The sequence below is a fragment of the Streptomyces sp. NPDC102278 genome, assembly GCF_044766345.1.
Classification (GTDB): Bacteria; Actinomycetota; Actinomycetes; order Streptomycetales; family Streptomycetaceae; genus Streptomyces.
The window spans coordinates 92,215-202,907 of record NZ_JBIWLV010000004.1 but is presented as its reverse complement, the minus strand read 5'-3'; the positions used below and the strand labels follow the sequence as shown (position 1 = coordinate 202,907).

The following is a 110,693-nucleotide window of genomic DNA, read 5'->3' as shown; positions in this document are numbered from 1 at the left end:
GCCCCCGCGGCCCCCGGCCGGGGGGGGGGGGGTGGGGGGGGGGGGGGGGGGGGGGGGGGGGGGGCCCCGCCCCCCCCCCCGGGGGGGGGGGGGGGGGGGGGGGGGCGCCCCCCCCCCCCCCCCGGGCCCCCGTGGCGTGTGCGGGCCGCGGCCCGGCGGTCCCGCGCGGGACCGGCGGGCGGTCAGGCGGCGGTGGCGCGGTGCCTGCGGGCGGACATCACGGCGTAGACCACCACGCCCACGAAGAGGAACAGCACGCCCTGGTACACGGCCGCGTATCCGGAGCCGGCCACGAGCCACATCGAGAAGGCGAACGCCGCGCACGCCAGGACGGTGTCACGGACCAGCCGGCCCCGGTGGACGCGCGCGGACTGCCCGGAGACCAGGAAGTAGATCTGGGCGGCGCTGGAGAGCAGGTACGGGACGGTCGCCGTGAAGGTGGTGACCAGCACCAGGATCTCGAAGACGCCCTGGGTGCCGGCGGTGTAGTTGTAGACGGTCAGGGCCGAGGCCAGGACGACGGTGACGAGGACCCCGACGATCGGGACCCCGCGCCTCCTGGTCTCGAAGACCTTCGGGAAGAGTCCGTCCTTGGCGGCGGCGTACGGGGTCTGCGCGCTGAGCAGGGTCCAGCCGTTCAGGGCGCCGACCATCGAGATCACCGCGGCGCAGGCGACGAGGGTGCCGCCCCAGGTTCCGCCGAACATGGCGTCGACGGCGTCGCTGAAGGGGGCCTGGGAGGTGACGAGGGTGGCGTGCGCGACCAGGCCGAAGACGGACAGGGTGCCGAGGAGGTAGACGCCGGCGGCGCCGCTGGTGCCCAGGATGGTGGCGCGGCCGACGTTGCGCGCCGGGTCGCGGACCTCGCCCGCGCTGACGGCTGCCGACTCGACGCCGAGGTAGCTGAAGAGCAGGATCGCGGCGGCTGCGGAGATCGCGCCGACGGCGCTCTGGTCGGTGGCCCGGAAGGGGCCGAGGTTGGCCGGGTCGAAGAAGAACAGCCCGCCGACGGCCACCAGCAGCAGTGGGGCGAACTTCAGTACGGTGGAGACGAGTTGGACGGCGCCCACGTAGCGGGTGCCCGCGAGGTTGGCGAGCGCGGGCAGCCACTGGACGGCGAGTGCGGCCAGGCACATGGACCACTTGTGCTCGCCCACGGCGGGGAGGAGCACCGTGAGGTAGCCCACGGCGGCGACCGCGAGGGCCGCGTTGGAGACCCAGGTGGTGATCCAGTAGCTCCAGGCCGCGAGGAAGCCGGCGAAGTCCCCGAAGGCCGCGCGGGCGTAGACGTAGGGGCCGCCGGTCTGCGGGTTGCGTTCGGCGAGCCTGCCGAAGACGAGGGCGAGGGCGATCGCGCCGACGGTGAGCACGGCGAAGGCGACGAGGCTGATCGTGCCGAAGGGGGCCACCGCGGCGGGGAGGAGGAAGATCCCGCCGCCGATGATGTTGCCCATGACCAGGCAGGTCGCGATCGGCAGCCCGAAGCGGCGGGCGTGCGGGCTCGCCTGTTCCTCGGTGGGGGCGGGGGCGGGGAGGGAGGTGGTGCTCACGGGTGGTGCGCCTCTGGTGTTTCACATGCCGGACAGGTCGACACATCGTCGGTTACGGCAAAGTACGCACCAAATCAACGGGTTTCGTCCTGTACGGACACCTCCACGAAAGGAAGGGTTGCGCCCGCTGCGGGCTTCGGCCGGTGATCCTGCGGTGCGCCGGCCGTCGAGGCGGTGCTCAACGGGACCTGTGGACCGTCCGCCTCCCGGAGCCAGCGGCGCAGCACCTCGTGCACCGCTTCGGCGCCGACCAGGCCGGTCCCCGGGTCCGACAGTTCGGTGGGCCACATCAGGAACGGGTGCCCCTGCTCGCCGCCCAGGCCACCGTGCGAGCCGATCTGCTCCTCGAAGGCGTGCACCGTCCCGTCGGCCGGGTCGTACGCCGAGTTGACCATGATGTCCGCCACGTGCGGGAACGAGTCGGTCCGGCGGACGGCGTCGGCCGCGCCCGGTCCGAAGTCCGCCAGCAGCCGCTCCGCCGCATCCGGCTCGTCCAGCCGGGCCACCGCGCCGCCGGGGCCGAGCACCTCCCCGTCGACCAGCACGAACCCGACGCCCGGGTGGTTGGCCAGCGTGGCCAGCAGCGCCGGGTGGGTCCGCTCGATCCACGCCCGGTCGGCCCGCCCGGGCAGGTCCGGGAAGGAGACCAGCGCGAGGTTGCCCGACGCCAGCACCACCGGGTCGGAGCCGCCCGTCGGGTCGACCTCCTCGCCCTCCTCCACCGGCCGGTGCAGGGCCGCGCGGACCGCCGCGCGGGCCTCGGCGCCGCTGCGGGTGCCGCCGGCCCGCCGGGAGACCGGCAGCCCGCAGCCCGCCCGGACCAGGTCCTTCAGGGTGAGTCCGTACCGGCCCAGGAAGGTCTCCCCCGGGCTCTGTCCGTGGTCCGAGAGCAGCACGATCCGGTAGGCGCGGGGCGCGTGTTCGGCGACCCGGGCGATCAGCGCGAGGCTCCGGTCGAGACGGGCCAGGACCCGGTCGGTGTCCCGGCCGCGCGGGCCGGAGTGGTGCGCGACCTCGTCGTAGGCCACCAGGTCCGCGTAGACGCAGGCGCGGCCCGCGAGCATGTCCCCGATGACCGCGGCGACGACGACGTCCCGTTCGACGACGGTGGCGAAGGCCCGGATCATCGGGTAGAGACCGCCGCGGCCCACGCGCGGCACCTCGTGGCGGATCCGGGCCCGGATCGACTGGCCTATCTCCCGGCCCACCTCGGCGACGAAGGAGAGGGCGGTGCGGACGGCGTTGGCCGGGTCCGAGAAGTACGCGAAGTAGCCCGCCCGGGAGCGGTTGGCCGGGCCCCGCCGCGCGGACACCGACAGCACCAGGGCGAGCTGGTCGGCACCGCCGCTGAACAGGTTGCCGCGGCTGGCCCCGTCCAGGGAGAGCAGTCCCCCGTCGCCGGTCCGTTCGATGGCGCGGCGTTGGAGTTCGGCGGCGCTGGTGGGCCGATTGCACACCACGATCTCGCCGGTGTCCTTCTCGTACCAGCGGAAGGCGGGCACGTCGAAGTTCGAGCCGTGCAGGATGCCGAGCTGGCTGGCGCCCGTCTGGCTGGACCAGTCCGTGCGCCAGGGCGTGACGCGGTGGCCGCGCTCCAGCCAGTCGCCGACGGTGGGCATCGCCCCGGATCCCGCGGCCCGCCGCAACACCTCGTACCCGACCCCGTCGAGTTGGAGGAAGACCAGCCCCGGGGGGCTCTCGCCCGCGCCGGGGGCGCCCGACCTCAGCTGCCTGCGTCGGCGTCGGTCGGCGAGCCGGTAGAGCCGGCGGCGGTAGGCCTCGTCGTCGCGGACGGCCAGGGCCGTGGACGTCGCGGACGCCACGGCGGACATCACCGCGGCGACGACCACGGCGGTCTCCGGGGCCACCTCGCCGCGACCGTCGGGGATCAGGTTGAGCGCGATCAGCAGCAGCGAGCCGTTGAGGAAGAAGACGAGCAGCCCGAGCAGCAGGGCGGGCACCAGCAGCAGGGCCCGGACGAGCAGCGGCCACACCAGCGCGCTCAGCAGGCCGAAGGCGCCGGCGCCCCAGGCGGCGGTCAGCGCGATCCGGGTGACGCTGTCGGCGTCGTCGGACCGGAGCCGGAAGTCCGGCAGGATCCCGGCCAGGGCGAGCATGGTGAGCGTGGACACCGCCCACACGAGGATCACCCTCACCAGTGCGCCGCCCGCCGTGCGCCACCGTCCGCGCCACACTCCGTACCCCCGTTCGTGGTTCCCTGCCAGCGTCGCACAGCGCCGCGAACGCGGCCGGGCGACACGGATGGCGCACGAACGTACGGAAGCCGCCGGTCAGGTGGCGCTACGTGCCGTCGTAGCCCGCCGTCGGCATGGACAGGCGGCGGTGCACCTCGGCCTTCATCGCGGAGGTGTACGTCGGCTCCTCCAGCCCCGCGGTCTCCAGCCGGATCCCGCGCCGCTCGCACGCGGCGGCGAAGTCCTCGACGGAACGCAGCGCCCGGGCCAGCACCCGGTGGTTGGCGGCGACGAACAGGTCGACCCGTCCCGCGTCGACGTCGGACCAGAGCCCGCAGTGGTCGTGGCGCAGACCGTAGACCAGCAGGTGCCGGGTGACGACGTACCCGCGGTCCGCGGCCCAGCGGGCGCACATGGCGTGCTGGCTCCGGGTGTCCACGGCGAAGGGGTCGACGTCGAGTTCCTCGAGCGGGGCCAGGCTGGCGATCGCGGCCACGCGCAACTCATCCATGGCGCCCGACCCTACTCCGATCCGCGGCCGTCGAGGAGAGGGGCGCCGGGTTCCGATTGGGCGCGGTTCGACGGGACAGGATCTAAGGTCGACAGGACCGCGACGAGGGAGGGAGCACCGGTGCCGGTGGACATCACCTGGTGGGGGCATGCCACGTGCACGGTGGAGGACTCCGGACTCCGGTTCCTGACGGACCCGCTGTTCGCACGGCGGTTCGCACATCTGCGACGACGGCGCGGGGCGGTGCCGCCGCCGGACGCGGCCGAGGCGGACGTCGCGGTGGTCTCGCACCTGCACTCCGATCACCTGCACCTGCCCTCGCTGGCCCGGCTCGCGCCGGGGACCCGGCTGCTGGTGCCCCGGGGTGCCCGCCGGGCCGTGCCGGGGCTGGCGAGAGTGGCGGCGGCCCGGGGCCTGGCGGTCACGGAGGTGGCACCGGGCGACGTGGTTCCGGTACGGGACGGCGTACGGGTCCGGGCGGTCAGCGCGCGGCACGACGGACGGCGGCTGCCGTTCGGACCGGAGCTCGCGCCGGCGCTCGGGTACGTGATCGAGGGCGCGGGACGGACGTACTTCGCCGGGGACACCGGGCTGTTCGACACGATGGCCGACGAGGTCGGGCCGGTGGACGTGGCGCTGCTCCCGGTCGGCGGCTGGGGGCCGTACCTGGGGGCGGGGCACCTGGACGCGGGCCGGGCGGCGCGGGCGCTGGCGGACCTCGCGCCCGCGGCGGCGGTGCCGGTGCACTACGGAACGTACTGGCCGGTCGGCATGGACGCGGTGCGACCGCACGAGTTCCACGCGCCGGGCGGGGAGTTCGCCCGGTTCGCGGGACGGCTCGCGCCGAAGGTGACGGTGCGGGTGCCCGACCACGGGGAGCGGGTGCGGCTGCCGTGACCTGGCGCGACCTCCTCGCGGCGGCGGTCGGCCAGGTCCCGCCGGACAGCACCCGGCAGGCGGTCGGGTACCCGGCGCTGTTCCTGCTCGTGGCGCTCGGCGCGCTGGTTCCGGTGATCCCGACGGGCGCGCTGGTGAGTTCGGCCTCGGTGGTGGCCTACCACCAGGACTCCCTGTCGTTCGGACTGCTGTCGGTGTTCGGCGTCTCGGCGTTCGCGGCGTTCGTCGGGGACCTGGCGCTGTACTGGCTCGGGCGGCGCGGGGTGCACTCGCGGGGCGGTTCCCGATGGCTGGAGCGCCTGCGGGCACGGGCCACTCCGGAGCGGCTCGAACAGGCGCAGACGAAGCTCGACGAGCACGGCGTGCTGGTGCTGGTCGTCTCGCGGCTGGTGCCGGCGGGGCGCATCCCCGTGATGTTGGCGTGCCTGCTGGCCGAGATGCCCCTGCGCCGTTTCGCGCGCGGCGACGCCCCGGCGTGCCTGGCCTGGGCCGCGACCTACGGCCTGATCGGCATCCTGGGCGGTTCGCTGTTCTCGGAACCCTGGAAGGGCGTGGCCCTCGCGGTCGCCCTGACCCTGCTGATCAGCGCGGCTCCGGCGCTCTGGCGCCGCGTCCGACGCGGCTAGGGCCTGCCTTTCGGATCAGGCCGGGCGCGTCAGAACGTCCGGGAGGCGCCGATCGGCAGGTCCCACAGCCGCTCGCGGTCCAGCCCGGCCCGCTCCCAGGCCGCGCGCACCCGGTGCAGCGGCTCCATCACCGGCTCGGCGGACAGGACGAAGGTGGCCCAGTGCATCGGCGCCATCCGCCGGGCGCCCAGGTCGAGGCAGGCCCGCACCGCCTCCTCCGGGTCGGTGTGCACGTCGCGCAGCCACCACCGGGGGGCGTACGCGCCGATCGGCAACAGGGCCAGGTCCATCCCGGGGTGACGTCGGCCGATCTCCGCGAACCAGTGCCCGTAGCCGGTGTCCCCGGCGAAGTAGACCTTCTTGCCGTGCTCCGTGTCGGTGAGGATCCAGCCGCCCCACAGGGACCGGCAGCTGTCGAGCAGCGACCGTTTCGACCAGTGGTGCGCGGGGACGAACTCGAAGCGGACACCGCCCAGTTCGGCGCACTCCCACCAGTCGAGTTCCGTGACCCGCTCGAAGCCCCGGCGCCGGAACCAACGCCCGAGCCCGGCCGGCACGAAGCAGGCCGTGTGGCGGGGCAGCCTCCTGAGGGTGGGGGCGTCGAGGTGGTCGTAGTGGTTGTGGCTGATGACCACCGCGTCGACAGGCGGCAGGTCCTCCCAGCGCACGCCGACGGGCGTCAGCCGGGCGGGGGTGCCCAGGATGCGCCGGGACCAGACCGGATCGGTGAGCACGGTCAGGCCGCCGGTCCGCAGGATCCAGCCGGCGTGGCCGACCCAGGTGACGGACACCGTCCCGGGCCGGGCCTCGGGCAGCGGGGCGGGGGCGCAGGGCAGGTCGGGGATGCCGCGCAGCCCTTCCGGGCCGGGCCGGAAGGTGCCTTCGCGGGCCAGGCGGGCGAGTGCGCGCACGCCGGGCAGGGGGGTGGTCAGCCGGTGCGCGAACGAACGCGGCCACCGGCGCACCTCACCGAGCGGCCGGGGCACGGCCGCATCGGGCGGGGCGGCCGGGTCGCCGGGGACGGGCGGGTCACCGGTGACGGGCGGAGCGAATCGATCGGGTCGGTCGGGACGGTCGGGACGGTCGGGACGGTCGGGACGGTCGGGTCGCACCGGTGTACGCCGGGACGCGGCCGGCCGCGCGGCGGCTCCCCCGGCTCCCCCGGCCCCCTCGGCGGCGCCGGCGTCCGTCCGGTCCGTCATCGGGAAGTCTCCGTTCGCCGGCGGGAGTTCACTCGGCCGACCCGGCCAGCACGGACCGCAGCCGGTCCAGCGCGTCCCGCACGTGCGGCAACACCAGGGGATCGGGGGCCGCGAGCGCGGCCAGTCGTTCCCGCGCGGTGGCCCCGAGCAGCGGGCCCGTCGACAACCGGACGCGCAGTCCGACGGGTTCGTCCGCGAACCGCTGCCCACCGGGCGTCGGCGAGCCCAGCCGGCCGCCCAACCAGTCCTCCAGTTCCATCGCGTCGCCCACGCCCTGTCGGGCCAGCCCCGCCCGCAGCGGGGTCAGGTCGGCGTACAGGTGCCGGCCGGCCTGCGGGGGACGGGCGAGCGCACCGACGGCGAGGACCTCCCGGTGTGCGGCGGCGGCCACGGCGCCGTGCAGGGCGGCCGCGGCGTAGGCGCGGGCAGCGACCGCGTCGGGCTCGTCGAGGGCGTGCGCCGCGGCTCCGGCGACCGGACCCGCGACCAGGGCGCCGGTGGCGGTGAGCACGTCGAGGGTGCGGGCCCGCAGCCAGGTGCCGCGGGCGGTGGCGGGGAAGCGGATCACGGCGGCGGGCCAGCCGGCGGGCAACAGCGCCCCGGACAGGTCGACGAGGACGGCGGCCTGGTCGGGGAGCATCTCGGCGGGGCTGAGGACGAGCGTGTCGTGCGGCCGGTGGACGGTGTCGCGCCAGCTCTCGTCGCTGACGACGAACAGTCCCGCCTCCCCGGCGGCCTCGCATGCCTCGCGCAGCAGCTCGGGCGGCGGCACGGTGGCGGTCGGGTCGTCGGCGACGGAGAGCAGCAGGACGCGCGGGTCCCCGCCCTCGGCGCGGACCCGCCGTACCGTCTCCAGCAGGGCATAGGGATCCGGGACGCCACCGCACTCGGCGGGGGTCGGCACGTGGAACGCCCGCCGTCCCAGCAGGCGGACCTGCGGGGTCCACCAGGCGGGACAGGGTCGGGGCAGCATCACATCGCCGCCGTACGCGCCGAGGAGCGCGAGCAGCAGCGCCGCGGATCCGGGCCCGGCGGCCACGTTCTCCGGTTCGGTGGGCAGGCCGCGTCGGGCCCAGTACCGGCAGGCGGCCTCGCGTACGGTCGCGCCGCCGCCCGGCGGTTCGGGCGCGGAGCGGTCCGCGGCGGCGGCGAGCACGGCGGTCAGCTCGGGCAGGACGGGCAGACCGGCCGGGGGCGCGGGCGGCACGTACCGGACGGGGCCGCGCCCCTCGGCCGTCGTGCGCTGCCACCCCGCCGTCCCCGCCATCCCCGCAGTCCTTTCCCGTCCGCTTCGCAGACCGACCATGACCTTTATACGGTTATTCGACTGGTTTCGCCCGTCAACCCCACTCTCGAGCCGCCCCCGGTGGACAAGCCCCCGCCCGCACGGCGAGCGGCACGGCCGCGACGAGTGCCTTCACCACGGTTCCCCTCACCCGCAAGGGTTCTGTCCACCTACCGAAACGCACATCTCAGATCCCGGGCCGGCGCTTACGGTGATCACAGCGCTTCCAGGACACGAACTCCACGAGGAGGAGTCACCGCCATGAACGCCATGAAGGAGACCGCCGTCTACACGCACGGCCACCACGAGTCGGTGCTGCGCTCGCACCGCTGGCGCACCGCCGAGAACTCGGCGGCCTACCTGATCGGCGAGCTGCGAGCGGGCCTGTCGGTCCTGGACGTGGGGTGCGGTCCGGGCACCATCACGGCGGACCTGGCGGCCCTGGTGTCCCCCGGCGGGCGGGTGACGGCCGTCGACGCGGCGCCGGACGTGCTGGACCAGGCCCGGGCCCACGTCGCGGAGCGCGGACTGGCCGGATCGGTCGAGTTCGCCACGGCGGACGTCCACGCGCTGGACTTCCCCGACGACTCCTTCGACGTGGTCCACGCCCACCAGGTGCTCCAGCACGTGGGGGACCCCGTGCGGGCCCTGCGCGAGATGCGGCGGGTGTGCCGGCCGGGCGGGATCGTCGCGGCCAGGGACGCCGACTACGCGGCGATGACCTGGTTCCCCGGGACACCGGGCCTGGAGGAGTGGCTGAGCCTGTACCGCGGGGTCGCGAGGGCGAACGGCGGCGAGCCGGACGCCGGGCGGCGCCTGTTGTCGTGGGCGCGGGAGGCGGGCTTCACCGCGGTGGCCGCCTCGGCCACCGCGTGGTGTTACGCCACCCCGGAGGAGGTCGCGTGGTGGTCCTCCCTGTGGGCGGACCGTACGACGGCGTCGTCGTACGCGTCGATCGCCGCGGACGGCGGCCACGCGACACCGGCCGAACTGACCGCGATCGCGGAGGCCTGGCACGCGTGGGGCGCCGCACCCGACGCCTGGTTCTCCGTCCTGAACGGGGAGATCCTGGCCCGCGCCTGACCCGCCGGTCGGGCGCGACCCGTAGGGGAGCCGAGCGGCGACCTCCTCCCTGCTCACGAGGTCGACTCCCGCGCTCTCGGCCTAAGTTGAGGCGGTACCCCACCCGCCGTCGACGAAGGGCAGTCCCCGCTCATGCGCCGCCTCACCACCGCCGTCACCCTCCTCCTCGCCCTCGGCCTGGCCGGCTCCGCCACCGTGCCGGCCGTGGCCGCGTCCACCGACCCCGCCCGCGGTCCGGCCGCCGCCCGCCCCGACGACGCCGCCCTGCGGAGCGCCCTGGACGCGGTGATCGCCCAGGGCGTGCCCGGCGCGGTGGCCGAGGTGCGCGAGGACGGACGGGTGTGGCGCGGGGCGAGCGGAGTCGCCGACCTGTCGGGCCGGCCCGCGCGGGCGGGAGACCGGTTCCGGGCGGGCAGTGTCACCAAGACCTTCGTCGCCACGGTGGTCCTGCAACTGGTCGCGGAGGGCCGGATCGCGCTGGACGACCCCATCGGCCGCCACCTTCCCGGCCTGGTACCCGCCGGAGCCAACGGCGCCGAGGTCACGGTGCGCCAACTGCTGGGCCACACCAGTGGCATACCGAACTACACGGACGTGCTGCGCCGACTGCCCGACCCGATCAGAACCCTCCAGCACAGCGCGTACACGCCCCACGAGCTGGTCGCGATGGCCCTGCGGGAGCCGTGGGCGTTCAACCCGGGCGACCAGGGCCACTGGCAGTACTCCAACACCAACTACGTCGTACTGGGCCTGCTCGTCGAGCGCGTCGGCGGCCATCCGCTCGGCCGGGAGATCGAGCGGCGCATCGTGCGCCCGCTGCGCCTGACCGACACCCTGGTCCCCGCCACCCCGGACCTGCCCGGACGGCACCTGAACGGCTACGAGTGGCTCGACGGCCCCGGCGCCTCCCCCACGGACCTGACCGCGTTCAGCGCCGGCGCCTTCTGGGGACCGGGCAACATGATCTCCACCACCGCCGACCTCAACCGGTTCCAACGGGCCCTGGCGGAGGGCCGGTTGTTGCCACCATGGCTGCTGAGCGAGATGCGGGACACGAAGGACACCGACCGCCCGGGACGCTCGTACGGTCTCGGCATGGAGGCGAACACCACCGTCTGCGGCCCGGACCAGGGGCCGGTCCGAGGGCACAGCGGCAGCGTGCCCGGCTACAACACCTTCAGTTTCACCTCGGCCGACGGTCGGCGGCAGATCACCCTCGCGGTGAACGTCGACCTCACCAAGACCAAGGGCGCGGACGAGGCCATCGGCCGCGTCCTGGCCACCGCCCTCTGCCGACCGGCCCCCGCCCGCCCCGCGGCATAGCCCCGCGCCCCCGCGCCACACCGCCCGCACGCCACGCGGGGCACGGCCGCCGCCGCGCATGGCACGCCCGCCGCCTCACGGGGACGGCGTCGGCGGGCGCATGCGGAAGTCGTGGGCGGGGGGCAGCGGGCGGTCGGTGAGGGTGGCCCACACCTCGGCGAGGGTCTCCTCCCCTTCCCGGAGGTCGGCCAGTTCGAGGCCCTCCTCGAAGACCCGACGGGCCGCGGCCACATGACCCTCCGCCGCGAGGAGCCGCGCCGCGAGGAGCCGGAACCGCCCCTCCTCGCGCCGCGCCGGTCCCAACCGGTCCCACACCGCGCGGGCCCCGGACGGCCGCCCGGCCGCCAGCAGGGCGGTCATCGCCTCCCGCCCGAGCGCGGACTCGGCAGCCGGCCGGCCGCCGGCGCCCGCCCCGCTCCCGTCTCCCCCGCTCTCGTCGGCCAGGTTCGCGAAGGCCTCCGCGTAGCGGTCGGCCGCCCGGTCGTGGTCGCCGGCCAACGCGTCGGCCGCCGCCAGGCACCTCAGCAGCGGCCACCGCGACGGCGCCGGCGCCAGCCCGCGCTCCCAACTGCGCACGGCCTGGGCGATGTCGCCGGCATGCCACTGGGCCACGCCCAGGTGGTACTCGGTCAGCGGGTCGGCGGGCGCCGTCTCCAGCATGTCCCGCCAGTGCGGGGCGACCAGGCTCGGACCGGGCGGGGCCGCGCGCTTGGGCCGGGGAAAGACCCCGGACCGCCACAACTCCAGCCAGGGGCCCTGTTCCTCGCCCAGCGTCGCCTCCTCGAAGGGAGTGCCGGGCAGCTTGAGGCCGGCCCGCAGCACCTCCAGCGCGCCCCATCCGGAGCCCGTCGCGAGCCGCTCCCCCGGTTCGGTGTCGGCGCGTCCGCGCCAGGCCTCGTACGCCGCGTCCAGCCGCTCCCCGGGCAGCGCCGTCTCCAGGGCCGCCCCCGCCGCGGCGCGGGCGGCGCCCCAGTCGCTGCCGTGCACCGTCGGGGCGTCCGCCGACAGATACCCGTAGGCCTCCAGCCAGCTGAACTCCGCTCCGCCGTCGAGCCGTACGTGTTCGAGTTGGGTGCGGGCCAGGCCGGCCTGGATCTCGGCGTAGCCGCCCGTGCCCGGCTCCGTCAGCCACTCCTGCCAGCGTCGGCCGCCGTCGCCCGCGCCCCAGACGAAGAGCTTGCGCCCGCGCAGTCGTCCGGTCGAACTCTGGACGAGTCCCCGCCCGTCGGCGTCGAGCGAGGCGATCCAGGGCCGGTCCGTGTCCTGGACCTCGTAGAAGAAGTCGGCCGGGTAGGTGCCGCGCAGCGGGTACGTGCGGTCGACGCCCTCCCACTCCGGTACGGGGACCCGGCGCAGCGCGCGCTCGTACCCGAAGTGCCAGGCCTCGTCCGCCGGGGCCAGCACTCGGGTGCCGGCGTCCTCGGGGACGGCGATGTTGGACCACCAGTAGACGGGTACGGGCCGCTCGTGCGGGTTGCGCACGCGGACGCCGACGTACAGGAACTCCGAGTCCTCGGGCAGCCACAGGTCCACCTGGAAGGGGGTCTCGCGCAGCCGCTCCCACTCCCACAGCCGTACCATCGTGGCGCCGTCGGGACCGGGGACGAGGGCGGCGTGCAGCGGGGCGCAGGCGAGGGCGCCGTGCCCGGTGGCTCCGATGTTCCACTCCACGCCGCCGGAGAACCAGGCGCCGTTGAGGGCGAAGTGGGCGGGTTGGAACACCGGGTTGCGGTAGAGGAGTTCGCGGCCGGTCGGCAGGTGGACGAGGGAGTGGATCCGGCCGCCGAGCCCGGGCAGCACGGTCACGCGCAGGTGCGCGTTCTCGATGACGATCGCGTCGTGGTCGCGCTGCGCCCGCTCCCGCCCGTAGCCGTCGCGGATCCGGACGGGCAGCAGCGAGCGCAGCGGCTCGTAGCCGATCTGCCGCGCCATGTCACGGGGCAGGCCTTGGCGCGACCGCTCGTCCAGTACGTGCACCCCCTCGGGCGCGCGCAGGGCGGGCAGTGGGTTCTCGGGGCCCAACGGGGCTGTGGGGAGGGTCAGTACGGCGCGTCGGACGGTGGTGGCCATGAAGGAATGGAACACGCCGCGAGGTGCGGTGCACAGGGGTTCCGCGGATCACCACCGGTCAGGATTACGCAAAGCCCTGGCCTGCGGGTGACGCGATCGGTGTCAGGCGAACGCCCCCGCCACCAGGTCGGCGAGCAGGGTCCCGGCGCGCCCGTCGGGGTCCAGGTCCGGGTCGTAGATGGTGACGTTGAGGCCGACGCAGCGCGGCGATCGGGCCAACACGCCGAGCAGTTCGGCGAGTTCGTCGGGGATCAGACCGCCCGGGTCGGGGCTGTCGACGGCCGGCATCACGCTCGGGTCCAGGACGTCGGCGTCGAGGTGCACCCAGAATCCGGCCGTCTCCGGCGGGTGGAGGCCTTCCAGGGCGTCCCGGGCGACGGGGCCGGCGCCGCGTTCGCGGATCTCCCCGACGGTGGCTGCCCGGATCCCGGCGGCGCGCAGCTCGGGGAGGTCGCCGTCGCCGTCGCGGAGGCCGAAGAGGCGCACGTCCTCGTCCCGCAGGTACGGGCCGAGCCCTTCGAGGTCGCTGAGGTCGGCCTGGCCGCGGCCGGTGGACAGGGCCAGTTCCTCGCCGCCGGCGGCGCCGACGGGTCCGTTGAGCGCGGTGTTGCCGGGGTGGCGGAAGTCCGCCGAGCCGTCGATGGCGGCCAGTCCGTACCGGCCGAGGCGCCGCATGGCCAGTGCGGCGCCGAGCTGGATCGAGCAGTCCCCGCCGAGTACGACGGGGAACTCCCCGTCCCGCAGGTGCCCCTCGACGCGGTCGGCGAGGGTGACGGTGTAGCGGGCGAGGGCGGCGGCGTGGAAGACCCCGTCGCCCTCCTTCCAGTCGCCCCGGTCGTAGCGCGGCGGGACCACGACGCCGCCCTCGCGCGCGCCGAGTCGGGCCAGGAGCCCCTGCTCGCGCAGGGCTCCCGCCAGCTTGTAGACCCCGGGTACGGTGCCGGGCGCGGGCGGGCGCAGGCCCAGGTTGGAGGGGGCGTCGAGCAGCACGATGGTTCGCATGCCCTCATCCTGGGTGACGCGCACCCCCGGGACCAGACGTGTCGGCGGTCGGGGCCCGGAGCCCGTGGTCACAGCGGGCCCCGTCGATCACGTCACGGCTCCAGCGCCAGTCGCGGCACGTCCGTCCGCTCGATCCCGAACACCTGTGCGTAGAGGGAGAGTTCCGCTTCCAGGGCGCGGATCAGGGTGTCCGCGCGCCGGAAGCCGTGGCCCTCGCCCTCGAAAGTCACGTACGCGTGCGGCACCGCCCGCCCCCGCAGGGCGGCGAGCAGCCGTTCGGCCTGGGCCGACGGGCAGATCGGGTCGTCCAGGCCCTGGAGCAGGACGAAGGGCGCGGTGATCCGGTCGGCGCGGGCCACCGGGGAGCGTTCGCGGCTGAGCAGGTCGAGGGTCGCGGGCGGCCCGGCGAGGCCCTCGACGTAGCGGGATTCCAGGTCGTGGGTCTCGGCCGCGAAGCCGCGCAGGTCCAGGACGGGGTAGATGATCGCCGCGCAGGCGTACAGGTCGGTGGCGGCCAGGGAGGCCGCGGCGGTCCAGCCGCCGGCGCTGGCGCCGCGGATCGCGAGCCGGTCCGGGTCGGCGGTGCCCTCGGCGGCCAGGGCGCGGGCCACGGCCGCGCAGTCCTCCACGTCCACCACGCCCCACTGCTCGCGCAGCCGCTCCCGGTAGGCCCGGCCGTAGCCGGAGGAGCCGCCGTGGTTGACCTCGACGACACCGATGCCGCGCGAGGTGAAGTAGGCGATGTGCAGGTCCAGTACGGGTGGCACGTGGTCGGTGGGGCCGCCGTGCACCCACACCACGTACGGGGGGAGTTCGTCGGCGGGGGCCGGCCGGTCCGGGTGGTGCGGCGGGTAGACGTGGGCGTGGATCTCGCGGTCGTCCGGGCCGGTGAAGGTCCGGCTCTGCGGCTCGGGGTAGTAGGACGGATCGACGGGGTCGACCGCCCGGGCGCCGATCACCCGGGCGTGACCGGTCGCGGTGTCGAGTTCCACCACCTCGTAGCCGCTGCGCGGGCTGGCGGCGACCCCGAAGACCCGGGAGTCGCTGACGGCCAGCGTGGGCTGCCAGGCCGTCCAGGGACCGGCGGCGTCCACCAGGTCCCCGCTGTCGGGGTCGAGCACGCCGAGCACCGAGGAGCCCTGACCGTGCAGGACGGCGACGAGCCCGTCCGGCAGCGGGGCCAACCAGCTCAGCCCGGGCTTCCACAGCGGGCCGCCGAACTCCTCCTCGCGGGGGCACAGGTTGACGGCCCCGCCGCCGCGCGGGTCCACCCGGTACGGGTTCCACCAGCCGCCCCGGTCGCTCACCGCGAGGAGCGTCCCGTCGGGCGCCCACTCCACCTGGGCCACGGCCTCGTCCGGGCCGCCGAGCACGGTGCGGGAGGGGCCGAACGTACCGTCCCCGGTGACCTCGGCGAGCAGCAACTCGGTGCCGTCCCAGGGCATCCGGGGGTGGTCCCAGACCAGCCGGGCCACGGTGTGCCCGTCCGGGGACAGTCGGGGTCCGGTGGTGAACCGGTGCCGGTCGTCGGTCAACTCCCGCACAGAGGCGCGGCTTTCGGCGGCCGAGCCGTCCAGCGGCACGGCGGCCAGGACGCGCCGCACGTCGGTCGGCGCGGGTCCGGTGAACTCCTCCAGCACGCACCAGACCTCCTTGCCCCGCACCACCGGGTCGGCCCAGCGCAGTCCGCCGCCCACCGCGGCGACGGGGGTGAGCGGTCGGGGGGCCGGGGCGCCGGGCGCGTCCGGTTCGTACGCGTACATCCGCTGGTCGGTGAAGTGGACGAAGACCAACAGCGGTCCGCCGGAGTCCCGTTCGACGCCCACCCAGGGGCGTCCGCCGTACTCGGTGACCCTGCTGCGGACGTTCCAGGGCGCGGGCAGCACGGGCCGTTCGGGTCGGCCGTCGGCGGGTCGGCGCACGAGGGTCCGGCGGCCCTCCTCCTCCGGCCGGGGCTCGGTCCACCACACCTCGGGGCCGATCGTGCCCACGTACTCGGGCCGCCCGTCGAGTGCGGCGGCGAGCGCGGCGTCGATGGGCGAGGGCCAGCCGCCGTACGGCCGCGGCGGGGTGAGCGGCGCCATCACCGGGTCCCCGTCACAGCGCGCGCAGGGCGCGGTCGAGGACGCGGACGCCGAAGTGCAGGGCGTCGACCGGGACCCGCTCGTCCACGCCATGGAAGAGGGACCAGTAGTCGAAGCCGGGCGGCAGTTTGAGCGGGGAGTACCCGTAGCCGGTGATGCCGAGCCGGGAGAACTGCTTGGCGTCGGTGCCGCCCGCCATGCAGAACGGGATCACGTGCCCCTGCGGGTCGAAGTGCTCGACGGCCTCGCGCAGGATCCCGAACGTCCGTCCGTCCACGGGGGCTTCGAGCGCCACCTCGCGGTGGTGGAACTCCCAGTGCACGTCGGGACCGGTGAGCGCGTCGAGGGTGGTGATGAACTCCGCCTCCCCGCCGGTCAGCGTGCGGCCGTCCACGTAGGCGGTGGCCTGGCCCGGGATCACGTTCAGCTTGTAACCGGCGTGGAGCATCGTCGGGTTGGCGCTCTGGCGCACGGTGGCCTGCACGAGGGCGGCGGCGGGACCGAGCGTGGCGAGCAGCTCGGTCAGGTCGAGGTTCCCGCCGCGCGGATCGACCGACAGGCCCTCCAGCGCGGCGAGTTCGGTGATGCAGGCGGTCACCGTGTCGGTGAGTCGCACCGGCCACTCGTACTCGCCGATCCTGGCGACGGCTGCGGCGAGTCGGCTGACGGCGTTGGCCCGGTTGGGCTTGGAGCCGTGCCCGGCGGTGCCGTGCGCGGTCAGCTTCAGCCAGGCGGTGCCCCGCTCGCCGGCGGCGATCGGGTAGAGGGACCGGCCCGGGGCGGGGTGGACGGTGAAGGCGCCGGACTCGCTCAGCCCCTCCGTACAGCCCTCGAAGAGATCCGGGTGGTGGTCGGCGAGGAAACCCGACCCGTCGATCGCGCTGTCCTCCTCGTCGGCGGTGTACGCGATCACGATGTCGCGGCGCGGCTTCACACCGGCGCGCGCCCAGGCCCGTACGACGGCCAGCACCATCGCGTCCATGTTCTTCATGTCGACGGCGCCGCGGCCCCAGACGACGCCGTCGCGGATCTCCCCGGAGAAGGGATGCACGCTCCAGTCGGCGGCCTCGGCGGGCACCACGTCGAGGTGGCCGTGGACCAGCAGGGCGTCCGCGCGGGGGTCGCTGCCCTCGATCCGGGCCACCACGTTGGTGCGGCCCGGGGTGCGTTCCAGCAGGACCGGTTCCAGGCCGGCGCCGGCGAGTCGTTCCGCGACGTACTCGGCGGCCGGTCGTTCGCGGCAGTCGCCGCCGCCGCGGTTGGTGGTGTCGATGCGGATCAGGCCGGAGGTGAAATCGACCACCTCGTCGAACGCCGTCGGGTCCACGGCTTCGCGGGGGCGGGTCTCCGTTGCGTGCATGTCAGCCATACTGCTCCTCCACAGCCGCCGAGACGACCGTCGTGACCGCCTTGAAGGTCCGGATCCCCTCGTACATCGTCTCGTTGGTGTACGCGACCCTGCGCTCGCCCGAAGGTTCGACGCCGGGGACGAGGGTGGCGGCCAGGCCCAGGTGCTCGGCGTCGAACTCCAGTTCCACCGTGAACGGACCTCCCGCCACGGGCTCGTGACGGACCGCGAGGGCGACGGCCTCCGTCGCGGCGGCCCGGATGTCGGCGGCCGTGCGGGCGGGCGTGCGGCAGACGGCCGCGTACCGCGAGACGTGGTCCTTGACCGCGACGGTCACCGCGTCCGGGGCGTAGCCGGCGGCGTCGACGCAGGTCAGGTCGTCGCCGGTGACGAGGATGACCGGGACTCCGTACTCGGCGACGACGTGGGCGTTGAGCAGCCCCTCGCTGGCGCGCACCCCGTTGACCCAGACACCGGTGATCGAGTTCGCGAGGTAGGTGTGGGCGAGGACGCCTTCCGTGCCGGCCCCGGTGTGGTAGCCGACGAAGGCGATGCCGTCCACATCGCCGTACTGGACGCCCTCGACCATGGAGAGCGACTTGTGCCGGCCGGTGAGCATCTCGGCGCGGGCGTCGAGCTTCTCCAGGAGGAGGTTCCGCATGGTCCAGTGGGCCTCGTTGACGAGGACCCGGTCGGCGCCGCCGTCGTAGAAGCCGAGCACGGCGGCGTTCACGTCGGAGGTGAACATCGACCGGCAGCGCTCCCACTGGGGGGTGCCGGGCAGCACGTCGGCGGGCCAGGTGACGCCGGTGGCGCCCTCCATGTCCGCGGAGACGAGGATCTTCATCGGGTCCCCCGGTGGGTCGGGTCGCGTCCCCGGTGGGCCGGGCCGCGGACCCCTCACCCTAGGCCGTCTCTTGCGGATCCCGCCTGACCCACGCCGCCCGGCACCGCACCTCGCCACGTTGTCGAGGCATCCGGGGACGTCCGGTGCCACGCCCGGGTTCCGGCGGCCCGCCCCCGGGTGGAAGGCCACCCGAACCGGTGAGCCGTCCGGCGCCACGGGCGGCCAACGGCCTTGCTCAGCCCTCGACTTCGCCGGCCAGGTTGGCGAGCAGGGTGTCGTGGATGCGCGCGAGGCCCTTCGGGGCGAAGGTGCGCTCGAAGAAGCCGCCGATGCCGCCGGCGCCGTTCCAGACGGTGCTGACGACCACCTTCGACCTGCCCTCGCCGGCCGGGGTCACCGTCCAGGTGGTGACCATGGAGGAGTTGCGGTCCTTCTCCACGAGCTGACCGTCGGTGGGCTCGCTGACCTCCAGCAGGCAGTCGCGCACCCGCTTGCTGGTCGCCTGGAGCTTCCAGTGGACCAGGGTGCCCGCGCCGTCGCCGCCCTCGCGCACCTCGTACTCGCTGTAGTGCTCGGGGAGCAGCTTGCCCCGGGTCCCCGCGTAGTCCGCGAGCGCGTCGAACACGGTCTCCGCGTCGGCCGCGATGATCCGCTCCGTGGTGGCCTCGACCTGCGCCATGGCTGTTCCTCCAGCAGTTGTGTCCGCTCGTCGCGGGCTAGACAACCACCTCCGGGGCGGGGGCCCAAATCCGGGTCGGACGTCGCGCGGACCGGGCGGGCGGCGCGTTCCCGCCGCCGGGTCGGATTCCGACCCGCACGATCATGGGAACGTTTGTTCTATTCTCGGTGGGAGCTACCGAGGGAGGCGCACCATGCGCTGGAACCACCTGACCGAGGACACGGGGACCGAGGGCCGCCCGAACACCGGGCCCGCCGCGCTCTTCGGGGCGGACTCGGTCGTCACCCGCACCTTCGACACCCCCGAGTTCCGCGGGATCACCTTCCACGAGGTCCGCGCCCGCTCGATCGTCAACCGGGTGCCGGGGGCCTCGCGCATGCCGTTCGAATGGACGGTCAACCCCTACCGGGGTTGCAGTCACGCCTGCGTCTACTGTTTCGCGCGCAAGACCCACGGCTACCTCGACCTCGACACCGGCATCGGCTTCGACTCGCAGATCGTCGTCAAGACCAACGCCCCCGAACTGCTGCGCCGCGAGCTCGGCTCGCGCCGCTGGACCGGCGCGCACATCGCCATGGGCACCAACGTCGACTGCTACCAGCGGGCCGAGGGCCGCTACCGGCTGATGCCGGGCATCATCGAGGCCCTGCGGGAGCACGCCAACCCCTTCTCCATCCTCACCAAGGGGACGCTGATCCTGCGCGACCTGCCCCTGCTGCGCGCGGCCGCCGAGGTCACGGAGGTCGGGATCTCCGTCTCCGTCGGCTTCACCGACACCGCGCTGTGGCGCACCGTCGAACCCGGCACCCCCTCCCCCGCCGCCCGGCTGAACGTCGTACGGACCCTCACGGACGCCGGCATCGGGTGCGGGGTGCTGATGGCCCCGGTCATCCCCTTCCTCGGAGACTCCCCGGAGCAGTTGCGCGACACCGTCCGGGCCGTCGCCGAGGCGGGGGCGACCTCCGTGACACCCCTCGTGCTCCACCTGCGGCCGGGCGCCCGCGAGTGGTTCACGGCCTGGCTGGGGACGCACCACCCCCGGCTGGTCGCCCGGTACGAGCGGATGTACGCGGGCGGGTCGTACGCGCCCACCTGGTACCAGCGCCGGATCACCCGACAAGTCCACGAACTCGCGGCGGAGTACGGCATCGGCCCCTCCCGCGCGGGCGGCTCCCGCCGGATCCCGACGCCCGAACGGCCGGCCGGGCCCACGCACACCGGTCCGACCCAGCTCACCCTGCTGTGATCCCGGACGGCCCCTGAAGGCTCATCACATCGGACCAATCGGCAGCCCAATCCCGCATTCCGGCCCTGGTTTCCGGGACGATTCCGCCCAGAACCCTCGGCTGGGAGGCCCCATGCTGCACCCCGTGACCAAGCGCGGCCCGATGAAGAAGCGCGCCGCCGTCCTGCTGTCGATCTCCACCGTGGCCGCCGCCCTCGCGAGCCCGGTCACCGCCGCCCCGGCGGCCGCCACGGCCCCGACGGCGCCGGCCCTGCGCTGGACCGACTGCAAGACCCCCCGCTATCCGACGCTCCAATGCGCCTCCCTCAAGGTCCCGCTCGACCACGACCGGCCCGCCGGCCGGCAGATCGCCCTCGCGCTGACCCGGGTGCCGCACACCTCCGCCACGTCCCGGGGCCCACTGCTGGTCAACCCCGGCGGCCCCGGCGGCAGCGGGCGCACCCTCGCCGGGTACATCGCCTCCGCGCTGCCCAAGGACGTGGCCGGCTCGTACGACGTGATCGGCTTCGACCCGCGCGGCGTGGGCAGGAGCGAGCCCGCGCTGGACTGCGGCGCCGGACACTTCACCCCCGTGCGCCCCGACTCCGTGCCCCTGGACCGGGCGACCGAGCAGGCCAACCTGGAGCGGGTCAAGACCTTCGCCGAGTCCTGCCAGACCAAGCACGCGGACGTCCTCCCGTACATCGGCACCGTCTCGGCCGCCCGCGACCTGGAAGTGCTGCGCACGGCGCTCGGCGCGCCCAAGCTCAGCTACTTCGGGTACTCCTACGGGACCTACCTGGGCGCCGTGTACGCCCGGCTCCACCCGGAGCGGGTCGACCGGCTGGTGCTGGACTCCGTCGTGGACCCGGCCGGCGTCTGGTACGAGGACAACCTCTCCCAGGACCGGGCCTTCGACGCCCGCCACAAGGCCTTCCTGGCCTGGGTGGCCCGGTACGACGAGAAGTACCGGCTCGGCACGGACCCGGCCCGGATCGAGGCGCGCTGGTACGAGATGCGCGACGCGCTGCGCGCGGCGCCGGCGGGCGGCAAGGTGGGCCCCTCCGAACTGGAGGACACCTTCATGCCGGGCGGCTACTACAACGGCTACTGGCCCCACCTCGCCGAGGCGTTCTCCGCGTACGCGGTGGACAAGGACCCGAAGCCGCTGGTGTCGGCGTACGAGCGGTTCGGCGCGGTGGATCCGTCGGCCGGCAACAGCTACAGCGTGTACACGGCGGTGCAGTGTCGGGACTCGGCCTGGCCGAGGAACTGGAACCAGTGGCGCGCCGACATGTGGCGCACGCACTCCAAGGCGCCGTTCATGACCTGGAACAACGCCTGGTACAACGCCCCCTGCGCGTTCTGGCCGACGGAGCCCCTGCAGACCCCGGACGTGACCAACACCGAGCTCCCGCAGGCCCTGCTGTTCCAGGCGACGGAGGACGCGGCCACCCCGTACGAGGGCGCGGTCAGCATGAAGGGCAAGCTCAAGGGCGCGGCCCTGGTGGTCGAGCAGGGCGGCGGCAACCACGGGATCGCCCTGAGCGGCAACAAGTGCCTGGACGAGAAGCTGGCCGCGTACCTGCGCACCGGCAAGGCCGCCGACGCCAGTTGCCCCGCGCAGCCCGCCCCGACGCCGGCCGCGGCGACGCGCGCGGTCCCGCCCTCGGCGGGCGGAGCGGCCCTGCACGGCCTGCTGGGCTTCCGCGGCTGACCTAGTCCTGCCCCCGCGGGTCCCGCCCGGCGGGATCCAGCCGGCGCAGTGCCTGCGTCGCGGCGACCGCCAGGCGGGGGTGCGACTGGGCGCGGGTGAGGACCTCGCGGGCGCGGGGATCGGCGAGGGCGCCGAGGCCCTCCACGCAGGCCAGGGCGACCCGCCAGTACGGGTCGTGGGGCGAGAGGAGCCGGGACAGCGTGCGGATCAGCGCCGGAGCCGATTCGGGGGCCCGCAGCGCGGCCAGCAGCCGGACCGGGTGGAGGGCGTAGGCGGTGCGCAGTTCGTTCGTGGCGAGGGCGGCCGCCGCGCGGGCCGTGCGCGGGTCGCCGAGGACGGCCAGCGCACGGGCGGCGGCCTCGCAACGCGGCGGGTCCCGGTGGTTGAGGAGCAGCACCAGCGACTCGAAGGCCCGGCGGTCCCCGGCCAGCCCCAGTCGGTACGCGGCCAGTTCGCGGGCCCACAGCGGCAGACCGGCGAGGGTCAGGGAGGCGGCGAGCGCGTCGGGGTCCGCCGCGAGCAGTTCCTCGTAGTCCGCCGACTGCCCCGACTCGGTCCGCAGGCGCTCCAGCACGTCGTTCACGCCGCCACCCTAGGGGGACGGGGCCGCCGCCACGCCGGGATCCCCGAGATGCGTGGCCCGCCGATGATCGATGATCGATGATCGGTACATTTGGGCGTTACAGGTCACATCTCCGCGCTATGGCGCGCCAGTTACCGGCGAGTTACTCTCGCTTCAACACGTACGGGGCAGGCCTGGTGACGCAGCCGCTTCGTACCAGTCGGTTCAGTACCCAGGTACCCCAGGTACCGCATCTCAGGTACCGCATGTTCGTGATCGGCGTGATCCCCGGGACAGGGTCCGCCGCTCCACGCCCCCCTCTTCGGGCATCTCGTGCGGAAATTCAGGCCGCGCGCCGTGCAACCGCGCGCCTTCCCCCAGTCGTCACCCTCTTCCACTGGAGTCCCGCGATGGACCTTCCGTCCACGTCCAGTCAGTCGTCCGGTCAGTCCACTCTCCAGACCGTCGCCGTCGTCGGCCTCGGCACGATGGGCACCGGCATCGCCGAGATCCTCGCCCGGGCCGGCCGCGAGGTCATCGGCATCGACATCAGCGACGCCGCCACCCGTCGGGCCGGCGCCGCCCTCGCGGCCGCCACGGCCCGCTCCGTCGCCAGGGAGCGGCTGACCGAGGCGGAGCGCGACGGCGTGCTCGCCCGCTTCCGCACCTTCACCGAGTTGACGGCGGCCGCCGAGGCCGACCTGGTGATCGAGGTGGTCCCGGAGGACTACGCGCTCAAGCAGCGACTGTTCCGCGAGCTCGACGCGATCGTCCGCCCGGACACCATCCTGGCCACCGGTACCAACGCCCTGTCGGTGACCCGCATGGCGGCCGAGTCCCAGCGCCCCGAACGCGTCCTGGGCCTGCACTTCTTCAACCCGGCGCCCGCGATGAAGCTCGTCGAGGTCGTCTCGTGCGTGCTCACCTCCCCGAGCGCCGTCGAGGCCGTCACCGAGCTGGCCCGCGACCTCGGCAAGCAGCCCGTCGCGGTCGGCGACCGGCCCGGTTTCGTGGCCGACGGCCTGCTCTTCGGCTACCTCAACCAGGCCGCCGCGATGTACGAGTCGAAGTACGCCTCCCGCGAGGACATCGACGCGGCGATGCGGCTCGGCTGCGGCCTGCCCATGGGTCCGCTGGCCCTCCTCGACCTGATCGGCGTGGACACCGCCCGGACCGTCCTGGAGGCCATGTACGCCTCCTCCGGCGACCGGCTGCACGCCCCGGCCCCGATCCTCGGCCAGCTGGCCGAGGCCGGCCTGACCGGGCAGAAGTCCGGGCGCGGGTTCTACACCTACGAGGCCCCGGGCAGCCAGGTCGTCGTCCGTGACCTCCAGACCCCGCTGGACGGTTCCCTGCTCGGCTCGGGCCGTCCGGTCTCCTCGGTCGGCGTGGCCGGTTCGGGGACCATGGCGAGCGGTATCGCGCAGGTCTTCGCGCAGGCCGGCTACGCGGTCGTGCTGGCGGCCCGCAGCCAGGAGAAGGCGGTGGCCGCCAAGGCCGCGATCGGCAAGTCCCTGGGCCGTGCGGTGTCCAAGGGCAGGCTGACCGAGGCGGCGGCCGCCGAGACCATGGAGCGGATCACGCCGGCCGGTTCGCTGGACGCCTTCGCCGAGGTGGACCTGGCCGTGGAGGCCGTCGCGGAGGACCTGGCCGTCAAGCAGGAGCTGTTCGCCGGCCTGGACAAGGTCTGCAAGCCGGGCGCGGTCCTGGCGACCACCACCTCCTCGCTCCCGGTGATCGCGGTGGCGCGCGCGACCTCGCGTCCGCAGGACGTGATCGGCATGCACTTCTTCAACCCGGCTCCGGCGATGAAGCTGGTCGAGGTGGTCCGGACCGTCCTGACCGCCGACGACGTGCACGCCACGGTCCGCGAGATGTGCGCGAAGGTCCGCAAGCACCCGGTGGACTGCGGGGACCGGGCCGGGTTCATCGTGAACGCGCTGCTGTTCCCGTACCTGAACAACGCGATCAAGATGGTCGAGCAGCACTACGCGAGCCTGGACGACATCGACGCCGCGATGAAGCTGGGCGGCGGCTACCCGATGGGGCCCTTCGAACTCCTCGACGTGGTCGGCCTGGACGTGTCGCTGGCCATCGAGAAGGTGCTGCACAAGGAGTTCCGCGACCCGGGGCTGGCTCCGTCCCCGCTGCTGGAGCACCTGGTGGCCGCGGGCTGCCTGGGCCGGAAGACCGGCCGCGGTTTCCGTGAGTACGCCCGCCGGTAAGCCGAGCGCGGACCGGCGGACCCCCGAGCCGGATGCGTGGGGAGGGCTGCTCGGGCCTGCCGGACCCTCACGGCAGGCGAGCCCTCCCGACGAGCACTGTGTGCCCAGTGCCGGCCCTCCCCCGCATCCCTCCCCGTCCCACCCCCCTCAGGCGCGCTCTCCTGCGCGAATGAAGTACTTTCGCTCTATGTCCCAGCCCGCCAAGTCCTCGCCCCGCGCCGCCACGAGCTCCGACGCCCCGGAGAGCGCGGCCGGCACCAAGGCGGCCGCGCAGCGGCTCAAGATGCGCCGCGAGCTGGCCGCGGCCGCCATGGAGCTGTTCGCCACCAAGGGGTACGAGGCCACGACGGTCGACGAGATCGCCGCGACCGCCGGGGTGGCGCGCCGGACCTTCTTCCGGCACTTCCGCTCCAAAGAAGAGGCGATCTTCCCGGACCACGACGACACCCTGACGCGCGCCGAGGCCGTGCTGGACGTGGCCCCGGCGCACGAGCACCCGCTGGACACGGTGTGCCGCGGGATCAAGGAAGTCATGAAGATGTACGCCGCCTCGCCGGCGGTGTCGGTGGAGCGCTACCGCCTCACCCGCGAGGTGCCGGCGCTGCGGGAGCGGGAGATCGCCTCCGTGGCCCGGTACGAGCGGCTGTTCACGCGCTACCTGCTCGCCCACTTCGACGAGCAGGACCACCACGACGGCAATGACGACCCGCTGCTGGCGGAGGTGGCCGCCTCCGCGGTGGTCACGGCCCACAACCACGTGCTGCGGCGTTGGCTGCGGGCGGGCGGGCAGGGGGACGTGGAGGCGCAGCTCGACCACGCCTTCTCGATCGTGCGCAAGACCTTCGGGTCGGGGATCGGCGCCGGCCGTACCGCGGCGGGCCCGCCCGCCGCGCCGGCGGCGGCCGTCCGCGCGCGGGGCGAGGTGCTGGTGGCGGTGGCCCGCACGGACGCCCCGCTGGACGAGGTCATGCGGACCATCGAAGAGGCGCTCAGGAACAAGCAGGACAGCACTCAGCAGTAGGCGCACGACCTCCACGCGGGTTACCCGCGTCACAGTGGCCGCTCCCGTTCCGGGGGCGGCCATTTGCGTTTGTCCGGGTTGTCCCTACTCGCCGGTAACCCTGATCGATCATCGCTCATCTGCGCAGGTCAAATGGCAAATGAGAGAAAGTTTTGGCACGCGGTGCCTTGCTGAGTGACACGGGGTGCCATACGTTGAATCTCGTCCGGACGTCCCCGCGGTCCTCGCCCACTCGGCACGAACCGCGCCCCGGATGCCTGCGTCACCAGGCACCAGCACGCCTCACCACGGGCGTCGCAGCACCACCGCTTCGCCGAACCGACGGCACACACCACACCCGTTCCGCGCACCCGCGTACCCCTCAGCGCACCCTCATCAGCGCTCGCCGGAGGCAACACCGTGAAGGACATTCTGGAAGCGATCCAGTCGCAGGCCGCCACGCCCGCCGACTTCGCGGCCCTGCCGCTCCCCGACTCGTACCGCGCGATCACCGTGCACAAGGACGAGGCGGAGATGTTCCAGGGGCTCACGACCCGTGAGAAGGACCCCCGCAAGTCCCTGCACCTGGACAACGTCCCGGTGCCGGAGCTGGGCCCGGGCGAGGCCCTGGTCGCCGTCATGGCCTCCTCGGTCAACTACAACTCCGTGTGGACCTCGATCTTCGAGCCGGTGTCCACCTTCAGCTTCCTGGAGCGCTACGGGCGCCTGTCGGAGCTCAGCAAGCGCCACGACCTGCCGTACCACGTCATCGGCTCCGACCTCGCGGGCGTCGTCCTGCGCACCGGTCCCGGCGTGAACGCCTGGCAGCCGGGCGACGAGGTCGTCGCGCACTGCCTCTCGGTGGAGCTGGAGTCCTCCGACGGCCACAACGACACGATGCTCGACCCCGAGCAGCGCATCTGGGGCTTCGAGACGAACTTCGGCGGCCTGGCGGAGATCGCCCTGGTCAAGTCCAACCAGCTGATGCCCAAGCCCGACCACCTCAGCTGGGAGGAGGCCGCCTCCCCCGGCCTGGTCAACTCCACCGCCTACCGCCAGCTGGTCTCCCGCAACGGCGCCGGCATGAAGCAGGGCGACAACGTCCTGATCTGGGGCGCCAGCGGCGGCCTCGGCTCCTACGCCACCCAGTTCGCGCTGGCCGGCGGGGCCAACCCGATCTGTGTCGTCTCCAGCGACCAGAAGGCGGACATCTGCCGGTCGATGGGCGCGACCGCGATCATCGACCGCAACGCCGAGGGCTACAAGTTCTGGAAGGACGAGCACACCCAGGACCCCAAGGAGTGGAAGCGCTTCGGCAAGCGCATCCGTGAACTGACCGGCGGCGAGGACATCGACATCGTCTTCGAGCACCCCGGCCGCGAGACCTTCGGCGCGAGCGTCTACGTCACGCGCAAGGGCGGCACCATCACCACCTGCGCCTCCACCTCGGGCTACATGCACGAGTACGACAACCGCTACCTGTGGATGTCGCTCAAGCGGATCATCGGCTCGCACTTCGCGAACTACCGCGAGGCGTGGGAGGCCAACCGCCTGATCGCCAAGGGCAAGATCCACCCCACCCTCTCGAAGGTCTACTCCCTGGAGGAGACCGGCCAGGCCGCCTACGACGTCCACCGCAACCTCCACCAGGGCAAGGTCGGCGTCCTCGCGCTCGCCCCCGAGGAGGGCCTGGGCGTCCGCGACCACGAGATGCGCGCGACGCACCTCGAAGCCATCAACCGCTTCCGTAACGTCTGAGTCCGTTCAAGGGCCAAAGGGACAGCCTGAGATGACAGAGCGCCAGAAGGACCGTCCGTGGCTCATGCGGACGTACGCCGGCCACTCCACGGCCGAGGCGTCCAACGAGCTGTACCGCCGCAACCTCGCCAAGGGCCAGACCGGCCTGTCGGTCGCGTTCGACCTGCCGACGCAGACCGGCTACGACCCCGACCACGTCCTCGCCCGCGGCGAGGTGGGCCGGGTCGGGGTCCCGGTCTCCCACCTGGGCGACATGCGGAGGCTGTTCCAGGACATCCCCCTGGAACAGATGAACACCTCGATGACGATCAACGCCACCGCCATGTGGCTGCTGGCGCTCTACCAGGTGGCCGCCGAGGAGCAGGGCGCGGACATCGCCCTGCTCCAGGGCACCACCCAGAACGACATCGTCAAGGAGTACCTCTCGCGCGGGACGCACGTCTTCCCGCCCGGGCCGTCCCTCCGCCTGACGACGGACATGATCGCGTACACGGTCAACCACATCCCGAAGTGGAACCCGATCAACATCTGCTCGTACCACCTCCAGGAGGCCGGGGCCACCCCCGTCCAGGAGATCTCGTACGCGATGTCGACCGCGATCGCCGTGCTGGACTCGGTCCGCGACTCGGGCCAGGTGCCCGAGGAGCGCTTCGGCGAGGTGGTCGCCCGCATCTCCTTCTTCGTGAACGCGGGCGTCCGCTTCATCGAGGAGATGTGCAAGATGCGCGCCTTCGGCCGCATCTGGGACAAGGTCACCCTGGAGCGCTACGGCATCGACAACGCGAAGCAGCGCCGCTTCCGGTACGGCGTCCAGGTCAACTCCCTGGGGCTGACCGAGGCCCAGCCGGAGAACAACGTCCAGCGCATCGTGCTGGAGATGCTGGCGGTCACCCTCTCCAAGGACGCCCGCGCCCGCGCCGTGCAGTTGCCCGCCTGGAACGAGGCGCTGGGCCTGCCCCGGCCCTGGGACCAGCAGTGGTCGCTGCGCATCCAGCAGGTCCTCGCGCACGAGAGCGACCTGCTGGAGTACGAGGACATCTTCGCGGGCTCGACCGTCATCGAGGCGAAGGTGGACTCGCTGGTGACGGAGTGCCTGGCCGAGATCGACCGGATCGAGGAGATGGGCGGCGCCATGGCGGCCGTCGAGTCGGGCTACCTCAAGTCCCAGCTGGTCTCCTCGCACGCCGAGCGGCGGGCCCGGATCGAGGACGGCGAGGACAAGATCGTCGGTGTCAACTGCTTCCAGCAGACCGAGGAGAACCCGCTGACCGCCGACCTGGACGGCGCCATCATGACGGTGGACGGGGCGCTGGAGGCGCAGACCGTCGAGCGCATCGGCCGCTGGAAGGCCGAGCGGCAGGAGTCCTTCGACCGGCAGGGCGGGGGCGACCCGTTCGTCTTCCCGACGGTGCGCCAGTCCCTGGACCGGCTCAAGGACGCCGCGGCCGGGACCGAGAACCTGATGGAGGCCACGCTGGAGTGCGCCCGGGCGGGCGTCACCACCGGCGAGTGGGCCGGCGCGCTGCGCGAGGTGTTCGGCGAGTTCCGCGCCCCGACCGGGGTCTCCTCGGCCCCGGTGGCGGTCACCGCCGAGGCGGGCACCCCGATGGCGCTGGTCCGCGCGAAGGTCTCTCGTACGGCCGACGAGCTGGGCTCCGGCCGGCTGCGGCTGCTGGTCGGCAAGCCCGGTCTGGACGGTCACTCCAACGGCGCCGAGCAGATCGCCGTCCGGGCCCGCGACGCCGGCTTCGAGGTGGTCTACCAGGGCATCCGGCTGACACCCGAGGAGATCTCCTCGGCGGCGCTGGCCGAGGACGTGCACTGCGTGGGACTGTCCATCCTGTCCGGTTCGCACAGCGCGCTCGTCCCCGACGTGCTGGAACGCCTGCGTCTGGCGGGGGCGGGCGACATCCCCGTCATCGTGGGCGGCATCATTCCGAATGCCGACGCGGTGACGCTGAAGGCGGCCGGCGTGGCCGCCGTGTTCACCCCGAAGGACTTCGGCATCACGGAGATCATCGGCCGTATCGTCGACGAGATCCGCAAGGCCAACAAGCTCCACCCCCTCGACGACGCCGACATGGTCGACATCGCCGACACAGCTGACATCGCCGAAAGCACGGAGGTCCCCGCATGACCACGCCCACTTCCCCGGTCAACCGGCTCCGGCCGCGCCGCTCCTGCCTCGCGGTGCCGGGTTCGAACCCCCGGTTCCTGGAGAAGGCCCAGGGCCTCCCGGCCGACCAGGTCTTCCTCGACCTGGAGGACGCCTGCGCCCCCCTCGCCAAGGAAGGCGCCCGCCACACCATCGTGGACGCGCTGAACCAGGGCGACTGGACGGGCAAGACCCGAGTCGTGCGTGTCAACGACTGGACCACGCACTGGACGTACCGCGACGTCATCACGGTCGTGGAGGGCGCGGGCCAGAACCTCGACTGCATCATGCTCCCGAAGGTCCAGGACGCGCAGCAGGTCGTGGCGCTGGACCTGCTGCTGACCCAGATCGAGAAGACCATGGGCTTCGAGGTCGGCAAGATCGGCATCGAGGCGCAGATCGAGAACGCCAAGGGCCTGGTGAACGTCGACGAGATCGCCGGCGCCTCCCCCCGGCTGGAGACCATCATCTTCGGCCCCGCCGACTTCATGGCCTCGATCAACATGAAGTCCCTGGTCGTGGGCATGCAGCCGCCCGGGTACGGGGCGGACGCCTACCACTACATCCTGATGCGGATCCTGATGGCGGCCCGCACGCACGACCTCCAGGCGATCGACGGCCCCTTCCTCCAGATCAAGAACGTGGACGGCTACCGCGAGGTCGCCGGCCGCGCGGCGGCGCTGGGCTTCGACGGCAAGTGGGTGCTGCACCCCGGGCAGGTCGACGCCGCCAACGAGGTCTTCTCCCCCTCGCAGGAGGACTACGACCACGCCGAGCTCATCCTCGACGCGTACGACTGGTGCACCTCGGAGGCGGGCGGCAAGAAGGGTTCGGCGATGCTCGGCGACGAGATGATCGACGAGGCCAGCCGCAAGATGGCCCTCGTCATCTCGGGCAAGGGCCGCGCCGCCGGGATGCGGCGCACCACCAAGTTCGAGATCCCGGAGGCCTGACACCCATGCAGTTCGGACGCACGTACGAAGAGTTCGAGATCGGCGCGGTCTACAAGCACTGGCCCGGAAAAACGGTCACCGAGTACGACGACCACCTCTTCTGTCTGCTGACCATGAACCACCACCCGCTCCACATGGACAGCAACTACGCCGAGAACACGACCGACTTCGGCAAGAACGTCGTCGTGGGCAACTACATCTACTCCCTGCTGCTGGGCATGTCGGTCCCCGACGTCTCGGGCAAGGCGATCGCCAACCTGGAGATCGAGTCGCTGCGGCACGTGGCGCCGACCTTCCACGGCGACACCCTCTACGGCGAGACCACGGTCCTCGACAAGTCCCCGTCGAAGTCGAAGAACGACCGCGGGATCGTCTACGTGGAGACCAAGGGCTACAAGCAGGACGGCACCCTCGTCTGCGTCTTCCGGCGCAAGGTGATGGTTCCGACGGAGACCTACATCAAGGAGCGCGGCGGCGAGCAGCCCGGCCGCCCCACGCTGAAGGAACAGGGGAAGTAGAACCATGAGCCGACTTGCCCAGACCGCCGGCCTGACGGACGACCAGAGGGACATCCTCAAGACCGTCCGCGAGTTCGTCGACAAGGAGATCATCCCGGTCGCGACCGAGCTGGAACACCGCGACGAGTACCCGCAGGCGATCGTCGACGGACTCAAGGAACTCGGCCTGTTCGGCCTGATGATCCCGGAGGAGTACGGCGGTCTGGGTGAGTCGTTGCTCACCTACGCGCTGTGCGTCGAGGAGATAGCGCGCGGCTGGATGTCCGTCTCGGGCATCATCAACACCCACTTCATCGTGGCGTACATGCTCAAGCAGCACGGCACGCAGGAGCAGAAGGACCACTTCCTTCCCCGCATGGCGCTGGGCGAGGTGCGCGGCGCGTTCTCGATGTCCGAGCCGGGGCTCGGCTCGGACGTGTCGGCCATCACCTCGAAGGCGGTGAAGGACGGCGACGAGTACGTCCTGAACGGCCAGAAGATGTGGCTGACGAACGGCGGGACCTCGACGCTGGTGGCCGTTCTGGTCCGAAGTGACGAAGGACACCCCGAGGGCACCGCGCCGCACAAGTCCATGACGACCTTCCTCGTCGAGAAGGAGCCGGGCTTCGGTGAGGTCCGTCCGGGCCTGACCATCCCGGGCAAGATCGACAAGATGGGCTACAAGGGCGTCGACACGACCGAGCTCATCATGGACGGACTGCGCATTCCGGCCAATCGGGTCCTCGGCGGCCAGACCGGCCGAGGGTTTTACCAAATGATGGACGGGGTCGAGGTCGGCCGGGTCAACGTGGCGGCGCGTGGTTGTGGTGTCGCCCAGCGTGCGTTCGAGCTGGGTGTCTCCTATGCCCAACAACGTCACACTTTCGGCAAGGCGATCGCCGAACACCAGGCGATCCAGTTCAAGCTGGCCGAGATGGCTACCAAGGTCGAAGCCGCCCATGCGATGATGGTGAATGCGGCACGCAAAAAGGACTCCGGGGAACGAAACGACCTCGAAGCAGGGATGGCGAAGTACCTCGCCTCCGAGTACTGCAAGGAGGTGGTGGAGGACGCCTTCCGTATCCACGGTGGATACGGCTTCTCGAAGGAGTACGAGATCGAGCGCCTCTACCGGGAAGCCCCGATGCTGCTCATCGGTGAAGGTACGGCCGAGATCCAGAAGATGATCATCGGGCGGCGCCTGCTCGAGGAGTACCGGCTCCAGGGCTGAAAGTCCCTTTCGTGGGGAATCGCCCAAAGGTTCCTCACGGAAGAGTCACTACCAGTGACCGACTTACGGCCATCGACTCGGCTTCTGGCTTGCCCAGTTGTTGCGCGCAACCGATAGCATTCCAGTAAAGCCGCCGTCCCGTCCCCCCGTTTGCGGCGCGGCAATCACCCGCTACGAAGGTCATCCATGCCCCACAGCCAAACCTCTGCACCTCGCGTCGGCCTCCTCGGTGGACGTCTCGCACGCGGAGCATCGCCGTGGCTTCTGCCGACCGTCGCCACCGCGGCGCTCAGCCTCACCCGGGCGCGCAAGTCCGGGCGCTGGGCCGCGGCGGCCGTGCCCGCCACCGCGCTCGCCGCGGGCATGCTGTGGTTCTTCCGCGACCCCGAGCGTGAGATCACGCAGGGTCGGGTCATCTCCCCCGCCGACGGTGTGGTGCAGAGCATCATGCCGTGGAAGGACGGACGGACCCGCGTCGCGATCTTCATGAGCCCGCTGAACGTCCACGTCAACCGTGCGCCCCTGGCGGGCACGGTGACGTCCGTGGAGCACATCCCCGGCGGGTTCGTCCCGGCGTTCAACAAGGAGAGCGAGAACAACGAGCGCGTCGTCTGGCACTTCGACACCGAGCTCGGCGACATCGAGATGGTGCAGATCGCCGGCGCGGTCGCGCGTCGGATCGTCCCGTACCTGCCGGCCGGCACCAAGGTGGAGCAGGGCGAACGCATCGGTCTGATCCGCTTCGGATCCCGCGTCGACATCTACCTCCCCGAGGGTGTCGAGGTCGCGGTCGAGGTCGGTCAGGCCACCACCGCGGGGGTGACCCGAATTGACCGTGACTGACCCTGAGACTCCTGCCACAGGCTGGGTGCCGGAGGCCAAGGAGGAGGACGCCGAGGACATGCCGCTCTCCCTGCGGCTGTCGATAGCGGACACCCTCACCCTCGGCAACGCGACCTGCGGCTTCATGGCGGTGTACTTCACCACCACCGGGATCCTCATCCCGCACCTCACCGGCAGCGGTGAGTCGGGCATGGCCCGCAGCAGCGCCGCGACGGCCGTGATACTGATGCTGCTCGCCGCGGTCTTCGACCTCTTCGACGGCATCGTGGCCCGCAAGCTGCGCAGCTCGCCGATGGGCGCGGAGCTGGACAACCTGTCCGACCTGATCAGCTTCGGGCTGGCGCCCGCGTACTTCGTCCTCGTCTACGGCATGGTCGCCGACGACGCGGTGCAGAAGATGTCGGCGCTGGCGGCGATCGTGGTGCTGCTGGCCGTGGTGCTGAGGCTCGCGAGATTCAGCTGCGTGACGATGAAGGACGGCATGTTCCAGGGCATGCCGAGCCCCTTCGGCGCGCTGACGGTCGTCTCGATCGTGCTGCTGGAGCTGCCGTTCGTCCCGACGCTGCTGGCGATCGTCGGCGTGGCGTGGCTGATGGTGAGCCGGGTCGAGTACCCCAAGCCGCGGGGTGTCCTCGCGGTGGCGATGCTCAGCTGGATCGTCGCGGCGATGGGTCTGCTGGCGGCCTGGGCGTTCGACGCCCCCGGCGGTCAGCTGCTGCTCCAGACCGGTTGCGCCCTGCAGATCGCCATGGCGGCGACCATCCCGCTGTTCGCGACGACCCGTCGCGCGAACACCTTCCGCCACAACCGGCGCGAGGCCCGGGCCACGCAGGTCCCGTAGCCCCCACGCCGTGAAGCCGTCCGAGAGGGCCCCCGATGCCGCCGAGGCGCCGGGGGCCCTTCTCGTGCTCCCGGCGCCCTGACGGGGCCGCGGCGGGCTCCCCCGGGGCCTTGTGGGTCTCCCGTCGGACCCCGGGCCTCCGCAGTGGGGGCCCCGGGGCGGCGGCGTAGCCTTGATGTCGGAAAACCGCCAGCCCCGCCCCCCTCGCACCGGGATCCTGGAGCCATGTACACCGACACCGACCGCTGCGTCAGGGCCGTGCAGTCGAAGGACCCCCGCTTCGACGGCTGGTTCTTCACCGCCGTCCTCACCACCCGGATCTACTGCCGCCCCAGCTGCCCGGCCGTGCCGCCCAAGGTCGGGAACATGTCCTTCCTGCCCAGCGCCGCCGCCTGCCAGCAGGCCGGTTTCCGGGCCTGCAAGCGGTGCCGGCCCGACACCTCCCCCGGGTCCCCCGAGTGGAACGCCCGCGCCGACGCCGTCGCCCGGGCCATGCGGCTCATCCAGGACGGGGTCGTCGACCGCGAGGGCGTGCCCGGGCTCGCCACCCGCCTGGGCTACTCGACCCGGCAGGTGGAGCGACAGCTCAACGCCGAGCTGGGAGCGGGCCCGCTGGCCCTTGCCCGGGCCCAGCGGGCGCAGACCGCGCGGCTGCTGATCGAGACGTCTGAGCTGCCCATGGCCGATGTCGCCTTCGCCGCCGGTTTCTCCTCGATCCGGACCTTCAACGACACCGTCCGCGAGGTCTTCGCCCTCTCCCCCAGCGAGCTGCGGACCCGCGGCGAGAAGGCCCAGCGCGACAAGCCCCGGATCCCGGGGACCATAAGCCTGCGGCTGCCGTACCGGTCCCCGCTCAACCCCGACAACCTCTTCGGCCACCTCGCCGCGACCGCCGTGCCCGGGGTCGAGGAGTGGCGGGCCGGCGCCTACCGCCGGACCCTGCGGCTGCCGTACGGCACCGGCGTGGTCGCCCTCACCCCGCGGCCCGACCACATCGGCTGCCAGTTGGCCCTCACCGACCTGCGCGACCTCACCATCGCGATCAGCCGCTGCCGATGGATGCTCGACCTGGACGCCGACCCCGAGGCGATCGACGAGCAGTTGCGCGCCGACCGACTGCTCGCCCCGCTCGTGGACAAGGCCCCCGGGCGCCGGGTGCCCCGTACCGTCGACGCGGCCGAGTTCGCCGTACGGGCGGTCCTCGGGCAGCAGGTGTCCACCGCCGCGGCCCGTACGCACGCGGCCCGGCTGGTCGTCGCGCACGGCGAACCGGTGGCCGATCCCGACCCGGCGGGCGGACTGACCCACCTGTTCCCCTCGCCGCGGGCGCTGGCCGGACTGGACCCCGAGTCCCTGGCCCTGCCGCGCAGCCGCCGCACGACGCTGACCACGCTCGTGGCGGCCCTGGCGGACGGTTCGCTGCCGCTCGGCATCGACAGCGACTGGGAACTCGCCCGGGCGCGGCTCGGCGCCCTGCCCGGGTTCGGTCCGTGGACCACCGAGGTCATCGCGATGCGGGCACTGGGCGACCCGGACGCGTTCCTGCCGTCGGACCTGGGGGTCCGGCGGGCCGCCCGGGGCCTCGGCCTCCCGTCGACGCCCGCGGCGCTGACGGCCCGGGCGGCCGGCTGGCGGCCCTGGCGCGCGTACGCCGTGCAGTACCTGTGGGCCACCGAGGACCACGCCATCAACCACCTGCCCGTCTGAAGGAGCCCGACCGTCATGACCAGCAAGCAGCACACCGTCGTCGCGAGCCCCTACGGCCCGCTGACGCTCGTCGCCACCGAGGGCGTCCTGAGCGGCCTGTACATGGTCGGGCAGCGCCACCGGCCGACCGAGGAGTCCTTCGGCGAGCGCGTCGCGGACACCGAGGCGCCGTTTCCCGAGGTGGTCCGGCAGTTGACCGCGTACTTCGCCGGGGAACTGAGCGAGTTCAGCCTGCCGCTGCGCATGGAGGGAACCGCGTTCCAGCGCAGCGTGTGGGACCAGCTGGCGCGCATCCCGTACGGCGAGACCTGGTCGTACGGGCAGCTCGCGGACAAGCTCGGCAAGCCGGGCGCCTCGCGCGCGGTGGGCCTGGCGAACGGCAAGAACCCGATCGGCATCATCGTCCCCTGCCACCGCGTCATCGGGGCCTCCGGCGGCATGACGGGCTACGGCGGCGGCGTCGAGCGCAAGGTGCGGCTGCTGGCCTTCGAGTCCGGCGCCCCCACCCAGGCGGAACTGGGCTGACCCGCCCGGGGCCCGGCAGGACCGAAGCAGACGCCCCCGGCCCCGGGCGGGACGCCCTAGACGACGACCAGCGGGACCAGCAGGGCGAAGCCCGCGCCGGCCTCCACCGCGTAGGCGTACAGCGAGGGGTGTTGGACGGGGGCGGCGAGCAGCACCACGCTCCGCTGCTCGCCCGCCGCGGCCACCCAGGCGGCGTCGGCGCCGAGTTTGCCCTGGTACCAGCCTTCGCAGGCGCCGGGGCCGGTGACGGCGAGGAGGTCGTCCTCGCGGCGGTAGAAGGCCTGCCAGCCCTCGGCGGGGGTCGACCATCCCTCGAAGTCGCCGAACTCGGCCCACCCGCCGTCGCGTATCGCGCCGTCGAACATCCAGACCGGGGTCCCCTCGGGGGTGAACTCGCCGCTGGACTGGTCGTCGGTGGTGAAGTGGACCATGGGCAGGGCGTCGGGCCCGTCGGCCGTGCTGGGCCAGGCGTACATCGTGATCATTCGCTGAATTCTGTCCTGGTCGAAGTAGGCCTGGTGTAACGGGGCTATGCGTGCGCCGGTCTGCGTCCGTTCTCCAGCTCGGCGGTGCCCTCGCCCGACTCCACCACGCGGTGGGCCTCTTGGGTGCGCCGACCGAGCGATCCCAGCAGGTACGAGGGGAGTTCGGCGGGCTCCACCAGCTTCCAGGAGATCAGTTCCTCCTGCTGGAGCCTGATCGAGGCCAGCTGTCCGGCGTCCAACACGCCCCCGTCGTAGAGGTACGCGACGATCGGCGGGCGGCCGGGGCCCACGCTCCAGTCGACGGCGAGCAGCCTGCCGAGCGGGAGGTCCAGTCCGATCTCCTCGGCGCTCTCGCGGCGGGCCGCCGTGCGCGGGGACTCGCCGGTGTCCGACTCGACGGTGCCGCCCGGCAGGGCCCAGCCCTCGCGGTAGTTCGGCTCGACGAGGAGCACCCGTCCCTCGGCGTCCCGGTAGGGGGCGGCGGCGCCGGCCAGCACCCGGGGCAGGCCCGCGATGTAGGTGGCGTAGTCATCGGTGGTGGTCACGCCGCCACCCTACCCAGGCGTCGGCGGGTGCGTGGATCACGTCCCGGAGGTACCGCCCCGCCCGTCCGCGCGGTCTCGCCCCTTGGACTCCGCGACGCGCTTGAGCCGGTGGTGGCCGGTCCGGCCCTGTTCGGTGACGGCGTCGCCGACCATCGCCTTCACGGCGTCGCGCATCCCGTGGTGCGGGTGCGTGCGGGCGGGGCCGGCGCCGGGGTCCTCGCGCAGTTCCTTCACCAGGGCCCAGCAGAGCAGCAGCATGACGAGCACGAAGGGCAGGGCGACCAGGATGGTCGCGGTCTGAAGGGATTTCAGGCCGCCCGCGAGGAGCAGCGCGGCGGCCACGCCGGCCATCAGGATGCCCCAGGTGACGACGAGCCAGGTGGGCGGGTTCAGGGAACCGCGGCTGGTGAGCGAGCCCATGACCAGGGAGGCGGAGTCGGCGCTGGTGACGAAGTACGTCATGACCAGGACCATGGCCACCCAGGAGGTGACGGTGCCCAGCGGCAGCGCGTCGAGCATCGCGAAGAGCGAGGCCTCCACGCCCTGCCGGACCTTGCCCGCGAGGTCGGCGGCGCCGGTGGATTCGAGCCGGATGGCGGTGCCGCCCATGACGCAGAACCAGACGATGGTGGCTCCGCTGGGCACCAACAGGACGCCGACAAGGAATTCGCGGATGGTGCGGCCGCGCGAGATGCGGACGATGAAGGTGCCGACGAACGGCGCCCAGGAGAGCCACCACGCCCAGTAGAAGATGGTCCACGCGCCGAGCCAGGCGCTGTCGGTGAAGGCGCCGGTCCCGGTCGCCAGGGGCAGCAGGTCGTGCAGGTAACCGCCGACGCTCGCCGGGATCACGTCGAGGATGTAGACGGTCGGGCCCAGGACGAAGACGAAGAGCATGAGGACGGCGGCGAGTACGAGGTTGATGGTGCTCAGCCACTTCACGCCCTTGTGCAGGCCGGAGAAGGCGGAGAGCACGAAGGCGGCGGACAACGAGCCGATGATGATCAACTGGACGCCGGTCGAGTCCTCGACGCCGGCGGTGAGTTCGAGCCCTTGGGCCACCTGGAGCGCGCCGAGGCCGAGGCTGGTCGCGGTGCCGAAGACCGTGGCGAAGACGGCGAGCAGGTCGATGGTCCGGCCGAGCGGCCCGTCGGCCCGTCGCTCGCCGATCAGCGGGACGAAGGCGGAGCTGAGCCGGTTGCCGCGGCCCTTGCGGAAGGTCGCGTAGGCGAGGGCGAGGCCGGCGATGCCGTAGATGGCCCAGGGGGTGAGGGTCCAGTGGAAGAACGAGTAGTCGAGGGCCGCGCGGGCGGCGGCGCCGGTGCCGGGGGCCGCCCCGGAGGCGGGGGGCGGGTGGAGGAAGTGGGTGAGCGGTTCGCCCACGCCGTAGAACATCAGGCCGATGCCCATGCCGGCGCTGAACATCATCGCGATCCAGGACAGGTTCGTGAACTCGGGCTCGGAGTCGTCGGCGCCGAGCCTGATCCGGCCGAACCGGCTGAGGGCGAGGACGACGCACAGGACGAGGAAGACGTCGGCGGCGATCACGAACAGCCAGGCGAAGTTGGCCAGGACCCAGGCGAGCGCGGTGCTCGACGCGGTGTCGAAGGAGTCCCCGCCGAGCGCCGCCCACGCCACGACGGCGAGCACGGCGAGCACCCCGATCGCGACCACCTGGAGGTCGGGAGTGCCGCCTCCCGGGTCGGCCGGGCCCGCGCCCGGGGGATCCGGACGTGGCTGTTCCAGTGAATCGGCGCTCATGCGGCCACACTATGCAGGCGTATATCCCGATTTAGCGCCATGGCGCGCCGGGTGTGGCCCAGGCCACCCATGGGCATAGGAGGATCCTCCGGATACGCTCATGGGGGCGCGACTGCACTGTTCGATAGCAAGGGATTAGCAAGGTGACGGACGGAGCAGTAACTGAGACCGCGCGCGTGCTCATCGCCGCGGACAAATTCAAGGGCTCGCTCACGGCCGTTCAGGTCGCGGAGCGGGTGACGGCGGGCCTTCGCAGCGCCGTCCCGGGCGTGGAGATCGAGACCCTCCCCGTCGCGGACGGCGGCGACGGTACGGTCGCGGCCGCCGTGGCGGCCGGTTTCGAACGCCGGGAGGTACGGGTCACCGGGCCCCTCGGTGACCAGGTCACGGCCGCTTTCGCGCTGCGCGACGGCACCGCGGTGGTCGAGATGGCGGAGGCCTCCGGGCTCCAGCTGCTGCCTCCGGGCGTGTTCGCCGCGCTGACGGCGACCACCTACGGATCGGGTGAGCTGCTGAAGGCCGCGCTGGACGCGGGCGCCCGCTCGATCGTGTTCGGCGTGGGCGGCAGCGCCACCACCGACGGCGGCGCGGGCATGCTCGCGGCGCTGGGCGCGGTGTTCCTGGATGCGAACGGCGAACCCGTCGGTCCCGGCGGCGGCGCGCTGGCGGCGCTGGCCTCGGCGGACCTGTCCGGCGTCGACCCGCGCTTCGCGGACGTGGACTTCGTCCTCGCCAGCGACGTGGACAACCCGTTGACGGGCCCGAAGGGCGCGCCGGCGGTCTACGGCCCGCAGAAGGGCGCGTCGCCCGAGGACGTGGCGACGCTCGACGCGGCGCTGGCGCACTTCGCGGTCGTGCTGGAGAAGTCGATCGGCCCGAAGGCCGCCGAGTGCGCGGTGCTGCCGGGTGCGGGCGGCGCGGGCGGCATCGGGTACGGGGCGCTGCTGCTCGGTGCGACGTTCCGTCCCGGCATCGAGCTGATGCTGGAGGTGCTCGGCTTCGCGCCGGCCCTGGAGCGGGCCACGCTGGTCATCACCGGTGAGGGTTCGCTGGACGAGCAGACCCTGCACGGCAAGGCGCCGGCCGGGGTGGCGGCGGCGGCGCGCGCGGCGGGCAAGGAGGTCGTCGCGGTGTGCGGGCGGCTGCTGCTGGAGCAGGAGGCCCTCCGGGCCGCCGGCATCCGGCGGGCGTACCCGCTGACGGAGATCGAGCCGGACCCCGCGAAGTGCATCGCGAACGCCGGTCCCCTGCTGGAGCGGGTCGCGGCCAACATCGCCGCCGACGTGCTCTGACGTCTTTGACGGGCAGGTGGGGCCCGGCCCCCGACCGACGTGTCGGGGGCCGGGCCTCCGGCGTCTCCTTCTCGTTCCCGTCGGCTCCGGGGGCCGGAAGCCGGGGGCCGGAAGCCGGGAGTCCGCGAACAAAGCGGTACCGGTCGGCGGGGCCCGGCTGGTAGGCAGGGGCCGTGACCACTGTGCTGACCGCGCGACTGTCGCTCGCGCCCCTGGACCGCTCCCTGGCCGAACACCTCGTCGGCGGGACGCCCCGGCCGCGGGACCGGTGGGGGCCCGGGTATCCGGACGACGGGGACCGGGCGGGGGCGCGGCGGTTCCTGCGCCTGCTCGCCGAAGACGGCGATCCGGGCCCGTTCGGCGCGTACGAGATACGGGTCCGGGAGGACGGCGTCGCGATCGGCGGGGCCGGGTTCCACGGACCGGCGAACGCCGCCGGGCGGGTCACCGTCGGCTTCGGGCTGATCCCCGCGGCCCGGGGGCGCGGCTACGCCGCCGAGGCGCTGCGCGCCCTGCTGGACCACGCCCGCGCGCACGGCGCCCGCGGGGTGGACGGGGACGCCGATCGGGAGAACGTGGCCTCACAGCGGGTGATGGCCGCCGCCGGGATGCGGTTCCTGCGGGAGGACGACCGGCTGTGCCACCACGCGGTGACCTGGACCGATCGCTGACCCCGCCGGCCCGGGACGAACCCGCTGACCGGCTACGCGGTGATCCGGCCCCCGACCGCGGACAGCAGCCGGGCGGTGGTGGTCACGCGGGCGAACCCGCCGCCGTGGAGGTTGACGGCCGTGGCCGTGGTCAGCGCGTCGGCGGTCAGGTTCAGGCCGTCCGGGCCTTCGAGGTCGAAGGTGTGCGTGGCGTCGAGGGGGACGAGGACCTCGTAGCCGAGGTTGCCGCCCACCCGGGCGGTGGTCTCGACGCACATGTTGGTCTGGATGCCGACGACGACGATCGCGCCGATGCCCTGGGCGTCGAGCCACCGCGCCAGGTCCGGGGTGCCGTGGAACGAGGAGTTCACGGTCTTGGTCACCAGCAGGGCCGCCGCGTCCCGGCGGTCCCCGACGAACTCCTTGAACGCGTGGCCGGGGTGGTCCTCGGCCAGGACGGAACCGGGGCGGACCGAGGTGTGGCGGACCAGGACCACGGGGCGGCCCGTCTCCTGCCAGGCGTCCATCAGGGTGGCGATGTTGGCCTCGGCCGCCGGGTTGTTCCGCGGGCCCCAGAAGGACGCGTCGTCGAAGCCCCGCTGGACGTCGACGACCACCAGGGCGGTGTTCTCGGCGACCTCGATGGCGGCGTTGTCGATGTCGGCGTTCTCGGTCGCGGGGGCGTTGCGGTTCGGGTTCTCGTTCGTGGTCATGGGCCCATCCTCTGCGGCGGGCGCCGGCCCCGACAGCGGCGCCGCGGACCCGAACCGATGGGTTCCTGCCACAATGGCGGTCATGCATCGGATCGCGATCGTCTGCCAGCCCGGCATCCGCGCCTTCGACCTGGCGGTCATCACCGAGGTCTGGGGGCCCGACCGCCGCCACGTCGGCGTCCCCCGCTTCGAGCTGCGCCGCTGCGCCCTGGACGCGGGGCCGATCGCCCTGCCCGGCGGGCTGACGCTGACGCCCGACGCGGACCTGGACTGGCTGTCCCGCGCCGACCTGGTCGTCGTACCGGCGTTGTCCGAGCCCTGCGACCCCACCCCCGAGCCCGTGTTGGCCGCCCTGCGGGAGGCCCACGAGCGGGGCGTTCCGGTGGCCGCGCTGTGTGCCGGGGCGTTCATCCTCGCCGAGGCCGGGCTGTTGGAGGGGCGACGGGCCGTGACCCACTGGTGGCTCGCCCCCCGGTTGGCCGCCCGCCATCCCGGGGTGCTGGTCGAGGACGCCCCGCTCTTCGTGGAGGACTCGGGCGTGTGGACGTCCGCCGGGGTGGCCTCCGGCATCGACCTGTGCCTGCACCTGGTCCGGGAGGCGCACGGTTCGGAGGTCGCCGCGGCCATCGCCCGGTCCATGGTGACGGGGCCCTTCCGCACCGGGGACCACGCCCAGTACCTGGACCGCCCCACACCCGCGGCCGACCGTACCGCCGAGGCGCTGGCCGCCGTACGGGAACGGGCCCTGCGCCATCTGCACGAGCCCCTGGACGTGGCCACGCTGGCCCGCTGGGCGGGCATGTCGCCCCGCTCCTTCGCCCGGCACTTCGCGGCCGGGACGGGCACCACCCCGCACAGATGGCTCCTGCGCCACCGCCTGGACGAGGCCCGCAAACTGCTGGAACGCACCGACCATCCGGTGGCGGAGGTGGCCCGGCGGGCCGGATTCTCCGGTGAGGTGAACTTCCGCCAACGGTTCGCCGCACACGTCGGCATGAGTCCGCGTGCGTACCGCGCGGAAGCCGCCGCCACCCCCAAACCGCGGCGACAGTGTTAGAAATGGCTCATGACCGGACGTTCGGGTCGACCCCGGGGATCTCCGCCGGCGGACCAACCATCGGGCCTGCTCGCGCGTCTCTCCCTGGCCCCGGGCAGTGTCGCCGGTCAGGTGTTCGCGCTGCAGGCCGTGATCGTGCTGATGTTGATCGCCGCGGCGGCCCTGGCACTGGTGTTCCAGGCCCGGTTCGACAGCCGGCAGGACGCCCGCAACCGTTCGCTGGCGGTCGCCGAGTCCTTCGCCCGCGCGCCCGGTCTGCCCGCCGCGCTCAGGAGTCCCGATCCGACGGCCGTGCTCCAGCCGCTGGCCGAGGGCGCCCGCAAGGCCTCCGGGCTCGACTTCGTCTCCGTCCTGAAGACCGACGGGGTGCGCTACACCGACTCCAGGCCCGAGCTGATCGGGCGGCGGGCCACCGGTGACCTCGGTCGTGCGATCAGGGGCGAGTCCTTCACCGAGACCTTCAAGGGCGCCCCGAGCGACGCGGTGCGCGCCGTGGTCCCGGTGCGGGACGCGAGCGGCACGGTCGTCGGCCTCGTCACCACCGGCATCGAGATCCAGAACGTCGGTGACGCCGTCGAGAACCAGCTTCCGCTGCTGCTCGGCGCCGCGGTGGGCGCCCTGCTGCTCGGCACCGGCGGAGCCGCTCTCGTCAGCCGCCGGCTGCGGCGCCAGACCAGCGGCCTGGGCCCCGCCGACATGGCGCGGATGAACGAGCACCACGAGGCGGTGCTGCACGCCGTGCGCGAGGGCGTGTTGATCATCGGGGCCGATCACCGGCTCCAGCTCGCCAACGACGAGGCCCGCCGGCTGTTGGGTCTGCCCGCCGACGCGGAGCAGCAGCACGTGGAGGACCTCGGGCTGGACCCCCGTACGACGGCCCTGCTGACGTCGGGGCGGGTGGTGACGGACGAGGTCCACCCGGCGGGTGATCGCCTCCTCGCGGTGAACGTCCGCCGCACCAAGCCGTATGCGGGCCGTCCCTCGGGCAGCGTGGTGACCCTGCGGGACTCCACCGAGCTCGCCGCGCTCTCCGGCCGGGCCGAGGTGGCCCGGGACCGGCTCCAGATGCTGTACGACGCCGGGGTGCGGATCGGTACCACCCTGGACGTGACACGGACGGCGGAGGAACTGTCGGAGGTGGCCGTCCCGCGGTTCGCGGACTTCGTGACCGTCGAGCTGTTGGAGCCGGTGTTGCACGGTGAGGAACCCTCGGTCCCCACCGGGACGTACACCGAGATGCGCCGGGCGGCCATGTCGGGGGTCCGCGCGGACCAGCCGCTCCAGCCGGTCGGGGACGTCATCCGGTTCGTCGTGCCGACGGCGCCGATGGCGGCGGCCCTGGCCGCGGGGAGCGCCGTGCTGGCCTCCGATCTGCGCACCGCCTTCGGCTGGCGGGCCCAGGACGCCGAGGGAACCCGGATCGCGCTGGAGTACGGGCTGCACTCGCTGATCTCCGTACCGCTCCAGGCCCGCGGGGTGGTCCTCGGAATGGCCAATTTCTGGCGGGCGGACACCCCCGAGGCCTTCGACGAGGAGGACCTGTCCTTCGCCGAGGAACTCGGTGCGCGGGCGGCGGTCTCCATCGACAACGCCCGCCGCTACACCCGCGAGCACGCCACCGCCGTGACGCTCCAGCGCAGCCTGCTCCCCCGGGTGCTGCCCGACCTGACGGCCGTGGACGTCGCGTTCCGGTACCTGCCCGCGAAGGCCGGGGTGGGCGGGGACTGGTTCGACGTGATCCCGCTGCCGGGGACGCGGGTGGCCCTGGTCGTCGGGGACGTCGTCGGGCACGGGGTGCACGCGGCGGCGACGATGGGACGCCTGCGCACCGCGGTCCACAACTTCTCCACCCTGGACATGCCGCCCGACGAGCTGCTCGGGCACCTGGACGAGCTGATCGACCGGATCGACCGCAACGAGAACGGCCCCGCCGCGCACGACGGCGAACCCGTCGAGGAGGCGGCCGGCGTCACCGGCGCCACCTGCCTGTACGCGGTCTACGACCCGGTTTCGGGCCGCTGCATCCTGGCGAGCGCCGGGCATCCCGGGCCCGCTCTGGTCCGTCCCGACGGGCGGGTGGAGTTCCCGGAGCTGCCGACCGGGCTGCCGTTGGGCGTGGGCGGGATGCCCTTCGAGACCACCGAGCTGACGCTGCCCGAGGGGAGCCGGCTCGCGCTCTTCACCGACGGGCTGCTGGAGGACCGCGACCGGGACTTCGACACCGGTCTGGCGCTGCTCGGCAAGACCCTGGCGCGCCCCGGACGCAGTCCCGAGCAGGCCTGCGCGGACGTGCTGGCGGCGCTGCTGTTCCCGGCGCCGAGCGACGACATCGCCCTCCTGATCGCCGACACCAGGCGGCTGGACGCCGGCCGGATCGCGGAATGGGACGTGCCCGGCGACACGGCGGCGGTCTCCCGGGTGCGCAACGCGGGCTCGGCGCAGATCGCCGCCTGGGGACTGGAGGAGATCGCCTTCACGGCGGAACTGATCCTCAGCGAGCTGATCACCAACGCCATCCGCTACGGGAGCGCGCCCGTCGGGGTGCGGCTGCTGCGCGACCGGACGCTGATCATCGAGGTGTCCGACGGCAGCAGCACGTCCCCGCACCTGCGGTACGCGGCCACCACCGACGAGGGCGGCCGGGGGCTGTTCCTCGTCGCGCAGTACGCCGAGCGGTGGGGCACGCGGTACACCGAGCGGGGGAAGGTGATCTGGGCGGAGCTCCCGCTGACGGGGAACCCGGCGGAGCCGCTGGCGGCCCTCACGCTGGACCTGGACGAGCTGGAGGGCCTGGCCTGGTGACGGCGCCGCGCCGGGTCACGTCGGCGGGGCGTCCACCGTACGGGCCAACAGGACGGCCACGTCGTCCTGCGGGGCGGCGGGCAGCAGGTCCAGGATGCCGTCGCAGAGCTGTTCCAGGGGGCGCGCCACCTGCCCCAGGGCGCGGGCGAGGCGTTCCATGCCGTGGTCGAGGTCCCGGTCCCGGGACTCGATCAGGCCGTCGGTGTACAGCGCCAGCAGGGTTCCCGGGGGCAGGGACACCTCCTCGGTGCGGAAGTCCTGCCCGCCCGTGCCCAGGGGCGTTCCGGGCGGTCCGTCGAGGAAGGTGACCGTCCCGTCGGCGGTGACGACGGCGGGTGGCGGGTGGCCGGCGCGGGCGATCACGCAGTCACCGGTGGCCGGGTCGTGGACGGCGTACACGCAGGTGGCCATCTCGTCCTCGCCCAGGTCCGCGACCACGGCGTCCAGGGAGCGGAGCATCAGGGCGGGCGGCACGTCGTGCCGTGCGAGGGTCCGCACCGCGGTGCGCAGCTGCCCCATGACGGCGGCGGCGTGGATCCCGTGGCCCATCACGTCGCCGATGACCAGGCCGGTCCGTCCGCCGGGCAGCTGGATGACGTCGTACCAGTCGCCGCCCACGTCGTGGTCGCTGGCGGGCAGGTAGCGGCCGGTGAGTTCGAGGCCGGTGACCTCGGGGAGGGCGCTGTTGGTGAGGCTGCGCTGGAGCGTGAGGGCCGCCTGGCGCTGTGTGGTGTACATCCGGGCGTTGTCGATGTTGAGGGCGGCGCGGGCCACCAGCTCGTCCACGAGCACGCGGTCCTGCTCCTCGAAGGGCTCGCGCTCGCGCACCCGGGTCACGGCGACGGCGCCGAGCACCTTGCCGCGCGCGACCAGCGGGACCAGTCGCGCCGACCCCAGGGTGGCGAGGTAGGCGCGCAGGGGCCCGGCGCGCGGGTCGGTGATCAGCGCGGGGATGTCGGAGAGGTAGAGGTTCATGGGCCGGCCGTCGGAGATGACCCGCTCGTAGACGGTCCCGACCGGGATCTGGAAGGTCTGCCCGGCGACGAGTTTCGCGGTGGGCGCGGTCGGGTCGGGGAAGGTGGCGGCCAGTCTGCGCAGGACCCCGCGGGTGGAGGTCCCGCCGGTCATCTCGTCGGGGTCGAGGACGGCTTCCAGGAGCTGTACGTCGGCCGAGTCGGCGAGCTGGGGCACGAGCAGCTCGACGATCTCCCGGGCGGTCTGGTTGAGGTCCAGGGTGGTGCCGATGCGGGTGCCGGCCTCCGCGAGGAGGGCGAAGCGGGTCCGGGCCCGTTCGGCCTCCAGTTGGGCCCGCTGGCCCTCGGTGATGTCGATGAGGGAGGCGATCAGGCCGAGTCTGCGGCCGCTCCCGTCGAGCAACGGCGCGTACGAGCAGGACCAGGTCCGGTCGTGGTCGGGGTCGGCGGGGGTGCGGCCGGTGCGGCGGACGTCGACGACGGCGGTGCCCCCGTCGAGGACCTGGCGCATCGTGGCCTCCAGGGCCGCGGCGTTGACCCCGGGGACGACCTCGGTGAGGCGCCGGCCGAGGTGCTCCGCAGCGGAGACGCCGTTCATCCGGGCCAGGGCGTCGTTGACGCGCAGGAACCGCAGGTCGGGGCCGAGGGTGGCGAGGCCTATCGGGGACTGCGTGAAGAGGCTCTGGAGGGCGACGAGGGAGTCCCGCATGTGCAGGACCTCGGAGGTCTCCACGGCGATGAGCATGGCGCCCGTGCGGCCCTGCGGGTCGGCGGCGGGCACGATCCACATCTCCATCGTCACGCGGTGCCCGTCCCGGTGGCGCACGGGGAGGGTTCCGACGACGGTCTCGCCCGCCTGGACCCGTCGGGTCAGGTCGTCGGCCAGGGCCCGGTTGGCGTCGGGGACCAGGACGGCGGTGCCCGGCCGGCCGATGATGTCCTCGGGGCGGTGGCCGAGGAGGTCCTGGGCGGCCAGCGACCACTCCACGACGCGGCCGTCGGCGTCCTCCCGCCACAGGGCGATCGGCAGCAGCTCGCGGAGCACTCCCGCATAGCCGACCGTCGCCACCGGCGGGTCCGGCACCTCGCTCGTCGACCGGTAAGTGTCCAACGCACCGACCTCGTCGCTGGTGGGCCTGTTTCCTTCCGAATCACCCTAACCGAGGGCCCGCCCCGGGGCGCTGCGGTCGCGCCGGTCCGGGGCGCCCCGACCGGGCCCGCCCCGGCCCCCGCCGCCGGCGGCGACGACCGGGCCCGGACCCGTCGGTCGGGACACCGGGGCGCCGCCCGGCTCCCTCAGAAGTCGGCGCGGACCAGGGCGTCGGCGCGGCCCACGGACTCCAGCTCCCAGGTCTTGCAGTAGAGGCGGCGGATGTACTCGATGTCGGCGTCCCGGGCCCGGGCCTCGCCCACCGGGTAGAGGACCGTCAGTTCGTAGGACTTCTCCCGGTTGATGTCGCCCTCCTTGTCCCGCCACTGGCCGCGGGCCTCCTGGAGGGTGAGACCGGACGGGAACCGGGGGGTGATCACGTCGGTGACGAACGCGTCGAACTGCGCCTCGGTGATCGGCGGGTTCCCGTTGTGGCGCCCGGTGCCGAAGTAGAGGTGGGTGGACACGTACGCGCTGCCCCGGCTGCCCGGCGCCTGTTCCCGGCTCGCCACCGAGGCCGCGGCGGGCGACTGCGGGGCGGTGTCGAGCGCGGGGCTGCCGGCCGCGAAGAAGAGCACGGCCGCCGTGAGCACGGCCGCCGCCGCGGGCATGGATATTCGGATGTGGCGCATGTGATCCCTGTCTGTGTGTGGGTCGCGAGGGTGTCCGGGGATTCCCGGTGATCCGGTGGATGAGGAGTCTCAGGCCGGGCGGTCGCTCCGCGCCGCCGGCGCCGGCAGGCACTCCAGGAGGTGGGCCGCCGCGTCCTTGAGCGACGCGGGGACGCGCGGGCCGCGGCGCAGCCCGGTCGCGGCGCCGGCGAGGGTCCGGGTGGTGCGTACGGAACCGATGGCGGCGGCGCGCGGCGCCAGGTCCGCGATCAGGTCCAGCGCCTCGGCCCAGGCTCCGGCGCGGGTCAGGGCCGCGAGGAGTTCCGCGCCGAAGAGGTGCCGGTAGGAGGGCCCGGGGGCGGTGGCCGCCCGGTGCAGCAGCGGCAGGGCCCGGTCCCAGTCGCGCAGCCGGGCCAGGACCCAGCCCTCGTGGCCGAGCAGTTCGTTCTCGTCGATCCACCAGGCCCAGTGCGGGTCGTGCCGGGACAGACCGTCGAGGAACCGGCTCCGGGCGCGCGCGATCAGCCTGCGGGACTCGCGCCGGCCGCCCAGTAGCGCGGTCGCGTGGGCCTGCCGGATCAGGACCAGGCTGTCCACCCGGGCGGGCAGGGGGCGCGGCCCGGTCACCCGGGACGCCGACTCCAGGGCGCCCCGGGGGTCCCCGGCGGCCGTCTGGAGCATGCTGTGGTTGAGCAGGGTCAGCCGCTGCGTCCAGCGGTCGCCGCAGAGCCCCGCGAGCGCGAGGGCCCGTGCGTTGGCGCGGTGGGCCTGCCGGTGGAGCCCCGCGTCGAAGAGGATCCAGCCGACGACCTCGCTCAGTTCGGCCAGGGCGGCGACCCGGTCGGCGTCCCGGCGGCGGGAGGACACGGGGGCGCCCGAGAGCTCGGGGAAGTTCCCGAGGACCTCGCGTACGGCGGGCAGCGCGGCCGTCGCGCCGTGCGCGGCGTCCAGGGCCACGAGGCGTGCGACGGTGCGGGCGGCGCAGGGGGTCACGGCGTGCCGGTCCGCGTGGCGGGCCACCGGCCGTCCTGGCCCAGGGCGGTGAACGACGAGGCGACCTCGGTCAGCCACTGCACCTCGTCGCGGAAGTCCTCGTACGGCGGGCGCGCGGGGATCCCGGACGCGTCGTCCTGGTCCGTCCCCTCCTCGGGGGAACGGCTCAGGGCGGCCCGGACCTGGAGGGCTTCGCCCAGGGGCGAGGTCGGGTCCTCCGGCAGGTCCAGGGAGCGGGCGACCCGGGAGAACTCGTCGTAGGACAGCGAGGTGCGCAGCATCAGTTGTCCGTCGCGTATCTCGATGACGCGACGGTAGAGGCTGTAGTGCAGGTCCCTGGGCGGGAGGAGGTCGCGCGGCCAGGACCTGGGCGGGTCCAACGCGATGTCGGGGAGGGCCTGGTGGAGCGCCCCCCACAGGGGGCGCAGGCAGAGGTACGCGCGATAGCTGCGGACCCAGGCCCGTACGCGGGTCAGGTGGATGCCCCAGGAGGGGATGGTCCATCCGGTGACCTGGAGCAGGGCGCCGACGCTGCCGCAGGTCCACTGGACGGGGTCGAGTCCGGCCCCGTCGAAGTCCAGTCGGGTGCCGGCGATCTGGATGCTCCGGGTGACGCAGTAGACCAGGATGAGGCTCGCGCCGAGGGTCACGGTGCGCATGCCGGCCGCGAGCCACTGCCGGTTGGCGACCTTGGTGAACCGCAGCGAGAGCCGCACGGTCTCCGCCTGCCCCACGGCGCAGATCAGCAGGTAGAAGAACATGTACAGCGCGTACCGGCCGTCCTGGATGCTCAGCAGGATGGTCGACGTGGCCGTCTCGGACTGTGCCACGGGGCCGACGGCGAAGGAGGCGACGACGAGCACGCAGAGCGCCGCGCCGAAGAACAACACCCGGTTCCGGGCCATCCGTCGGGCCTGGTCGGGGGGCGCCGACCAGTGGACGAGCACGACCTGTTGCGCGGCGGTGAGGACGACCACCGCGACCTGGGTGATCAGCGAGGTGATGTTGGGCAGTCCGAAGAACCCGGAGATGTGCAGGCGGAGTTGGTCCAGGTCGACGAGGAAGCTGATGCCGGAGCAGAGGAAGTACACGCACAGCGCCCACAGTGCGACGTCGTGCCGTCGGCGCAGCAGGTCCGGCAGCCGGTAGGCGAAGGCGGCGAGTCCGACGAAGGCGCAGACCCAGGCGAGGACGGTGTAGAGGGTGGTCACTGCTGGTCCGGCTTTCCGAGGCCGCGTTCGATGCGGGCGAGAACGTCGGCGGCCTCCTCGGGCACGGCCCAGGCCTGTTCGACCCAACGCTTCGTGGCCCGGGCCAGGATGAGGGAGGCCATGGTCTCGGCCTCCTGCTCCTCGCCGTCGCTGTAGCGGGATCGCATGAGGGCGCCCTGCACGGCCGCGGGGTCGACGTCCGCGAACAGCGGACCGGACTCGACGCCGTCCAGCCGCACGGACCCTCGGTGCTCGAAGGCGATGTGGGCCAGCTCGTGGGCGATGATGTGTTCCTTGTGGGCGGGCGAGGCCGACTTCTCGAAGGCGACGACGTCGAAGTCGTCCAACTTCAGCCATATGCCGAGGAGATGGCGTTCGGGGAAGGTCGTCGGGATCAGGTGGATGGGCCGCCCGCGCCGTTCGCTCAGGTATCCGTGGAGGTCGTCGATTCCACAGCCGTGCTCCATGCCCCACTCCGCGAGCATCTCCTCGCAGGCGCGGCGGACCTTCTTCAGTCGTCGTCTGAGTTGCCTGTCCTCCGAGGCCGGTAACGCAGAGCCAGGCACCTTCATCCTCAGTCCTCCGGCGAAACTCGGCGGCCGCCCTCGCGGCCCGAGGTTCGTGATCCCCGGGCAGACAACGCGGTCATGATGCCACACGCTCAACGCGCCACCGCGTGGCGTGGGTTCCATCCGGCCACGCGCGACCGCCGGCCCGCCGCCGAGAGGAGACGGCGGGCCGGCGGCCGTTGCGGGGGAGCCACCGCTCCCCCGCGTCCTACTGCCAGTCGTCCCAGGGAGCGTCGGTGTCGTCCATGTCGAAGGACGGTTCGTCCTCGTCGCGCGGCGGCTCCGACCCGTCCCGCGCCCCCGCCCCCGCGGGTGAGGAGACCGCCGGAGCGGCGGCGTCCGGCGCCGCCGGCCGGGCCGCGCCGGATTCGGCCAGGGTGCCCAGGATGCCCTCGGCGTACTTGGTGAGCTTCGCCTCGCCGATGCCGTTGATCTCCCCCAACTCGCCGGCGGTGCCGGGCAGCCGGGTCGCGATCTCCCGCAGCGTCGCGTCGTGGAAGACGACGTACGCCGGCACGCCCTGCTCCCGCGCGGTCTCGGCCCGCCAGGCGCGGAGCGCCTCGAAGACCGGCACGGCGGCCGCCGGCAGGTCGACGGGCACGCGCGCGCCTTTCCCCGAGCGGGAACCGGACTCCTTGCGGCCCGGGCCGGCCGGCGCGGCCTTCTCCTTGCGCAGCGGGACGGTGCGCCGGCCCCCCAGCACCTCGCCGCTGGCGTCGGTGAGGACCAGCGTGCCGTACTCGCCCTCCACGGCCAGCAGTCCGAGCGCGAGCAGTTGCCGTACGACCCCTCGCCACTCCGCGGTGCCGAGGTCCGCGCCGACCCCGAACACCGAGAGGCCGTCGTGGTCGAACTGGATGACCTTCGCGGTCTTCTTGCCCTGGAGGATGTCGATGATCTGGCCGGCGCCGAACTTCTGCCGTCGCTCATTGGCCAGCCGCCACACGGTGGACAGCAGCTTCTGCGAGGCGACCGTGCCGTCCCAGGACTCGGCCGGTGTCAGACAGGTGTCGCAGTTGCCGCACGGCTCCCCGGACTGACCGAAGTACGCCAGGAGACGCATCCGCCGGCAGTCGACGGTCTCGCACAGCGCCAGCATCGCGTCCAGATGGGCGGCCAGCGAACGGCGGCGCGTGTCGTCACCCTCGGAGCCCTCGATCATCTTCCGCTGCTGGACCACGTCCTGGAGGCCGTACGCCAGCCAGGCCGTGGCAGGCTCGCCGTCACGGCCGGCGCGGCCGGTCTCCTGGTAGTAGCCCTCGACGGACTTCGGCAGGTCCAGGTGCGCCACGAACCGCACGTCCGGCTTGTCGATGCCCATGCCGAAGGCGATGGTGGCGACCACCACGACCCCGTCCTCCCGCAGGAACCGGGACTGGTTCGCGGAGCGGGTGCGGGAGTCCATGCCCGCGTGGTAGGCCACGGCGTCGATGCCGTTCTCCGCCAGCGCGGCCGCCGTCTTCTCCACGGAGGCACGCGACAGGCAGTAGACGACGCCCGCGTCCCCGGGGTGCTCGGTGCGGATCAGGTCCAGCAGTTGCCGGAGCGGGTTGTTCTTGGGGACGATCCGGTACTGGATGTTCGGCCGGTCGAAGCTCGCGACGAAGTGCCGGCCCTCCTCCAGCCCCAGCCGCGCCGCGATCTCGCCGTGCGTCGCCTCGGTGGCCGTCGCCGTGAGCGCGATCCGCGGCACCTTGGGCCAGCGCTCGTGCAGCATCGACAGGGCGAGGTAGTCGGGTCGGAAGTCGTGACCCCACTGCGCGACGCAGTGCGCCTCGTCGATCGCGAAGAGCGACACCTTTCCCCGGTCGAGGAGCCGCTGCGTCCCCTCGGTGCGCAGCCGCTCGGGGGCCAGGTACAGCAGGTCCAGCTCGTCGGCGAGGAAGGCCTGCTCGACCGCGCGGCGCTCGTCGACGTCCTGGGTGGAATTGAGGAACCCGGCCCGCACCCCGAGGGCGGTGAGGGCGTCCACCTGGTCCTGCATGAGCGCGATCAGGGGCGAGATGACCACGCCCGTGCCCTCTCTGACCAGCGCCGGGATCTGGTAGCAGAGCGATTTGCCGCCGCCGGTGGGCATCAGCACGAGCGCGTCGCCGCCGTCGACGACGTGCTGGATGATCTGCTGCTGCTCGCCGCGGAAGGAGTCGTAACCGAAGACCCGGTGGAGCACCTGCAAGGCGTCGGGGATCTCAGTGGGCGCGTCCGAAAGGGTCATACCGGAAGCCTAGCGACCGTCTCCGACACCGGGGTCCATGATCGGCCGGCCCGACGGTCCCGACGGACACGGGCGCGGGCCCGTCAGCCGGCGGCGGACCGGACCGGGACCCGGATCACAGGGCCGCGGCGAAGGTCTCGTACGCCTCGGCCCCGAAGAGCACGAAACGGACCTCCTCCACCGAGGTCCCGGACGCCCGCACCGTCTCGATCGCGATCCGCGCCCCGTCGTCCATCGGCCAACCGTAGATCCCGGTGGAGACGGCCGGGAAGGCGACCGTGCGGGCGCCGAGCTCGTCCGCGACCCGCAGCGACTCCCGGGAGCAGGAGGCCAGCAGTTCCGACCGGTCCTCCTCGCGGGACCAGACCGGTCCGACGGTGTGGATCACGTGCCGGGCCGGGAGCCGGCCCGCCGTCGTGGCGACGGCCCGGCCCGTCGGGAGGCCCTTGCCGTAGTGGGAGCGCCGCAGGTCCTCGCAGGCGGCGAGGATCTCCGGGCCGCCCCGCCGGTGGATGGCGCCGTCCACTCCACCGCCGCCCAGCAGCGAGGAATTGGCCGCGTTGACCACCGCGTCCACCTCCTCGGTGGTGATGTCTCCCTGGACCAGGGTGATGCGCGGGGACATCAGGTCTCCTTCCGCAGCCGGCGCCAGACGGCCTTGGCGGCGTTGTGCCCCGACATGCCGTGGACCCCGGGCCCCGGCGGGGTGGCGGAGGAGCACAGGAACACGGCCGGGTGGGCGGTGGTGTACGGGGAGAGGCTGATCTTGGGGCGGAGCAGCAGTTGCAGGCCCGAGGCGGCGCCGCAGGCGATGTCCCCGCCGACGTAGTTGGCGTTGCGGGCGGCGATCCGGGGCGGGCCCGCGGTCGCGCGGGCCAGTACGAGGTCCCGGAACCCCGGCGCGAAGCGCTCCAGTTGACGCTCGACGGCGTCGGTGAGGTCGCCCTCCCAGCCCGCCGGGACGTGCCCGTACGTCCAGAAGGTGTGCTTGCCCTCGGGGGCCCGGCCGGGATCGACGAGGCTGGGCTGGGCGGTGATCAGGAAGGGGGTGCGGGGGGCCCGGCCGCCGGAGGCCAGTTGCAGGGCGGCGTCGATGTCGCGGGTGCGCGGACCGATCTGGACGGTGCCCGCCCGGCGGGGTTCCTCGGCGGTCCAGGGCACCGGCCCGTCCAGGGCGTAGTCGATCTTGAAGACGGAGGCGCCGTACCGGTAGCCGTCGTAGACGCGCCCCAGCCGGGCGATGCGGGCCAGCGCGGTCGGCGAGGTGTCGAAGACGTACGCGCGGGCCGGCGGCAGGTCGTCGAGCCGCTTGACCTCGAAGTCCGTGTGGACGCTTCCCCCGAGGTCGCGCAGGTACGCGGCGAGGGCGTCCGAGATCGACTGCGAACCGCCGCGCGGCATCGGCCAGCCGCCGGCGTGTGCGGCGAGGGCGAAGACCAGGCCGACCGCGCCGGTGCCGATGCCGCCGAGCGGGGCGATGACGTGGGCCACCAGTCCGGCGAACAGGGCGCGGGCCCGGTCGTCCTGGAAGCGGCGCAGCAGCCAGGTGGAGGGCGGCAGTCCGTCCAGCCCGAAGCGGGCCAGGGTGAGCGGGTCGCGGGGCAGCGCGGTGGAGGGCAGCGACATGAAGTCCCGTGCCAGGGTGTCCCACTTGCCGAGGTACGGGGCGACGAGCCGCCGGTAGGTGCCCGCGTCGCGGGGCCCGAAGGAGGCGGCCGTCTCCGCGACGGAGCGGGACAGCACCGCGGCCGTGCCGTCGTCGAAGGGGTGCGCCATGGGCAGCGGGGCGTGCAGCCACTCCAGCCCGTACCGCTTGAGCGGCATCGTCGCGAACACCGGGGAGCCGGCGCCGAGCGGGTGCACGGCCGAGCAGGGGTCGTGCCGGAAGCCGGGGAGGGTGAGTTCCTCCGTCCGGGCTCCCCCGCCGACGGTCCCCTTCGCTTCGAACACGGCCACGGAGAAGCCGCGCCGGGCCAGTTCGACGGCGGCCGTCAGGCCGTTGGGCCCCGCCCCCACCACGACTGCGTCGAGAATCGACGACACTGACAGCTCCTTCGTCCGGCGGCGGCTCCGCCCACAGGATGCGGCATCACGTCCAGGATATGGGTCGCGGCCGCGTGGATCCTGGGCGCGGCGGCGCGGTCACGCTCCGCGCAGCAGGTCGCGGATGCGGACGGCGGTGGCCTCGTCGCGGCCCACCGCGAACGGCAGCGCGTTGTCCCGGTCCACCCGGAAGGGGACCCCGTCGACCGTGGTCTGGGCGCCACCCGCTTCCGCGACCAGCAGCAGGCCCGCCGCGTGGTCCCATGCGGAGGGCCAGGTGAAGGCCAGGCCGTCCATCTCGCCGCGCGCCACCTTCAGGTACTCCAGGCCCGCCGATCCGCACGGCCGGGCCGCGACCCCGGGGACGTCGAGCCGGGCGAGCCGCCGCTTGTCCTCCTGCGAGGTGTACAGCGGGTGGGCCATGGCGATCCGCAGGTCGGCGCGGGCCTCCGGCGAACCGCTGTGGATGCGCGCGCCGTTGACGTGCGCGCCCCGCCCGCGCACGGCGGTGGCGAGCTCGTCCAGCGCCGGGGCGAAGGTCCAGGAGGCGAGGATCTCCCCGCGCACGGCCAGCGCCACCAGGGTGCAGAAGTTGGGGTCGCCGGCGACGAACTGTCGGGTGCCGTCGACGGGGTCCACGATCCAGACGGGCGCGTCGGCGCGCAGCGCCTCGTACACGGTGGGGTCGGCGTGCACGGCTTCCTCGCCGACCACCGCCGAGCCGGGCAGCAGCTTCGTCAGCGCGGCCGTCAGGTACTCCTCGGCCCTGCGGTCGGCGACGGTCACCAGGTCGTGGGGGCCGCTCTTCTGGTCCACCTCGTGGTCCGCGAGCTGCCGGAACCTCGGCATGATCTCGACCGCGGCCGCCTCGCGGACGGCCTCCTCGACGGCGGACAGGTCATGGGCCAGGAATTCATCGATCATGCGTCCAGCAAAGCACGCCGGTCCGACAAACCCCACCGACGGTCCCCGACGGGCGGTCGGGCACGGGGTGACGTCCGGGTGAACCGCCCCGGGGCCGCCGCGGGGCGGGGGTGCCTCGCGGGGGCCGAGAAGATCGCGGCCCCCGCCCGTGCGCCCCCGCCGGCTCAGCCGGCCAGTACGGGGATGACGTGCTCCCCGTAGGCGTCGATCACGGCCTCGCGCGCGTCGTGCATGGCGTACAGCGCGAACTGGTCGACGCCGAGGTCGCGCAGGGTGCGCAGTTTCTCGATGTGGGCCTCGGGCGGGCCCAGGAGACAGAACCGGTCGACGATCTCGTCGGGGACGAAGTCGGCGGACGGGTTCCCGGCGCGGCCGTGGTGGCTGTAGTCGTAGCCCTGACGGGCCTTGACGTACTCGGTGAGGGCGTCGGGGACCATCTCGGAGTGTTCGCCGTAGCGGCCGACGAGGTCGGCGACGTGGTTGCCGACCATGCCGCCGAACCATCGGCACTGGTCGCGGGCGTGGTCCAGGTCCTCGCCGACGTACGCCGGGGCCGCCACGCAGATGGTGATCGCGTTCGGGTCGCGGCCGGCCGCCGTGGCGGCCTCGCGGACCGACCTGACCATCCACTCGGTCAGGTAGGGGTCGGCGAGTTGGAGGATGAACCCGTCCGCCTTCCGGCCGGCGAGGGCCAGCGCCTTGGGCCCGTACGCGGCCATCCACACGGGCAGTTCCCCGTCCCGGATCCACGGGATGCGCAGGGGTTGCCCGTCGACCTCGGCCTCGCGGCCCTCGGCGAGGTCGCGGATGACGTCGATGGCCTCACCGAGGCGGGCCAGGGTGTTGGGCGCGCGCCCGGCGACCCGCATCGCGGAGTCCCCGCGGCCGATCCCGCACACGGTGCGGTTGCCGTACATGTCGTTGAGGGTGGCGAAGGTGGAGGCGGTGACCTCCCAGGTGCGGGTCCCGGGGTTGGTGACCATCGGTCCGACGCGCATCAGCCGGGTGTGTTCCAGGATCTGGCTGTAGATGACGAACGGCTCCTGCCACAGCACGGCGGAGTCGAAGGTCCAGCCGTAGCGGAAGCCGTTGCGTTCGCCGCGGCGCATGAGGCTGACGACGCCGGAGGCGGGCGGGTCGGTCTGGAGGACGAGGCCGAAGTCCATGGATCGGCTCCTTACAGGTACTGGCAGGTGGAGCGGGGGACGAAGGCCCCGTGGCCGGCCCGCCCGGTGTACTCGCGCCGGTCGATGACGAGTTCGCCGCGGGAGAGCACGGTGTCGACGCGTCCGGTGATCCGCTTGCCCTCGTACGCCGAGTAGTCCACGTTCATGTGGTGCGTCTCGGCGGAGATGACCTGCTCGGCGTGCGGATCGTAGAGGACGATGTCGGCGTCGGCTCCCGGGGCGATGGTGCCCTTCTGCGGGTAGAGGCCGAACATCCGGGCCGGGCTCGCGCAGGCGATCTCGATCCAGCGTCGGCGGCTGATGTGTCCGTCCAGGACGGCCTGGTGGAGGAGGTCCATGCGGTGCTCCACGCCGGGCAGCCCGTTGGGGATCTTCGAGAAGTCCCCGCGGCCGAGCTCCTTCTGGCCGCGGAAGCAGAACGGACAGTGGTCGGTGGAGACCACTTGGAGGTCGTCGGTCCGCAGCCCCCGCCACAGGGCCGCCTGGTGTTCGCGGGGGCGCAGTGGCGTGGAGCAGACGTACTTGGCGCCCTGGAAGTCGGGCTCCGCGAGGTTGTCGGTGGACAGGAACAGGTACTGCGGGCAGGTCTCGCCGAAGACGGGCAGTCCCTTGTCGCGGGCGACGGCGAGCTCCGCCACCGCCTCCTCGGCCGACACGTGGACCACGTACAGGGGTGAGCCGGCCACCCGGGCGAGCTGGATGGCGCGGTGGGTCGCCTCGGCTTCGAGGAGGACCTTGCGGACCTCGCCGTGGTGGCGGGGGTCGGTCTCCCCGCGGGCGAGGGCCTGTTCGACGAGGACGTCGATGGCGATGCCGTTCTCGGCGTGCATCATGATCAGGCCGCCGTTGCCGGACGCCCGCTGCATGGCGCGCAGGATCTGCCCGTCGTCGCTGTAGAACACCCCGGGGTAGGCCATGAAGAGCTTGAAGGAGGTGATCCCCTCCCCCACCAGGAGGTCCATCTCCTTGAGGGTGCCCTCGTTGACGTCCGACAGGATCATGTGGAAGCCGTAGTCGACGGCACAGTTGCCGTCGGCCTTGGCGTACCAGGTGTCGAGTCCCTGGCGCAGGGACTGGCCCATGGTCTGCACCGCGAAGTCGACGATGGTGGTGGTGCCGCCCCACGCGGCGGCCCGGGTGCCCGTCTCGAAGGTGTCCGACGCCGCGGTCCCGCCGAAGGGCAGTTCCATGTGGGTGTGCGCGTCGACCCCGCCGGGGATGACGTACTTCCCGCTCGCGTCGATCGTGCGGTCCACCGTCGTGCGGTCGGGGCAGGCCCAGGCCTCGGCGGTGGCCGAGCCGTGGGCCGCGAGCGCCGCCACCCGGCCGTCCTCGATGAGGACGTCCGCGTGGAGCTCGTCGGCGGCCGTGATGACGAGGCCGTCGCGGATCAGGGTGCGGGTGGTCATGTGCGTCTCCCCCGGAGGGCTAGAGGGCGGTGCGCAGGGCCTGTTCGAGGATGTCGGCGCCCTCTTCGGCCTCGGCGACGGTGAGGGACAGCGGGGGCGCGATGCGCAGCACGCTGGTGTCGTGCCCGCCGCCCTTGCCGAGCAGCAGGCCGCGTTCGCGGGCGGCCTCCAGTACGGCGGCGGCCGCTTCGGGGTCGGCCCGGTCGGTGCCGGGCCTGGTCAGTTCCAGGCCGGCCATCAGGCCCCGGCCGCGTACCTCGCGTACGGCGGGCACGCCTGCGGTGACGGCGCGCAGTCGCTCCAGGAGCAGGCCGCCGACGCGGCGGGCGTTGCCCTGGAGGTCGTGTTCCAGGAGGTACGAGAGGTTGGCGACGCCGGCCGCCATGGTGACCGGGGAGCCGCCGAAGGTGGAGATGGAGTTGGAGTCGACGCAGTTCATGACCTCGGCGCGGGCCACGACGCCGCCGATGGACATGCCGTTGCCGATGCCCTTGGCGAAGGTGAGGATGTCCGGCGGGCCGTTCTGTGCGTGGGCCTGCCAGCCCCAGAAGTGTTCGCCGGTGCGTCCCCAGCCGGTCTGCACCTCGTCGCTGATCCAGAGGATGCCGTGCCGGTCGAGGACCTCGCGGAAGGCCCCGTAGAGGCCGTCGGGCGGGGAGGTGAAGCCGCCGACGCCCTGGATGGGTTCGGCGATGAGCGCGGCGACGCCGCCGCGGGCCTGACCGAGCACGTCTTCGAGGTCCGCGACGGCGGCGGCGGTGAACGCGGCGTCGGGCAGCGCCGCGAAGGGGCCCCGGGTGCGTACCGCGCCGTGGACGTAGTACGTCTGGAGCGGCGAGAGGCTGGTCGGGGACCAGCCGCGGTTTCCGGTGATCGAGACGGTGGAGAAGGACCGGCCGTGGTAGCTGTTGCGCATCGCCAGGATCTGGTTGGAGCGGCGGTACGACGTGGCGAGCAGCAGGGCGGTGTCGTTGGCCTCGGTGCCGGAGGTCGTGAAGAAGACCCGGGCGTCCGGGATGCCGGACAGGGCGGCGACGCGTTCGGCCAGTTCGACCATCGGCCGGTTCAGGTACAGGGTGGAGGAGTGGATGATCCGCCCGGCCTGTTCGGAGACGGCCTTGGTGACCTCGGGCAGGGCGTGGGCGGTCATCGTGGTGAGGATGCCGCCGAAGAAGTCGAGGTAGCGGTTGCCGTCGGCGTCCCAGACGTGGCGGCCCTCGCCGTGCGTGAGCTCGATGGGGCGGTCGTAGTAGAGCGCGAGCCAGTCGGGCATGACGGTGCGGTGGCGACTGTGCAGGGGGATCGGGTTGGTCACGGCTGTACGAGCCCTCCGTAGGCGTCGGGGCGGCGGTCGCGGTAGAAGGCCCATTGGTTGCGGACTTCCTCGATGAGGCCGAAGTCGAGGTCGCGGACGAGGAGTTCCTCCTCCTTGTCGCCGGCGACCTCCCCGACGAACTGACCGCGCGGGTCCACGAAGTAGCTGGTGCCGTAGAACTCGTTGTCCCCGTACTCCTCTTGGCCGACCCGGTTGATGGCGGCGATGAAGTACTCGTTGGCGACGGCGGAGGCGGGTTGTTCCAGCTGCCACAGGTAGGCGGACAGGCCTCGGGAGGTGGCGGACGGGTTGTAGACGAGCTGGGCGCCGGCCAGGCCCAGCGCACGCCATCCCTCGGGGAAGTGGCGGTCGTAGCAGATGTACACCCCGACCCGGCCGACGGCCGTGTCGAAGACGGGCCAGCCGAGGTTTCCGGGGCGGAAGTAGAACTTCTCCCAGAAGCCCTTGACCTGCGGGATGTGGTGCTTGCGGTACTTGCCGAGATAGCTTCCGTCGGCGTCGATGACGGCGGCGGTGTTGTAGTAGAACCCCTCGGACTCCAACTCGAAGACGGGGACGACGATCACCATGCCGGTCTCGCGGGCGAGGTCCTGCATGCGGCGGACGGTCGGGCCGTCGGGGACGGCCTCGGCCCAGCGGTAGTGCTCCGCCTCCTGCACCTGGCAGAAGTACGGGGCGTTGAACACCTCCTGGAAGCCGATGATCTGCGCGCCCTGAGCAGCCGCCGCGCGGGCGTGCTCCTCGTGTTTGGCGATCATCGACTCGGTGTCTCCGGTCCAGGTGGCCTGGACGAGCGCGGCGCGGACGACTTGGGCCATGAGCTGCTCCTCGCGACGGGAACGCCGACTTCTACGCACGTAGACGGTGTGCGTAGGGAGTAGAACGTAGGCCTCGTCACAGCGTGGGGCAAGAGCGCCTTGCGCGGTTGGAGTAGTCGATCGCAGTACGTCGATAGGCGGTCATTTCCTGTCATCGGGCGGGCGAACTGGTGCTCAAGTGGTTACGGAGTAGCGATACCGGCCACGCGCAGGGCGTGTGTCAGGTCCCGTTGTCGGGTCCCCGGGAGGGCGCCCGCGACCCGGAGCAGCCTCGGGGCGAACCACTGCGGATCCCGTCGCGCCAGAGCGGCCGCCTCCTCGGCGGTACGAAGCCGCACGAAGGCCCCGAGCAGGGCGTGGGCCTCCCGCTCCCGACCGGCCGCGCCCAGCGCGAGGGCGGCGTCCGCGATCTCGGCGGCGGGCCGGGCCACCCCCTGGCGCAGCAGCGCGTCACAGTCGGCGTCCCGGCCGGCCACCGCGAGGGCGGCCGCCGCGGCCGCGAGCCGCTCGGGCGGCAGCGAGGCGGCCTCCCACAGCAGGGTGGCCCAGTCGGCGGCGAGCCCGGCGCGGGTCAGCTCGGCGGCGAGCCCGGGCAGCAGTTCCGCCGGCCAGGCCGCCGCCTCGCACAGCAGGGCGTGCGCCTCGCCGGTGCGGCCCCGCGCCCGCAGGTCCGCCAGCCCGGCGACGAACACCGCGGTCCGGCGGGGGCCGACGGACCCCGGTGCGCCCGCGTCCGGACCGGGCGGCGCGGGCTCCGGAGCCGAGGGGTGGGGCCGGCGCGGCTCCGGGCGGCCGAACCGGGCCCCGCGCGGGGCCGCGACCTCGGCGTCCGTCCCGCCCGGTGGCGCGGTGTCGGCGGGCGCCTCGGGCTCCGCCGCCCCGGCGTACCGGGCGCCGCCCCCGGAGCGCCGGCCACCGCGCAGCCACCGCCCCTCGGCCCGACCGACCGGGGCCGCGGCGGAGGCCGGGCCGGGCCCCGGCGAGGCCTCGGAGCCCGGCTCGTCATACGGGGTGCGGGCCGGGCCGGGGGCCTCAGCGGCATACGGGTCGCGGACTGGAGCCGGGGCCGTGGCGGGGTGCGGAACGCGGGACGGGCCGGGGGCCTCAGCGGCATACGGGTCGCGGACCGGGCCGGGCGCCGGGGCGGGCCGGGGCGCCGCGTCCCGGGCGGGAGCGCGGGCCGGTTCCGAGGGCGAGGGCCACTCCGGGGCGCGGGCCGGTTCCGGGGTCGGGGGCCACTCCGGGGCGCGGGCCGGTTCCGAGGGCGAGGGCCACTCCGGGGCGCGGGCCGGTTCCGGGGTCGCGGGCCGCTCCGGGGCGCGGGCCGGTTCCGAGGGCGAGGGCCACTCCGGGGCGCGGGCCGGTTCCGAGGGCGAGGGCCACTCCGGGGCGCGGGCCGGTTCCGAGGGCGAGGGCCACTCCGGGGCGCGGGCCGGCCCGGGGGCCGGGGGCCGCTCCGGGGGTTCGGGCGCCGCCTCGACGACCGGGCCGGCCGCCGCCGGACGCCGCCTCGGCACCATCCCGGCCAAGGGCTCACCGGCGACCGGGGACGCGGGGGCGGTGTCCGACCGCGTCCACTCCCGTACCTCGGCCGGGTTCATCGGCAGCGCCGCGAGGCGGGCCGTGAAGTCCTCGTGCCGACCGGCCGCCCGGGCGGCGTCGTCCCGGGTCCAGGCCATCTCCCGGGTCAGCGCGGCCGCTTCCACCGGGTCGGGCGTGCCGCCCAGCCGGGCCGTCAGGCTGCGCAGCGCCGCTTGCGAGGCCTCCCGCTGCGCGGCGGCCGTGCGCAGCAGGGTCCGCAGTTCGCCCGCGCCGCCCGGGGCCCGGTCCCAGGCCGCGGCGGCGGCGCCGCGCAGCCGGGCCGCGTACTCCACCTCGCCGGCCACGGCCCGCGCGTCGCCCAGCAGGGACTCCACCACGTCCCACGGGGGGATCGCGGCGCCGTCCAGACAGGCCCGCATCCCCTCGGGGTCCCGCCGCAGGAACTCCCCGTACCAGCCCGCCCCGGCATCCAGTCTTCGCGTCAACCCGCGCAGGTATTCAGCGAGTTGAGCGATCAGCAGCGAAGTCGCCGTCTCCATGGGCGCATTGGATCCCACCCGTGTTACAGGCGGGCTACGGGAGTCTCAAAGCTTGACGGCGATCGCGGTGTGCGGGCGCTTTCCGCGACGCACCACGGTGGCGGGCACGTCCACCAACCAGAACTGCCAGGTGTACTTGCGCATCATCAACGTGCGCACCCGCGCCAGACCGGCCTCGTCGAGCAACCGCGCCTCGCCCGGCAGCGCGGGAGCCCCCTCCTCGACACGACCGCGCACGTCACAGGGGCTGACGGTGACCCGGCCGCTGTTGCGGATCCGCTTGACCTTCCAGGAGTCGCTGCGCGTCCACACGTACAGCTCACCCTCGTTCGCCACCGCCCAGACGGGGGTGGCGACGGGGGTGCCGTCCTTCCGGAAGGTGGTGAGGCTGACGTACTTGCCCCGGCCGAGCTCCTCAAGGTTCATGCATCGAGCTTAGGGGGTTTCCCGTCGGTCGGGCCGGGCCCGGGGCGGGGCGTGGCCGGCGACGGCGCCCGGGTGACGGGAGGAGACCTCCGGGCCCGGATCCCCGCCATGGGCCCGCCCCTCGGGGGCGGCGCAGGCGGCGAGCAGCAGGCCGCTCGCGAGGACGGCGCCGAGCAGGCCGAATCCGAGTCGCTCCGATGCGTTCGTGGCTGACACGTCTTCACGCCTGCCCCGCGCCCCGCGGGCCCCACCGCCGGTTGGGCCGTTCGGCCGCGCGCCCCGCTCGAACGACAGGGCCACGGGAGCCGCCGAACCGACCGGGCCGAGGTCGACCCGGCCGAGGGCGACCCGGCCGAGGCGCCCCGACCCACGTGATCCGGCCAGGTGATCCGACTGCGCGATCCGACCTACGGCGGCTCGGCCGAGGGCGATTCAGGCGGGCACGAAGGCGCAGCGCCGCAGCACGTCGTCGAGGGAGAGGCCGAGGGCCCCGGCGAGTGCGGCCACCGTGAAGAAGGCCGGGGTGGGCGCGCGACCCGTCTCGATCTTGCGGAGCGTCTCCGAGGAGAGTCCGGCGCTCGCGGCGATCTCGACCATGCTGCGCGGGCCTCGCGCCTCGCGGAGCAGCGCACCCAGCCGCTCGCCGCGCTCGCGCTCTTCGGGGGTGAGGGGGGTTCGGACCATGCCGTCATCATACCCCGGGACCCAATTTTCATCCCGTTACAGTTATACCGGTATAGTTATTGGCATGGTGAAACTGAAGACGGACCGAGACATCGAGGACATGCGGGCACCCGGCCGGGTCGTGGGGCGGGCCCTGGCGGCGATGCGGGAGGCGGCCGACGTGGGGGTCTCCCTCCTGGAGTTGGACGCGGTGGGCCGCGAGGTGCTGCGGGAGGCCGGCGCGACCTCCCCCTTCCTGGGGTACCGACCGCGGTTCGCGCCCGTGCCCTTCCCGGGCGTGGTGTGCGCCTCGGTCAACGACGCGATCGTGCACGGCGTCCCGGACGGATACGCGCTGCGCGACGGGGACCTGGTCAGCGTCGACTTCGGCGCGCAGCTCGGCGGCTGGGCCGGGGACGCCGCCGTGAGCTTCACGGTCGGCCGCCCCCGCCCGGCGGACCTGCGGCTGATCGAGACCGCCGAGGCGGCGCTGGCCGCGGGCATCGCCGCCGCCGTGCCCGGCAACAGGATCGGCGACATCGCCCATGCCGTCGGCACGGTCTGCCGCGGCGCCGGCTACGGCATTCCCGACGGCTTCGGCGGCCACGGCATCGGCCGGGCCATGCACGAGGACCCGGGCGTGCCCAACGAGGGACCCGCCGGGCGCGGCATGAAGCTGCGCGCCGGCATGGTCCTCGCGATCGAACCGATGGTGATCGCGGGCGGCACCGACGACTACACGTGCGACTCCGACGGCTGGACCCTGCGGACCGTGGACGGCAGTCGCGCCGCGCACGCGGAGCACACGGTCGCGATCACCGACGACGGCCCCAGGATCCTCACCACCCCCTGACGGCCCGGGCGGGCCGGGCCGTCAGGGGAGCGGGCCTACGGGCGGCCGTGCGGGCTGACCACCATCGCGGATCCGCCGCCCCGCCGGCTGGTCTCGGCCGCGGCCAGCCAGCGTCCGTCCGGCAGCCGCTGTACGCCGGTGGCGGCGCCGATCTCCGGGTTCTGCCGGAACCCATGGCCGATCGCCTCCAGTTCGGCGCGCACCGGGCTGTTCCACAGGCCCGGCTCCAGCTCGGTCGTCGTCTGGTTGCGCTGGCTGGCCCGGGGCGCCGCGATGGCGTCGACCAGCGGCAGGCCCCGGTCCAGGTGTCCGATCAGGGTCTGCAACACGGTGGTGATGATGGTGGCGCCACCCGGGGATCCCACGGCGAGCACCGGACGCCCGTGTTCCAACACGATGGTCGGGGCCATCGACGAACGGGGCCGCTTGCCGGGGCCGGGCAGGTTCGGGTCCGGGACGCCGGGGGCCGCCGGGGCGAAGGAGAAGTCGGTCAGCTCGTTGTTGAGCAGGAAGCCGCGGCCCGGCACGGTGATCCCGCTGCCACCGGTGGACTCGATGGTCAGCGTGTACGAGACCACGTTGCCCCAGCGGTCGGCGACGGTCAGGTGGGTGGTGTTCTCCCCTTCGTACGTGGTCGGGGCGGCCTTGCCCGTGGTCCCGCAGGGCACCGGCCTGCGCGGGTCGCCGGGCGCCAGCGGGCTGGTCAGTGCCTGTCCGGGCTTGACGAGGCAGGCGCGGGTGTCCGCGAACCGCTGCGAGAGCAGTTCCCGCGTGGGCACGTCCTCGGCGGCCGGGTCGCCGACCCAGCGGCCACGGTCCGCGAAGGAGATCCGGGAGGCCTCGATGAAGCGGTGCAGGTACTGCGCCTCGGAGAGCGAGCCGAGGTCGGTGCGCTCCAGGATGTTCAGCGCCTCGCCGACGGTGGTGCCGCCCGAGGAGGACGGGGCCATGCCGTAGACGTCCAGGCCCCGGTAGCCCACCCGGGTCGGGGCCTGTCGCTTGGTGGCGTACGCGCGCAGGTCGCCGCCGGTCAGGTCGCCGGAGCGGACCACGCGGGTGGCGGCGGGATCCACCGGGGGCTTGCGGACGGCCCGCACGATGTCCTCGGCGATCGGGCCCCGGTAGAGCGCCCCGGCGCCCTTGCGGCCGAGTTCGGCGTAGGTGGCGGCGAGGTCGGGGTTCTTGAAGGTGGAGCCGACCACCGGCAGGGATCCGCCGGGCAGGAAGAGCTTCGAGGTGGCCGGGAAGTCCTTGAAGCGGTCCTGGTTGAGTTCCGTCTGGGCCCGGAAGGTGGCGTCCACGACGAATCCGTCTCGGGCCAGCTTCTCCGCGGGACGCAGCAGTTGTACCAGTGGGCGGGTACCCCAGGCGTCGAGCGCGCTCTTCCAGGTGGCCGGGGTGCCGGGGACGCCGACCCCGCGCCCACTGGTCTGGCCCTCGGCGAAGGGGATGGGGACGCCGTTCTCCTGGAACAGGCCGGCGTCCGCCGTCGCCGGGGCGGTCTCGCGACCGTCGATGGTGTGCACCCGGCGGGTCTTGGCGTCGTAGTACACGAGGTACCCGCCGCCGCCGATCCCGGCGGAGTACGGCTCGGTGACGCCGAGCGCGGCGGCGGTGGCGACCGCCGCGTCCACCGCGTTGCCGCCGGAGCGCAGGACGGCGATGCCGGCGGCGGAGGCGTCGGCGTCGACGCTGGCCACCGCCCCGCCGTGGCCGACCGCGACCGGGACCTTCGCGGGGGCGCCGCCCGCGGGCGCCGACGGCGGGGCCGCCGCTCCGGTGGACACCAGCGCTCCGGCGAGGGCGACCAGCGCCCATTGACGTGCGGCGGGACGACGCATCCGTACCTCCAGTCGACGGCCTGTCAGACCCCGTGCCACAGGCCCAGGCCGGCACTCTAACTTCACCGCACCCCCCGCGTCAGGACGGCCTCGCGCGGGTTAACATCCGCGCCATGAACGACGACGTGCGCAACATCGTGCTCGGCGTGGTGGCCACGGCCATCAGCGGCGGCTTCGGCTGGTTCGCCCGGACCTACCTGTGGCGCCGGACGCTGCGCCGCAAGCAGGCGTTCTTCGGGTTGCCGTCCGGCTCCGACTGTCTGTTCGTGGTCAACCGGCAGATGGGCGGCACCGAGGGGTCGGTGCACCGCAACGACGCCTTCGCGCTGCTGGAGATATCGGCCCTGATCAAGGACTGTGGCGCGAACCTGCAGATCGTCTCCCAGGACACGGTCCGCCAGGGTTTCGGCGAGCGCGCCGAGTTCTGCGTCGGCGGTCCCGTCTCCAACGCGCGCACGGCCGCCCACCTGGGGTCGATGCTGCCGGGCATCCGGGTGGACGTCAGTGCGGCGGCGGGTCCGGACCGGGGCGCCATCGTCGTCGGCGGGGAGACGTACCGCTGGAACAAGGGCCTGGTGGACCACGTGGTGCTGGCTCGGCTGACGACCGGCCCCGGGAGCAGGCCGGTGTTCCTGATCTCCGGGCAGACCGCGATCAGCAACCAGGCGGGCGCCCGGTATCTGGCCCGCAACCACCGCGAGTTGGCCCGCAAGTACGGTGACGACTCCTTCTGCGTCGTGCTCAAGGTCGTCAACTCCGACGCCTACGGGCCGGACGTGGCGGAGCTGTTGGCCGACGTCACCCGGTCGGCCCGGACACCCGCAACGGCAGCCGCGTGATCCCGTTGATGAAGTTCGAGACCAGTCGACGCGGCGAGCCGGTCGACTCGGGCGCCGGCATCAGGGTGCGCCACTCCTCGTGGAGGGTGCGCAGTTGGAGCCGGGCGAAGTGGGCCCCCAGGCAGACGTGCGGCCCGTCGCCGAAGGAGACGTGCGGGTTGTGGACGCGGCCGAGGTCGAGCCGGTCGGGGGCGGTGAAGACCCGCTCGTCGTGGTTGGCGGAGGCGTGGAAGACCACCACCTTGTCCCCGGCGCGGATCCGCCGGCCGCCGAGTTCGGTGTCCACGGACGCGGTACGGCGGAAACTGAGCACCGGCGGGTGGACGCGCAGGAGTTCGTCCACGGCCCGGTGCATGGGCACCTCCCCCGCGGCTAGCCGTCGGTAGCCGTCCGGGTCGCGGGCCAGTGCGAGCAGGCCGCCGGGCGCGGCGGCGCGTACGGTGTCGTTGCCCGCGACGGTCAGCAGGAAGAAGAACATCTCCAGTTCGGCGGGCTCCAGTTCGGCCTCCGCGAGGGCGGTCATGACGTCATCGCCGGGATGCGCGCGCTTGTACGCGGCCAGTTCGCGGGCGTACCCGAACATCTCGCCCAGCAGCGCCGGGGAGCGGGGGTTGAGTGGTGTGCCGTCCGGGCCGAGCAGCGGCTCCGGGGCGTCGTCGGGGTCCTGGTAGCCGATGACCCGTACGGTCCACTCCAGCAGCAGGGCGCGGTCGGCGGCCGGGATGCCCATCAGGTCGATCAGGTTGAGCAGCGCGTACTCGTCCGTCACCGCGGACACCACGTCGCGGGCCCCGTCCTCGGCGCCGTCGCGGGCGGCGCCGAGCAGCGTCCGGGCCCGCTCCCGCACCCGGCCGGCGAAGGCGTCGACGCGGGCGGGGGTGAAGGCGCGGGCGACCAGCCGGCGCAGCCGGCCGTGCCCGGGAGGGTCCTGGTTGAGCATGGTGCGGCGCAGGAAGGGCAGGTCGGCGGGGTCGGGGTCGCGGATCTGGGTGGCGCCGAGCCACGAGGAGTAGGTGGCGTGTTCGCGCAGGACCCGTACGACGTCGGCGTGTCGGGTGACGGCCCAGAAGCCGGGTCCCGCTGGCCAGCCGAGGACCTCCGGTTCGCGCTGCCGGGCGACGGGGTACCGGTCGCGCAGCAGCCGGTAGCGGGCGTACGGGATGCCTTCGGCGTACAGGCGGGGGTCGAAGACGTCGGGGACGTCCGCGTCGTCGTGGGTGGGGGCGGGGGCCATGGGGTCACGGTGCCGGTCGGGGCGCGCGCCCCGCAAGGGGACGGAACGGAACGGCGCCACCGCGACGACGAAACCTAGAACCCGCAGTGGTCGGGCGGCAGGACGACGTCGGGGCCGGTCAGGGTGACCTCGGCGTCGGCCGGGATCCCGGCCGAGGAGACGACGGTGCACATCACCTGGCGGCGGGCCGCGTCGGACAGGGGCCGCACCGGGAACGGCAGTCGCACCCGGACGGACCCCTCCCCCGTCGTCTCCGTCAGCCTGCGGCCGTCGAGCTTGCCCGCGGCGCCCGGCGGGGGAAGTTCGGTGTGCAGTCCGGCCGCCTTCCCCGCCGGGTCGGGGCCGTTCAGCAACAGGGTGATCATGGCGCCCGGCCCGTACACGGGCCCGTCGAGGACCGGGACCGGCGCGAGCCGCCCGTCGGGCAGGACGAAGTACAGCATCCCGGCGTCGGGCGGGGCGGCGATCGTCAGCACCCCGGGCCGGCCGATCTCGACGACGGGGGTGTCCTCGATCCCGCAGCCGGTGAGCAGCAGGGGTGCGATCAGGGTGGCGACGAGGGCCCTGCCGGTGGGGGTCACTCGCGGGCCTCCAACGGCATGTCGAGGGTGAAGACGGCTCCGCCGTCCGGGCCGTTGCCGGCGTGCAGGGTGCCGCCGTGCAGGCGGGCGTTCTCCAGGGTGATGGCGAGCCCGAGGCCGCTGCCGGCGGACCGGGTCCGGGCCGCGTCGGCCTTGAAGAAGCGGTCGAAGATGTGCGGCAGCACCTCGGGGGCGATGCCGGGCCCGCTGTCGGCCACCTCGATCACCAGTCGGTCGCCGTCGGCGCGGTGGGGGGCGGTGACGGTGATCCGGACCGGGGCGCCGCCGTGCCGCAGGGCGTTGCCGACGAGGTTGGCGAGGATCACGTCGAACCGGCGCGGGTCGAGCCGGGCGCGGACCCGCGGGGGCAGTTCGGCGCTCACGCGCTCGTCGTCCCAGTGGCGGCGTTCCAGGGTCTTCTCCACGGCCTCGGCCACGTCGACGTCGTCGAGGTTGAGTTCGGCCGCGCGGGCGTCGAACCGGGAGATCTCCATGAGGTCCTCGACGAGGACGGCGAGTTTGCCGGTCTCGGCGCTGATCAGCCGCAGGGCCTTGGCGGTGTCGGGGTCCAGGCTCTCGGCGTCCTCGTCGAGCACCTCGGTGACGGCGAGCATCCCGGCGAGGGGGGTGCGCAGTTCGTGGGAGACGTCGGAGGCGAACCGGCGGGCGCGGACCTCGGCCTGCCGCAGTTCCTCGACGGAGCGTTCGAGGGCGCCGGCCGTCTCGTTGAAGGTCCGGGCGAGTCCGGCGAGCTCGTCGGCTCCCCTGACCTCGATCCGGGTGTCCAGTTCCCCGCGGCCCATCCGCTGGGCCGCGGTGCGCAGTCGGCGGACGGGGCGCAGCACGCTGCGGGCGGCGAGCAGGGCGGGGACGACGGCGATGGCGAGGCCGGGGACGGCTCCCTGTTGTGCGGCGTCGACCATGGCGCTGACGGTCTGCTCCTCGGTGTTCAGGGCCATTACGGCGTAGAAGACGGCGCCGGTGGGCCGGTTGGCCCCGTCGTGGACGAAGACGGCGGGCATCCCGACGACGAGCATGGCGTTGCCGTCGCCGTCCCGGACCCGTTGGAAGGCGCCCGACCGGGTGTGGCGTATCTGTTCGCGGAACTCCTCGCCGACGATGGGCGACACGAGGGGGCCGCCCGGCTGGTTCGAGGTGGCCTTCAGGTCGCCGTACTCGCCGTACACCACCCAGGAGTGGGGTTTGCCGCGCCGGCCCAGTTCGGTGACCATGCTCTGGAGCTGCGGCCGGTCGAGCGGCAGTTGGACCGCCTGGCTGTCGATCTGGTCGCGCAGGGTGCTGACGGCGGTGTCCTGGGTCTGCTTGAGGATCGCGGTGCGGGCCTGTTGGTAGGTCAGGGCGGCCGTGGTCACCGCGCAGATCGCGGCGACCAGCAGGAAGGCGGCGATCAGCCGGGTCCGCAGGCCGAGCGGGGCGACGCGTCCCACCGGGCGCCCTAGAGGGGGCCGAAACGGTAGCCGAAGCCCCGCACGGTCTGTATGTAACGGGGACCGGCGTCGGGGTCCTCGATCTTGTGGCGCAGGCGTCGGACGCAGGCGTCGACGAGGCGGGCGTCGCCGTGGTAGCTGTGCTCCCACACGTACTCCAGCAGTTGCCGGCGGGAGAAGACCTGCGCGGGCGTGGCCGAGAGGTGCAGCAGCAGTTTGAGTTCGCTGGGGGCCAGCGGGACGTGCGCGCCGTTCTTCGCGACGGTCAGACCCGCGCGGTCGACGGCGAGCTCGCCGTGCCGCTCGATGCCGGCGCGGCCGTCGGTCGGGGCGACGAGGCGCCGCAACACGGCCCTGACCCGGGCTTCGATGATCTCGGTGCGGACGGGTTTGACGACGTAGTCGTCGGCGCCCGCCTCCAGGCCGACGACGATGTCGAAGTCGTCGCCGCGCGCGGTGAGCATGATGACGGGGACCTGGCTGGTCTCGCGGATGCGGCGGCAGACCTGGACGCCGTTGATGCCGGGCAGCATGAGGTCGAGCAGCACCAGTTCGGGCCGGAAGCCGCCCATCAGGGCGAGGCCGTCCTCGCCGGTCTCGGCGGTGCTCACCTCGTGGCCTCGGCGGCGCAGGCCGAGGGCGACCCCTTCCCGGATGGAGGGGTCGTCCTCGATCAGCAGTACGCGTGGCATCCGGTCAGTATCCCGTGCGGTTCGGGTGCCTTCCTCCCCTACCGGCCCGTTCTCCGGCGCAGGGAGGCCGACAGGTCGGTGATCTCCGTGAGGCGCAGTGGCCTTGCGAGGAGGATGACGACCAGGGCGATCGCGGCGGTTCCCGCTCCGACGGCGGCGAATCTGCCGAACCCGTCACACGCCACGGCCGCCGCGTATCCGGCGGCCGCCGCCGGCGCGCAGGCCAGGAGCAGCCGCAGGTGGGTGCGCAGCGCCGTGGCGCCGACGCCGGCGGGGGTGTGCGTGCGCGGGCCCAGCCGTCGGGCGAGGGCGTACGCGGTGACCGCGGCGCCCGCCAGGTAGGCGATCGAGGTGGCGCCGGCGATGCCGGTGACGACCCAGCGGGGCGGGAGCAGGGCGTGGGCGGTGTACGCCAGGGACGCGGTGAGCACGACGATGACCAGGTTCAGGAAGAACGGGGTGCGGGTGTCGGAGAGCGCGTAGAAACCGCGGGCGAGCACGTACTGGGCGGAGAAGGCGACCAGGCCGGGTGCGAAGGCCATGAGGATGCCGGCGATGACCTCGCTGTCGGCGGGCCCCACCTGCCCGTACTGGAGGACGCTCGCCGTCACCCAGGGGGCCAGGGCGGCGAAGACCGCGGCGGCGGGCACGACGAGGGCGGCGCTGGAGCGCAGTGCGTACGAGACGTCGCGGCGGACGGCGGCGTGGTCCCCGTCGGAGGCCGAGGCGCTCATCCGGGGCATCAGGGCGGTGACCAGCGAGACGGTGACGATGCCCTGCGGGACCACCCACAGTTGGTAGGCGTTGCTGTAGGCGACGTATCCGGCGCCGCCCGCGACCCCGGAGTCGTCGGCCAGTTGGCCGGCGGTGGTGGAGAGCAGGGTGACGACCCAGTAGGCGAACTGGTTGGTGAGGACCAGGGCGACGAGCCAGCCCGCGTTGCGCAGCGGGCGGGTGAGGCCGCTGCCGCGCCAGTCGAAGCGGGGCCGCCAGCGGAAGCCGGCCGCGCGCAGGGACGGGATCAGGGCGAGGGCCTGGACGACGATGCCGGCGGTGGTGCCGATGCCCAGGAGTCTGGTCTCGGACGCGCTCAGCACCTCGTCGCCGCCGACGGACACGTACAGGTGGAATCCGAAGACGGCGCTGAGGACGAGGTTGTTGAGGATCGGGGTCCACATCATCGCCCCGAACCGGCCCCGGGCGTTCAGTACCTGGCCGAGCAGGGTGAACAGTCCGTAGAAGAGGATCTGCGGGAGGCAGAACCGGGCCAGGGCCACGGTGGTGTCCAACTCGGCGGCGCTGTAGCCGGCGGGTGCGTAGGCCCGGACGATCCACGGTGTGGCGAGCACCGCGACGGCGGTGAGCACGAGCAGCGCGAGGACGCAGACGGTCAGCAGGCGGTCCGTGTAGGCGACGCCGCCGTCCCCGTGGCGGTTGGCCGCCTTGATCAGCTCGGGTACGAAGACGGCGTTGAGGGCGCCGCCGATCAGCAGGATGTACACGATGTTGGGGATGGTGTTGGCGACGGCGTAGCCGTCACCGAGGAAGTGGGTCCCGAGCGCGGCGACGACCACGGCGGAGCGGACGAAGCCGGTGGCGCGCGAGACGATCGACCCGGCGGCCATCAGGGCGCCGCTGCGCAGCACGGAGCTCCCGGCGGGCGCCGCCGGGGCGCCGCCGGGTGCCGGCCTGGTCTCGGTGGGGGCGGTCACCGGTGGGTGCGGGGGGCCGCGGGGGCCCGGTCGCGCGCGGTGCTGTGGTGTCCGTTCAAGGGTCTCTCCCGCTTGCCTGGTTCTTCGGCGATCCGACCGGCGGTGAACGCGTGTTCGTCGGGTCGAGGGGGGAGGGTACCCCGCGCACGTGGTGACCGGTGGCTGCGGCGAGGGGGGCGAAGGGGGCGCGGGCGCCGCGGATTCGCCGGGGAATCGGGCCGTCGCATCGACGTCGAATTCGCCGTCCGACAGTGCCGTGGGTCCCTGACCCGGGGGCCGGAAGTCCTTTCGTGCGTCAGTGGGAAGACGTCCGCGCATTTCTTCGCGCGGGGTCGCCCGGGGGCCGGCATTCGGTTGCCGGATTCACTGCGGTCCATGTCACAGCCCCGAAGCCGATCTTTTCCGCCCCGTCCGCAACCCGGGCCCCTCGTGCGCACTCTCTCTTTGCGGACGACCATTACTTCGGAGGGGTATTTCGTTGAGCCGCACACGCCGTATCGACCTGTCGCGCCGTCATCTCACGCGGGCGCGCGGTCGAACCGCCGCACTGGTCGGCGCCGCCGCACTGGCGGCCCTCGCACTGACCGCCTGCGGGAGCGGCTCCGATTCCGCCGGGGCCGGCGACGGCAAGGCGGGGAAGGACGAGAAGGCCGCCATGGCGATCTCGGTCAACCTGACGGGCGGCGAGGTCAAGGCCGGCCAACCGGTCACGGTGACCGTCGCGGACGGCAGGCTCGCCCGGGTGAAGGTGACGGACGGCAAGGGCGGTGAGCTGGCCGGGCGGATAGCCGCCGACGGCAGGACCTGGACGTCGGAGCGCAACGCCTCGCCGGGGACGGAGTACCGGGTCGAGGCGCAGAACGCCGAGAGCCGGAGCGCGGAGGCCCGTTTCAAGACGGCCGCCGCCGACAAGGTGAACAAGGTGACGATCAATCCGGGCAGGGTCACCCCGGTCGTCGGTGTGGCGCAGCCCGTCTCGATCGTGTTCGACAACCCGGTGAAGAACAAGGCCGAGGTGGAGAAGCACCTGAAGGTGACCACGTCGAACGACACCGAGGGGTCCTGGGGTTGGTTCAAGGACTATTCCGGAAATGACCGGGTGGACTGGCGCCCGAAGGAGTTCTGGAAGTCCGGCACCGCGGTGAAGGTCGAGATGAACCTGAACGGCGTCGACTCCGGAACGGGCGGCGGACTGTTCGCCAAGGACTACTCCACCGAGTTCAAGATCGGCAAGGATCGTCGGATGAAGGTGGATCTCGACACCCGGAAGATGTCGGTCACCGAGGACGGCCAGGTCGTGAGGACGATTCCGATCTCGGCCGGCACCCCGGGCGGCCAGAAGGCCTCCTGGTCCGGGACCATGGTGCTGATGGCGAAGGAGGGCACCATCCGGATGGACTCCCAGACGGTGGGCCTGGGCGACTCCTACGACAAGATGGTCGACTACTCGATGCGGTTGACCTGGTCGGGCATGTACGCGCACGCGGCCCCGTGGAACAGCGCCAACTTCGGCAACGCCAACACCAGTTCCGGTTGCGTGGGCATGAGCGACGCCAACGCGGCGGCGTTCTACGAGCAGGTGCAGGTCGGCGATCCCTTCGAGGTCGTGGGCAGCGGCTCCAAGGGGCGCGCGGACCTCGGCAACGGCTACGGCGAGTGGAACCTGTCCTGGGACGAGTGGAAGGCCAAGAGCGCGCTGAACGGCGCGCCGCAGAACGGCTGACCCCGCGGCACACTCCGCCGCGGGCCCGTGCGTTGAACTTCAGTCAATCGTTACCCGTACGTAACTTACTCACGGGTTACCTACGGTAAGCCCCTCCCGTTACCGTCGGGTCACTTTGACACCGGCGCACGCGAGGAGCGACAGATGGTCCGCACCACCAGCACCGCAGCGGCCGCGGCGACCGTGGCGGCCGTGCTCGCCGCGACCGCCCTGGGCCTGGCCCCCCACCAGGCCCAGGCGGCGCCCGCCACCGGGTCCGCCGCCGTCTCCGACGCCTCGTCGGACCTGCGCTTCCACGACATCCCCGGCTCCGGCGGCATCACGCTCAAGGGCAACGTCTTCACCCCCGCGGGGGCCGGGGCCGGCGCGAGGTACCCGCTGATCGTGCTGCCCACCAGTTGGGGCCTGCCGCAGATCGAGTACGCCGCCCAGGCCAAGCGGCTCGCCGACTCCGGCTACGTCGTGGTCAGTTACACCTCCCGCGGCTTCTGGCTCTCCGGCGGGCAGATCGAGACGGCCGGCCCGGCCGACACCGCGGACGTCTCCGCCGTCATCGACTGGGCCCTCGCCAACACCCCCGCCGACCCCGCGCGCGTCGGCCTCGGCGGGGTCTCCTACGGCGCGGGCATCAGCCTGCTGGCCTCGGCCCGCGACCCCCGGATCAAGGCCGTGGTCGCGCTCAGCGGCTGGGCCGACCTCATCGAGTCGATCTACTCCGGCCGCACCCAGCACCGCCAGGCGGCCGGGATGCTCGGCGTCGCGGGCCGGATCACCGGCCGTCCCGGTCCCGAGCTCCAGCAGATCCTGGACGACTTCCTCGGCTCCCGGCTGGACCGCGAGCAGCAGATGATCGACTGGGGCAAGAAGCGCTCCGCCGCCTACGAGGTGGACCGGATCAACGCCAACGGCGCCGCGATCATGCTGGGCAACGCCTGGGGGGACACCATCTTCCCGCCCAACCAGTACGCGGACTTCTTCGAGAAGCTGACCGGCCCCAAGCGCCTGGAGTTCCGCCCCGGCGACCACGCCACCGCCGAGGCCACCGGCCTGCTCGGGCTGCCCAACGACACCTGGACCAACGCCCACCGCTGGTTCGACCACTACCTCAAGGGCGAGCGCAACGGCGTGGACTCCGAGGCGCCGGTGCAGATCAAGTCCCGCAGCGCCGACGGGTACGAAGGGTACGCCGACTGGAAGTCGGTCGGCTCGGGCGGGACCGAACGGCTCGCGCTCTTTGACAGCGAGCACGTGTTCGCCAACGTCGACTCCGGCGCCAACGGCGGCACCCTGTTTCTCTCCAGCATCCTCGACCAGTTCGTCAAGGCGCCCCCGGTCGCCTCCATCCCGCTCCTGCCCCGCACCTTCGCGGCCGTCTGGCAGTCGGAGCGCCACGACGAGGTCCGGCGGGTCCGCGGCACGGTCAGGGTGCACACCACGGTCACGCCCACCAAGGCGGACGGCACCTTCGTCGCGTACCTCTACGACGTGGGCCCGCTCGGCCTCGGCAAGCTGGTCGCCAACGCGCCGTACACCTTCCACGGCAAGACGCCGAACCAGGCCTTCGGGGTGGACCTCGACCTCTTCTCCACCGCCTACGACGTCCCGGCCGGCCACCGACTCGCCCTCGTCGTGGACACCGTCGACCCGCTCTACATCGAGCACAACCCCACCGGCGCGCAGCTGACCTTCTCCTCGCCGCGCACCGATCCCTCGTACGTCTCGGTGCCGCTGCGCGAGCAGTGACCGCGGCTGCCGCCGGGCGGGTTGGCCCTTCGGGGCCGCGGGCGGACTACGTGCGTCCGCCCGGCAGCGCCGTTCCCGGTTCGGCCGGGGCGACGGTGACCGCCTCGGTCTTCGGATTGCGCCGCTGCCGTCGCGCCACCCAGGTGGCGAACCAGGACAGCAGCATGCACATGCCGATGTAGACGGGAGAGATGATCATGACCACCGGAATGAACGGCAGGTCGTAGTCCAGGTTCGAGGCGATGAGTTTGCCCGCGTGCAGGAACTCCTCGTACGTGATCAGGTATCCGAGCGAGGTGTCCTTCAGGGCCACCACGAGCTGGCTGATGATCGTCGGCAGCATCGCCCGGACCGCCTGCGGGGCCAGGACGAATGTCATCACCTGGGTCTTGCGCATGCCCAGGGCGTACGCGGCCTCGCGCTGGCCCTTCTCGACGGAGTTGATCCCCGTGCGGAAGACCTCCGCCAACACCGAGCCGTTGTAGAGGGTCAGCCCCGCCACCAGCGCCGGCAGCGGCTGGACCTTCAGCGCGACGAAGATGAAGAAGATCATCACCAGGACGGGCATCGCCCGGAAGAACTCCACGCACAGCGTGGCGAGCCAGCGCACCGGGCGGTGGATCGACAGCCGTCCGGTGGCGAGCACCGCGCCCAGCGCGAGCGAGAGCACGGAGGCGTACGCGAAGGCCTTCAGGGTGTTGCCGAGCCCCCTGAGCAGCAGCTCCTGGATGCCCTTGTACTCGAAGGGGGTCCACTTGGCGGCGGTGAACTGGTCGGTGTCGAAGAGCAGGTAGAGGATCCAGGCCAGCACCAGGAGGATCAGCGCCGTGGAGACGATCCCGTAGAGGAAGTGCCGGCGCCGGGCCCGGGGGCCGGGGAGGTCGTACAGGGCGCTGGACTCCAGGTCCCCGTGGAGCGCGTGCGCGGTCATCGGGCGACTCCGAACCGCTTTTCGAGCACGTGGAAGAGCGCGCTGATGGACAGGGTGATGATCAGGTAGCCGACGGCGATCCAGACGAAGGTCCAGATGATGCTGTAGCCCAGCTCGTTGAGGGTCTTGTAGGTGCCCAGCAGCTCGTTGACGCTGAAGGCGCCGGCGATCGCCGAGTTCTTGGCGAGGGCGATCAGCGTGGAGCCGATGGGCGGGATCACGGAGCGGAAGGCCTGCGGCAGCACCACCGTGCCGAGGGTCTGGTCGAAGGACATGCCCAGGCTCCGGGCCGCCTCGCCCTGCCCCTTGGGCACGGTGTTGATGCCGGAGCGCAGCACCTCGCAGATGAACGCGGAGGTGTAGCAGCCGAGCGCCAGGACCGCGAAGAGCTGGAAGGGCAGGACGATGCCGAAGCGCGGCAGGCCCAGCAGCACCGCGAAGAACAGCAGGGTGAGCGGGGTGTTGCGCAACACGGTGACCCAGACCGTGCCGAAGACCCGGAAGGATCCGACGGGGGCGACCCGGAAGGAACACATCACGAAGCCCAGGACCAGGGCCAGGAGGGAGGCGTAGACGGTGAGTTGCAGGGTCCCGAGGAAACCCTTGCCGTAGATCGCGAAGTTCTCGGTGAGCACGTCCATGGAGGTGGCTCGGCTCCTCTCAGCTCGCCGGGTAGCGGTCGATGGGCGGTGGTGTCGGGGCGGGCTCGCCGGACAGGCCGAGCGTGGCCTCGTAGGCCTTCTTCCAGTTGCCGTTCTTCTCGTTCTCCGCCAGGGCGTCGTCGAGGGCGAAGCGCAGGGCGTTGTCGCCGCGCGGGACGCCGATCCCGTAGGGCTCCTTGGAGAAGGGTTCGCCGACGACCTTCAGTTCCTCGGGGACCTTGGCGGCGTAGCCGAGGAGGATCGAGTCGTCGGTGGAGACGGCGTCGACCTGGTAGGTGAGCAGGTTGTCCACGCAGACGGAGTAGGTGTCGTAGGCGACCAGCACGGCCTCGGGGTGCTCCTTCTGGAGGCGCTGGTAGGGGGTGGAGCCCGCCGCGGAGCAGACCTTCTTGCCCGCGAGGTCCTGGGGTCCCTTGATGTCCTTCTCGTCCTTGCGCACGAGGAGGGACTGGCCGGCCATGAAGTAGGGGCCGGCGAACCCGACCTGCTTCTTGCGGTTGTCGTTGATCGTGTAGGTGCCGACGTAGTAGTCGATCTGCCCGTTCTGCAGGGCGGTCTCGCGGTTGGCGGAGGCGATCGTCTTGAACTCGATCGTCTTGGGGTCGAAGCCGAGCGAGGCGGACATCATCTTGGCGATCTCGATGTCGAAGCCGGAGTAGCGTCCACTGGCGGGGTCCTTCTCCCCCATGTACGGCTGGTCCTCCTTGGCGCCGACGACGAGGTGGCCGCGCTTCTTGGCCCGATTCCAGGTCGGGGACTGCGGCAGCGTGAAGTCGGCGGCGACCTTGTAGGTGGGCAGGTCCTCCGGTTGGGGCCCCTTGACCGGGGGGCTGCCGGACTTGCCGCAGCCGACCGCGGCTCCGAGCAGGGCGAGGGCGAGGACGACCGCGGGCAGGCGGGAACGTCGGGAGAGCTTCACGGGCCGGCCCCTCAGTGCTTGAGGATCTTGGAGAGGAAGTCCCGGGCCCGGTCGCTCTCGGGAGCGGTGAAGAAGTCCTCCGGGGTGCGGTCCTCGATGATCTTTCCGTCCGCCATGAACACCACGCGGTTGGCCGCGGAGCGGGCGAAGCCCATCTCGTGGGTGACCACGACCATGGTCATGCCCTCCGAGGCCAGCTGCTGCATGACCTCCAGCACCTCGTTGATCATCTCCGGGTCGAGCGCCGACGTGGGCTCGTCGAAGAGCAGTGCCTTGGGGCTCATGGCGAGGGCCCGGGCGATGGCCACGCGTTGTTGCTGGCCGCCGGAGAGCTGGGCGGGGTACTTCTCGGCCTGGTCGGCGAGGCCCACCCGGTCCAGCAGCTCACGGGAGCGCTTGTCGGCCTCGTCCCGCTTGCGCTTCCTGACCTTGACCTGCGCGAGCGACACGTTGGCGAGGACGGTCTTGTGCGCGAAGAGGTTGAAGGACTGGAAGACCATGCCCACCTCGGCGCGCAGTCCCGCCAGATCCTTGCCCTCGGCCGGCAGTGGCTTCCCGTCGAGCGTGATCGCCCCGGACTCGATGGTCTCCAGGCGGTTGATGGCCCGGCACAGGGTCGATTTACCGGATCCGGAGGGGCCGATGATCACCACCACCTCCCCGCGGCCGACGGTGAGGTTGATGTCTTGGAGCACGTGCAACTGCCCGAAGTGCTTGTTGACGTCCCGCAGCTCGATCAACGGATCGACGGCCATACGCTGCCCTGCCCACTTGTCGGTGTGTCGAGGTCAGCGCAAACTATCCAGCCGTGGAAGGGCACTTCGCCTCGACACGCCTAAATGCCGCATAAAGGCGCCCGAGATCAGCCCTCCGAGGCCTCGGCGTACGCCTGGGACAGCTCGGGGGAACCGGTCATCGCCCAGGAGACCCCGGACTCGACCACGTTCAGCTCCCGGCCCGAGGCCAGTCTGATCACCGGCTGCCCGTTCGGCCACACCTGCCAGACGGTGCCCGGCATGCTGCGGATGATCACGGTGCCGAGGTAGAAGCCGGCGTCGTTGCCCAGCCAGGGCACGGCCTCGGGGTCCCGTCGCCAGCGTGGCATCAGCTGGTCGAGCGCCTCCAACGAGGCCGGGCTCCCGTCGAGTTCGAGCCCCGCCGAGCGGGCCTGGGCGCGCAGCATCTCGCACTCGGAGAACAACTCGGCGACGCCCTCGGGATCATCCGCGAGGGCGGCGGCGAGTCCCGCACCCTGTTCCTTCTCGTTCCGGTTCAGCCAGTTGTCCAGGAAGGGGATGTTCATGCGAACCAGCCTGGCACCCGGATCCGCCGCCGGCCACAGGGCGCGCAGGGATCAGAGGTCCAGGTCCACCACGACCGGGGCGTGGTCGGACGCGCCCTTGCCCTTGCGCTCCTCGCGGTCCACGTACGCGTCGGTGACGGCCTTGACGAAGGGGGCGTTGCCGTAGGCCAGGTCGATGCGCATGCCCCTGTTCTTGGGGAAGGCGAGCATCCGGTAGTCCCAGAACGTGTACGGCCGGTCGTACTTGAGGGCGCGCGGGAAGATGTCCGAGAGGCCGGCCTCGCGCAGCGCCTCCAGGCCGGCGCGCTCCGCGGGGGTGACGTGCGTGAGCCCCGCGAAGACCGCCGGGTCGTACACGTCCTCGTCGGTCGGCGCCACGTTGAAGTCGCCGAGCACCGCGAACGGGCGGGGGCCGGCCGCGTCTTCGGCGACGGCGGCGGCCAGGGCGCGGAACCAGTCCAGCTTGTAGCCGTAGTGGTCGTGCTCGACCTCGCGGCCGTTCGGCACGTAGATCGACCAGACCCGCACCCCGCCGCAGGTGGCGGAGATGGCGCGGGGCTCCTGGACGCCCTCGTAGTCGGGCCCGCCGGGCAGGCCGGTCACCACGTCGTCGAGACCGACCTTGGAGAGCAGGGCCACGCCGTTCCACCGGCCGGTGGCGTTGACCGCGGCCTCGTAACCCGCCTCGCGGAGCTCCGCGTACGGGAACTGCTCGGCGGAGCACTTGGTCTCCTGGACACACAGGACGTCCGTGCCGGAGGACTCCAACCAGGCCAGCAGGCGCGGCAGCCGGGCGGTGATCGAATTGACGTTGTACGTGGCGATACGCATGCCACCCAACCTACCGCCCGGCACCGACGGTCACAGGTCCGTGGCGTCCCCGGCGGTGAGCCTGCCGTGCTCGGTGCCGCCCAGGTTGTCCAGGGCGAGGTCGTAGATCGGTCGGGCCAGGTCGGCGAGGTAGGCGTCGTGGATGTCGATGGCCCGGCGCGGCTTGACCTCGCGGAGGTAGTCGATCACCTCGGAGACCTTGTTCCAGGGCGCGTGCACCGGGAGCATCAGGGTGTCCACGGGAGTCTCCGGCACGGTCAGCGCGTCGCCGGGGTGGAAGAGCGAACCGTCGACCAGGAAGCCGACATTGGTGATCCGGGGGATGTCCGGGTGGATCACGGCGTGCCACTCGCCGTAGGCCCGCACCTCGAAACCGCCCGCGGTGAAGGCGTCCCCGTGCCCCACCGTGTGCACCCGGCCGGGGTAGGCGGGCGCCAGCTTCTCGGCGACGCCGCGCAGGGTCCACAGCTCGGCGGCCGGGTTCGCGTCGAGGGCGGCGCGCAGCCGGCCCTCCTCGAAGTGGTCGGGGTGCTCGTGCGTGACCAGCAGGACGTCGGCCCCGAGGCCGGCGTCGGGTTCGCTGAAGGCGCCCGGGTCGATGACGAGCACGCGCCCGTCCTTCTCCAGCTGGACGCAGGAGTGGAGCCGCTTGGTGAGCTTCATGATCCCAGGCTAGGCCCTGTCGGCGCGCGGTCGTGGGGCCTACGGGATGGCGGTGGAGACCACGTACACCCCGGGGGCCGCGGGATCGCTCAGGTCTACGGTGATGTCCCTGGTGGGGCGCGGTTCCTTGGCGTCCAGGGTGACGCCGTACCACGAGTGGTCCGGTTTCCAGGTCCAGCCCGCGATCCGGGCGTCGTGGTCGGAGATCGACACGCCCCGGGTCAACGCGGCCCGGCTGGTGCCCGCGTCGGCCAGGAAGGTGTCCAACTGCGCGGGGGTGAGGGCGAACTGGGTGTAGAGCCGGCTGGTGTGCCAGTTGTTGGTCTCCAGGTAGCCGACGGCCGAGGCCTGGTCCGGGATCGGCACCTCGTAGATGCTGCGCTGCACCTTGGAGGGCCAGGCCGGGCGCACGTGGACCGCGCCGACCTTGGCGGCCTTGTCGCGGCCGCTCTGGCGGCTCTGCTGGGCGGACACGGCGAGGTAGCCCGCGGGGACCCCGATCAGCAGCACGATGATGATCGCGGTGATCCAGCGGCGTCGGACCACGTGCCTGCGGTCCTCGGCCGGGGGTCGGGGTCTGCCTTCCTCGTCGGGGGCGGGAGCCTGGTGGGGCAGGGTGGGCGGGTTCACGGCTGTTCCTGCTCCCGGTCCTTGGCGCCGCCGAGGTCGCGGCGGCCCAGCTGTGCGTAGCGCTCGTACCGCTCCACGCGGCGGCGGGTGGCCCGGCGGAAGCGGCGGGCGACGAGTCGGGCGAGGTCGGCGGCGCCGACCATGCCGGCCTCCGGGCCGAGCTGGGCCTTGGCGATCCGGGCCTCGGGGCGGTAGCCGCGGCCGGTGAGGTGGCGCCGGAAGGCGTCCCGGGCGGGTCCGATGAGCAGGTCGTCGGCGGCGCTGACGCCGCCGCCGATGACGAAGCAGGAGGGGTCGAGGGCGGCGGCGAGGTTGGCGATGCCGACGCCCAGCCACTGGCCGATGTCCTGGAGGAGCTCGATGCACATCGCATCGCCCTCGCGGGCCAGCTCGGTGATGAGCGGGCCGGTGATCTCGTGGACGTTGCCGCCGACCTTGGCGATGATGTTGTACGCGACCGGGGAGTCGGCCGCGGCCAGCTCGCGCGCCTCGCGGACCAGGGCGTTGCCGGAGCTGTACTGCTCCCAGCAGCCGCGGTTGCCGCAGGGGCAGCGGTGGCCGCCCGGGACGACCTGCATGTGGCCGAACTCGCCGGCGACACCGTAGCGGCCCCGCTTGACCTGGCCGCCTTCGAGGATGGCGCCCCCGATGCCGGTGCCCAGCGTGATCATGACGAGGTGGTCCTCGCCGCGTCCGGCGCCGAAGCGCCACTCGGCCCAGGCCGCGGTGTTGGCATCGTTGTCGACCATGACGGGGACCGCGAGCCGGGACTGGAGGGCGTCGCGCAGCGGCTCGTCACGCCAGGCGAGGTGCGGCGCGAACAGGACGCGCGAGCGGTCGGCGTCCACCCAGCCGGCCGCGCCGATGCCGACGGCGTGCACGTCGTGCCGGTCGGAGAGGTCCAGGACCAGCTCGACGATGGTGTCCTCGACGACCTTGGGGCTCTTGGACTTGTCGGGGGTCTCGGCACGGATCTTCTCCAGGATGACCCCGTCCGCGTCCACCACCCCGGCCATGACCTTGGTGCCGCCGATGTCGATGCCGACGGTGGGCACCCGCGGGGCGGTCAGCAGCGACCGGCGCTCACGGGTCCCGACGGTCCGCAGGACGGTGCCACGCGCCGCCCCCCGATGGGCGAGCGAGAAGTCCCGGTACGTGCTCATCGAGTCGTGTCGTCCCTCGTGGTCCGCTTGGTGGGGGGAGTCGGGTCGGACGGTCCGTCCGCTCCCGATTCTGCCACTCGCTCCAGTTCGTGGCTCAGTTCGTCGAGCTCGGACCCGCCCGCCATCTGGCGGGTGAGCTCGTCCAGGGTGATCGAGTCGCGGGTGTGGCTGCCCGCCATGGTGCCCCGCTTCAGGAGCACGAAACGGTCCCCCACCAGGTGGGCGTGGTGCGGGTTGTGCGTGATCAGCACCACCCCGAGGCCCGCGTCGCGGGCGGCGGCGACGTACTTGAGGACGACGCCGGACTGCTTGACGCCGAGGGCCGCGGTGGGCTCGTCCAGCACGAGGACCTTCGCGCCGAAGTACACGGCGCGGGCGATCGCCACGCACTGCCGCTCACCGCCGGACAGGGTGCCGATGGGCTGGTCCACGTCCCGCAGGTCGATGCCCATCCGGAGCAGCTCGGCCCGGGTGGTCTCGCGCATGAGGTCCACGTCGAGGCGGCGGAAGGGGCCGCGGCCCCTGGTGGGCTCGGAGCCGAGGAAGAAGTTCCGCCAGACGGGCATCAGCGGGACCACGGCGAGGTCCTGGTAGACGGTGGCGATGCCGCGGTCGAGGGCCGCGCGGGGGTTGGCCAGCACGGTCTCCTCGCCCTCGATCTCGAAGGTGCCGGCGTCGTGCCGGTGCAGCCCCGCGATGATCTTGATGAGGGTGGACTTGCCGGCGCCGTTGTCGCCGAGGACACAGGTGATCTCGCCGGCGGACACCTCCAGGGAGACCCCCTGGAGCGCCTTGATGTTGCCGTAGAACTTGCTGACGTCGGTCAGCCTGACGAGGGCGGTCGCCCCGTCGGGCACGGCCCTGGCCGCGGTGCCGGTCCCGGTCATCACTTCGCCTCCGCCCGCTTGCGCACCCATGCGTTGAGCAGCGTGGCCAGCAGCAACATCGCGCCGAGGAAGAACTTGAACCAGTCCGGGTTCCACTGGGCGTACACGATGCCGTTGCTGGTCATGCCGAAGATGAAGGCGCCGACCGCCGAGCCGATGGCCGAGCCGTAGCCGCCCGTCATCAGACAGCCACCGATGACGGCCGCGATGATGTACAGGAACTCGTTGCCGACGCCCTCGCCCGACTGCACCACGTCGAACGAGAAGAGGATGTGCTGCCCGGAGATCCAGGCGCAGAGCGCGACGCCCATGTAGAGCCCGATACGGGTCTTCACGACCGGCACACCGGTCGCGCGGGCCGCGTCGGCGCCGCCGCCCACCGCGAAGATCCAGTTCCCGGCGCGGGTGCGCAGCAGGATCCAGGTGGCCACGGCGACCAGGGCCAGCCACCACAGGATGGTGACCTTGAGGGTGACCGAGCCGATGTTCCACTGCGAGGCGAAGAGGGCGCGGGCGGAGGAGAAGCCCTCCATGTCGGCGATGGTCTTGGTGGAGACCGAGCCGCTGATCAGCTTGGTGAAGCCGAGGTTCAGGCCGGTCAGCATCAGGAAGGTGCCGAGCGTGATGATGAAGCTCGGCAGCTTGGTGCGGGTCAGCATGAACCCGTTGAAGAAGCCGATGGCGAGGGTGACCACCAGGGACACCAGGACGCCGACCCAGACGTTCGCCGTCATCTGGTAGCTGAACATCGAGCTGATCAGCGCCGAGGTGGTGACCATGACGCCGGCCGACAGGTCGAACTCGCCGCCGATCATCAGCAGGGCCACCGGCACCGCCATGATCCCGATGGTGGAGGCCGAGTACAGGACCGTGCTCAGGCTGGAGGCCCGCAGGAAGCTGTCGGCGGCGAAGGAGAAAAACACGAAGACGGCGACCGCGCCGACGACCGCGCCCAGCTCGGGGCGGCCCAGCAGACGGCGTACGAGCGAGGTGGGGGCCAACCGCTCGTCGACCGTCGCGGACGCGCTCATCGGGTGCCCCGCTTGATGTACTTCTCCAGCTCCGCCGCCTGCGCGCCGGTGACGATCTGCGGGCCGGTCAGGACCGGGCGGCCGCCGCCGAGGACGTCCGCGTTGTAGCGGTTGAGCCAGAGCAGGTCGACGGCCTCGTACCCCTGGAGGTAGGGCTGCTGGTCGACGGCGAAGCCGAGGGCGCCCGACGTGAGGTCCCGCGCCACCGACACATTGAGGTCGAAGGTGTCCACCTCGGCCTCGCTGCCCGCCGCGTCCTTCGCCTTGACGGCGGTGGGGGCGAAGGGCGCGCCCAGGGTCACGATCGCGTCGACGGAGGGGTCGGCCTGGAGCTTCGCCTGGAGGGACGCCTGGACGGAGGGCATGTTGGTGCCCTCGACGTAGAGGTTCTCCATGACCCCGCCGGACGCGCCGAACGTCTTCTTCGCCCCGGCGCAGCGCTGCTCGTGGCCGACGTTGCCCTGTTCGTGCAGGACGCAGACGGCCTTCTTCTTCCCGCGCTTGCCGAGCTCGGTGCCGACCGCCTCGCCGGCGATCTCCTCGTCCTGGCCGATGTGGGTCAGGGCCCCGTACTCGGCGGACTGGGCGGATCCGGAGTTGACCGTGACGACCGGGATGCCGGCCTTCACGGCCTTGGCGATGACGTCCTTGAGGGCCTCGGGCTTGGCCAGGCTCACGATGAGCCCGTCGACCTTCTGGTCGATGGCGTTCTGCACGAACTGTGCCTGCTGCTGGGCCTGGTCGTCGTGGGCGTAGACGAAGTTGATGTTGTCCTTCGCCGCGGCCTCCTTGGCACCCTTCTGCACGATGTCCCAGAAGGTGTCGCCGTCTCCCGCGTGGGTGACCATCGCGAAGGTCCAGCGCGGGGTGGAGACCGCGGGCCGGCCGGCTTCGGCGGCCTTCGCCCGTTCCTCGGCTCGTTTGCCGCCCGTACTGCTGCACCCCGCGAGGGAGGCACCCAGTACCGCCGCGAGCACGGCGCCCACGACGCGCACCCCTGTCCGAACCCTAGCCACGTCGCCGCGCCCTTCCCTTGTCGTGCGTTTCCCGAATGGTCGAAGCGGATCGATGTGAAAGCGGTCCATTCCGGTTCCAGCCGCCCAGTATCCGCCACAGTGGACCACGCGAGCCCATCGGGGCATCGGCGGGCGGATTGACAGGTCCCCCATACGGGGTCACGTTGAGTGCATGCGCATCGGGCTCATCGGAACCGGCCGGATCGGCTCGTTCCACGCGGCCGCCCTGGCCCGCCACCCGGACGCCGGCTCGCTGCTGCTGGCCGACGCCGACCCCGGGCGGGCCGCACGGCTCGCGGACCGGCTGGGGGCGACGGCCGCGCCCACCGTGGAGCAGGTCTTCACCTGGGGCGTGGACGCGGTCATCGTGTGCTGCTCCACCGACGGGCACGCCGAGCTGATCGTCCGCGCGGTGCGCGGCGGACTGCCGGTGTTCTGCGAGAAGCCGGTGGCACCGGACCTGACTCGCACCCTGAACGTGCTGCGCGAGGTCACGGCCCTGGGCGGGGTGCTCCAGCTGGGGTTCATGCGCCGCTTCGACGCGGGCTACGCCGCCGCGCGGGAGCTGGTCCGTTCGGGCGCGCTGGGGCGGCTGCACACCGTACGGACGACGACGGCCGATCCGACGCCGCCGACCGCGGCCTATCTGGCCGGCTCCGGGGGCCTGTACCGGGACTGCCTGGTGCACGACTTCGACATGGTCCGCTGGGTCACCGGGCGGGAGGTGAGCGAGGTGTACGCGGCCGGGTCGGACGCGGGTCCGGCCGTGTTCCGGGAGACCGGTGACGTCGACACGGCGGTGGCCGTCCTCACCCTGGACGACGGGACGCTGGTCAGCAGTACCGGCACCCGCTGCAACGGCGCCGGGTACGACGTGCGGATGGAGCTCGCCGGGGAGCGGGACCAGGTCTCCACGGGGCTGGACGACCGTACGCCGATCGCCTCGACCGAGCCGCACGGCCCGCCCCCGGCGAGCAAGCCGTGGACGGGTTTCCTGGAGCGCTTCGCCCCCGCGTACGAGGCGGAGCTGGCGGCCTTCGTCCGGCTGGTGCGTGGCGAGGGACCCAATCCGTGCGACGGCCGCGAGGCGCTCGCCGCGCTCCGGATCGCGGAGGCGTGCGAGCTGTCCCGTCGGGAGCGGCGCCGCGTGCGGTTGGAGGAGCTGGCGGACCTGTAGGGCGTGCGACATCCCGGCCGACCCGCCGGCTACCAGCGCACCGGGTGGCTCAGGACGCCCCGGACCAGGATGCCGGGCACCCACGCGTGCTCGATCGGTTCCTCCTCCAGGTCCGGGAAGCGCTCCAGGATCGAGCGGATCGCGATCCGGCCCTCCAGTCGGCCCAGGGGGGCGCCGACGCAGTGGTGGATGCCGTGGCCGAAGGCGATGTGGCCGCCGCGGCCGGGGCGGCGGATGTCGAAGGTGTCGGGGTCGGCGAAGCGGGCCGGGTCCCGGTCGGCTCCGGCGAGGGAGACCAGGACGGGCGAGCCGGCCTCGATGAGGGCGCCGCCGAGCTCCAGGTCGGCGCGGGCGAAGCGGAAGGTGGCCGTCTCCACCGGTCCGTCGTAGCGCAGGGCTTCCTCCACCGCGCCGTCGGTGAGCCCGTCGAGGTCGGCGCGCAGGGCCGCGAGCTGGTCGGGGTGGGCGAACAGGGCCCGCATCGCGTTGGAGATCAGGTGCACGGTGGTCTCGTGGCCGCCGATCATCATCAGGAAGGCCATGGCGACCAGTTCCTGCCGCGAGAGGCGGTCCCCGTCCTCGCCGCGGCTGGTGGTCCAGTCGCTGAGCAGGTCGTCGCCCGGTTCGGCGAGCTTGGCGTCGGTCAGCTCGGCCAGGTACGCGGTCATCGCGCGCAGGGCGGTGTTCTCGGCCTCCACCCCGGTCGGCGAGACGATCTCGGTGACCCACGCGTGGAAGGGGCCCCGGGCGGCTTCCGGTATCCCGAGGAGTTCGCAGATCACGGTCATGGGCAGCGGCCGGGCGAAGGCGTCGATGAGGTCGGCGCGGCGCTCGGGCAGGGCGGCCATCTCGTCGAGGAGCCCGTCGACGATCTGCTGGACGCGGGGCCGCAGGGTCTCGATCCGGCCGGGGGCGAAGGAGCGGGAGACCAGCCGGCGCAGCCGGGTGTGGTGGGGCGGGTCGGCGCGCATCATGTTGGCGCTGGCCGCGGTCTTCTCGCGGTCGGTGTAGAGCCCCGAGGTCAGCCAGTTCTTGGACACGTCGGGGTGGGTCAGGGCTTGGCGCGCCTCGTCGTGACCGACGACGAGCCAGACTTCCTGTCCGTCCACCGCTTTGACGCGGTGGATCGGGGCGATCTCCCGCAACCGCGCGTAATGGGGGTACGGGTTTTCGTTGAAGTCTTCGGCGATCGTACTGAGGTCCAGAACCGGCATGTCGTCAGCCTAGACGTGTGGTTGACGTCGAAGGAGCGGCTTTCGGCCATTCGTTCAGGTTGCCGCGCGCCGACCCCAGGCGGTGCCGCCGAGCACCAGCGCGACCCCGACGAGACCGGCGGCGCCGAGCCGTTCTCCGCCGATGGCGATGCCGGCCGCGGCCGCCCACAGGGGTTCGGTGCCCAGCAGCAGGCTGACGCGGGAGGGCGAGGTGCGGCGGACGGCCCACATCTGCACGAAGAACGCGAAGAGGGTGCAGAAGACGGCCAGGAAGACGAGCCCCGCCCACTCCCGGGGGCCGAATCCGGCGGCGGTCTCCCAGGGGTTCGCGCCGCTTGCGGGCAGCAGGGCGAGGAGGGCGAACACCGCGACCGCGCCGCCGAGTTGGACGGTGGTGAGGGAGAGCGAGTCGGCGTCCTGGACGGCCTTGATCCGGGCCATCAGCAGGACGTGCAGGGTCCGGGCGAGGGCCGCGCCGAGGATGAGCAGGTCTCCGGGGCCGGGGGTGGTGAAGCCGGCGCCCTGGGTGAGCAGCACCACGCCCGCGACGGACACGGCGGCGGCGCCGAGGAATCCGGTCGAGGGTCGCACGCGCCGTACGGCGGCCTCGGCCAGCGGGGTGAAGATCATGGTCAGGCTGATGATCAGCCCGGCGTTCGTGGCGGAGGTGTGGACGACCCCGTAGGTCTCCAACAGGAAGATCCCGCCGAGTACGAGCCCCAGCACCCCGGCGCCGCGCAGTTGGGCGGCGCTCAGCGCGCGCAGGCGTCGCCGGCCGGCGACGACCAGGACGGGCAGGACGAGCGCGAAGCGCAGCACGAGCACCGCGATCACGGTGTGCGTGGTGGTGATCCCCTTGGCGGCGAGGTAGCTGCCGCCCCAGACGACGGCGACGAGCAGGACCGGCAGGTCGGCGAGCCGGGCTCGGCCGGGGGCGGCGACGGGGGCGGGGGCGGGGGCGGCGACGGTGGACACCGGTTCTCCAACGGCAGGAGGCGGGTGGAGACTTCGGCGGCTCGCACGGGGCGTGGTCACGCTACCCGAGCGTGATCACGCCGGTCGACCGGTTTGCCGCCGGCGGGCGGCGGGGCGGGCCCCGCCGCCCGCCGGTCAGGCGAAGGAGCCGAAGGTGGCCCGGCCCGTCGGGCGGTAGGTGTGGATCGCCGTGCCCGTGGAGGTGGTGCGGGAGGCGACCACCTCGCAGGCGGTCGGCAGCCCCCCGGTCGGGAACAGCCGGCGCCCCGCGCCCAGGAACACCGGGAAGACCAGCAGGTTCAGCTCGTCGACCAGGTCCCGCGCCAACAGCCACTGGGCGAGCGCCCCGCTGCCGTGCACCTGGAGTTCCCCGTCCAGCTTGTCCTTGACCCGCGTGACGTCGGCTTGGAGGTGCTCGCCGTCGAGCACCGTGGTCCCGGCCCACGCGGGCTCCTTGAGGGTGGTCGAGGGCACGTACTTGGGCAGACCGTTCAACCGGCTCGCGATCGGGTCGTTCGGATCGGTGTACCGCGGCCAGTGCCCGGCGAAGATCTCGTACGTCCGGCGCCCGAGCAGGAACGCCCCGGCGCGGTCGAAGACCTCCGTCATGAACTCCCCCATCCCCTCGTCGGCGTACGGCACCGTCCAGCCGCCGTACCGGAAGCCGCCGCTGGTGTCCTCCTGCGGTCCTCCGGGGGCCTGCATCACGCCGTCGAGGCTGAGGAAGGTGGTGAGGGTCAGCTTGCCCATGGCTCCGCGCTCCTTGTTCGAGATCCGTCCGGCTACACGGGTTCAGACTTCCCGGCCACCCGGAACTCATCGCGGCGGCGCGCGTGAACGCGAGGTCCGATTCCCGCCGGCCCGCTTCCCCCGCCGCCGGTTTCATTGAACTCGCAACGACCTACGGAACGGGAACGGCCGGACGCACAGGTCCGGCCGACAACGGGAGGACGCACATGAACGGCACAGTGGCACTGGTCACGGGCGGCAGCAGGGGCATCGGGGCCGCCACGGCCCTGCGCCTGGCAGAGGACGGCGTGGACGTCGCGATCACCTACGTCGACGACGCGACCTCCGCGGCGGAGGTCGTCGGCAAGATCGAGGCCCTGGGACGACGCGGCCTGGCCGTACGGGCCGACTCGGGCGACGCGGCGCAGGCCGCCGGGGCGGTGGAGCAGACCGTACGGGGTCTCGGACGACTCGACGTGCTGGTCAACAACGCCGGCGTGGGCGTGCTCGGCCCGCTCGACTCGCTCGCCCTCGCGGACGTGGACCGCGTCCTCGCGGTGAACGTCCGCGGGGTCTTCCTGACCTCCCAGGCCGCGGCGGGACGCATGGGCTCCGGCGGGCGGATCATCACCATCGGCAGCTGCATCACCCGGCGGGTCCCGGGCCCCGGCGGCGCCCTGTACGCGATGAGCAAGTCCGCGCTGACCGGTCTGACCAAGGCGCTCGCCAGGGAACTCGGCGAACGCGGGATCACCGCGAACCTCGTCCACCCGGGCCCGGTGGACACCGACATGAACCCGGCCGACGGCCCCTACTCCGCCCCGCAGGCCTCGATGACGGCCCTCGGCCGCTTCGGGACCCCGGCGGAGGTGGCCGCCATGGTGTCCTTCCTCGCGGGGGCGGACGCCGCGTACGTCACCGGCGCCGAGTTCTCGGTGGACGGCGGCCACGCGGCGTAGGGGCCCCGCACACCGGGACGGGAAAGGCCGACGGGGCGCACCATCGACGGCGCGCCCCGTGGGCGGTCGGTACAGGCCCCGGGGGTGTCGGCCCCCGGGGCGGTCACCGGGTCGGCGTCAGCCGCCGAGCTCCTGGTGGCGGGCGGCGTGCGCGGCGGCGCCGGCCTCCGTCAGCGAGCCGAACAGGCGCAGGCGGGAGAAGCCGCCGTCCGGGAAGATGTCGATCCGGACGTGGGTGCCGACCGCCGGGGCGTCCAGCACGAAGCGGTGGTTGGTGTCCGGCTGCAGGCGGGTGCGCGGCAGGAACTCCGTCCACTCGCCCTCCTCGCCCGACTTGATGGAGAGAGAGGCCCAACCGGCCGAGTTGCCCTTGAGGTAGGCGGTGTCGATCTCGACGGCGCGGATCTCGGAGTCGGCGACGAGCTGGTAGCGGATCCAGTCGTTGCCGTTGTCACGGCGACGGGCGGTCTCCCAGCCGTCGTCCATCTTGCGGGAGCGGCCCGGGTTGATGGTGTTGGTCGGCGGGGAGTAGAAGCGGTTGGACGCGTCCTGCACCGAGCCGCCGTTCTCCAGGGCGACCACGTCGAAGGTGCCCAGCGCGGCGAGCCACTTCGGGTCGGTGACGACCTCGCCGTGGACGCGCAGGCGGGCGATGCCGCCGTCGGGGTGCTGGTTGACGCGCAGGTGCGTGAAGCGCTGCTCGACGTTCACCTCGAAGCCGTTGGCGGCGTGGCCGCCGACCGGGGTGCGCTCGACGAGGGTCGTCCACTTGACGTCGTCGGAGAGGAGTTCCTCGGCGGTCGGGGAGCCCTTGACCGAGGCGCCCTGCACCGACACGGCCTGCGGCATGTTGCCGCGGAAGTGGGCGGTGTCGACGATGATGCCGCGGATGACGCCGGGGGCGCCCAGGCGTACGAGCGCCCAGTCGTGGTCCTCGGCGGTGGGCCAGGGCTGCGTGGCGGAGACGCCGCGGCGACGGCGGGTCTCCCAGCCGTCCATGACCTTGCCCTTGTGCCCGAAGTCCTCGGGGTCGAAGTGGGCGGCCTCGGAGATCAGCAGGTTCTCGCGCTGGGCGAAGAACTCGTCGTTGGCTTCGATGACACCGGCGCCCAGCTCACGGGCCGCGAGGTTCGCGTACTGCGTGAAGGGGAAGTCCGCGGTGCGGTAGTCCGCGTACGGGTCGCCGCCTCCGTACGGGTTCGCGTTGCCGGTGAAGGAGGCCGGTCCAGTTGAACGCTGTGCCACTGTCAGTTCTGCCTTTCGAGGAGTCGGCCCGTGGGCTCGTTCGGGGTGCCGTGGTCGGCGATCTGCGTGCCGCGCAGCCAGGTGGACTTCACGACGCCGTGCAGGGTCTTGCCCGCGTACGCCGTGACCCGGTTGCGGTGGTGCAGTTCCGCGGGATCCACGGTGAAGGTCTCTTCGGGTGCCAGGACGGCGAAGTCCGCGTCGCGGCCGACCTCGATCGCGCCCTTGTCGGACAGCCCGGCGAGGGCGGCGGGGGCGGCGGACATCCAGCGCACGACGTCCTCGAGGGTGCGGCCGCGCCGGCGCGCCTCGGTCCAGATCGCGGGGAGTCCCAGCTGGAGGGAGGAGATGCCGCCCCACGCGGTGGCGAAGTCGTTCGTCTTCAGGTCCGCGGTGGAGGGCGAGTGGTCGGAGACGATGCAGTCGATGGTGCCGTCGGCGAGCGCGTCCCACAGGAGGTCCTGGTTGGCGGACTCGCGGATGGGCGGGCAGCACTTGAACTCGCTCGCGCCGTCCGGGACTTCCTCGGCCGTCAGGGTGAGGTAGTGCGGGCAGGACTCCACGGTGACCCGCACGCCCTCGGCCTTGGCGGCGGCGATCAGCGGCAGCGCGTCGGAGGAGGACAGGTGCAGCACGTGCACCCGGGCGTTCAGTCGCTTCGCCTGGGCGATCAGGTTCCCGATGGCGGTGTTCTCGGCGTCGCGCGGGCGGGAGGCGAGGAAGTCGGCGTACTTCGGGCCGGGGGTCTGCGGCGCGGAGTCCAGGTGGTGCGGGTCCTCCGCGTGCACGATCATCAGGCCGCCGAAGCCGGTGATCTCGGCGAGGGACGTGGCCAGTTGCTCCTGGTCGAGCTCGGGGAACTCGTCCACGCCGGAGGGCGACAGGAAGCACTTGAAGCCGTAGACGCCGGCGTCGTGCAGCGGGCGCAGGTCCTTGACGTTGTCCGGGAGCGCGCCGCCCCAGAAGCCGACGTCCACGTGCGCCTTGGCGCGGGCGACCTCCTGCTTGACGCGGAGGTTGTCGACCGTGGTGGTCGGCGGCAGGGAGTTCAGCGGCATGTCGAGGATCGTGGTGATGCCTCCGGCGGCGGCCGCGCGGGTGGCGGTCCAGAAGCCCTCCCACTCGGTGCGGCCCGGGTCGTTCACGTGGACGTGGGTGTCGACCAGGCCGGGGAGCAGGACGTCGTCGCCGAAGTCCTCCAGCCGGGCTCCGGCCGGTACCTCGGCCTCGTACGCCGACACGGCCGTGATCTTCCCGCCGGCGACGGCCACCGAGGCGGCGCGCGTCCCCTCGGGGGTGATGACACGCGTCGAGCGCAGTACCAGTTCCACAGCCGCGTCGGCCACCGGAACCTCCCCATCTACTTCCACAGAGCGAAATTCAACGTTCTGTTGACGGAGTCTTCACCCCGATCCGGGGCCAGTCAAGAGCGCCCGGACAGACCACCCAGCCCTGCGCGGCACAATTGGATGTTTCCACAGGATGGAATTAAGATTTCACTATCCAGAATGTAGCTACCACCATCGGGAGCCGTGCGGTTGACTTCGGGGGACGTCCACCACCGGGACAAACCCCCTCTGACCGGCGCGGACGGCCGAGCCCCGGCTCTAGGGCCGACGCCGACCGACCGGTAGGCTGATTCCTTGCCTGCCAGTACCGAAAGGACCGCGCCCGTGCCGACGTCCAGCGCCAGCACCACCGACGCTTCCGCCAAGCCCACCGCCGCCGGCGGTGGCGTCCAGTCCCTTGAGCGCGCCTTCGATCTGCTCGAACGCATGGCCGATGCCGGGGGCGAAGTCGGCCTCAGCGAGCTCTCCGCCGCCAGCGGCCTGCCGCTGCCCACCATCCACCGCCTCATGCGCACCCTCGTGGCGTGCGGTTACGTCCGGCAGCAGCCCAACCGACGGTACTCCCTCGGCCCCCGGCTGATCCGTCTCGGCGAATCCGCCTCGCGCCTGCTGGGCACGTGGGCCCGTCCCTACCTCGCGCGGCTCGTCGAGGAGACCGGCGAGACCGCGAACATGGCCCTGCTCGACGGGGACGAGATCGTCTACGTCGCCCAGGTGCCGTCCAAGCACTCCATGCGCATGTTCACGGAGGTGGGCCGCCGGGTGCTGCCGCACTCCACGGGCGTGGGCAAGGCGCTGCTCGCGTACACCCCCGCGGACGAGGTGCGCGCGCTGCTGGCCCGCACCGGGATGCCGGCCGCGACAGAGAAGACCATCACCACGCCCGAGGGCTTCCTGGACGCCCTGGAGAAGGTCCGCAAGGCGGGTTACGCGGTCGACGACAACGAGCAGGAGATAGGGGTCCGCTGCCTGGCCGTGTCGGTGCCGAACTCCCCGACCGCCGCCGCGATCTCCATCTCGGGCCCCGCGGGCCGGGTGACCGAGGCGCTGACGGACTCGATCGTGCCGATCCTCCAGGGGATCGCCGCCGAGCTGTCGGTGGCCCTGCAGAGCCAGAATCCCGCGTAGGGACCCACCGCGCGAAGGCCCCGGCCCGCCCTTCTCGAAGGGGGCGGCCCGGGGCCTTCGTCCATCGGGCGGCGGCCCGGGCCCGTCCCGCGTCGGACGGTGGCCCGGGCGGGGCCCTCGGGCGTCAGAGGGCGCGGGCCGTCTCCGTGAGCCGGCCGTCGGCCATCGTCATCGTGCGGTCCATGCGCTCCAGGTGGGCGTGGTCGTGGGTGACCAGCACCGTGGCGGTGGACCGCTCGCGGGTGAGGGTGACCAGGAGGTCCAGTACGGCCGCCCCCCGCTCGTGGTCCAGGGCGCTGGTGGGCTCGTCCACCAGCAGCACGGCGGGCTCGTGCATCAGGGCGCGGGCGATGTTGACGCGCTGGCGCTGCCCGCCCGAGAGCTGGTGCGGGCGCTTGTCGGCCTTGTCGGCCAGGCCCACGGCGTCCAGCAGGTCCAGGGCCCGGCGGCGCAGCCGCTTGGGCGGGCGGCCCGACAGGTGGGCCATCACCTGGAGCTGCTCGGCGGCCGTGAGCGAGGCCAACAGGTTGGGCTGCTGGAAGACGATGCCGATCTCCTCCCGGCGCAGCGCGGACTTCTGCGCGGCGCTGAGCCGGGCCGTGTCCCGGCCCGCGACGACCACCCGGCCCGCGTCCGGGGCGATCAGGGTGGCGGCGACCGCGAGCAGGCTGGACTTGCCGGAGCCCGAGGGGCCCGTCACGGCGGTCAGGGTGCCCGCCGGCGCCTCCAGGGCGACCGCGTCGAGGGCGGTGAGCCGGCCGTCGCCGTCGGGGTAGGTGAGCGTGACGTCGTGGACGAGCAGGGTCATCGGGCGCTCCCGAGTGCGGTCAGCGGGTCTACGGCGGTGATCCGCCGGATGGACAGGGCGGCCCCGAGCGCGCCGAGCGCGATCATGACCGCGGCGGGGACCAGCACGGTGGCCGCGTCGAGCACGAAGGGCACGTCGCCGCCGCTGATCAGCGCGCCGATGACGGCGGCGAGGGCCGTACCGAGGCCGGTTCCGACGGCGAGCATCACCACGGCCTGACCGAGGGCGTCCCGCAGCAGGTACGGGGTGGAGGCACCCAGTGCCTTCAGCACGGCGACGTCCCCGCCGCGCTGGATCGTCCACACCGTGAAGAAAGCCCCTGTGACCAGGGCGGAGATGGCGAAGAGGAAGCCGCGCATCAGCTGGAGCGAGCCGTTCTCCGAGGTGTACGAGCCGATCGCGGACAGCGCGTCGTCGACGGTCGCGGTCCGGGTGCCGGCGCTCGCGTCCCCGGCGGCGAGGTCGGCTCCGGACGCGTCCAGGGCGATGACGGTGGCGAGGGTGTCGATCGAGGTACCGGGGTTGCCGACGCGCTGCCAGTCGTCGAGGTCCATCCAGACGACCGGGGTGTGGCTGAAGGAGGCCGTGCCGGAGACGGCCGCGACGGACAGTTCGAGCGGGCCGATCCTGAGCTTGGCGCCGGCGGTGAGCCCGCCGAGTTCCCCGGCGGCCTTCTCGGTCAGGACCACCTGCCCCTGGGTGAGTCCGGAGCCGCGCGGGGCGAGCGGGCCCGCGGAGTGGACGCCGAAGACCGAGACGGCCGCGGTGCGCTCACCGGAGACGGCGTTGGTGGTGCGGATGCCGATCGGCTCCGCCGATGCGACGCCGCGCCGCTCCCGCCAGGCCAGCCAGGCCTTCTCGGGTATCTGCGAGTTGGTGAAGGACACCTCCTGGTCCCCGGCGGGCGCCGCGAACGACAGGTGCGAGGCGGGCAGTGCGGTGATCGCCGAGATGTTCTCCCGGGCCAGTCCGGAGGTGAGTCCGGACAGCAGGCCGACCAGCAGGGTGACGAGCACGACGACCGAGCCCATGAGGGCGAAGCGGCCCTTGGCGAACCGTAGATCTCTCCATGCGACGAACATGTCCCCCACCTTGGTGTTCCCCGTGGACACGCGGCATCGCGCCACAGGAGGGATCCTCGTGTCGAAGGGACGTCCCGGACATCAATCTTTTGGTTGACCGGGGGCGCCGAGCCCCCACTTACGCTGGTCGGGCCATGGTTGCTCCCGAATCCCGCCCCCTGACCCCCGTCTCCCGCGTCCTGCGCCTGTGCCTGCACGCGCTGCTGTGCGGGCTGCTCGCGCTGGCCGCCGGACGCGCCGTCGCCGACGACGTGCCCCACGCCGGGCGGGTGGTCGCCGCGTGCGCGCTGTTCGCCGCCGTGTACGCGGCGGGCGCCCTGGCGCCCGTGGTGCGCCGCTCGCCGCGCGCCGGAGCGGTGTGGCTGGCGCTGCTCGGCGCCACCTGGGTCGCGTTGCTCGTGCTCTCCCCGGACGGACTGTGGATCGCCTTCCCGCTGTACTTCCTCGAACTGCACCTGCTGCGGCTGCGCTGGGGGGTCGCGGCCGTCGCCGTCACGGCCTGCGCGGCGATCGGCGGGTTCCTCGCGCACAGCAGCACCCCCACCCCGGGGGCCTTCCTCGGCCCGCTGCTGGGCGGGGCCGTCGCGGTGGCCACGGTCCTCGGCTACCAGGCCCTGTACCGGGAGAGCGAACGCCGCCGGGAGCTGATCGAGGAACTCATCACCACCCGGGCCGAGCTGGCCGCCGCCGAGCGGGGCGCGGGGATCCTGGCCGAACGCGAACGCCTCGCCCGGGAGATCCACGACACCCTCGCCCAGGGCCTGAGCTCGATCCACCTGCTGCTGCGTGCCGCCGAGCGGTCCCTCCCCGCCGGCGCGCCCGCGCTGGAGCACATCGGCCGGGCCCGGGAGGCCGCGCAGGACAACCTCGCCGAGGCGCGCCGTTTCGTCCGGGCCCTGACGCCCCCCGACCTGGAGCACGGCTCGCTCGCCGCGGCGCTGGAGCGGCTCTGCTCCGCGGCCCCCGGGCCGCGGGTGCGCTTCTCGCTGAGCGGCGGCCCGCGGATCCTGCCCACCCCGTACGAGGTGGCCCTGCTGCGGATCGCGCAGTCGGCGCTGGCCAATGTGGTGCGGCACGCCCGCGCCGGCCGCGCGGAGATCACCCTGACCTTCATGGACACCTCGGTCACCCTGGACGTGGTGGACGACGGCCTGGGCTTCGATCCCTCGTCCGCGCCGTCGGGCGAGGGCGGTTTCGGCCTGCCGGCGATGCGCTCGCGGGCCGAGACGCTGGGCGGGCTGTTCACCGTCGAGTCCGCCCCGGGCCAGGGCACCGCCGTGGCCGTCACCCTGCCGTTGCCCGCGGAGGCGCTCTGATGACGATCCGGCTGCTGCTCGCCGACGACCACCCGGTGGTCCGCGCGGGGCTGCGCGCGGTGCTGGACACCGAGGCGGACTTCGCGGTGGTCGCGGAGGCCGCCACCGCCGAGCAGGCGGTGGAGCTGGCCGCCTCGGCGGGGGTGGACGTGGTCCTGATGGACCTCCAGTTCGGGCTCGGGATGCACGGTTCGCAGGCCACGGCCCTGATCACGGCCCGGCCCGACGCCCCCCGGGTGCTGGTGCTGACCACCTACGACACGGACGCGGACATCCTGGCCGCCGTGGAGGCGGGCGCCTCGGGTTACCTGCTGAAGGACGCCCCGCCGGAGGAGCTGGCGGCGGCGGTCCGCACGGCGGCGGCCGGCCAGTCGGCGCTGGCCCCGGCGGTGGCGTTGCGGCTGATGGACCGGATGCGGATGCCGGCGCAGGCGCTGACGAAGCGTGAGCTGGAGGTGCTCCAGCTGGTGGCGGACGGATTGTCGAACCAGCAGATCTCGAAGAGGCTCTTCCTCAGCCAGGCCACGGTCAAGTCGCACCTGGTGCACGTCTACGCCAAGCTCGGCGTCGACTCCCGTACCGCGGCGGTCGCCACGGCCGCCACCCGCCGGCTGATCCGCACGCCGTAGGGCGGGGCGCGCGGCTTTCGAGGGCCGGGGGCGCGGGGTCGTCGTCGGGGCGGTCGTGGGCGTCGTGGGGGTTCGTGGCGCGGGTCAGGGGGTGGCCGCGGGCCAGGGGGTGTCGGGGTCGACCGCGGCGGTGTAGTCGATGCCCGGGACGGAGAAGCCGTGGAGGCGGCGGACTTCGTCACCGAACCAGTCGAGGTCGGCGAGTTCGGCGATGGTGTCGCCCGTGGCGGTGTTCCAGCGTTCGGCGACGGCGCTCTGTACGGCGGGGTCGAGTTCCCAGGTGTCGAGGCGGATGCGGCCCTCGTCGTCGATGGCGAGGGGGCGGATGCCGGTCAACTGGTCCCAGAGCTGCACCAGTTGGCCGATCGGGGCAACCATGGCGTCGCCGAGGACGCCGCGCAGCAGCCCGACGTACAGGGCGATGCCGGGGATGGCGGTGGAGGACTGGGTGACGGCGGCGGCGTTGACCGAGGTCACGGCCCGGCCTCCCGGGGTCTTGCCGAGACCTGCGCGCGGTGGCTTCCAGATGGGACTTCGCCGCGCCGATGGTGCCCTCCCGGTAGATCGCCGCGGTGAGCGGCGAGCCGATGTAGGACAGGGCGGCGGTGGTGAAGCCGTCGGCGAGCAGGGACCGGTCGGCCAGGAACGTGATCCACCGTTCCCAGTCGGCGCCGCCCATGACCGCCACGGTCTGTTCGATGTCCTCGCCCTCGGCCGGCGTGGTGGTGACCTCCTTGACCTCCGGGGCGCCGTGCTCGTCGAAGACGAGGGTCTTGGTGGTGGACGGCGAGCCGATCGGCTTGAGGACCGCGGCGTACGTGTCGCCGGTGTCCGGGTCGGTGCGGCGAGGCGCGGCCACCGAGTAGATCCAGAAGTCGAGTCGTCCCCCGAACCGCTCGGCGAGGAGGTCGGCGACCTGCTCCTTCATCGTGTCGCCGAACGCGTCGCCGCCGCCACGGCGCCACCGCGTCCCGCAAGTCTGCGGCCGTGCGGACGAACACGGTGATCTTGACCGGCACAACGATGTCCGGCCGGGCTTGGAGGGGTTCCCCCTGGCTCTGGCGGCGGTGAACTGTTCCATCCCCGCGCGTCGGCCGCCCGGCCCGCACCGTACGAGCGGCTCGTCTCACGCGACCCAGTACGGCCGTTCCACCGACGGGGGCAGCGGCACCCCGTCGTGGAAGGCGGCCGCGAGCCGGCGGACGCCCTCGTCCAGGCGGTCCGGCGGGAGCGTGTACGGGATGCGCAGGCGGTGTTCGAAGGTTCCCGGGTCCACCCCGAAGCGGGCCCCGCGCCCGATGTGGACGCCGGCGGCGGCGGCGCGTTCCGAGAGCGCGGAGCTGACCGGTTCCCCGAGGTCCACCCAGAGCGAGAGGCCGCCCGGCGGCAGTTGCCAGGACCACTCCGGGGTGTGCCGTTCGAGGGAGCGCACCAGGGCCTCCCGGCGCTCGCGCAACTGCCCGAGGCGCGTCGGGAGCGACGCGTCGAGCCCTTCCAGCAGCGGCAGCGCGACGAGTTGGTCCAGGACCGATCCGGTCATGTCGGCCGCGACCCGCACGGCCGTCAGCTCGGCGATCATCTTGGCGGAGGCACGGATCCAGCCGACGCGCAGCCCGCCCCAGTGGGTCTTGCTCAGTGACCCGATGGTCACCACGTGGTCCGCTCCCCCGCGCGGTGCGAGGGAGGCCAGCGGGGCGGGTGGGGGCACGTCCAGGGCGATGTCGGCGATGGTCTCGTCGACCACCAGCCAGGTCCCGGTGCGCCGGGTGGCCTCCAGCAGCCGGCGCCGGTCCTCCTCCGGCATCAGCGAGCCCGTCGGGTTGTGGAAGTCGGGGATCACGTACGCCAGTCTCGGCACGGTCTGGCGCAGTGTGGACTCCGCGATCTCCATGTCCCAGCCCGCGTCGGACACGGCGATCGACGCGGTGCGCAGGCGGGCGTGCCGCAGGGCGTCGAGCGCGTTGGCGTAGGTCGGGTTCTCGGTGACGACCCGGTCCCCCGCCCCGCACAGCAGGCCGACGACCAGGGCGAAGGCCTGCTGGGCGCCCGCCGTGACGAGGATCTGCTCGGGCCGGGTGGGCAGCCCGCGCCGGGTGAAGCGTTCCGCCACGGCCGTGCGCAGGTCGGGCAGGCCGAAGGGGTGGTAGCCGGGGGTCCGCGCCACCGCGGGCAGCCGGGGCGCGGCCCAGGCCAGAGCGGCTTCCAGGCTGCCCTCGGGGGCGCCCATGGCGGCGATGGCGAGGTCGATGCCGGGGTCGCCGTCCGAGCGGTATCCGCCGGCGCCGATGAGCAGGTGGGCGCCCACGGGCCCGTGGCCCTCGGGCAGCTCGGTCCAGGTCCCGGAGCCGCGTCGGCTGCGTACGTAACCGCTCTCGCGCAGCAGGTCGTAGGCGCCGGTGACGGTGGCCCGGCTCGCGCCGATGGCCGCGGCGAGTTCGCGTTCGGCGGGCAGCCGGACGCGCAGGGCGATGCGGCCGTCGAGGACCAGGGTGCGCAGGGCGTCGGCGAGCGAGCGGTAGCCGGGGCGCGCCAGCACCTCGGCGGGCAGCAGCGCCGCGAGCCGGCGGCTGCCGATGGTTCTGTCCGCCGTCTGGACCACTGGACCGTTCGCCATGCCAACCTCCCCCGATTGGCTCTGCCGGCCAGGCCAATCAGGGACCAGACTCCCCGCATTGGCCCCTGATTGGCAAGGAGACACCGACATGCAGACCGACCGCGACGAACGGGCCCGGGTGAGCGCCGCCGAACAGCGGATCTCCGAGCCGCTGAACCTGAGCGCCGTGGCGGACGCGGTGCGATGGATCCTGGCGCGGCGCCCGCGGGGCCGGGTCCAGGAGCGAGAATCGCTGTCATGTCTGACCACACGACCCACGGCCCCGCCCCGGTGATCGCCGGCCTGCTGCTCGCCGCCGGGGGCGGTCGCCGTCTCGGCGGTCGCCCCAAGGCGCTGCTCCCCCACCACGGCCGCCCGCTCGTGGAGAACGCCGTCCGCGTCCTGCGCGAGGCGGGCTGCGGCCCGCTCCACGTGGTGCTCGGTGCCTCGGCGGCCGAGGTGCGCGAGCGCGCCGACCTGACGGGTTGCGTGGTGGTGGACAACCCGGACTGGACCGAGGGCATGGGGTCCTCGCTGCGCGTCGGGCTCGCCTCCCTGGCCGGGGCGGGGGCGGACGCGGTTCTGGTCTCCCTGGTGGACCAGCCGGGCATCGGGCCGGCGGCGGTGGCCCGGGTGCTGGCGGCGTACCGCTCGCGCGCGAGCCTCGCGGCGGCGGCGTACGACGGCGAGCGGGGCCATCCGGTGCTGTTCGGGGCGGACCGCTGGGCGGACATCGCGCGGACCGCGACCGGTGACCAGGGCGCGCGGGTCCACCTCAAGCGGCACGCCGGGGAGGTCACGCTGGTGGAGTGCGGGGACGTCGCGGAGGCCTTCGACATCGACACGCCGCCCGACCTGGCCCGACTCGCATGAATCGGCTGGCCGGCGGGAAGCAGCGGGGCGTGACCGCCATGGCACCGAGGGCCACCGATCGGCGGAATCTGTCGACCCGGAGAATCTCGACATCAACAAACCATTGAACTTCCACCATGAGGAAATTACTATCCACTGGTCAGAAGCGCCCTGAACCCACAGACGGCGCCCGCGACCGTATTGCGGAACTCTCCACACCCGACGGCACTGCGTGCCGTCTCGCGCGAGCATTCCCCCGCGGCCGCCAGGCACCGCCGCTGAAGGAGTGACAGATATGTCCGCACCAGCGCCGTCCCCGCTGGCCATCGTCGACGCCGAGCCCCTGCCCCGGCAGGACGAGGTCCTCACCGAAGCGGCCCTCGCCTTCGTGGCCGAGCTCCACCGGCGGTTCGCCCCCCGCCGCGCGGAACTCCTCGCCCGACGCGGCGAGCGCCGCGCCGAGATCGCCCGGACCTCCACCCTCGACTTCCTCCCGGACACCGCACAGGTCCGCGAGGGAGACTGGAAGGTCGCGCCGGCCCCGGCCGCGCTGAACGACCGCCGTGTGGAGATCACCGGTCCGACGGACCGCAAGATGACCATCAACGCCCTGAACTCGGGCGCCAAGGTCTGGCTCGCCGACTTCGAGGACGCCTCCGCTCCCACCTGGGAGAACGTCGTCCTCGGCCAGCTGAACCTGATCGACGCCTACGAGCGCCGCATCGACTTCACCGACTCCCGCACGGGCAAGGCGTACGCGCTGAAGCCCGCCGAGCAGCTCGCCACCGTCGTGATGCGGCCGCGCGGCTGGCACCTCCAGGAGCGCCACCTGCGTTTCGAGGGGGGCCCGGCCTCCGGTTCCCTCGTCGACTTCGGCCTGTACTTCTTCCACAACGCCCGGCGCCTGATCGACCTCGGCAAGGGCCCGTACTTCTACCTGCCGAAGACGGAGTCGCACCTCGAGGCCCGCCTGTGGAACGAGATCTTCGTCTTCGCGCAGGACTACGTCGGCATCCCGCAGGGCACCGTCCGCGCGACCGTCCTGATCGAGACCATCACCGCGGCCTACGAGATGGAAGAGATCCTCTTCGAGCTCAAGGACCACGCGGCCGGCCTGAACGCGGGCCGCTGGGACTACCTCTTCTCCATCGTGAAGAACTTCCGCGACGGCGGCGAGAAGTTCGTCCTGCCGGACCGCAACGCGGTGACGATGACCGCCCCCTTCATGCGGGCGTACACCGAGCTGCTGGTCAAGACCTGCCACAAGCGCGGCGCCCACGCCATCGGCGGCATGGCGGCCTTCATCCCGTCCCGCAAGGACGCCGAGGTCAACAAGGTCGCGTTCGAGAAGGTCAAGGCGGACAAGGACCGCGAGGCGGGCGACGGCTTCGACGGCTCCTGGGTCGCCCACCCCGACCTGGTCCCGATCGCGATGGCCTCCTTCGACGCGGTGCTCGGCGACAAGCCCAACCAGAAGGACCGGCTGCGCGAGGACGTCTCGGTGGCCCCGGGCGAGCTCATCGCCATCGACTCGCTCGACGCGAAGCCCACCTACGAGGGGCTGCGCAACGCCGTCCAGGTCGGCATCCGTTACATCGAGGCGTGGCTGCGCGGCCTGGGCGCCGTCGGCATCTTCGGCCTGATGGAGGACGCGGCCACCGCCGAGATCTCCCGCTCGCAGATCTGGCAGTGGATCAACGCCGGCGTCGTCTTCGAGAACGGCGAGACGGCCACGGCCGAGCTGACCCGCACGATCGCGACCGAGGAACTGGCCGCCATCCGCGCCGAGGTCGGCGAGGAGGCCTTCACCGCCGGCAAGTGGCAGCAGGCCCACGACCTGCTGCTCCAGGTCTCCCTCGACGCCGACTACGCGGACTTCCTCACTCTCCCCGCGTACGACCAGCTCACCGGCTGACCCACCCCCGTCTTCGGCTGAAACGCACAGCAGCCGAGCACGAAAGCCCCGCCCCCGCCGCCCCCAGGGCCCGGGGGCGGGGCCTTTTCCGCGCCCGAACAAGGGCCACCCGGCCTTCCCGAACACGCGCCACCCGTCCTTCGCGAACGCGCGCCACCCACCCCTCCCCAAGGCGGTGCACCCGACCGAACGATCGGGCGTTACCTCATCGTGATCTGCGCGTACCTAGCGGTAACATGCGGCCGCGTGTCACCTTTCCGATGCCACCGGCGCCGGCGGTAATCCCCACTTCCCCAGCCGTGCACCGGAGTTCCTCCGGGCATCGGCGTGGCAGACCGCAGGAGTTCCGCAGTGATCGGATTCCGCAACGTCAGCAAGAGCCGGACCGGCAGTCGTGTGCGACGACTGGCCGGGGCCGCGCTGGTCCTCCCCCTCACCGCCGCCGCGCTCGCGACCGGCGGGGCGGGAACGTCCGCGGCGAGCCCGGGCAACGGGCCCACCGCCGTGGTCTCCCTGGGCGACAGCTACATCTCCGGCGAGGCCGGCCGGTGGAAGGGCAACAGCCTGACCAACGGCGGCAGCCGCAACGGCACCGACCGGGCCTGGGTCAGCGGCGGTTCGTACGATCCCGCCAAGGTGTACGGCGCCACCGCCGGCGGCTGCCACCGGTCGGACTCGGCCGAGGTGCGCAGCGCCGGGCCGATCGCCGACGTGGCCGTGAACCTGGCGTGTTCCGGTGCGGTGTCGGACAACGTGTTCCGGGCGTCCAACGGCGGGGTGGCCTTCAAGGGCGAGGCCCCGCAGGCCGATCAACTCGCCGGTGTGGCCGCGAGCCACGACGTGAAGGTGATCGTGCTGTCCATCGGCGGGAACGACCTCGGTTTCGCCGACATCATCGAGGAGTGCGCCTACGACTTCGTCCTCTGGGGCTCCTACTGTCACGACGACCAACAGGAGGGCGTCGACGCGAAGATGGACGCGGTGATGGCCAAGGTGGGCAAGTCCGTCGACGAGATCCGGGCGGTGATGCGCGGCGCCGGGTACGCGGACTCCTCGTACCGCGTCGTCCTGCAGTCCTACCCCTCGCCGATCCCGCGGGGCGCCGAGAACCGGTACCCGCAGAGCGACTGGAGCCGGTTGAACTCCGGTGGCTGCCCCTTCTGGAACCGGGACTCGGACTGGGCGCGGGACGCGCTGGTGCCGCAGATCGCCGATCGCCTGGGCGCGGTGGCCGCCGCCAAGGGCGTGCAGTTCCTGGACCTGCGGGACATGATGCAGGGGCGCGAGGTGTGCGCGAAGGCCGGCAGGCAGGTGACCTCCACGACGGCCGCGTCCGCCCGGACGAGCGAGTGGGCGCGCTGGATCGACAGCAGCGAGACACAGGGGCTGATCCAGGAGTCCATGCACCCGAACCACTTCGGACAACTGGCCGTCGGGCGCTGCCTGGCCCTGGCTGCGGCCCGACCGGCCACCTCCCGGGACAGCTGCAAGAACACCGCCGGGGCCGACCAGGGCGGGATGTACCTGACGCCCGCCCCGTAGGCCCTGTCGTCAAAGTGGCGCCCCGCGCGCCGCGCGTGAGGGGCGCGGAACCCGCGGGCCGCGAGGCCCGGGTTCCGCGCCCGGGGGGCACGCTCGACGGCATGGCCTACGCGGCGGGTTGTTCGTCCGCGTCGTGGTCCGGGACCGGGACCGGGACCGGCTGCAGCGTGGTCATCGCCTCGCTGAAGGCCGCCCGGCAGCGCAGCCAGTCGGGGTCCGGGGTGCCCGTCCCCAGGGCCAGCAGTTTGGGCAGCAGGTCCGCCGAGAACGCCTGGGCCGCCTCGGCCGGGAGCAGGGACGGCAGGTTGTCGATGGCGATGACGTCGAGCGGCCGCAGGCCGTCGACCAGCCGGCGGGCCGGCGTCGCCCAGTCGGTGAGCCGGTCGTAGACGGGCAGCAGGTGCAGCGGCGAACCCGTGTCGCAGGTGATGTCGGCGATCACCGAGAGCCGCCGCCCGTCGGGGCCCGGGTCGCCGTCCAGGTCGGCGGGTGTGAGGAAGGGCGGCGCGGGTCGGGTGGTGAGCACCGCGTTGACCAGGACGTCGCATCCGAGGAGGGCGGCCCGGTCCAGGCGGGCGGTGTCGGTGCGGTCCCACCGGGTGACCCGTACACCGGCGGTGACCAGGGCGTCGCGGGCGCCGCGTCCGCTGCGCCCGTACCCGCCGATCACGACGGACCGCAGCTGTACCCCGTCGGGCGGGGGGACGGCCCGCGAGGCGCGTAATCGGCGGTCGAGTTCGGCCCGGGGCATCGGTGCGAGCGGGCCTTCGAGCAGCCCGCGCGCCTGCAGTACGGCCAGCGCCGCGCCCACGTAGCCCGCCCAGTAGCCGAAGGCGGCGAGTCTGCGCCCCTGGGCGTCGGCCAGGTACTCCAGGTCGAGCAGGGTCCCACCGCCCGCCGCGAACCGTTCCAGCAGCGCCGGGGCCTCGGCCTGGCCCTTGTACGCGTGCCCGAAGTACACGTGTCGGTGGTGCAACCGCTCCGGTGTCGGCGGGAGTTCCTTGAGGCCGAGGATGTACGCCGACCCGGGCGCGGCCCCCTGCGCCCAGGATCCGGCGGGCGCGGCGCGGCAACCGGCGTCCACGTACGCGGCGAGGGGGAAGACCCGGTGGTCTGAGTCCTCCACGGTGAGTCGTACGCCCTGCCGGACCAGCCGGCCCGCGTCCTGTGGGGTGAGCGGGGCCCTTCGTTCGGTGAGGCGTGTCTCGTTGCGCATCCACAACTGCGGCACATCTGCCATCGGCGGTACCACCTGTCTGCTCAGGACGCCTCGACGGACGCCCGCGTGCAACATGTGACCGACCATCAGAGTCGTTTCGCCGGAGCCGTTCGGCAAGGAGCGCGGCAGCGGGAACGGGGGCTCAGAACTCGGGCAGCAGCGCTCGCGGCCCGATCCGTGCGCCCTCCGCGTACGCCGTCAGGAGTCGCTCCTCGGTCATCCGGCCCCCCAGGACGTCCAGGGCGCGCGGCGGGCGGGCGGCGGCCGGACGGGCGCCGGCGACCGAACCGAGCAGGCGGGCGGACCGCGCGTACCGGCCCTCGGTCGCCTCCAACTCGGCCAGCAGCTCCGCCGAGAGGGCCTGGCCGGTCCGGTCCCCCAGGGCCGCCTGCGTCTCCAGCGCGCGCGTCACCTCGGTACGGGCCGCCCCGGTACGACCCTGGCGGGCCAGGCGCACGGCCGCGGCGTGGCTCGCCCAGGACCGGGCCCACGGGTCGGGTCGCCCGCCGGGCGGATCGCCCAGCGGCTCCGCCGATGGATCGGCGCACGGATCGACGTGCGCGAGGGCCAGGGCGAGGGCGGCCCGGAGCGCTTCCCGGCCGGGCCCGGACACGGGCCCGGCGGGCAGCAGTTCCAGGGCCTCGCGGTACTCGGCGACGGCGGTCTCGTGGCGGCCCTCCCACAGCGCGATCGTGCCGCGGACGTGCGCGAGGTGGGCCAGGCAGGCGTCCTGCCCTTCCTGTACGGCGGCGCTCCAGCCCTCGACCAGCAGCGGGTCCGCGCCGTCCGTACCGCCGAGGCTCGCCGTCAGCCAGGCCGTCAGCCACAGGGCGCGGGCCGGCCGGGGCCGCGGGTGCAGGGCGAGGGCGCGTTCCAGGTGGCACCGGCCCTCCCCCGGGAGCCCGCAGGCCGACCAGAGGAACCACAGGGTCACGGCGAGCTCCAGGGCGGCGCCCGGGCCGGCGACGAGCGGGTTCATCGCGGCCCGCAGCTCGGGGAGTTCGGCCAGGGCCAGGGCGCGTGCCTCGCTCTGCGCGCCGCCGTGCCACAGCCGCGCCGCGCGTGACGCGAGCGTGCGACATCGTTCCTGATGGCGCAGGGCGACGGTCGTACCGTCGTCGCCCGGGCGGCGGGCGAGGCGCATGGCCGCGTGCGCGCGGACGGACAGGGGCATCCGGTGGCGCCCGGGGTGCTCCTCGTCCGTGAGCAGGGCGGGGGCGAGTCCGGCCAGGGCCCGCACGGCCGAGGCGGGGGTCAGCTCGCCGAACCCGCACACGTCGGCGACCGCAGCCGCGTCGAAGGCGCCGGCGAAGACGGAGAGCCGTTCCCACAGGAGGCGTTCGGCCGGCGAGGCCAGCCGGTGGGTGCGTTCGGCGTCCACGCGGCCGGCGCGGCCGGCGCCGCCGGCGAGGAAGGTCAGCGGGTCGGCGCCGAGTCGGCGCAGGGCTTCCAGGGGCGGGTAGCGGTGCGCGCGCCCGGCGGCGAGTTCCAGCGCCCCGGGGATCCCGTCCAGGGCCCGGCACAGGGCGGCGACGGCGGCGGCGTTGGCGTCGGTGAGCTCGAAGAGGGGGTCGGCGCCGCGCGCGCGTTGCTCGTACAGCCGCACGGCGGCGGAGCCGACGATCGCGGCGGCCGGCTGCCGCGCGGCGGGATCCCGCGGTTCGGCGGGCAGGGACAGAGGCGGTACGGCCAACTCGGCCTCCCCCGGAAGGTCGAGCCGGCGTTGGGAGGTCGCCAGGATCCGGGCCCGGGGCAGCCAGGCCATCAGGTCCCGCACCAACCCCGCCGCACCGCCGCCCAGTTGCTCGCAGCCGTCGAGCACCAGCAGCACCTCGCGGCCGTCGAGCCCGTGGATCAACTCGTGTTCCAGCACCGCCCGACGTGAGGCGGGCAGCGTGGACAGGTCCACCCAGACCGTGTCGGCGCCGGCGCCGGAGGTCAGGCCGCGTACGGCGCGCACGGCGAGCCGGGTCTTGCCGATGCCGGCCGGCCCGGTGAGGGTGACCAGCCGTCCGGCGGCCAGCAGTCGGGCGGTGGCCGCCGTCTCCCGGTCCCGGCCGACGAAACCGGACAACTCCGCGGGCACCGTGCGGCGCGCACACGCTTCGGGGTCCCCCACGCGTCCTCCCGCGACGTCCTGAACTCCGCGCACAACCGGTGGATTCATCGGTTCGGCGCACAAAGAGAGATGATCTGCGGAAAGTCCGGTCTTCCGACCCGCGACCGGGAGAACCACCAGGGAGAAGGTATGCACGCGGCCATTTCCGCCGTGGACGACACCGACCGGGCGCTCGTCCACGCACTCCAGCTCGCCCCCCGGGCGAGCTGGGAGCGGCTGGGACCGGTGCTCGGCGCCCGCCCCGACACCCTGGCCCGCCGCTGGGAGCGCATGACGGGGGCCGGCGAGGCCTGGATATCGGGGCTGGGGCTGCGCACGGGCAACCAGTCGCCCTGCATGGCCTGGGTGGAGGTGACCTGCGCCGCCGGCACCGCCCCCGCGGTCGGCGAGGCCCTGGTCGGGGACCCGCACACGCTCGGCGTGCAACACACCACGGGCGCGCGGGACCTGTTGGCGTTCGTGGCCGTTCCGAACCTGCACACGCTGTACCGCTACCTGTCCTTCCGGGTCCAGCGGATCCCCGGGGTGGGAGCGACCCGCTCGTCGATGGTGACGGCGGTGCACAGCGCCCCCGACCGGTGGCGGCTGGACCAACTGACCCCGCTCCAGATCGATCTGTTGACCGGGCGGACCCGGCGCTCCGCGGCGTCGGTCGCCACCGCCGGGCCGGCGCCGACGAGCATGACCGAGGAGGACCGCCCGCTGGTCCTGGCGTTGGCCTCGGACGCGCGGCGCAGCGTGGCCTCGCTGGCGCGGGAGGTCGGCATGAGCGAGTCCACGGTCCGCCGCCGGCTGGGCCGGCTGGAGGCGGGGCAGGGCCTGCGCTACAGCTGCGCGATGGCCTCGGGGGTCTCGGGGTGGCCGGTGTCGGCGACCCTCTGGGCGGAGGTGCCCGAGCACGAGGTGGCCGACTGCGCGGCGGCGGCGATCGGGTTACGCGAGACCCGGACCTGCATGTCCGTCAGCGGGCCCTGGAACTTCATGATCAGTGCGCGGTTGCGCACGATAGCGGAGCTGTCCCGCTACACCTCGGACCTCTCGCGGCGGCTGCCGGCGATGCGGGTCACCGACTCGGCGGTGGCGCTCCACGTGCGCAAGTCGGAGGCACAGGAGTTGGACCAGGAGGGACGACGCGTCCGTACGGTGCTCCCGGACATCTGGACGGAGCCGGCGCGCGCGGCCTGAGGCCGCCGGGGAACGGGCGCGGGGGGGGGGGGGGGGGGGGGGGGGGGCCGCCGCGGGGCGGGGGGGGGGGGCGGCCGGCCCCCCCGCGCCGGCCGCGGC

Annotated in this window: 96 protein-coding genes and 1 pseudogene; 35 read left to right on the top strand and 62 right to left on the bottom strand. The window is 73.0% G+C overall.

The window, feature by feature from the left end; genetic code table 11:
• Positions 1-182: 182 nt before the first annotated feature.
• The 3 genes from ACIRO3_RS13170 to ACIRO3_RS13160 all read right to left on the bottom strand — a co-directional run bounded on the left by ACIRO3_RS13170 (position 183) and on the right by ACIRO3_RS13160 (position 4,256).
• The gene (locus ACIRO3_RS13170) at positions 183-1,550 is read right to left on the bottom strand and encodes an amino acid permease (RefSeq protein WP_404135692.1); all 1,368 of its coding nucleotides are present in this window, start codon (positions 1,548-1,550) and stop codon (positions 183-185) included.
• Positions 1,551-1,624: 74 nt separating this feature from the next.
• Complete coding sequence (locus tag ACIRO3_RS13165; protein ID WP_404135689.1) at positions 1,625-3,745, bottom strand: phage holin family protein; 2,121 nt, start codon at positions 3,743-3,745, stop codon at positions 1,625-1,627.
• Between the two features lie 106 nt (positions 3,746-3,851).
• Positions 3,852-4,256 carry a hypothetical protein gene (locus ACIRO3_RS13160; RefSeq protein WP_365997520.1) on the bottom strand — a complete coding sequence of 135 codons (405 nt, stop codon included), beginning with the start codon at positions 4,254-4,256 and terminating at the stop codon, positions 3,852-3,854.
• 120 nt (positions 4,257-4,376) lie between these two features.
• Between ACIRO3_RS13160 and ACIRO3_RS13155 the strand changes: the two genes are divergently transcribed.
• Together ACIRO3_RS13155 and ACIRO3_RS13150 are read left to right on the top strand one after the other, a co-directional pair.
• Positions 4,377-5,153, top strand: coding sequence for an MBL fold metallo-hydrolase (locus ACIRO3_RS13155; protein ID WP_361772601.1), 777 nt, complete (start codon positions 4,377-4,379; stop codon positions 5,151-5,153).
• Positions 5,150-5,779 (top strand): VTT domain-containing protein, encoded by a 630-nt coding sequence (locus ACIRO3_RS13150; protein WP_365997519.1) that lies wholly within the window; start codon positions 5,150-5,152, stop codon positions 5,777-5,779. The genes ACIRO3_RS13155 and ACIRO3_RS13150 overlap by 4 nt, the downstream gene beginning before the upstream one ends.
• Before the next feature lie 29 nt (positions 5,780-5,808).
• Here ACIRO3_RS13150 and ACIRO3_RS13145 read toward each other — a convergent pair whose 3' ends face one another.
• Together ACIRO3_RS13145 and ACIRO3_RS13140 are read right to left on the bottom strand one after the other, a co-directional pair.
• The gene (locus ACIRO3_RS13145) at positions 5,809-6,981 is read right to left on the bottom strand and encodes an MBL fold metallo-hydrolase (protein ID WP_404135684.1); all 1,173 of its coding nucleotides are present in this window, start codon (positions 6,979-6,981) and stop codon (positions 5,809-5,811) included.
• A 28-nt stretch (positions 6,982-7,009) separates the two neighbouring features.
• On the bottom strand, positions 7,010-8,248 hold the full coding sequence (locus ACIRO3_RS13140) for an aminotransferase class I/II-fold pyridoxal phosphate-dependent enzyme (protein ID WP_404135681.1): 1,239 nt from the start codon (positions 8,246-8,248) through the stop codon (positions 7,010-7,012).
• 279 nt (positions 8,249-8,527) lie between these two features.
• Here ACIRO3_RS13140 and ACIRO3_RS13135 point away from each other — a divergent pair, with 279 nt between their 5' ends.
• Positions 8,528-9,349 carry a methyltransferase domain-containing protein gene (locus tag ACIRO3_RS13135; protein WP_404135679.1) on the top strand — a complete coding sequence of 274 codons (822 nt, stop codon included), beginning with the start codon at positions 8,528-8,530 and terminating at the stop codon, positions 9,347-9,349.
• 132 nt (positions 9,350-9,481) lie between these two features.
• Positions 9,482-10,672, top strand: coding sequence for a serine hydrolase domain-containing protein (locus ACIRO3_RS13130; protein ID WP_404135676.1), 1,191 nt, complete (start codon positions 9,482-9,484; stop codon positions 10,670-10,672).
• A gap of 75 nt (positions 10,673-10,747) precedes the next feature.
• On the opposite strand, the gene ACIRO3_RS13125 is transcribed toward ACIRO3_RS13130, so the two are convergent.
• From ACIRO3_RS13125 to ACIRO3_RS13100, 6 genes are all read right to left on the bottom strand, one after another.
• Positions 10,748-12,742 carry a DUF5107 domain-containing protein gene (locus tag ACIRO3_RS13125; protein WP_404135673.1) on the bottom strand — a complete coding sequence of 665 codons (1,995 nt, stop codon included), beginning with the start codon at positions 12,740-12,742 and terminating at the stop codon, positions 10,748-10,750.
• A gap of 102 nt (positions 12,743-12,844) precedes the next feature.
• Positions 12,845-13,744: an arginase family protein gene (locus ACIRO3_RS13120; RefSeq protein ID WP_404135670.1), complete on the bottom strand. Its 900-nt coding sequence runs from the start codon at positions 13,742-13,744 to the stop codon at positions 12,845-12,847.
• Positions 13,745-13,836: 92 nt separating this feature from the next.
• Entirely contained in the window at positions 13,837-15,828 is a 1,992-nt protein-coding gene (locus tag ACIRO3_RS13115; protein WP_404135667.1) for a prolyl oligopeptidase family serine peptidase, read from the bottom strand.
• Positions 15,829-15,841: 13 nt separating this feature from the next.
• Positions 15,842-17,188, bottom strand: a complete 1,347-nt coding sequence (locus ACIRO3_RS13110) for a M20/M25/M40 family metallo-hydrolase (RefSeq protein WP_404135664.1) — start codon at positions 17,186-17,188, stop codon at positions 15,842-15,844.
• A gap of 1 nt (position 17,189) precedes the next feature.
• The gene (locus ACIRO3_RS13105) at positions 17,190-18,023 is read right to left on the bottom strand and encodes a M55 family metallopeptidase (RefSeq protein WP_361772619.1); all 834 of its coding nucleotides are present in this window, start codon (positions 18,021-18,023) and stop codon (positions 17,190-17,192) included.
• A 235-nt stretch (positions 18,024-18,258) separates the two neighbouring features.
• The gene (locus tag ACIRO3_RS13100) at positions 18,259-18,702 is read right to left on the bottom strand and encodes an SRPBCC family protein (RefSeq protein ID WP_361772621.1); all 444 of its coding nucleotides are present in this window, start codon (positions 18,700-18,702) and stop codon (positions 18,259-18,261) included.
• A 193-nt stretch (positions 18,703-18,895) separates the two neighbouring features.
• On the opposite strand from ACIRO3_RS13100, the gene ACIRO3_RS13095 reads away from it, so the two are divergent.
• Both ACIRO3_RS13095 and ACIRO3_RS13090 read left to right on the top strand, forming a co-directional pair.
• Positions 18,896-19,948, top strand: a complete 1,053-nt coding sequence (locus ACIRO3_RS13095) for an Rv2578c family radical SAM protein (protein WP_404135660.1) — start codon at positions 18,896-18,898, stop codon at positions 19,946-19,948.
• Between the two features lie 142 nt (positions 19,949-20,090).
• Positions 20,091-21,644, top strand: a complete 1,554-nt coding sequence (locus ACIRO3_RS13090) for an alpha/beta hydrolase (protein ID WP_404136292.1) — start codon at positions 20,091-20,093, stop codon at positions 21,642-21,644.
• A 1-nt stretch (position 21,645) separates the two neighbouring features.
• On the opposite strand, the gene ACIRO3_RS13085 is transcribed toward ACIRO3_RS13090, so the two are convergent.
• Positions 21,646-22,227 (bottom strand): adenylosuccinate lyase, encoded by a 582-nt coding sequence (locus tag ACIRO3_RS13085; protein WP_366148194.1) that lies wholly within the window; start codon positions 22,225-22,227, stop codon positions 21,646-21,648.
• Positions 22,228-22,616: 389 nt separating this feature from the next.
• Here ACIRO3_RS13085 and ACIRO3_RS13080 point away from each other — a divergent pair, with 389 nt between their 5' ends.
• The 11 genes from ACIRO3_RS13080 to ACIRO3_RS13030 all read left to right on the top strand — a co-directional run bounded on the left by ACIRO3_RS13080 (position 22,617) and on the right by ACIRO3_RS13030 (position 35,941).
• Positions 22,617-24,431, top strand: a complete 1,815-nt coding sequence (locus ACIRO3_RS13080; RefSeq protein WP_404135656.1) for a 3-hydroxyacyl-CoA dehydrogenase family protein — start codon at positions 22,617-22,619, stop codon at positions 24,429-24,431.
• Positions 24,432-24,618: 187 nt separating this feature from the next.
• The gene (locus ACIRO3_RS13075; RefSeq protein WP_404135653.1) at positions 24,619-25,452 is read left to right on the top strand and encodes a TetR family transcriptional regulator; all 834 of its coding nucleotides are present in this window, start codon (positions 24,619-24,621) and stop codon (positions 25,450-25,452) included.
• A 399-nt stretch (positions 25,453-25,851) separates the two neighbouring features.
• Positions 25,852-27,189: a crotonyl-CoA carboxylase/reductase gene (gene ccrA, locus ACIRO3_RS13070; RefSeq protein ID WP_361772631.1), complete on the top strand. Its 1,338-nt coding sequence runs from the start codon at positions 25,852-25,854 to the stop codon at positions 27,187-27,189.
• A gap of 31 nt (positions 27,190-27,220) precedes the next feature.
• Positions 27,221-29,326, top strand: coding sequence for a protein meaA (locus ACIRO3_RS13065; RefSeq protein ID WP_361772633.1), 2,106 nt, complete (start codon positions 27,221-27,223; stop codon positions 29,324-29,326).
• Positions 29,323-30,297, top strand: coding sequence for a CoA ester lyase (locus ACIRO3_RS13060; RefSeq protein ID WP_361772635.1), 975 nt, complete (start codon positions 29,323-29,325; stop codon positions 30,295-30,297). The genes ACIRO3_RS13065 and ACIRO3_RS13060 overlap by 4 nt, the downstream gene beginning before the upstream one ends.
• A gap of 5 nt (positions 30,298-30,302) precedes the next feature.
• Positions 30,303-30,815, top strand: a complete 513-nt coding sequence (locus ACIRO3_RS13055) for a MaoC family dehydratase (RefSeq protein ID WP_404135648.1) — start codon at positions 30,303-30,305, stop codon at positions 30,813-30,815.
• Between the two features lie 4 nt (positions 30,816-30,819).
• Complete coding sequence (locus ACIRO3_RS13050) at positions 30,820-32,025, top strand: acyl-CoA dehydrogenase family protein (RefSeq protein ID WP_053681720.1); 1,206 nt, start codon at positions 30,820-30,822, stop codon at positions 32,023-32,025.
• A gap of 186 nt (positions 32,026-32,211) precedes the next feature.
• Positions 32,212-32,868, top strand: a complete 657-nt coding sequence (locus tag ACIRO3_RS13045) for a phosphatidylserine decarboxylase (protein ID WP_053681721.1) — start codon at positions 32,212-32,214, stop codon at positions 32,866-32,868.
• Between the two features lie 58 nt (positions 32,869-32,926).
• Positions 32,927-33,709: a CDP-diacylglycerol--serine O-phosphatidyltransferase gene (gene pssA / locus ACIRO3_RS13040; RefSeq protein WP_404136289.1), complete on the top strand. Its 783-nt coding sequence runs from the start codon at positions 32,927-32,929 to the stop codon at positions 33,707-33,709.
• 225 nt (positions 33,710-33,934) lie between these two features.
• On the top strand, positions 33,935-35,416 hold the full coding sequence (locus ACIRO3_RS13035; RefSeq protein WP_404135644.1) for an AlkA N-terminal domain-containing protein: 1,482 nt from the start codon (positions 33,935-33,937) through the stop codon (positions 35,414-35,416).
• Between the two features lie 15 nt (positions 35,417-35,431).
• The gene (locus ACIRO3_RS13030) at positions 35,432-35,941 is read left to right on the top strand and encodes a methylated-DNA--[protein]-cysteine S-methyltransferase (protein WP_365997505.1); all 510 of its coding nucleotides are present in this window, start codon (positions 35,432-35,434) and stop codon (positions 35,939-35,941) included.
• Between the two features lie 56 nt (positions 35,942-35,997).
• Here the strand turns inward: ACIRO3_RS13030 and ACIRO3_RS13025 are convergent, their stop codons facing one another.
• The 3 genes from ACIRO3_RS13025 to ACIRO3_RS13015 are packed head-to-tail and all read right to left on the bottom strand — an operon-like array spanning position 35,998 to position 38,732.
• A complete protein-coding gene (locus tag ACIRO3_RS13025; protein ID WP_361772644.1) occupies positions 35,998-36,426 on the bottom strand; it encodes a hypothetical protein in 429 nt (142 codons plus the stop codon).
• Positions 36,427-36,470: 44 nt separating this feature from the next.
• Positions 36,471-36,971, bottom strand: coding sequence for an NUDIX domain-containing protein (locus tag ACIRO3_RS13020; RefSeq protein WP_404135639.1), 501 nt, complete (start codon positions 36,969-36,971; stop codon positions 36,471-36,473).
• A gap of 36 nt (positions 36,972-37,007) precedes the next feature.
• Positions 37,008-38,732 carry a BCCT family transporter gene (locus ACIRO3_RS13015; RefSeq protein WP_404135637.1) on the bottom strand — a complete coding sequence of 575 codons (1,725 nt, stop codon included), beginning with the start codon at positions 38,730-38,732 and terminating at the stop codon, positions 37,008-37,010.
• A 143-nt stretch (positions 38,733-38,875) separates the two neighbouring features.
• On the opposite strand from ACIRO3_RS13015, the gene ACIRO3_RS13010 reads away from it, so the two are divergent.
• Together ACIRO3_RS13010 and ACIRO3_RS13005 are read left to right on the top strand one after the other, a co-directional pair.
• Positions 38,876-40,024: a glycerate kinase gene (locus ACIRO3_RS13010; RefSeq protein WP_404135634.1), complete on the top strand. Its 1,149-nt coding sequence runs from the start codon at positions 38,876-38,878 to the stop codon at positions 40,022-40,024.
• Positions 40,025-40,197: 173 nt separating this feature from the next.
• Complete coding sequence (locus ACIRO3_RS13005) at positions 40,198-40,695, top strand: GNAT family N-acetyltransferase (RefSeq protein WP_404135631.1); 498 nt, start codon at positions 40,198-40,200, stop codon at positions 40,693-40,695.
• Positions 40,696-40,727: 32 nt separating this feature from the next.
• On the opposite strand, the gene ACIRO3_RS13000 is transcribed toward ACIRO3_RS13005, so the two are convergent.
• Positions 40,728-41,318, bottom strand: a complete 591-nt coding sequence (locus ACIRO3_RS13000) for a cysteine hydrolase family protein (RefSeq protein ID WP_404136287.1) — start codon at positions 41,316-41,318, stop codon at positions 40,728-40,730.
• A gap of 142 nt (positions 41,319-41,460) precedes the next feature.
• Between ACIRO3_RS13000 and ACIRO3_RS12995 the strand changes: the two genes are divergently transcribed.
• Both ACIRO3_RS12995 and ACIRO3_RS12990 read left to right on the top strand, forming a co-directional pair.
• Positions 41,461-42,444, top strand: coding sequence for a GlxA family transcriptional regulator (locus ACIRO3_RS12995; RefSeq protein ID WP_404135628.1), 984 nt, complete (start codon positions 41,461-41,463; stop codon positions 42,442-42,444).
• A gap of 9 nt (positions 42,445-42,453) precedes the next feature.
• Entirely contained in the window at positions 42,454-45,246 is a 2,793-nt protein-coding gene (locus ACIRO3_RS12990) for a SpoIIE family protein phosphatase (RefSeq protein WP_404135625.1), read from the top strand.
• Positions 45,247-45,261: 15 nt separating this feature from the next.
• Here ACIRO3_RS12990 and ACIRO3_RS12985 read toward each other — a convergent pair whose 3' ends face one another.
• The 17 genes from ACIRO3_RS12985 to ACIRO3_RS12905 all read right to left on the bottom strand — a co-directional run bounded on the left by ACIRO3_RS12985 (position 45,262) and on the right by ACIRO3_RS12905 (position 63,877).
• Entirely contained in the window at positions 45,262-47,331 is a 2,070-nt protein-coding gene (locus ACIRO3_RS12985) for a SpoIIE family protein phosphatase (protein WP_404135622.1), read from the bottom strand.
• A 185-nt stretch (positions 47,332-47,516) separates the two neighbouring features.
• Complete coding sequence (locus ACIRO3_RS12980) at positions 47,517-48,002, bottom strand: DUF3574 domain-containing protein (protein ID WP_361772660.1); 486 nt, start codon at positions 48,000-48,002, stop codon at positions 47,517-47,519.
• Between the two features lie 69 nt (positions 48,003-48,071).
• On the bottom strand, positions 48,072-49,001 hold the full coding sequence (locus ACIRO3_RS12975) for a DNA-binding protein (RefSeq protein WP_404135618.1): 930 nt from the start codon (positions 48,999-49,001) through the stop codon (positions 48,072-48,074).
• Positions 48,971-50,185: an MAB_1171c family putative transporter gene (locus tag ACIRO3_RS12970; RefSeq protein WP_361772664.1), complete on the bottom strand. Its 1,215-nt coding sequence runs from the start codon at positions 50,183-50,185 to the stop codon at positions 48,971-48,973. Before ACIRO3_RS12970 ends, ACIRO3_RS12975 begins: the two co-directional genes overlap by 31 nt.
• Complete coding sequence (locus ACIRO3_RS12965; protein ID WP_361772666.1) at positions 50,182-50,751, bottom strand: toxin; 570 nt, start codon at positions 50,749-50,751, stop codon at positions 50,182-50,184. Before ACIRO3_RS12965 ends, ACIRO3_RS12970 begins: the two co-directional genes overlap by 4 nt.
• A 211-nt stretch (positions 50,752-50,962) precedes the next feature.
• A complete protein-coding gene (recQ, locus tag ACIRO3_RS12960; protein WP_404135613.1) occupies positions 50,963-52,969 on the bottom strand; it encodes a DNA helicase RecQ in 2,007 nt (668 codons plus the stop codon).
• Positions 52,970-53,084: 115 nt separating this feature from the next.
• Positions 53,085-53,594 (bottom strand): O-acetyl-ADP-ribose deacetylase, encoded by a 510-nt coding sequence (locus ACIRO3_RS12955; RefSeq protein WP_404135610.1) that lies wholly within the window; start codon positions 53,592-53,594, stop codon positions 53,085-53,087.
• Positions 53,594-55,018: a phytoene desaturase family protein gene (locus ACIRO3_RS12950; RefSeq protein ID WP_404136284.1), complete on the bottom strand. Its 1,425-nt coding sequence runs from the start codon at positions 55,016-55,018 to the stop codon at positions 53,594-53,596. The genes ACIRO3_RS12955 and ACIRO3_RS12950 overlap by 1 nt, the downstream gene beginning before the upstream one ends.
• A gap of 93 nt (positions 55,019-55,111) precedes the next feature.
• Positions 55,112-55,936: an inositol monophosphatase family protein gene (locus tag ACIRO3_RS12945; RefSeq protein WP_404135607.1), complete on the bottom strand. Its 825-nt coding sequence runs from the start codon at positions 55,934-55,936 to the stop codon at positions 55,112-55,114.
• A 164-nt stretch (positions 55,937-56,100) separates the two neighbouring features.
• Positions 56,101-57,102 (bottom strand): TIGR03842 family LLM class F420-dependent oxidoreductase, encoded by a 1,002-nt coding sequence (locus ACIRO3_RS12940; protein ID WP_361772677.1) that lies wholly within the window; start codon positions 57,100-57,102, stop codon positions 56,101-56,103.
• 11 nt (positions 57,103-57,113) lie between these two features.
• The gene (hydA, locus tag ACIRO3_RS12935) at positions 57,114-58,532 is read right to left on the bottom strand and encodes a dihydropyrimidinase (protein ID WP_404135603.1); all 1,419 of its coding nucleotides are present in this window, start codon (positions 58,530-58,532) and stop codon (positions 57,114-57,116) included.
• A gap of 19 nt (positions 58,533-58,551) precedes the next feature.
• Positions 58,552-59,805, bottom strand: coding sequence for an aspartate aminotransferase family protein (locus tag ACIRO3_RS12930; RefSeq protein ID WP_361772848.1), 1,254 nt, complete (start codon positions 59,803-59,805; stop codon positions 58,552-58,554).
• A 38-nt stretch (positions 59,806-59,843) separates the two neighbouring features.
• Entirely contained in the window at positions 59,844-60,686 is an 843-nt protein-coding gene (locus ACIRO3_RS12925) for a nitrilase-related carbon-nitrogen hydrolase (protein ID WP_404135600.1), read from the bottom strand.
• A gap of 182 nt (positions 60,687-60,868) precedes the next feature.
• Positions 60,869-62,767 (bottom strand): hypothetical protein, encoded by a 1,899-nt coding sequence (locus tag ACIRO3_RS12920; protein WP_404135597.1) that lies wholly within the window; start codon positions 62,765-62,767, stop codon positions 60,869-60,871.
• Between the two features lie 45 nt (positions 62,768-62,812).
• Positions 62,813-63,193 (bottom strand): PPOX class F420-dependent oxidoreductase, encoded by a 381-nt coding sequence (locus tag ACIRO3_RS12915; protein WP_365997492.1) that lies wholly within the window; start codon positions 63,191-63,193, stop codon positions 62,813-62,815.
• A 9-nt stretch (positions 63,194-63,202) separates the two neighbouring features.
• On the bottom strand, positions 63,203-63,409 hold the full coding sequence (locus tag ACIRO3_RS12910) for a hypothetical protein (RefSeq protein WP_365997491.1): 207 nt from the start codon (positions 63,407-63,409) through the stop codon (positions 63,203-63,205).
• A gap of 216 nt (positions 63,410-63,625) precedes the next feature.
• The gene (locus tag ACIRO3_RS12905; RefSeq protein WP_361772694.1) at positions 63,626-63,877 is read right to left on the bottom strand and encodes a helix-turn-helix transcriptional regulator; all 252 of its coding nucleotides are present in this window, start codon (positions 63,875-63,877) and stop codon (positions 63,626-63,628) included.
• A 64-nt stretch (positions 63,878-63,941) separates the two neighbouring features.
• Here ACIRO3_RS12905 and map point away from each other — a divergent pair, with 64 nt between their 5' ends.
• Positions 63,942-64,709 carry a type I methionyl aminopeptidase gene (gene map / locus ACIRO3_RS12900; protein WP_361772697.1) on the top strand — a complete coding sequence of 256 codons (768 nt, stop codon included), beginning with the start codon at positions 63,942-63,944 and terminating at the stop codon, positions 64,707-64,709.
• 35 nt (positions 64,710-64,744) lie between these two features.
• Here the strand turns inward: map and ggt are convergent, their stop codons facing one another.
• Positions 64,745-66,550, bottom strand: coding sequence for a gamma-glutamyltransferase (gene ggt, locus ACIRO3_RS12895; protein ID WP_404135593.1), 1,806 nt, complete (start codon positions 66,548-66,550; stop codon positions 64,745-64,747).
• Between the two features lie 113 nt (positions 66,551-66,663).
• Between ggt and ACIRO3_RS12890 the strand changes: the two genes are divergently transcribed.
• Positions 66,664-67,389: a hypothetical protein gene (locus ACIRO3_RS12890; protein ID WP_404135590.1), complete on the top strand. Its 726-nt coding sequence runs from the start codon at positions 66,664-66,666 to the stop codon at positions 67,387-67,389.
• Here the strand turns inward: ACIRO3_RS12890 and ACIRO3_RS12885 are convergent.
• The 5 genes from ACIRO3_RS12885 to murJ form a co-directional block, all read right to left on the bottom strand.
• A complete protein-coding gene (locus ACIRO3_RS12885) occupies positions 67,349-68,623 on the bottom strand; it encodes a cytochrome P450 (RefSeq protein ID WP_404135587.1) in 1,275 nt (424 codons plus the stop codon). The genes ACIRO3_RS12890 and ACIRO3_RS12885 overlap by 41 nt on opposite strands.
• 74 nt (positions 68,624-68,697) lie before the next feature.
• Positions 68,698-69,204 (bottom strand): hypothetical protein, encoded by a 507-nt coding sequence (locus ACIRO3_RS12880; RefSeq protein WP_404135584.1) that lies wholly within the window; start codon positions 69,202-69,204, stop codon positions 68,698-68,700.
• Complete coding sequence (locus tag ACIRO3_RS12875; RefSeq protein ID WP_366148212.1) at positions 69,201-70,652, bottom strand: HAMP domain-containing sensor histidine kinase; 1,452 nt, start codon at positions 70,650-70,652, stop codon at positions 69,201-69,203. Before ACIRO3_RS12875 ends, ACIRO3_RS12880 begins: the two co-directional genes overlap by 4 nt.
• An 8-nt stretch (positions 70,653-70,660) precedes the next feature.
• Positions 70,661-71,344: a response regulator gene (locus tag ACIRO3_RS12870; protein ID WP_404135580.1), complete on the bottom strand. Its 684-nt coding sequence runs from the start codon at positions 71,342-71,344 to the stop codon at positions 70,661-70,663.
• A 38-nt stretch (positions 71,345-71,382) separates the two neighbouring features.
• Positions 71,383-73,056, bottom strand: a complete 1,674-nt coding sequence (murJ, locus tag ACIRO3_RS12865) for a murein biosynthesis integral membrane protein MurJ (protein WP_404135577.1) — start codon at positions 73,054-73,056, stop codon at positions 71,383-71,385.
• Positions 73,057-73,534: 478 nt separating this feature from the next.
• On the opposite strand from murJ, the gene ACIRO3_RS12860 reads away from it, so the two are divergent.
• Entirely contained in the window at positions 73,535-74,779 is a 1,245-nt protein-coding gene (locus ACIRO3_RS12860) for an Ig-like domain-containing protein (RefSeq protein WP_404135574.1), read from the top strand.
• A gap of 144 nt (positions 74,780-74,923) precedes the next feature.
• Positions 74,924-76,522 carry a CocE/NonD family hydrolase gene (locus tag ACIRO3_RS12855; RefSeq protein WP_404135571.1) on the top strand — a complete coding sequence of 533 codons (1,599 nt, stop codon included), beginning with the start codon at positions 74,924-74,926 and terminating at the stop codon, positions 76,520-76,522.
• Between the two features lie 46 nt (positions 76,523-76,568).
• Here ACIRO3_RS12855 and ACIRO3_RS12850 read toward each other — a convergent pair whose 3' ends face one another.
• The 12 genes from ACIRO3_RS12850 to ACIRO3_RS12795 all read right to left on the bottom strand — a co-directional run bounded on the left by ACIRO3_RS12850 (position 76,569) and on the right by ACIRO3_RS12795 (position 86,528).
• A complete protein-coding gene (locus ACIRO3_RS12850; RefSeq protein ID WP_404135568.1) occupies positions 76,569-77,453 on the bottom strand; it encodes an amino acid ABC transporter permease in 885 nt (294 codons plus the stop codon).
• Positions 77,450-78,094: an amino acid ABC transporter permease gene (locus tag ACIRO3_RS12845; RefSeq protein WP_361772723.1), complete on the bottom strand. Its 645-nt coding sequence runs from the start codon at positions 78,092-78,094 to the stop codon at positions 77,450-77,452. Before ACIRO3_RS12845 ends, ACIRO3_RS12850 begins: the two co-directional genes overlap by 4 nt.
• A gap of 19 nt (positions 78,095-78,113) precedes the next feature.
• Positions 78,114-79,034, bottom strand: coding sequence for a glutamate ABC transporter substrate-binding protein (locus ACIRO3_RS12840; RefSeq protein ID WP_404135564.1), 921 nt, complete (start codon positions 79,032-79,034; stop codon positions 78,114-78,116).
• A gap of 11 nt (positions 79,035-79,045) precedes the next feature.
• Positions 79,046-79,789 (bottom strand): amino acid ABC transporter ATP-binding protein, encoded by a 744-nt coding sequence (locus tag ACIRO3_RS12835; protein WP_404135561.1) that lies wholly within the window; start codon positions 79,787-79,789, stop codon positions 79,046-79,048.
• Between the two features lie 107 nt (positions 79,790-79,896).
• Positions 79,897-80,337, bottom strand: coding sequence for a DUF6278 family protein (locus ACIRO3_RS12830; protein ID WP_361772729.1), 441 nt, complete (start codon positions 80,335-80,337; stop codon positions 79,897-79,899).
• A 51-nt stretch (positions 80,338-80,388) separates the two neighbouring features.
• Positions 80,389-81,168, bottom strand: coding sequence for an exodeoxyribonuclease III (locus tag ACIRO3_RS12825; RefSeq protein ID WP_404135557.1), 780 nt, complete (start codon positions 81,166-81,168; stop codon positions 80,389-80,391).
• Positions 81,169-81,198: 30 nt separating this feature from the next.
• Positions 81,199-81,831, bottom strand: a complete 633-nt coding sequence (locus ACIRO3_RS12820) for an MBL fold metallo-hydrolase (protein ID WP_361772735.1) — start codon at positions 81,829-81,831, stop codon at positions 81,199-81,201.
• 39 nt (positions 81,832-81,870) lie between these two features.
• A complete protein-coding gene (locus tag ACIRO3_RS12815; protein WP_404135554.1) occupies positions 81,871-82,461 on the bottom strand; it encodes a hypothetical protein in 591 nt (196 codons plus the stop codon).
• Positions 82,458-83,624: an ROK family glucokinase gene (locus ACIRO3_RS12810; protein WP_361772741.1), complete on the bottom strand. Its 1,167-nt coding sequence runs from the start codon at positions 83,622-83,624 to the stop codon at positions 82,458-82,460. Before ACIRO3_RS12810 ends, ACIRO3_RS12815 begins: the two co-directional genes overlap by 4 nt.
• Positions 83,621-84,511 carry an ATP-binding cassette domain-containing protein gene (locus tag ACIRO3_RS12805; protein WP_361772744.1) on the bottom strand — a complete coding sequence of 297 codons (891 nt, stop codon included), beginning with the start codon at positions 84,509-84,511 and terminating at the stop codon, positions 83,621-83,623. Before ACIRO3_RS12805 ends, ACIRO3_RS12810 begins: the two co-directional genes overlap by 4 nt.
• Positions 84,511-85,542 carry an ABC transporter permease gene (locus ACIRO3_RS12800; RefSeq protein WP_361772747.1) on the bottom strand — a complete coding sequence of 344 codons (1,032 nt, stop codon included), beginning with the start codon at positions 85,540-85,542 and terminating at the stop codon, positions 84,511-84,513. The genes ACIRO3_RS12805 and ACIRO3_RS12800 overlap by 1 nt, the downstream gene beginning before the upstream one ends.
• Positions 85,539-86,528 (bottom strand): substrate-binding domain-containing protein, encoded by a 990-nt coding sequence (locus ACIRO3_RS12795; RefSeq protein WP_404136281.1) that lies wholly within the window; start codon positions 86,526-86,528, stop codon positions 85,539-85,541. Before ACIRO3_RS12795 ends, ACIRO3_RS12800 begins: the two co-directional genes overlap by 4 nt.
• Positions 86,529-86,730: 202 nt before the next feature.
• Here ACIRO3_RS12795 and ACIRO3_RS12790 point away from each other — a divergent pair, with 202 nt between their 5' ends.
• Complete coding sequence (locus tag ACIRO3_RS12790) at positions 86,731-87,735, top strand: Gfo/Idh/MocA family oxidoreductase (RefSeq protein WP_366148217.1); 1,005 nt, start codon at positions 86,731-86,733, stop codon at positions 87,733-87,735.
• A gap of 29 nt (positions 87,736-87,764) precedes the next feature.
• On the opposite strand, the gene ACIRO3_RS12785 is transcribed toward ACIRO3_RS12790, so the two are convergent.
• The 3 genes from ACIRO3_RS12785 to ACIRO3_RS12775 form a co-directional block, all read right to left on the bottom strand.
• Positions 87,765-88,949, bottom strand: coding sequence for a cytochrome P450 (locus ACIRO3_RS12785; RefSeq protein ID WP_361772756.1), 1,185 nt, complete (start codon positions 88,947-88,949; stop codon positions 87,765-87,767).
• A gap of 54 nt (positions 88,950-89,003) precedes the next feature.
• Positions 89,004-89,924, bottom strand: coding sequence for a DMT family transporter (locus tag ACIRO3_RS12780; RefSeq protein ID WP_404135547.1), 921 nt, complete (start codon positions 89,922-89,924; stop codon positions 89,004-89,006).
• A 135-nt stretch (positions 89,925-90,059) separates the two neighbouring features.
• Positions 90,060-90,674 carry a dihydrofolate reductase family protein gene (locus ACIRO3_RS12775; protein ID WP_404135545.1) on the bottom strand — a complete coding sequence of 205 codons (615 nt, stop codon included), beginning with the start codon at positions 90,672-90,674 and terminating at the stop codon, positions 90,060-90,062.
• Positions 90,675-90,880: 206 nt separating this feature from the next.
• Between ACIRO3_RS12775 and ACIRO3_RS12770 the strand changes: the two genes are divergently transcribed.
• The gene (locus ACIRO3_RS12770; protein ID WP_365997477.1) at positions 90,881-91,612 is read left to right on the top strand and encodes an SDR family oxidoreductase; all 732 of its coding nucleotides are present in this window, start codon (positions 90,881-90,883) and stop codon (positions 91,610-91,612) included.
• A gap of 117 nt (positions 91,613-91,729) precedes the next feature.
• Here ACIRO3_RS12770 and alc read toward each other — a convergent pair whose 3' ends face one another.
• Positions 91,730-92,857, bottom strand: coding sequence for an allantoicase (gene alc / locus ACIRO3_RS12765; RefSeq protein WP_361772768.1), 1,128 nt, complete (start codon positions 92,855-92,857; stop codon positions 91,730-91,732).
• 2 nt (positions 92,858-92,859) lie between these two features.
• Entirely contained in the window at positions 92,860-94,203 is a 1,344-nt protein-coding gene (gene allB / locus ACIRO3_RS12760) for an allantoinase AllB (protein ID WP_366148220.1), read from the bottom strand.
• Positions 94,204-94,530: 327 nt separating this feature from the next.
• Between allB and ACIRO3_RS12755 the strand changes: the two genes are divergently transcribed.
• A complete protein-coding gene (locus ACIRO3_RS12755; RefSeq protein WP_361772774.1) occupies positions 94,531-95,334 on the top strand; it encodes an IclR family transcriptional regulator in 804 nt (267 codons plus the stop codon).
• Positions 95,335-95,458: 124 nt separating this feature from the next.
• On the opposite strand, the gene ACIRO3_RS12750 is transcribed toward ACIRO3_RS12755, so the two are convergent.
• Positions 95,459-96,142, bottom strand: coding sequence for an ABC transporter ATP-binding protein (locus ACIRO3_RS12750; protein WP_404135539.1), 684 nt, complete (start codon positions 96,140-96,142; stop codon positions 95,459-95,461).
• Positions 96,139-97,224: an ABC transporter permease gene (locus tag ACIRO3_RS12745; RefSeq protein WP_404135536.1), complete on the bottom strand. Its 1,086-nt coding sequence runs from the start codon at positions 97,222-97,224 to the stop codon at positions 96,139-96,141. Before ACIRO3_RS12745 ends, ACIRO3_RS12750 begins: the two co-directional genes overlap by 4 nt.
• Positions 97,225-97,358: 134 nt before the next feature.
• On the opposite strand from ACIRO3_RS12745, the gene ACIRO3_RS12740 reads away from it, so the two are divergent.
• Both ACIRO3_RS12740 and ACIRO3_RS12735 read left to right on the top strand, forming a co-directional pair.
• Entirely contained in the window at positions 97,359-98,540 is a 1,182-nt protein-coding gene (locus ACIRO3_RS12740; protein ID WP_366148221.1) for a sensor histidine kinase, read from the top strand.
• Entirely contained in the window at positions 98,540-99,169 is a 630-nt protein-coding gene (locus tag ACIRO3_RS12735) for a response regulator (protein WP_404135531.1), read from the top strand. The genes ACIRO3_RS12740 and ACIRO3_RS12735 overlap by 1 nt, the downstream gene beginning before the upstream one ends.
• 84 nt (positions 99,170-99,253) lie before the next feature.
• Here the strand turns inward: ACIRO3_RS12735 and ACIRO3_RS12730 are convergent.
• Both ACIRO3_RS12730 and ACIRO3_RS12725 read right to left on the bottom strand, forming a co-directional pair.
• A pseudogene (locus ACIRO3_RS12730) lies at positions 99,254-100,118 on the bottom strand (enoyl-[acyl-carrier-protein] reductase FabV); the annotation flags it as partial.
• Positions 100,119-100,295: 177 nt separating this feature from the next.
• Positions 100,296-101,783, bottom strand: coding sequence for a PLP-dependent aminotransferase family protein (locus tag ACIRO3_RS12725; protein ID WP_404135528.1), 1,488 nt, complete (start codon positions 101,781-101,783; stop codon positions 100,296-100,298).
• An 88-nt stretch (positions 101,784-101,871) separates the two neighbouring features.
• Here ACIRO3_RS12725 and ACIRO3_RS12720 point away from each other — a divergent pair, with 88 nt between their 5' ends.
• The 4 genes from ACIRO3_RS12720 to ACIRO3_RS12705 all read left to right on the top strand — a co-directional run bounded on the left by ACIRO3_RS12720 (position 101,872) and on the right by ACIRO3_RS12705 (position 106,071).
• Positions 101,872-102,057 (top strand): hypothetical protein, encoded by a 186-nt coding sequence (locus ACIRO3_RS12720; protein WP_404135525.1) that lies wholly within the window; start codon positions 101,872-101,874, stop codon positions 102,055-102,057.
• Positions 102,021-102,635 (top strand): NTP transferase domain-containing protein, encoded by a 615-nt coding sequence (locus ACIRO3_RS12715; protein ID WP_404135522.1) that lies wholly within the window; start codon positions 102,021-102,023, stop codon positions 102,633-102,635. Before ACIRO3_RS12720 ends, ACIRO3_RS12715 begins: the two co-directional genes overlap by 37 nt.
• A 274-nt stretch (positions 102,636-102,909) precedes the next feature.
• Entirely contained in the window at positions 102,910-104,529 is a 1,620-nt protein-coding gene (gene aceB, locus ACIRO3_RS12710; protein WP_365997471.1) for a malate synthase A, read from the top strand.
• A 351-nt stretch (positions 104,530-104,880) separates the two neighbouring features.
• Positions 104,881-106,071 carry a GDSL-type esterase/lipase family protein gene (locus tag ACIRO3_RS12705; protein WP_404135518.1) on the top strand — a complete coding sequence of 397 codons (1,191 nt, stop codon included), beginning with the start codon at positions 104,881-104,883 and terminating at the stop codon, positions 106,069-106,071.
• A 106-nt stretch (positions 106,072-106,177) separates the two neighbouring features.
• Here ACIRO3_RS12705 and ACIRO3_RS12700 read toward each other — a convergent pair whose 3' ends face one another.
• Entirely contained in the window at positions 106,178-107,311 is a 1,134-nt protein-coding gene (locus ACIRO3_RS12700) for a saccharopine dehydrogenase (protein WP_404135515.1), read from the bottom strand.
• A 121-nt stretch (positions 107,312-107,432) separates the two neighbouring features.
• Positions 107,433-109,409 (bottom strand): ATP-binding protein, encoded by a 1,977-nt coding sequence (locus ACIRO3_RS12695; RefSeq protein ID WP_404135512.1) that lies wholly within the window; start codon positions 109,407-109,409, stop codon positions 107,433-107,435.
• Between the two features lie 129 nt (positions 109,410-109,538).
• On the opposite strand from ACIRO3_RS12695, the gene ACIRO3_RS12690 reads away from it, so the two are divergent.
• Positions 109,539-110,594 (top strand): Lrp/AsnC family transcriptional regulator, encoded by a 1,056-nt coding sequence (locus tag ACIRO3_RS12690; protein ID WP_404135509.1) that lies wholly within the window; start codon positions 109,539-109,541, stop codon positions 110,592-110,594.
• The last annotated feature ends 99 nt before the right edge of the window (positions 110,595-110,693 follow it).

What these genes read in the sequence shown, in the direction of transcription:
- ACIRO3_RS12920 (WP_404135597.1), bottom strand. Translation starts at nt 62,767, where the DNA reads ATGGAGACGGCGACTTCGCTGCTGATCGCTCAACTCGCTGAATACCTG.
- ACIRO3_RS12870 (WP_404135580.1), bottom strand. Translation starts at nt 71,344, where the DNA reads ATGCCACGCGTACTGCTGATCGAGGACGACCCCTCCATCCGGGAAGGG.
- ACIRO3_RS13130 (WP_404135676.1), top strand. Translation starts at nt 9,482, where the DNA reads ATGCGCCGCCTCACCACCGCCGTCACCCTCCTCCTCGCCCTCGGCCTG.
- ACIRO3_RS13080 (WP_404135656.1), top strand. Translation starts at nt 22,617, where the DNA reads ATGGACCTTCCGTCCACGTCCAGTCAGTCGTCCGGTCAGTCCACTCTC.
- ACIRO3_RS12955 (WP_404135610.1), bottom strand. Translation starts at nt 53,594, where the DNA reads ATGTCCCCGCGCATCACCCTGGTCCAGGGAGACATCACCACCGAGGAG.
- ACIRO3_RS12915 (WP_365997492.1), bottom strand. Translation starts at nt 63,193, where the DNA reads ATGAACCTTGAGGAGCTCGGCCGGGGCAAGTACGTCAGCCTCACCACC.
- ACIRO3_RS12990 (WP_404135625.1), top strand. Translation starts at nt 42,454, where the DNA reads ATGACCGGACGTTCGGGTCGACCCCGGGGATCTCCGCCGGCGGACCAA.
- ACIRO3_RS12925 (WP_404135600.1), bottom strand. Translation starts at nt 60,686, where the DNA reads ATGGCCCAAGTCGTCCGCGCCGCGCTCGTCCAGGCCACCTGGACCGGA.
- ACIRO3_RS13045 (WP_053681721.1), top strand. Translation starts at nt 32,212, where the DNA reads ATGCCCCACAGCCAAACCTCTGCACCTCGCGTCGGCCTCCTCGGTGGA.
- ACIRO3_RS13030 (WP_365997505.1), top strand. Translation starts at nt 35,432, where the DNA reads ATGACCAGCAAGCAGCACACCGTCGTCGCGAGCCCCTACGGCCCGCTG.
- ACIRO3_RS13015 (WP_404135637.1), bottom strand. Translation starts at nt 38,732, where the DNA reads ATGAGCGCCGATTCACTGGAACAGCCACGTCCGGATCCCCCGGGCGCG.
- ACIRO3_RS13025 (WP_361772644.1), bottom strand. Translation starts at nt 36,426, where the DNA reads ATGATCACGATGTACGCCTGGCCCAGCACGGCCGACGGGCCCGACGCC.
- ACIRO3_RS12785 (WP_361772756.1), bottom strand. Translation starts at nt 88,949, where the DNA reads ATGCCGGTTCTGGACCTCAGTACGATCGCCGAAGACTTCAACGAAAAC.
- ACIRO3_RS12810 (WP_361772741.1), bottom strand. Translation starts at nt 83,624, where the DNA reads ATGAGCACGTACCGGGACTTCTCGCTCGCCCATCGGGGGGCGGCGCGT.
- ACIRO3_RS13120 (WP_404135670.1), bottom strand. Translation starts at nt 13,744, where the DNA reads ATGCGAACCATCGTGCTGCTCGACGCCCCCTCCAACCTGGGCCTGCGC.
- ACIRO3_RS12945 (WP_404135607.1), bottom strand. Translation starts at nt 55,936, where the DNA reads ATGATCGATGAATTCCTGGCCCATGACCTGTCCGCCGTCGAGGAGGCC.
- ACIRO3_RS12720 (WP_404135525.1), top strand. Translation starts at nt 101,872, where the DNA reads ATGCAGACCGACCGCGACGAACGGGCCCGGGTGAGCGCCGCCGAACAG.
- ACIRO3_RS12855 (WP_404135571.1), top strand. Translation starts at nt 74,924, where the DNA reads ATGGTCCGCACCACCAGCACCGCAGCGGCCGCGGCGACCGTGGCGGCC.
- ACIRO3_RS13110 (WP_404135664.1), bottom strand. Translation starts at nt 17,188, where the DNA reads ATGCACGCAACGGAGACCCGCCCCCGCGAAGCCGTGGACCCGACGGCG.
- ACIRO3_RS12885 (WP_404135587.1), bottom strand. Translation starts at nt 68,623, where the DNA reads ATGGCCCCCGCCCCCACCCACGACGACGCGGACGTCCCCGACGTCTTC.
- ACIRO3_RS12775 (WP_404135545.1), bottom strand. Translation starts at nt 90,674, where the DNA reads ATGGGCAAGCTGACCCTCACCACCTTCCTCAGCCTCGACGGCGTGATG.
- ACIRO3_RS13135 (WP_404135679.1), top strand. Translation starts at nt 8,528, where the DNA reads ATGAACGCCATGAAGGAGACCGCCGTCTACACGCACGGCCACCACGAG.
- ACIRO3_RS12805 (WP_361772744.1), bottom strand. Translation starts at nt 84,511, where the DNA reads ATGACCGGGACCGGCACCGCGGCCAGGGCCGTGCCCGACGGGGCGACC.
- ACIRO3_RS12820 (WP_361772735.1), bottom strand. Translation starts at nt 81,831, where the DNA reads ATGAAGCTCACCAAGCGGCTCCACTCCTGCGTCCAGCTGGAGAAGGAC.
- ACIRO3_RS12800 (WP_361772747.1), bottom strand. Translation starts at nt 85,542, where the DNA reads ATGAGCGCGTCCGCGACGGTCGACGAGCGGTTGGCCCCCACCTCGCTC.
- ACIRO3_RS12940 (WP_361772677.1), bottom strand. Translation starts at nt 57,102, where the DNA reads ATGGACTTCGGCCTCGTCCTCCAGACCGACCCGCCCGCCTCCGGCGTC.
- ACIRO3_RS12845 (WP_361772723.1), bottom strand. Translation starts at nt 78,094, where the DNA reads ATGGACGTGCTCACCGAGAACTTCGCGATCTACGGCAAGGGTTTCCTC.
- ACIRO3_RS12700 (WP_404135515.1), bottom strand. Translation starts at nt 107,311, where the DNA reads ATGGCAGATGTGCCGCAGTTGTGGATGCGCAACGAGACACGCCTCACC.
- ACIRO3_RS12835 (WP_404135561.1), bottom strand. Translation starts at nt 79,789, where the DNA reads ATGGCCGTCGATCCGTTGATCGAGCTGCGGGACGTCAACAAGCACTTC.
- ACIRO3_RS13160 (WP_365997520.1), bottom strand. Translation starts at nt 4,256, where the DNA reads ATGGATGAGTTGCGCGTGGCCGCGATCGCCAGCCTGGCCCCGCTCGAG.
- ACIRO3_RS13060 (WP_361772635.1), top strand. Translation starts at nt 29,323, where the DNA reads ATGACCACGCCCACTTCCCCGGTCAACCGGCTCCGGCCGCGCCGCTCC.
- map (WP_361772697.1), top strand. Translation starts at nt 63,942, where the DNA reads ATGGTGAAACTGAAGACGGACCGAGACATCGAGGACATGCGGGCACCC.
- ACIRO3_RS12980 (WP_361772660.1), bottom strand. Translation starts at nt 48,002, where the DNA reads ATGCGCCACATCCGAATATCCATGCCCGCGGCGGCGGCCGTGCTCACG.
- ACIRO3_RS12690 (WP_404135509.1), top strand. Translation starts at nt 109,539, where the DNA reads ATGCACGCGGCCATTTCCGCCGTGGACGACACCGACCGGGCGCTCGTC.
- ACIRO3_RS12735 (WP_404135531.1), top strand. Translation starts at nt 98,540, where the DNA reads ATGACGATCCGGCTGCTGCTCGCCGACGACCACCCGGTGGTCCGCGCG.
- ACIRO3_RS12905 (WP_361772694.1), bottom strand. Translation starts at nt 63,877, where the DNA reads ATGGTCCGAACCCCCCTCACCCCCGAAGAGCGCGAGCGCGGCGAGCGG.
- ACIRO3_RS12830 (WP_361772729.1), bottom strand. Translation starts at nt 80,337, where the DNA reads ATGAACATCCCCTTCCTGGACAACTGGCTGAACCGGAACGAGAAGGAA.
- ACIRO3_RS12740 (WP_366148221.1), top strand. Translation starts at nt 97,359, where the DNA reads ATGGTTGCTCCCGAATCCCGCCCCCTGACCCCCGTCTCCCGCGTCCTG.
- ACIRO3_RS13095 (WP_404135660.1), top strand. Translation starts at nt 18,896, where the DNA reads ATGCGCTGGAACCACCTGACCGAGGACACGGGGACCGAGGGCCGCCCG.
- hydA (WP_404135603.1), bottom strand. Translation starts at nt 58,532, where the DNA reads ATGACCACCCGCACCCTGATCCGCGACGGCCTCGTCATCACGGCCGCC.
- ACIRO3_RS13125 (WP_404135673.1), bottom strand. Translation starts at nt 12,742, where the DNA reads ATGGCCACCACCGTCCGACGCGCCGTACTGACCCTCCCCACAGCCCCG.
- ggt (WP_404135593.1), bottom strand. Translation starts at nt 66,550, where the DNA reads ATGCGTCGTCCCGCCGCACGTCAATGGGCGCTGGTCGCCCTCGCCGGA.
- ACIRO3_RS13100 (WP_361772621.1), bottom strand. Translation starts at nt 18,702, where the DNA reads ATGGCGCAGGTCGAGGCCACCACGGAGCGGATCATCGCGGCCGACGCG.
- ACIRO3_RS12725 (WP_404135528.1), bottom strand. Translation starts at nt 101,783, where the DNA reads ATGGCGAACGGTCCAGTGGTCCAGACGGCGGACAGAACCATCGGCAGC.
- ACIRO3_RS13140 (WP_404135681.1), bottom strand. Translation starts at nt 8,248, where the DNA reads ATGGCGGGGACGGCGGGGTGGCAGCGCACGACGGCCGAGGGGCGCGGC.
- ACIRO3_RS13115 (WP_404135667.1), bottom strand. Translation starts at nt 15,828, where the DNA reads ATGGCGCCGCTCACCCCGCCGCGGCCGTACGGCGGCTGGCCCTCGCCC.
- ACIRO3_RS12850 (WP_404135568.1), bottom strand. Translation starts at nt 77,453, where the DNA reads ATGACCGCGCACGCGCTCCACGGGGACCTGGAGTCCAGCGCCCTGTAC.
- pssA (WP_404136289.1), top strand. Translation starts at nt 32,927, where the DNA reads ATGCCGCTCTCCCTGCGGCTGTCGATAGCGGACACCCTCACCCTCGGC.
- ACIRO3_RS13105 (WP_361772619.1), bottom strand. Translation starts at nt 18,023, where the DNA reads ATGAAGATCCTCGTCTCCGCGGACATGGAGGGCGCCACCGGCGTCACC.
- ACIRO3_RS12995 (WP_404135628.1), top strand. Translation starts at nt 41,461, where the DNA reads ATGGCGGTCATGCATCGGATCGCGATCGTCTGCCAGCCCGGCATCCGC.
- ACIRO3_RS12745 (WP_404135536.1), bottom strand. Translation starts at nt 97,224, where the DNA reads ATGTTCGTCGCATGGAGAGATCTACGGTTCGCCAAGGGCCGCTTCGCC.
- ACIRO3_RS13065 (WP_361772633.1), top strand. Translation starts at nt 27,221, where the DNA reads ATGACAGAGCGCCAGAAGGACCGTCCGTGGCTCATGCGGACGTACGCC.
- ACIRO3_RS13075 (WP_404135653.1), top strand. Translation starts at nt 24,619, where the DNA reads ATGTCCCAGCCCGCCAAGTCCTCGCCCCGCGCCGCCACGAGCTCCGAC.
- ACIRO3_RS12750 (WP_404135539.1), bottom strand. Translation starts at nt 96,142, where the DNA reads ATGACCCTGCTCGTCCACGACGTCACGCTCACCTACCCCGACGGCGAC.
- aceB (WP_365997471.1), top strand. Translation starts at nt 102,910, where the DNA reads ATGTCCGCACCAGCGCCGTCCCCGCTGGCCATCGTCGACGCCGAGCCC.
- ACIRO3_RS12930 (WP_361772848.1), bottom strand. Translation starts at nt 59,805, where the DNA reads ATGCCCGACTGGCTCGCGCTCTACTACGACCGCCCCATCGAGCTCACG.
- ACIRO3_RS13090 (WP_404136292.1), top strand. Translation starts at nt 20,091, where the DNA reads ATGAAGAAGCGCGCCGCCGTCCTGCTGTCGATCTCCACCGTGGCCGCC.
- ACIRO3_RS13145 (WP_404135684.1), bottom strand. Translation starts at nt 6,981, where the DNA reads ATGACGGACCGGACGGACGCCGGCGCCGCCGAGGGGGCCGGGGGAGCC.
- ACIRO3_RS12825 (WP_404135557.1), bottom strand. Translation starts at nt 81,168, where the DNA reads ATGCGTATCGCCACGTACAACGTCAATTCGATCACCGCCCGGCTGCCG.
- ACIRO3_RS12715 (WP_404135522.1), top strand. Translation starts at nt 102,021, where the DNA reads ATGTCTGACCACACGACCCACGGCCCCGCCCCGGTGATCGCCGGCCTG.
- ACIRO3_RS12890 (WP_404135590.1), top strand. Translation starts at nt 66,664, where the DNA reads ATGAACGACGACGTGCGCAACATCGTGCTCGGCGTGGTGGCCACGGCC.
- ACIRO3_RS13050 (WP_053681720.1), top strand. Translation starts at nt 30,820, where the DNA reads ATGAGCCGACTTGCCCAGACCGCCGGCCTGACGGACGACCAGAGGGAC.
- ACIRO3_RS13035 (WP_404135644.1), top strand. Translation starts at nt 33,935, where the DNA reads ATGTACACCGACACCGACCGCTGCGTCAGGGCCGTGCAGTCGAAGGAC.
- recQ (WP_404135613.1), bottom strand. Translation starts at nt 52,969, where the DNA reads ATGACCCTTTCGGACGCGCCCACTGAGATCCCCGACGCCTTGCAGGTG.
- ACIRO3_RS13055 (WP_404135648.1), top strand. Translation starts at nt 30,303, where the DNA reads ATGCAGTTCGGACGCACGTACGAAGAGTTCGAGATCGGCGCGGTCTAC.
- ACIRO3_RS12790 (WP_366148217.1), top strand. Translation starts at nt 86,731, where the DNA reads ATGCGCATCGGGCTCATCGGAACCGGCCGGATCGGCTCGTTCCACGCG.
- ACIRO3_RS12770 (WP_365997477.1), top strand. Translation starts at nt 90,881, where the DNA reads ATGAACGGCACAGTGGCACTGGTCACGGGCGGCAGCAGGGGCATCGGG.